An 84,022-nucleotide genomic window follows, 5' to 3' on the forward strand; every position below is an offset into this window, starting at 1 on the left:
CGAGGCGAGCGGCGGGCCGTCCCGCCCTATGGCTGAACCTCGAAAGCGGCACGGGCCCCGGGCGCGGTCTAACGTCCGGCCCGAACCCCGGGGTCGCCGTCGGGTGCGGCACGTGTCCCGGATCAGTCACGGGTCCGACCCGGCACCGGGGCTCGCCCGCGGACGAGCCCCGCATGCGGTCCGGATGCGGTCCGGACTACGGCCGGCTGTGCGCCCCCGGCGAGTCGTGCCCCAGCACCAGTACGGCCGCGTCGTCCTCGTGGCCGACGCGCTCGGCCCCTTTGATCACGGCTTCCGCGAGCTTCCCCGCCCCCATGCCGGCGACGGCTGCGGCGCCCGCGAGGCGGACCACCTGGTCGAGGCCTTCGTCGATGTTCATCGAAGGCCCCTCCACGACGCCGTCGGTGAGCAGCACGAAGACCCCGCCCGAGCTCAGCCGCTGACACGTCACCGGGTAGTCCGTCCCGCCCAGGATGCCGAGCGGTGGCCCGCATTCGTCCTCGGCGATGCCGGACCGTCCGTCCGCGGTGGCCCACACGCAGGGGGTGTGTCCGGCCCGGGCGCTCTCCAGCACTCCGGTGGCCGGGTCGAGCCGCACGAAGGTGCAGGTGGCGAAGAGGTCCGTGCCGAGGGTCAGGAGGAGCTCGTTCGTCCGGGAGAGGAGTTCTCCAGGATCGCCCGTGACGGAGGCCAGCGCCCGCAGACCGACCCGGACCTGGCCCATGAAGGCCGCCGCCTCGATGTTGTGGCCCTGGACATCGCCGATGGACAGGCCGATGCAGCCGTCCGGCAGCCTGAAGGCGTCGTACCAGTCCCCGCCCACATTGAGGCCGTAGCAGGCGGGCGCGTACTGGACGGCCAGGTGGAACCCGGGGGCGGTCGGCATGTCGCCGGGCAGCATGTCGCGCTGCAGGGCGATGGCCAGTTCCACCTGGGAGCGCTGGAACTCCGCGCGTTCGCGCACCTGGGTGGTCAGGGAACCGAGCCTGGCCAGCAGCTCGTCGCCGTCGCCCGTCAGGCGCTTGCGGCCCATCGACCACTCCAGAAGGAACACATCAATACTGACAAAAGGGTGAAACTCGTTCTATTGGATGATAGCCGCCGTATCGAGGCGACGGCCGGAGCCCGCCGACGGACACCCCTCGCAGATCCGGCACCAGACGGTCCTGTCCGTCACCGGTGAGGCGATCGCCCGAACACCCACGGCACACACGTTCCCGGAGCGTGTGAACGGCGTGCGATCACCGCCCCATGTGTCACCTGCCTCATCCGGCGGGTTTGCACCACCAGAACGCGCAAACCGCCCCTCGTACGCCGTACCGCACAGCCCGTCACAGCTGTTTGCCTGGGATGTGCGCAGACGGACCTCGCGCATCGCCGACCGCTTCGCTCACCCTCGTTCACCTCCCAGGAGGGAATGTGTCCGTACCGGACAGCGCCACCGGTCCCGCCACCGACGAACCCGTCCCCTACACCGACGACCACGAGCAGCTGACAAGTCTGAGCACCCACGCGGCGCGCAGGCTCACCACGACCACCAAGTCCGCACCGCAGATGCAGGCCATCACTTCACGATGGCTGCTCAAGATGCTGCCCTGGGTGGACGTCAAGGGCGGCGCCTACCGGGTCAACCGGCGCCTTCAGCTCAGCATCGGCCGGGGCAGGGTGCAGTTCGAACAGAACGGCGGGGACGACATCAGGGTCATTCCCGAGACGCTGACCGAACTCCCGGTCCTGCGCGGCTACTCCGACAACGCTGTCCTCGGCGAGATCGCCACTCGCTTCCGGCCCCGACGGGTACGGGCCGGGCAGGTCCTCTTCGAGGCCGGACAGCCGGTCACGGAGGCGTACCTGGTCGCCCACGGGAGGTTCACCCGCTACACCGCCGGCAAGTACGGCGAGGAGGAGGTCCTCGGGGTCGTCACCGACGGCGACCAGATGGGCGACGAGGCCATCGGCCAGCCGGACCCGCTGTGGCTGAGTTCGGTCCGGGCCGAGACGGCCGGCACCGTCCTGGTGCTGCCCTGGGACATCGTCAGGGAGTTCATCGAGCGGGCGCCGTCCCTCGCGGCGCACCTGGCGGAGTACGCGGAGCGGCAGCAGCTGCCGATGAACCGCAAGGGCGAGGCCGACGTCCCGGTGCAGGCCGGACACTCGGGCGAACCGACCCTGACGGGCGGTTTCGTGGACTACGAACTGACGCCGCGCGAGTACGAGTTGTCGCTCACTCAGACGGTGCTGCGGGTCCACAGCCGGGTCGCCGACCTCTACAACGACCCGATGGACCAGACCGAGCAGCAACTCCGGCTCACCGTCGAGGAGATCCGCGAGCGACAGGAGTGGGAGCTGCTCAACAACCGTGAGTTCGGGCTGCTGCACAACACCGACTACGGCCAGCGGATCAGCACCTTCTCCGGGCCGCCCACCCCGGACGACCTCGACGACCTGCTGGCCATGCGCCGCAAGACCCGGCTCTTCCTCGCCCATCCGAAGGCCATCGCGGCCTTCTTCCGGCAGTGCAACCGGCGCGGCCTGGTGCCCGGTACCGCAACTGTCGACGGTCACGAGGTCCCCGCCTGGCGCGGCGTCCCCATCTTTCCCTGCGGCAAGATCCCGATCAGCCCCCAGCACACGACCAGCATCCTCGCTCTGCGCACCGGGGAGGAGGACCAGGGAGTCATCGGTCTCCACCAGACCGGCATCCCCGAGGAGTTCCAGCCCGGACTCAATGTGCGGTTCATGGGCATCAGCTCCGCCGCGATCATCAACTACCTCGTCACCGCCTACTACTCGCTGGCGATCCTCGTGCCCGACGCGGCGGGGCTCCTGGAGAACGTCCAGATCGGACGGACCGCCGAGTGACTTCGCCCAGGAGGAGGGGTACGCGATGAGCGCGCCGCCGTTGTCCGCCGCCCCGTTCACGCCCCCGGGGCCACCCGACCTGTCGGGCTCTGTCAGAGCCCGGCGCGGCGGAGCCGTTCCCGGTCTGCACCACAGACCCGCGGTGCCCGCCGATCCGGCGAAGGTCGAGGAGGTGGATCGCAGGCTGGAAGCCTGGGCCCGCGGACTCGAGCTGTTCCCGGACGCCTGGTTCGAGGACTTCGCGGGCTTCCAGTTCGGCCGGGCCGTGGTGCTCCAGCACCCGGGTGCGGTCGACCTGGAGCGCCTCACCACCGCCGGCAAGCTGCTGCTCGCCGAGAACGTCGTCGACGACTGCTACTGCGAGGACAAGGGCGGATCACCCCGGGGCCTCGGCGGCCGGCTGATCATGGCCCAGTCCGCCATCGACCCCTTCCACGGCACCCCCGACACGGAGGCGCAGTGGAGGGACGGGATGCAGGCCGACGGGCCGCTGCGCTCGTACCACTGGGCCCTCCAGGAGTACGCGGCCTTCGCCACGCCCAGTCAGACCGACCGTTTCCTGCACGACATCGCCCGGCTGCACCTCGGGTATCTCGCCGAGGCCGCCTGGGCGGAGACCCGGTACGTGCCGCGGGTGTGGGAGTACCTGGTGATGCGGCAGTTCAACAACTTCCGCCCCTGCCTCTCCATCGTCGACGCCGTGGACGGTTACGAACTGCCCGAGGCCGTCTACGCCCGGCCCGAGATCCAGCGGATCACGGCGCTCGCCTGCAACGCCACCACGATCGTCAACGACCTGTACTCCTTCACCAAGGAGCTGGCGAACGATCCCACGCACCTCAATCTCCCGCAGGTCGTCGCCGCCAACGACCGCCGCGGGCTGAAGGCCGCCTATCTGAGGTCCGTCGAGATCCACAACGAGATCATGACGGCCTTCGAGGAGGAGGCCGCCGCCCTGTCCGCCGGCTCACCCCTCGTCGAGCGCTACGCCGAGGGTCTCGCCTCCTGGGTGTCCGGCAACCACGAATGGCACGCGACCAACACCCACCGCTACCACCTGCCGAACTACTGGTGACCGCCCCCGACCCCTGCAATCCGTCACCCGCACCGTCCTTGACCTGTCGTCAGAAGCATCGCGAGGAGTCACTGTTGACCACCGCCCCCCACATCGCCCCGGCAGCCTCGGTCCCGGCCCAGTCCACGTACCAGTCCCGCGTCGCCGACTACTGGAACGCCGAGGAGAACCCGGTCAACCTCGAACTCGGCAAGATCGACGACCTGTACCACCACCACTACGGGATCGGCGCAGCCGACGACTCCGTGCTCGACGAACGGGACCCCGTTCGGCGCCACGAGCGGATCACCGCCGAACTGCACCGCCTGGAGCACGCCCAGGCCGAACTCCTCGCCGCCCATCTCGGCCCCCTCGCCCCCACCGACCGGGTCTTCGACGCCGGCTGCGGGCGTGGCGGCGGCAGCGTCGTGGCCCATCTGCGGTACGGGTGCCGGACGGACGGCGTCACGATCTCCGCCAAGCAGGCCGAGTTCGCCAACGCGCAGGCCCGCAAGCGCGGCATCGACGGCAAGGTCCGCTACCACCATGCCAACATGCTCGACACCGGCCTTGTGTCCGGGGAGTTCGCCGCGTCGTGGAACAACGAGTCGACCATGTACGTCGAGCTCGACCTGCTGTTCGCCGAACACGCCCGGCTGCTGCGACGCGGCGGCCGCTACGTCGTGATCACCGGCTGCTACAACGACACCTACGGGCAGGCCTCGCGCGAGGTCTCCCTCATCAACGCCCACTACATCTGCGACATCCACCCCCGGTCGGCGTACTTCCGGGCCCTGGCAGCCAACCGCCTGGTGCCCGTGCACGTCGAGGACCTCACCGAAGCCGCCCTCCCCTACTGGGAGTTGCGCAGCCAGGCCGACGAGCTCGTCACGGGCATCGAGGAGACGTTCATCAACGCGTACAGGAACGGCAGCTTCCAGTACCTGCTGATCGCCGCGGACCGGGTCTGACACCGACCGCGCCGCCCGGTCCCCCGACGCGGCCCCGGGGAGAGCCCGCGACGAGCTCTCCCCGGGGCCGCCGTGCCCCGCGGAAGGGCCCTCCGCGGGCCCTCCGCGGGACAGCCGCGCCAGGTGAAGGGGCGCACGCGCGGGTCCGCCGTGCCACGTGGCAGGGCGCGCCGTGCCCGGACCCGCGCGTGCGTTCACCGAGCCGACGCGCCAAGGTGGAGACCGGACGCAGGCCGACCCGGGGAGGTCCGATGGTCACGTGGGCAGTCGCCGGGGACGGCGGACGGCCGGAGGGCGGAACCTGCGCGCACCTGGCCGCGGAACTGCCCGATCTCCCCGTCTCCCCCGGTGCCGGCTGCGAGGACTGCCTCACCAAGGGCATGCGTTGGGTGCACCTTCGGCTGTGTCTGGCCTGCGGCCACATAGGCTGCTGCGACAGTTCCCGCGGGCAGCACGCCACAGCGCACCACGAGCGGACGGGACATCCCCTCGCCCGGTCCGTGGAACCGGGCGAGACCTGGGCCTGGTGCTACGAGGACGAGGTGTTCCTCCGCCCGGCACAGGGTTGACCGGATCTGCCCCTGAGCGGACCGGACGGCTCCACCGGCCACTACCCGAGCCCGTCGTCGGTGTCATGCGTCGGGGCTTCGCGCGCTCCCGGCCGTTCGATGTCGGCGCAGGCTGCGGCGTTCCTCCGCCGACATCCCGCCCCACACTCCGTCGTACTCGGCGTGGCGCAGTGCCCAGTCCGCGCAGGCCCGGACGACCGGGCAGCCGTGACAGACCGCGCGGGCCTGTTCGATCTGGCGCAGCGACAGCCCGTCGTCACCGATGGGGAAGAAGAGCTCCGGGTCCTCGGAACGGCAGGCCGCCGACTCGCGCCAGTTCACGGCGGGGATCCCGTACGTCCGGCCGCTCCCGGTCGCCGTCGCCCCGCGATGCGGCATCTCCTGGGCTTCTTGCATGGCTCGTCCCGTCCTCCGCCGCTCCTCGGGCTGCTCGCTCGGGGGCAGCCGGTCCCCGCGGCGCGCTCCGCGCCGCCCTACCCGGCAGAGGTACTGTCAATGTAGGCGTTTCCGGGGATTCGAGCCATGGTGGATGCCGCTGCCACAGGAGGTGCCCTCCGTCGCCCGATGCGGGGAGCGCTGCATCCGAAGGGCGCCGGGACGCCGAAGAGACGGCGGGCGACACGTCGCCCTCGCCCCGTGGCGGGACGGTGTGCCGTATCCCCCGGGTCTTTCGTTGTCGGCAGCGGAAGACCCGGGCGCCGCACCGGCACCACGAGACCGGGAGGCCCAGCACCGATGAGACGCACCGGCACGGAACCGCCCGGCCTGCGGGAGCGGCTGGGGAACAGCCTCTTCGCCCGCGTGGCGGGCCCGGAGGGACCCAGCAACCGCGCCCGGATCCACGGCACTCCCGGCCCGCGCTGGTTCGGCCCGGGCCGTCCGATCCGCAGGGTGCACGGGGACGCATCGATGTTCATCGGCGGACTCTCCGCCCTGCTGCTCCAGTCGCTTCATCCCCTCGCCATGGCCGCTGTCGACGCCCATTCCGGCTACCGCGGCGACCCCTGGGGAAGGCTCCAGCGCACGAGTACGTTCCTCGCCACCACCACGTACGGCACGGCCGACAGCGCCCAGGAGGCGTGCGACCGGGTCAGGGCGGTGCACGAGAGGGTCCGGGGTGTCACCGGCGAGGGAATGCGGTATCACGCCGCGGACCCGCATCTGCTCGGCTGGGTGCACGCGGCGGAGGCCTACAGCTTCCTGCGCGCTCACCAGCGGTACGGCGTACGGCCGTTGTCCTCGACGGGGTGCGACGCCTACGTCGCGGACATGGCGCGGGTGGCCACGGCACTGGGTGTCCCCGATCCGCCGTCGAGCCTGGCCGCGCTCCAGGCACGTCTGGCCGTCTACCGCGCGGAGACGCGCGCCACTCCGGAGGCGCGGGCAGCCGCGCGTTTCCTGCTGTTCGACCCGCCGGTACCTCTGGCGGTCCGCCTTCCGTACGGGGTGCTGGCCGCCAACGCCGTGTCGCTGCTGCCCTCCTGGGCCGCGGCCGAGCTGCGGCTGCCGAGGCTGCCGGTGGTGGACAGCCTGTGCGTACGGCCGCTGGGCTGCGCCGTGACCTCGGCGGTCAGGTGGGCGATGGCGCCGTCGCGGCCCCCGTCGGCGGTGCCGGCCGCCTGACGGCGGGCGTCCTGCGGCTGCGCCTTGCCTGTTGCGCTCAGCGGACGGGGCTGCCGCACCGGCCGGCGTTCGCGGACCGGCGGGTGCGCGAGGTGCCCGGTCAGCCTGCCGAGGCGGCGCCGGACGCGGCCAGCGCCGCGATCGCCGAGACCGCGGCCCGGTTCCATGCCCCGCGCGGCCGGAGCATGGCGTGGTCGCCACCCGCCATCACCACGGCATCGGCCCGGGCGCCCGCCGCGCGGGCCCTGCGCACGAACGAGACGGAGGCGTCGGGATCGGTGACCTTGTCCCGGTCGCCGTGGAGCACGACGACGTCCTTGCCGCGCAGGTGGGCCACCGGCTCGCCGTCGGGGCACCACGGGGCCAGGGCCAGGACACCCCGTACTTCTGCGGCCGCGGCCGCTCTCAGGGCCGCGCGCCCGCCCATGGAGTGGCCCACGAGGACGACGGCCACCTCCCCGGTGAGACGGGAGAGTTCCCTCAACGCTCTGCGTGCGTCCCGCAGGGGATCGGCGTCGGGTTCGTTCCATCCCCTGAGGCGGTAGCGCACCTCGCCGACGAAGACGTCGTCGGGTACCGCTGCCGCCGCTGCCCGGATGAAGGGCCTCATCCGGAGCGCGGCCAGGTGCCAGGGTCTGGAGGGGGCCCGGCTGTGGGCCGTGCCTCCGTGCAGGAAGAGGACCGCGGTACGCACCTCGGCGGGGGCGTGGTGCGTCACCAGCGCGGATGCGGGCCCGCCCGCCCCACCGGAGAGGGATGTCTTCTCCTGCGCCGTCATCGGTGCTCCCCGTCTGCCATGCGTTCACCCTCGCTCGGATCTTCAGTCTCTCACCGGTGATCCGTGGCCGGGCTCCCGACGGTTTGGTCGGCGGGGCTCGCTCCTGCCCTGAGACAGCTCAAGAGCGAGCAGGCCCAGTTGCTCGGACAAGGCCGAGCAGCCCATCGGAATCGATGGGCGAGCCTCCTGGGGCGCTGAAGGGGAGTCCCCCGCTTTGCGGGACAGCCTTTGGGCCGCCTTCCAGTGTTGTCCGAAATCAGCCGTCCCGAGGGGACCCGGGGCGATGCCGTGGGGGACGCATGGGATGCGGGAAGGCAATGCCGTACGGCATCCACGAACCGCAGGGAAGCGATGTCGTGCGGGATCGATGCGGTGCAGGGGCGTTGCGGTGCGAGCGCATTGCGGCGCGAGCGCATTGCGGCGCGAGCGCATTGCGGCGCGAGCGCGTTGCGGTGCGGGATCGACGGCGTGCAGAGTCGATCCTTCAGTCCGTCAGCGCGGCGGCCAGTTCCTTCGTGGCCTGGACGAGTTCTCCGTCCGACTCGGCGAGGAGACCCCCGATGTCACCGCGGTGGGCGCGGACGGCCTGGCGGGCCTCGCGTTCCCAACCGACGTAGTTCTCCCTGCGGTTGAGCAGCTTGGGATAGGCGACGGCGGTGCTCTCCCATTGCCTGGCGTCCGCGATGTTCTTCAGCAGCTGGAGGATCTGTACACGGCAGGCGACCTCGGAGTCCTGGGCGAGCTCCCACAGGAAGGGCACCGTCGCGGCGGTCGCCTGGTCCACGACGAAGCCGTACTGGCAGATGCGGTCGCGAAGACGCGCGAGCGCGGCGATGGCGGTGTCCGCGTCCTCCGAGGTGATCGCACCGAGCAATTCGGGGATCTCCGCGGCGGACCCGGTGGAGTCCTGCAGTTCGCGCCACGGGACGTGATTCAGGCTCTTCAGGGGTGTCTCCATGTCCGCTTCTCCAGAAGGGGGCTGCTGGTGCGCGCTCGACTGCCGTGCCGCCGGGGCGGGACTCATGCCGGGCCCCATGCCTCGGTGCCGTCGGATGGACAGGGAGTGCGCAGCATGGCCCAGACGATCTTGCCCGCGGGGAATCGTGTCCAGCCCCAGTGGTCGGACAGGGCGTCGACGATCCCGAGGCCTCTGCCGTGGTCGTCCTGGGCGGCGTCCGCGGGCAGGTGCACAGGGGGGCGGTCGTACGGATCGGTGACCGCGCAGACGAGGTGAGCGCGCCGGAGCGAGAGCTTGAGCCACACCTCCCTGCGCTCGACGGGGACCTTGGACGCCGCGTGCAGCAGCGCGTTGGTGGCCAGTTCGTCGACGACGAGCACGGCTTCGTCGCCACAGGCACCCACCTCCCATGCGGCCAGGGTCCGGCGGGTGAAGTCCCGTACCTGGGCGAGGCCCTGCTGTGCATCCATGACACGCATCCTCGCGGGCCCCGGGAAGCGGCTCGCCGGCCGGTGACCGGCGAGCCGCAACGGGGCCGCGGCGTCAGGATGCACTCCCCGCGATAGCGGTCGCGACCCGTCGTTCGGACCGTCCCCCGACGCGGTCCGAGCGGCGGAGCGTGGTGCTGAGCGCGCAGGTAACGACACGGCATTCTCCCTGATGGAACGTCAGGCTCGCACGGCTGCAGCGGCGTTGACTCCTCGGCTATTATCCACTCCGACAGCGCTCGGCGTGCAATTTCACGGGAAATTGCACGAGTGGCGACTCAAACAGGCCACGCTCGTTCGGTCTCGTCGGAGCGCGGCCGCGTCGAGCCCGTCATCGAACGTGAGCGAGGAGAGTCCGGTGCCATCAGTGCGAAACGGTGTGCCTGCCAGTTCACTGGCCGTCGACTGGGTCAAGAGCCGGCACAGCAACGCGGAGGGCAACTGTGTCGAGGTGGCTTCCCTCGCCGGAGGCGGGATCGCGCTGCGCAACTCACGCGACCCCGACGGGCCGGCACTCGTGTACACCCCGTCCGAGCTGGCCGCTTTTCTGGCCGGCGCGAAGGACGGGGAGTTCGATCACCTGGTGTGAAGTGGAGTCACGTGGCCCACTTCTCCGGAGGTGTGCCGCAGTGCGGCTCGGGATGCGATGATGAACCCCGTCGTCTGCCGGTCTACTGGGAGTCAGGATGTCCGCCGAGTCACCTCGCATCTCCCGCCTCGAACCCTATCTGAAGCGGACCGAGCCCGCCCCGACACTGCTGAAGATGCTGGTCGGCGTGCAGCTCGCGGGCATCCGCGAGGACTCGGGCCTCTCGCAGGACCAGGCCGCCCGTGAGATCGGGTTCAGTCCCGCGAAGCTGTCGCGCATCGAGTCCGGCAAAAGCCGTCGCCCGCCCACGGAGCGCGACGTCCAGGCCCTGCTGAACCTGTACAGGACCGGCGAGCACGAGACGTCGATCCTTCTGCAACTGCTCCGGCGCGCAGGTGAGCCCGGGTGGTGGCAGCGCTACGACAAGCGTCTGATGCCCGAGTGGTTCGACCGGTTGGTCGGACTCCAGGAGGCCGCGGCCGCCATCCGCACCTTCGAGATCCAGTACGTCCCCGGCCTGCTGCAGACCGCCGCCTACGCCAGGGCGGTTGTGGAGCGCGGGCTGCCGACGGCACCGTCCAGCGAGGTGGAGCGCCGGGTCGAGATGCGCATGCGCAGGCGTGAGCTCCTGCATCGCACGGACACCCCGCAGCTGTGGGCGGTCATCGACGAGTCGGTGCTGCTGCGTGTGCTCGGCAGCCGTGACGTCATGCGCGAGCAGCTGGAGTATCTGATGGACATGGCCGAACGACCCCATGTGACGCTGCAGATCGTGCCGTTGGACGTGACGAACGCCTCTGCGCCCGCGATCCCCATCACCTATCTGCGCTTCGGCGGTCTCGACCTGCCCGACATCGTCTACCTGGAGCACATCAGGAGCGCGAACTTCCTGGAGGACCGGGACGAGACCGAGGAGTACCGGCTGGCGCTGGACCGGCTCGGAGACGAGGCCCTCACCCCGCGCGAGTCGTTGGCACTTCTGAAGAAGACGGCGGCGGACCGCTACGCCGCATCCTGAACACGGTCACGGGTACGCCCGCCGCGGTGCGGGTGTACCCGAAGGCGTCGCTTCGGCGCACCGGGCGAGGGGCGGCCCGCCCGATGACGCCCAGTCCCTAGGGAAGCCGGCCGACTCCGCCGAACTCCACCCATTCCTGGGTGAGCTGACGGGGCGCCACCTCGTTGTCGGGTCGCCACGTGGACACCTCCACCAGCCCCGGCTCCAGGATCTCGAGGCCGTCGAACAGCGCCGCGACGTCCTTCTCCTGGCGGACCCTGCCCCAATGCCCCTGGGTGACCTGGGCCATGAAGTCGGTGACGAACTCCCTGACCTTGGGGTCCTCGCTGACCAGTTGGCACATCACCATGAAGCTGCCGGGCGCGAGGCGTTCGGCCACGCGGCGGACCACGGCGGGCGGGCCGTCGGTCTCGCTGTCGGGGATGCAGTGGAAGACCGAGTTGAACAGCACGGCCACCGGCTCCGAGAAGTCGATCAGGCGCTGGGTGTCGGCATGGGCGAAGATCTCGTCCGTGTTCCGCAGGTCCGCGTGGATGACCGCGGTGCAGTCGTTCTGGTCGAGCAGCGCCCGGCCGTGCACCAGCACCATCGGGTCGTTGTCCACGTAGACCACGCGCGATGCGGGATCGACGCGCTGTGCGACCTGGTGGACGTTCTCCTGGGTCGGCAGACCGGATCCGTGGTCGAGGAACTGCCTGATGCCGTGCTCGGCCGCCAGGGTCCTGACCACCCGCTGGAGGAAGCGCCGGTTGTTCAGCGCGAGTGCGCCCGTGCTGGGCACGACCTTGTCGAGCTCGGCGCAGGCCGCGCGGTCGGCCGCGTAGTTGTCCTTGCCGCCGAGATAGTGGTCGTACATGCGCGCGGCCGTCGGCACGGTGGCATCGATCTTCGTGGACAACTGCCTACCAGCCTGCATCGTTCCCCCTGCTCCAAGCAGCTTCAAGTGGCCCGGCTAGGCAGACCATCCTAGGGAAAGGGCAATTGATCGTGCCAGCCCTTCGCCCAGAGGTCCCCCTGACGGCACCTCGAACCTTCCCTGCTGACACATGTTCAATTCACGTGCGCATCAGGAGATTTGCGACCCGAATCCTTTCACGGCCCACACATCCGGGCGCGGGCGGCGGCGGACGGGGTCCGTGCACGGCTGATCGTCGGCACCCCTTCCCGAGCGGGGCGGTGTCTGCCAAAGTCCCGATCATGAAGGACATACGAAGACAACAGGTCGGCCTGCTTCCGGGAGTGGCGCTCGCCGCCGCGCTTCCCGGCATCACGCTCGACGAGACCGGCAAGAGCACGCTGCTCGGTTACGTCGTCGCGTACGTCGTCTTCGCAGGCGTCAGCACCGCGATCTGGGCCACCCCCAAGGACCCGCGCCAAGGCCCTCTGCTGCCCCTGCTGGCGATCATCGGCCTGCTCCAGGACACACTCGTGTGGTACCTGATCGCGTGGCTGTCCGACGTCCACGTGAACAGCGTGTGGTGGGCGCTGGCGGCAGCTTTCGTGGTGCGGGCGTGCTGCTGGGCGGCCGTCTGGTGGCTGCCTTCGGGGACGAACGATCCCGAGGGCGCCACGGAGTCGTGACGCCGCTCCCGGCTGCCCCGTCGGCCCACCGTCCGGAACACGCGTCGCTCGCCGTCGGAAGGACGCGTGGCCGCACCGTGCGCGGACCCGGACCGGCCACGCGGCGATGAGCTCCGGAGGCGTCCGGGCTGACCGGATCGTTCCGGCACGGGCCTGGATCGGGCCTGGGGTTCATGCGTCGCGGCAGCTCAGAATCGATGTCATGAACCGAGCGCTGATAGTCGTGGATGTCCAGGAGTCCTTCCGTGCCCGCCCGTTGTGGGACGAGATCTCCGATCCTGGGATCGCCGAGCCGGTCAACCGGCTGGTCGCCCTGGCCCGGGCCGCGGGTGACCGGATCTTCTGGGTGCTGCACACCGAGCCGGGAAGCGGCGACGTGTTCGACCCCCGGTCCGGGCACGTGCGCCTGCTGGAGGAACTGGACGGACCGCGGCCGGGCGAGGCGGTGCTGTACAAGACCTCGCACAACGCCTTCACGACGACCAACCTCCAGCAGCTGCTGACCGGGGCCGGGGTCGGCGAGCTGTGGGTCTGCGGGATCCGTACCGAGCAGTGCGTCGAGACGACGACGCGTGTGGGCAGCGACCTCGGGTACCGCATGGTCTTCGTCACCGACGCCACCGCCACGAATCCGATCGGCGACCTGAGTGCCGCCGCGATCATCGAACGCACCGAGGCGGTCCTCCGCGACCGCTTCGCGCGCATCGCCTCGGTGGCCGAGCTGGAGGCGGAGCTGGAAGTATCGCCGGTGTGAGCCGAGTCGTCTTCGTCCTTCTGCCCGGGGTCCATCTCCTGGACCTGGCCGGTCCGGCTCAGGTCTTCAGCACGGCGGCGGACTTCGGGCAGCCGTACACCCTCACCTACGTCGCCGAGCGGGAGCAGGTGGTCAGCGCGCAGGGGCTGCCGCTCGCCGCCGACACCCGGTGGCCCGAGCTGGGCCCCGACGACCTCGTCGTCGTGCCGGGGTGGCGGGCTCCCCGTCTGTGCCAGGGTCCGGAACCCGCCGCGGGGACGCTGGAGAGGCTGCGCGCCCATCACGGCGCGGGCGGCACCGTCGCCAGCGTGTGTGCCGGGGCGGAGGCGCTCGGCAGGGCCGGTCTGCTGAACGGCCGGCGTTGCACCACGCACCACGACGTGCAGGACGAACTGGCCTCCCGGTATCCCCGGGCGACCGTCGTGCGCGACGTGCTGTTCACCACGGACGACCGCGTGGTGACGTCCGCGGGCATCGCCAGCGGCATCGATCTCGCCCTGCATCTGCTGGCGGTCCGGCACGGTCCGGCGCTCGCGGCCCAGGTCGCACGGGACATCGTCGTCTACGCCCGGCGCAACGGCGACGAGCCCCAGGCGAGCGCCATGCTGCGGCACCGCTCGCACCTCGACGACACCGTGCACAGGGTCCAGGACCTGATCGAGCGGCGCTTCACCGAGCCGCTGCCGCTGGCGGCCCTGGCCGCGTACGCGGGAGTCAGCGAGCGCACCCTGACCCGTCTGTTCAGCCGGGCCACGAACGGGCTGACTCCGTTGCGTTATCAGCAGACCCTGCGGCTGGAGCGGGCCGAGCACCTGGCGGGGCACGGGGCGACGCTGGATGCCGCCGCCCGCGAGGTCGGCTTCGAGGACGCCCGGATGCTGCGGCGGCTGCGCTCCCGGGACCAGCGGGTCGGCGCGGACGCGTCAGAACGGACGCGGTGACGCCGCCGGGCGGCGCACACACTCGGAGGGGCCCTCGCGGTGACCGGGGCCCGGCGCGCGCCGCACACGGACGGGCACGGTCGCGGTGACACCGACGCCCGGCACGCACGCACGAAGACAGCCACGGCGACACCGGAGCCCGGGGCGCACGCGTCGGATCCCGCCTACGCCGGACGCTCCAGGCCCTGCTTGCTCGGGCAGCGCACCGCGAGGGCCGCGATGTCGTCGTCGAGCCGTCCCCCGCTGTAGTCGAGCAGGTCGTGGTGCAGGCGGTCGAGCAGTCCGCGGGGCGGTTGCAGGATCTGCCCCCGCATCCATTCCGGCAGCGGGAAGAACGCACCGGTCCGGTCCCGGGTCTCCGAGACGCCGTCGGTGTAGAGCAGCAGCTGGTCGCCCGCGCCCAGGGCGATCGTGTCGACGCAGTAGTGGTGGCCGATGAGTTCCGCGAGGTTGAGCGGGGGCGAGGCGATGGTGGGCTCCAGCACGCGGATCTTGCCGCCGTGCACGAGCAGTGGCGGCGGATGCCCGCAGTTGAGGAGCCGGACGCGCCCGCCGCCGTGGGGGATCTCGGCGACGAGGGCGGTGGCGAAGCGTTCGGGCCGGTCCTGGCCGGGAAACGAAGCGCTGTGACGGTTGATGCTGGCTTCCAGGCGGTGGATGACGCTCGTCAGGTCGGACTCGTCGTAGGCGGCTTCCCGGAAGCAGCTGATCACCGCCGAGGCCGCCCCGACCGCGGTCAGTCCCTTGCCCCGTACGTCGCCGATGAGCAGCCGTACCCCGTACGGCGTGCCGACCGCCTCGTAGAAGTCGCCGCCGATCCGGGACTGCTCCTGGGCGGCGAGGTACAGGGACTCGATCTCGACGTCCTCGATGCGGCGCGGCAGGGGGCGCAGCAGTACCTTCTGGGCCGCGTCGGCGACCAGGCGGACCTGGAGGAGGATCTCCTCGCGCTGGAGTCGCACATGGCTCGCGTACGCGGCGGCGAGGGTGACCGCGATGATGGCGGCCGAGGTGTACTGCGTGCCCAGGTCCTCGTAGAAGAAGCTGAGGACGATCATCACCACGAGGCAGAACCCGCCCAGCAGGATCGTGGGGACGACGGTCCACATGGCGGCGGCGAGAGCGGGGGCGGCGGGCAGGAGGCGGCTGAAGGCGATCTCCCTCGGTGTGGAGAACGCCAGGCCGGTGATGAGGACCGTCAGGATCACCGGTGACAGCTGGGCAGCTTGCCACCTGCTGCCGTAGGGGGATCGATGGCCCCTCAGCCGTCCGAACTTGACCACAGACCGCATCATATCGGTCAATAGCAGACGTCGATCTCCGACGGGCACGCACCCGAACACGGCGAGCGACCGCTCGCACCCCGGAGGAAACCTGCCCCCGAACCGCCGGCCGGGCAGGCGGGACAGGCCGTGCGGCACATGCCCCGAACAGGCCCGGAGGGCGGACACGGCAAGATCCATTCTCGAGCGGGCCATGGCCACTCGGGATCACCGGTGCTAAAAAGGTCACATGGCGGATCGTTTCGCCGGTTTTCGACGCCTTTCACTGAGGTCACTGGTCAGCAGGAGCCCGCGGAGCGTAGCCGGGCAGGTGTTCCTGCTCCAGGTGGCCGTGGTGGTGCTGCTCGTGGCCTTCAGCGTCTTCGCCCTCGTCCTGCAGTCCGGACGTGACACGAACGCCGAGGCCAAGCGTCGTTCCATCGCCGTCGCGGAGACCTTCGCCCACTCCCCCGGCGTGCAGGCGGCACTCGCCGCCCCGGACCCGAGCAAGGTCCTCCAGCCGCTCACCGAGGCGGCACGCAAGGTCGCCGGCGTCGACTTCATCGTGGTCATGGACACGGAGGGCATCCGCTACACGCACCCGCTGCCGAGCCGCATCGGGAAGAGGTTCGTGGGCACCATCGAGCCGTCACTCGCCGGGAAGGTCTACACGGAGAGCGTCAACGGCCCGCTCGGGCGCGAGGTGCAGGCCACCGTCCCGATCAAGGACGACGACGGCAAGGTGATCGGCCTCGTCTCGGCCGGGCTGAAGGTGAAGAACGTGACCCACCAGGTGGCCCGGCAGCTGCCGATCATCCTGGGCGCCGGAGCCGGCGCGCTCGTGCTGGCCACCGGCGGGACGGCCCTGGTGGGCAGGCGGCTGCGGCGGCAGACGCACAGCCTGGCGCCGGACGAGATGACCCGCATGTACGACCACCACGACACGGTGCTGCACTCCGTGCGCGAGGGCGTGCTCATCGTCGCGGACGACGGCCGGCTGCTGCTCGCCAACGACGAGGCCCGACGGCTGCTGGAGCTGCCCCCGGACGTCGAGGGACGGCCCGTCTCCGAGCTGCCGGGGCTCGATCCCGAGACCGTCGAACTGCTCGTCTCCGGGCGCGAGGCCACCGATGAGGTGCACTTCGCCGGGGACCGGCTGCTGGCCGTCAACCAGCGCCCCACGGATCCGGACGGGGGTCCCAAGGGGGCGGTGGTGACGCTCCGCGACTCCACCGAGCTCCAGGCGGTGACCGGCCGGGCGGAGACCGCACGGGAGCGGCTGAAGCTGCTGTACGACGCGGGCCTCTGCATCGGCACCACCCTGGACGTGAAGGACGCCGCCGAGCAGCTGGCACAGGTCGCCGTCCCCCGCTTCGCCGACTTCGTCACCGTGGATCTGGCCGACGCCGTGCTCCGCGGCGAGGAACCGGCCCCCACCGCGACGGGCATGCGCCGCTCGGCCCTGGAAGGCATCCGCAACGACCACCCGCTCTACGAGAAGGGCCGCCTGATCGACTTCGTGCCGTCCACGCCCCAGGCGCGCAGCTACGGAAGCGGCCACAGCGAGCTCGTGACGGACCTGGCGGCCGCCGGCGGGTGGCGGAAGCAGGACCCCGTGCGCGCCCAGAAGATCATCGATTACGGCATCCACACCCTCATCGCCGCTCCCATCCAGGCACGCGGCGTCGTCCTGGGCATGGTCAATTTCTGGCGCTGCGGAGACCACGAGCCGTTCGACGAGGAGGAGCTGTCACTGGCGGAGGAGCTGGTGGCGCGCGCCGCGGTGAGCATCGACAACGCCCGCCGCTACACCCGCGAGCATGCCATGGCGATCACCCTCCAGCGCAGTCTGCTGCCGCGGGCCCTGCCCGAGCAGAGCGCCCTCGACATCGCCTACCGCTACCTCCCCGCCCAGGCGAACGTGAGCGGAGACTGGTTCGACGTGATTCCGCTGCCGGGCAGCCGGGTGGCGCTGGCCGTCGGGGACGTGGTCGGCCACGGCCTGCACGCCGCCGCCACGATGGGGCGCCTGCGGACGGCCGTGCACAACTTCTCCACCCTCGACCTGCCGCCCGACGAGCTGCTGAGCCATCTGGACGACCTGGTCGGCCGCATCGACCAGGACGAGACCGGCACGGAGAGCCCCGAGAACATCGTGGGCGCCACCTGTCTGTACGCGATCTACGACCCCGTGACGCGCCGCTGCGTCATGGCGCGCGCGGGCCACCTGGCGCCGGCGCTCGTCCATCCGGACGGGACGGTCACCTTCCCGGACCTGCCGGGCGGTCCTCCCCTCGGTCTCGGCGGGATGCCGTTCCAGACCGAGGAGCTGGAGCTCGCCGACGGCACCCAGCTCGTGCTGTACACCGACGGTCTCATCGAGGACCGCAGGCGCGATCTGGACGTGGGCATGGAACTGCTGCGCGAGGCACTCGCGGGGCACCCCGAGCGGCCGCCCGAGGAGAGCTGCCGGGAGGTGCTGGAGGCCCTGCTGCCCAGGCGCCCGAAGGACGACGTCGCCCTGCTCATCGCCCGTACCCGGGGGCTGTCGCCCGACCGGATCGCCGACTGGGACGTGCCCGCCGATCCGGCCGCCGTCGCGGGGATGCGCGAGGCCGTGGCGGAGAAGATCGAGGAGTGGGGACTGACCGAGCTCGCCTTCAGCATGGAGCTCATCCTGAGCGAGCTCATCACCAATGCCATCCGGTACGCCTCCGAGCCGATCCATGTGCGGCTCATCCACGACAGGACGCTGACCTGCGAGGTGTCCGACGGCAGCAGCACCTCACCGCATCTGCGCTACGCGGCCACGACGGACGAGGGCGGCCGCGGCCTGTTCCTGGTGTCGCAGATCGCCGAACGCTGGGGCACCCGCTACACCCCGCACGGCAAGGTGATCTGGGCCGAGCAGGCGCTCCCGAAGGTCTTCCTCGACGACGCCGGGCCGGACACCGCCCTCCCGGAGGAAGGGGCGTCCGGCCCGGACGGCCCGGCGTGAGCCGGGCCCGGATCGTGCGACGACGGATCGCTAGGAACTCGGCCGCTGCGGCGTGCGCGTCACGGACTCGGCCGTGGCCGAGGACCGCGTGATCCCCTCGCTTTCGAGGATGTCGTCGCCGTACAGATCCTGGAGCCAGTTGATCTGGTAGATGGTGTCCAGGTAGCGCTCGCCGAGGTCCGGGGCGATGGCCACCGTGGTGAGGTCGCCTGTCCCGTGCCGGGCCAGCCAGTCCATCGCGCCGCTGACCACGGTCCCCGTGGAGCCGCCGAACAGGAACCCGCGTCTGGCCAGCCGGTGGCAGGTGCGGATGGTGTCCGCCTCCTCGACCCGGACCACCTCGTCCACGAAGGACTCGTCGAGCAGCGGCGGACGCATGCTCATGCCCAGGCCGGGGATCATCCGGCGTCCCGGCGGGCCGCCGAAGGCGACGGACCCCACGCTGTCCACCGCGACGATCCGCACCTCGCGGTTCCACTCGCGGAAGTAGCGCGCGCAGCCCATCAGGGTGCCGGTGGTGCCCGCTCCGATGAAGAGCACGTCGAGCTCGGGGAAGTGCTCGGCGATCTCCGGCGCGGTGGTGCGGAAGTGCGCCCGCCAGTTGCCCTCGTTGGTGTACTGGCTGAGCCACACGTAGCGGTCGTCGGACGCGCACAGTGCTCGGACGTAGTCGATCCGCTTGCCGAGGAAGCCGCCGTTGGCGTCGAGGTCGGCCACGACGTGCACCTCGCTGCCGAGCGCCTCCATGAGGAGCCTGGTCGACAGGTTGCACCGGGAGTCCGTCACGCACAGGAACCGGTAGCCCTTGCTCGCGGCGATCATGCTGAGCGCCACGCCTAGGTTCCCGGACGAGGACTCGATGAGGATCGAGTCCGGTTTCAGGACCCCCTCGCGCTCGGCACTCTCCACCATCTCGTTCGCGGCCTTCAGCTTGATGGAGCCGGCGAAGTTGAATCCCTCGCACTTCAGATAGAGACGACGCCCGAATATCGGTTCGAGATCGACGTAGAGCCTGCTCTCGTTGAAGGCGTAGGGAGCGGTTATGACGGGCACGATGGGCCTCCTGGTGCCTTGGCTGACGAATGGGTTCAGCCGTGTCGGCGCAGGTCGTGGAAGAAGTCGTCGATGATGCTGAGCTGACCCTCCCGGGCTACTTCGTCGTAGACGTACTTGCCGACGGCCAGGTCGAGGACGCCGAGCCCGAAGGGCGAGAAGATCACTGGCCGATCGGTCGGCGGTGCCTGCCGTCCGGCCATGACGTCGTCGAGGGTGCCGTCGAGGAAGTCACGGTTGCCGGTGAGCTGTTCCACGAGGTGGGGCGAGGTGTTCGCCTTGAGACAGTGCTCGACGTCGTCGACGAAGTTGGCCGAGCCGAGCAGGATCTCGGGGGCGAGGTCGCGCAGGGACACGTGCAGCACCAGTGGGTTGTGCGTGAACCACCCCGGGTCGGTGACATGCGGCTCACCGGCGACGGTGGCGAAGATCACCAGGTCGCTGGAGCGGATCAGCTCCTCGGCGCTGTCGTGGACGGTGACCTTCCCCGCGGCGCCGGTGGTTCGCAGGTAGCCGGCGAACCCGGCGGTGCTGTCCGCGGACAGGTCGTGCAGGCCGATCGTGTCGAACGTCCAGCCGGTGCCGGCCAGGAAGGTGTGGATGTAGCGGGCGATCAGCCCGGTGCCGAAGAACCCGACACGGGCCGGTCGGCCACGGGTGCGACTGAGCCAGTCGGCCGCCAGCGCGGCGGACGCCGCCGTCCTGGTCGCGCTGATGATGGAGCTCTCCATGCAGGCGAAGGGATAGCCCGTGTCGTGGTCGTTGAGGATCAGGACCGCCGACGCGCGGGGCAGCCCGGCCGACACGTTGCCCGGGAAGCTGGAGATCCACTTCAGGCCGTCGACGTTCACCGATCCGCCGATGGAGGCCGGCAGCGCGATGATGCGCGAGGCGGGCCGGTCGGGGAAACGCAGGAAGTACGACGGCGGGTTCACCGAGTCACCGGCGCCGTGCAGCCGGTAGGTGGCCTCGACGAGGTCCACGATCTGCTTCTCGCGGCCGTTCAGTGCCCGCTGCACCTGTGCGCCGGAGATGACGGCGAAGGTCGGCACCGAGGCCGGGTGGGACGCGGCCCGCTCTTCGGCGGGCGACAACAGATGGGTCATCGCCGGCTCGCCTCCGGTGTCGGGCCGCTGTCGGCGAGGCGTCGGGGCTCGGCCATGGCGACGAGCACCCGGCGCTCCCCGGTGTAGGCCTCTCGGCTGTGCGCGGTGCGGATGTTGTCCACGAGCATCAGGTCGCCGGCCTGCCACGGCTCACGGCGCGTGTGGGCCTCGTAGGTGCTGTTGAGTACCTGGACGACGTCCTCGCCGATCGGAGATCCGTCCCCGAAGCGGGTGTTGAACGGCAGTCCGTCCTCGCCGTAGACGTCGACCAGGTACTCGCGGACCTCAGGGGCCAGGGTCCATTCGTTGAGGAAGGCGATCTGGTTGAACCAGCAGCGCCGGCCGGTGACCGGGTGCCGCACCACTGCGCTGCGCCGCTGCCGGGTGTGCAGGGACCCGTCCGGCTGCCAGGTGAACTCGATGTCGTTGGCGTGGCAGTAGTGCTCGATCGCGACCGGGTCGTCGGTTCCGAAGGACTCCTCCAGGGACGCGCCGATCTCGTCGTTGTAGCTGCGGGTCAGCAGCCATCCCTCCCGCTCGAAGCGTTCGCTCAGCGCGGTGGGCAGTGCCTGGAGCATCTGCTCCGCGTCGGCCACCGCCGTCGCTCCGCCGCTTTCCGGGGCGGTCAGGCACGCGAACAGCATCAGGCCCGGTACCTCGAGCGTGTAGCTCAGTTCGTGGTGCATGCACATGGGCTGGTTGGGCGGCCAGGTCGAGGACGAGTACACCCCGGGGCGGTACGTCTCGCGGGGAGCGAAGGCCTCGCGCTCGGTCATCAGGCCGCTGGTCAGTCCCTGGAAGACGGCCGCGGTCTGCTCGGGCTCCCGCAGTGCCAGACCGCGGACGATCAGAGCGCCGTGCTCGGTGACCTGCGCGTGCAGGGCGTCGCGGTACTGGGTCGCCCAACTCGGCGCGTCACCGGGCGTCTCGACGTGCAGCACCGGAGGCCTGTCCGGCCGCAGGTCCAGGTCGAGCGGTGGTGCCATTGGTGAGGACGACATCTCGGGTTCCTTTCGGTCGGTCCTCCGGCGGCTCGGGGAATCTCCGGGCCGGGTTTCAGGGGGAGGCCAGTGGTTCGGCTGCGCCGAGGACGGCCTGGGCCGCCTCAGCAGGACGGATGCGCAGGAAGTAGTGGCCGCCGTCGGCGAGTTCGTGCAGTTCGACGTGTTCGGCCAGGTTCTGCCAGTCGCGGTAGCGGTCGTGGTATCCGGCGGTGACCGGATCGTCGGCGGCCACGACCACCGTGACCGGCGCGGACAGTTTCGCGGTCGGCGCGGTTTCCAGCGCCTCGGCGAAGTAGCGGTGTGCGCACGTGTAGTCGTGCCGGTAGGCGGCGCCGATCTGCGCGCTGTGCTGCGCGTTCAGTTCGCCGAGTTCGGTGTATCCGCCGTCCGCCGTCAGGCCCGCGGCGATCTCGGTGTCGCTGCGGCCGGTCAGTTCGGTGAGCGCGGCCCGCCGTTCGGCGGCGGAGCCGAGCAGCTGTGCGCCGAGGAACACCCGTGGGACGTCGATGCCGCGCTCCTGGAGCCTGCGGGCGGTCTCCACCGCCGGCGCCGCACCCGAGGAGTGGCCCCACAGCATGACGCGGGTCAGACCACGCCGGGTGATCTCGGCGACGACCTGCTCCGCCACCTGGTCGATCGGGGCGAACGGCTCGTTCCGGGCGGCCAGGTCGTGTCCGGGGAGGTCCACGGCGTACACCGCGAGCCGGCCCGATGCGTCCGGACCGCCCATCCCGTCGATGCCGCTGCCTGCCAACGCGCTCGCCAGCGGCTGGTAGTTGACCGCGTTGCCGCCCGCGTACGGGAAGCACACCAGGGCGTACTCGGGCACGCCGGCCGGTGTCGACAGCGGCTGGAGCAGCTCCGGGTGCCGGCGGGCGGCGCCGTCGAGGAGTGCGGCCAGGTCGGCGAGCACCGGGTGCCGGGTGATGTCCTTGAGGGACACCGCGCGGTCCAGGGCGATGGTGAGCTTCACCGCCGACAGTGAGGTGCCGCCGGAGTCGAAGAAGTGGTCCTGCCGGCCGATCCGGTATTCCGGAACGCCCAGCAACTCGGCCCAGGCGCCCGCGAGTTTCCGCTCGGACGGAGTGAGCGGGGCGTCCTCGTGCTCTCCCGCGCCGTCGCTCTGCGCGGCCGGCGTCTGCTCGGCGAGCGCGGTCAGCGCCTTCCTGTCGATCTTGCCGTTGGCGGTCAGCGGCAGGCTCTGCTGCCAGTGGACGGCCGAGGGGACCATGTAGGCGGGCAGTTGGGCGGCGAGCGCCTCGCGCAGCTCGTCTGTCGGCAGCTCCCGGCCCGAGTAGAAAGCGACGAGGTGTTTGCTGTCGTCGGCCCGCTGGGCGATGACGACCGCGCCGTCCCGCACTCCGGCCACCCGCAGCAGGGTGTTCTCGATCTCGCCGATCTCGATGCGGAAGCCGCGGATCTTGACCTGGTTGTCCCGGCGGCCGAGGAACTCCAGCTTGCCTCCGGGGTGCCAGCGCCCCCAGTCACCGCCCAGGTAGAGCCGTTCGCCGGGCCGGTGCGGGTTCTCGCGGTAGGCCTCGCGGGTCCGCTCGGGGTCGTTGACGTATCCCCGGCCCACGCAGACACCGGAGAACGCGATGAGTCCGGGTGCTCCCAGGGGGACCAGGGCCAGTTGCTCGTCGACGACGTGGACGTGCACGTTGTTGACCGCGCGCCCCAGCAGGACCCGCTCGGGCACCCCGGTCATCACCTCGTGGTTGGTGTCGTCCGAGGTCTCGGTCAGTCCGTAGGCGTTGACCAGTTTGATGCCGGGCTGGATCGCGAACCAGCGCTGGACCAGCTCCCGCTTCAGCGCCTCACCGGTCACCGACACACAGCGCAGGTCGGGCAGTTCGCACGGATGCCGTTCCAGGTACGACGCCACCACTTCCAGGTAGGAGGGCACGACCTGCACCACTCCGGCCCGGTCGCGGACGAGCGTGTCGAGGAACTGCTCCACGTCGACGATCGCCTCCTGTGCGACCAGCAGTGTCCGACCGCCCACCAGCAGGGCGGACAGCACTTGCCACAAGGAGATGTCGAAGCACTGCGGGGCCGTCTGCGCCACCACACGCCCCTGCACGATCCCCAAGTCGTCGATCTTCGCGAAGAGATGGTTGAGCATGCCCGCGTGCTCGCACATGGCGCCCTTCGGCTCGCCGGTGGAGCCGGAGGTGAAGTAGATGTACGCCAGCTGGTCGGCGGCCACGCTCACACCGACGTCGCCGTCCGCGTGCTGCTGCGCGTACGCGTCCTCGATCAGCAGCTTCTCCACCCCGGGCAGTGCGGTGAGCGCCTGGTCGAGGGTGTCGGTGCTGCCGGCCTCTGTGAGCACGAGCCGGCAGGCGGCTCGCGACAGCGTCGCCTGGATGCGTCCGGCCGGGAAGTGCGGCTCGATCGGCAGGTACACGCCGCCCGCCTTGAAGACCGCGAGGATCGCGGCGGCCCAGTCGGGATTGCGTTCGGTCACCACGGCGACGACGTCCTCGCGCCCGAGTCCGCGCTCCAGCAGGGCGCGCGCCAGCCGGTTCGCGCGAGCGTTGAGCTCGCCGTACGTCCACTCCCGGTCACCGTGCACGACGGCCACCGTCTCCGGGTGCTCCCGTACCCGCTGCTCGAACAGTTCGTGCGCCCGTGCGTCGGGCAACTCCCTGCGGGGTCCGGCCAGTCCTTCGAGCTGCTCGCGCACCTCGTCGGCGGACAGCAGACTCTGCCGCGTGTGCTCGGCGTCGGGGTCCGCCGCCACCGACCGCAGTACGGTCAGGTGGTAGCCACCGATCCGGGCCGCGCACTCGCCGTCGATGACCTGGGTGCGGTACCGCAGCCGCATCAGCAGCCGTTCGCCGCGATCGCACCATCTGACGCCGAGCGCCGTGTCGTCGTCGAGACCGCTCGCGGAGGCCGCCGCGTCGAAGGCGACCTCGTACGACGGCCCGGCCACACCCAGCTCCCGCCGCAGCTCGGCCATCGGGAAGTCCTGGTGTGCCAGCAGCTGTTCCTCGACGCGCTGGACACCGGTCAGCAGCGCGCGCCAGGACCCGGGGCCGACGGTCAGCCGGCACGGCAGCGGTCCGCTCCGCGAACCCGTGACATAGCCCGTCACCACCTCGGGTTCGCCGGAGATCGCGGCCAGCACCTTGGCGTGCGCCGCGAGCAGCACCGTGCTCAGCGGCACGCCGGACTCCCGCACCAGCTCACGCAGGGCCCGCAGTACGTCGTCCGGCACGGCCACCTCGTACTCGGCGACTCCCTGCACGGGCTCGCGAGCCCACCGTGGCACCGCGGTGAACCCACCGGCGGTCAGGACACGGCTCCAGAACTCCCGGTCCGACTCCACGCGCGTCTCCATCATGAACCCACCTTCGCCGCAGTGCCGTTGACCGAGGGCGTCGTCGCTGTCAGCGTCTCGACGCCGAAGGGCCGTTGTTCGAACGCATCCGGCATGTCCGCGGCGGGATTTCCGCCCCACCGCGCCCTCGCCGGGACTTCTTCGCCCTTCATGAGGAAGGAGTCGGCTGCCAGTACGGCGCCGTCACCCATCGTCACGCCGTAGTGCACGTGCGCGCCCACGCCGAGCGTGCAGCCGGCACCGAGGGTGGAGACGTCGGACTTGAACGTGCCGTCCTCCTGGGAGTGGCACTGGATCTTGCTGCCGAAGTTCAGGGTGCACTCGTCGCCGATGGTGGCGAGGGTCCGCTCGGTCAGGTAGCAACCGTCGTCGAACACCCTCTTGCCGATACGAACCCCCATGAGCCGCCAGATCACGTTCTTGAAAGGGGTTCCGTTGAAGATGTTCAGGTGCTGGTCCGGCACCTTCCAGATGCGCTCGTGCCGCCAGAAGACCGGGTCGTAGATGGAGCACAACTGCGGTGTCAGCCGCCGGAACCGGCCGGCCAGACGCTCCACCAGGATGTAGTAGCCGGCGGTGAACGCGAGCGTGAGCGCCAGATAGGCGGCGATCACCACGTGCCCGAACACACCGTAGAAGTCGACGGAGGCGAGGGCGAACAGCGTGAGCACGAAGGTGAACACCCAGCGCGCGAACAGCATGACCGCCATCGAGCGGAGGTTGTAGCGGTTCTTCGCGGACAGGCGGCGGCGCAGTTCGTCTCCCGTGCTGATGTGGTCGAACCGCGCGTCGCGTTCCACCGACCGGGGAATCTCGAAGGCGGGCGAACCGAGCAGCCCCACGCCCTCGCGGATCTCGCCGTCGAGAGGGATCAGGACCTTCGTCGCGAGCAGGCAGTTCTTGCCCGTTCTGCCGCCCGCGGGATAGGCGATGTTGTTCCCGAGGAAGTTGTGCGATCCGATCGAGGCCCGGGACACCCGGAAGGACGTGCTGGAGTAGTCCGTGTTCACGATCGACAGTCCGTCGGCCACCATCGTCCCCGTACCGACGGTCACCAGATACGGGTTGTCCTGCTGCAGCTCGGTGCCGAAGTTGGACCCGGTCTGCTGGACGCGGGACAGGTCGTATCCGAGACCGCGCAGGTAGTGCACGACGTACGAACTGTCACCGAAGAGCCAGGCGAAGAACTTGACGTTCGTCATGCGGGCGATCGCCCGGTGCGCCGCGTACTGGAACCCGTAGAGCGGGTAGACCTTGTCGGGCTGGACGGCCAGATTCAGCACACGGGGGACGGTGTACAGCCAGACCAGACCCAGGACCACGAAGCCGAAGAACACCACGAGGGAGAGATACAGGGCATCGGTGATCAGCACCGACGTCGCGAGTCCGTTCGTGTCCGGCCCCAGCCGCCGGCCGAGTGCCGGAACCTCGATGAACAGTATGTACATCCCGCCGACGCCCAGCGGTACGTACAGGAAGAACATCTGGAGCACGGTGACCAGGCCGAACCAGGTCCGTCGCAGGGCACCGCACCTCGCCGGGGCGACCCTGACGTGCTCGATGTCGGTGGGCTGCGCCGGCGATCCGTGGCGGTGCTCGCCGTCAGGAATCGCCTGACCACGGAGCAGTGCGGAGGAGTGACCGAGCTGGGCTCCGTCGCCCATCGAGGTGTCGATGTCCAGGACCGTCTTCTCGCCGATGAACACATCGCGTCCGAGCGTGACCCGGCCGGTCTGGATACGCCCCGCCTGAGCGCGATAGCACAGGAAGGACGAATCCTTGCGGATCACGGTGCCCGAGCCGATCGTGAGCAGGTCGGCACAGACCGGTACGGAGTGGGAGAGGATCGTGACCCCGCTGCCGATCCGCGCGCCGAGCGCGCGGAGGTACAGCACGAACAGCGGGTTTCCGGCGAGGAGGACGATGGGATTGCTGTGGAGCAGCGCCTTCACGATCCAGAAGCGCATGTAGGCCATTCCCCAGACGGGGAATTCACATGGTTTCGAGCGGCCGATGAGGATCCATTTGGCGGCTATCGGGAGAAGGAACACGGCCAGAAGACCACAGCTCCCGAAGACGGCCGACCTCAGGTAGATGCCGACTGCACCTGAACCGGCGGCAACCCACGCGTAACCCCGCGCGGTTATGAGTCCGAACGCAACGGAGTACGTCAGGAATATCAACAACTGGAACGTGCCGCAGAGGAAATAGTTCAGCTTGTTCGTCGGATTCGGCATCGGCTCGAGCACCGGCGTGGTGCGCACCGCCTGCGATGTCTGAGCGTGCATGCCGACAGTCACGGGAGCCGCGACTGTCAGGGCCGCTGCCAGACTCCTGATCGTGGGATTCCGATAGATGTCCTTCATGGACGCGGACGGCAGGCCGGGTATCTTCCTGATTCGCGCACAGAATTGGGCCATCACCAGCGAATTGGCGCCGAGATCGTCAAAGAAGTGCGCGTCGACCGGAACGCCTTCAGCGCAGGTGACCTGGGCCAGCACTTCCGCGAATTTACTCTCGGTGTCCATCTCCAACGTGTCGGCGCTGCTGTGTTCGCCGACTACGACCCGGTCCGGCCCGGCTATATGGACCTCGGAGGACTTCTCCACCATTTGACCTCCTGGAGGACGTCTCTCTCGCCGATGTCACATCGGCACGAAATGGTTGCCTGTTGTCCTCGTGCCACTGTCCTCGTGCCACGGCTGACAGCCCGATCGGCCATCGGCCGCGGACCCGTGTTCGCTTCTGATCACGAACCGTAAAATCAGTCTCGTTCGGGCACTGGGAGATTGCCACTCCGAATCGGTCGCAAAGCGTGTCGGCGGCGGCCGAGGCACCCGTATCCCTTGGTTTCCAAGCACTCTCGGGGTAAATGCGGATCACCCGAACGGCCGTTCATCCCGAGGGCCCGGCGGGCGCACGGCGAGCCCTCCGCGCGTCATCGTGTTCGCCATTACCGGCCGGCACACGGCCCCGAATGCGCGGGCCGGGAGCCCTCGTCACTCTGGACGCATGCAGATATCCGCGGTCGTCTACGCCCCCGCCCCTGACGGCGGCCGTCGCGTCCGGGTCGGCGAACGCTTCGTCGGCCTGGCGTACACGCTGGTCGACATCGCGGAATTCCTGCGCAGGGCCGGGTGGGAGGACATCGAGGCATCGGACGTCGAAGCCGCCGAGTGGATCGAGTGGCGCGGCGGCGGGCCCGGCGTCTGGGCGCACCGATGAACCCGTCGCGCGTATGCGGTGCCCCGGCCCGGAGACGGGTCGGCACTCATGTACCCGCCGAGGGCATGCGGTCCCCCGGCCCGGAGACGGGCCTCAGTCCGCCCGGGGCAGCCGGACCTCGAAGGCCGCACCGCCGCCCGGTGCGTCGGTGACGGTCAGTGTTCCCCCGTGCCGGTGCACGACGTCACGGGCGATGGCCAGTCCGAGGCCCGCTCCGCCCTCGTCGCGGCCGCGGGCCTCGTCGAGGCGGACGAAGCGCTCGAAGACACGCTCGCGGTCGGCCGGCGCGATGCCGTGGCCGTCGTCGGCGACGGTCAGCAGGACGACGTCCCCCTCCCTCTCCAGGGCGACGGTGACCACGTCGGCCGCATGCCGCTGGGCGTTGTCCAGGAGGTTGGACAGGACACGGGACAGCTGCCCGCCGCTGCCCCGGACCGACGGCGCGGTGTCCTCGATCCTCACAGTGGCGGTGTTACGGCCGGAGCGGGCGTGCCGGGCGACGTCCTCCGCCACCAGCACGGCCAGGTCGACGGTGGTGCCGCCCGGCTGTTCACCCGCGTCGAGGCGGGCGAGCAGCAGCAGGTCGGTGGCCAGTCCCTGGAGGCGCACGACGTCGTGCAGCAGGTCGGTGGTGTTCAGCAGGCCGGGGTGCTGATCGGCGACTTCGAGCTGGGTGCGCAGACTGGCGATGGGGCTGCGCAGTTCGTGCGAGGCGTCGGCGACGAAGCGGTGCTGCCGCTCGACGGACTTCTCCAGGGCGGCCAGCGTCTCGTTGGTGGTGCTCGCCAGCCGGGCGATCTCGTCGCGTGAGCGGGGCTGGGGCACTCGACGGGCCAGGTCCCCGTTGCCCGTGATCTCCGCCATCTCCGAGCGGATCCCCTCCACCGGGCGCAACGCACGCCGGGTGACCAGCCATGTCACCCCGGCGACGACCACCAGCAGGAACGGCAGACCGGTCAGCATGGCCCGGGACACCTGGGCGAGCGTGGCCTGCTGGTCCTCGAGGGAGGTGCCGGCGTACACCGTGTACGTCCGGCCGCCGTAGGTGGTGCCCTGCACCGCGGCGAAGGTGTAGTCGTGGGCTTCGCCGTCCACCGTGACCCTCAGTGTCCTGTGGTCCACGTCCGTGCCGACCTTGCCGCGCGGCGGGCTGCTGTCCTCGTCGTCCCCGCTGTCGTCGTCACGGCCGTCGCCGCCATGGCTGTCACGGCCGTGGTTGTCGCCTCCGTGGTCGTCGCCGCTGTCGTCGGACTGGGTGCGCAAGGGGGTGTCGGCACCTGCCGGGGCGTAGTCGGCGACGACAGCACTCCCGTCCAGGTCGTCGCTCGCCGCCAGCACCCGGCCCGCGGAGTCGACGACCTGGACGAGGTCGTCCTCGCCGTCGGGCAGATCCAGTCCGCCGAAGTCGCCGTTCAGCGCGGCCTGGGCGCCGGCCACGGTGCGCGCCCTGACCTCGGACTCCAGCCCCGCACGGTCGGTGAGGTTGTGCCGCAGGACGGCGACGACCGCCGTGCCCGCCGCGATCAGCGCGACGCACACGACGAGGGTGGCGGCCAGCGCGGCCCGGGCCCGGACCGAGGAGAACGGCCTAGGCATCGCGACCGCCGTCGGCCTCCAGCCGGTACCCGGCCCCGCGGACGGTCTTTATGGACCGCCGTCCGAAGGGCAGGTCGATCTTGCGGCGCAGCGCGCTCACGTAGACCTCGACGATGTTGGGGTCGCCGTCGTACGCGAAGTCCCATACGCCACCGAGGATGTCGGCCTTCGACACCACCTGCCCGGCGTGCAGGGCGAGGTGTTCCAGCACCGCGAACTCCTTGGCCGTCAGCACCACTTCGGTCCCGGAGCGGTCGACGCGCCTTCCGTCGGGATCGACCGTCAGGTCGCCGATCCGCAGCACCGGGGCGCCGCCGCGCGTACGGCGGCGCAGCAGAGCGCGGACACGGGCCTGGAGCACGACGTAGGAGAACGGCTTGGTGAGGTAGTCGTCCGCGCCGGTGTCCAGGCCCTCGGCCTCGTCGTACTCGCCGTCCTTCGCGGTGAGCATCAGGACCGGGGTGTCGTCGCCCGCGGCGCGCAACTGGGCGCAGAACCGGTATCCGTTCAGGCCGGGCAGCATGATGTCCAGCACGATCAGGTCGTAGTCGCGCTCCTGCGCCAGACGGAGCCCGGTGACACCGTCGTGGGCCGTGTCGACGGCGAAGCCCTCGGCCGCCAGGCCGCGGGCGAGGGCCATGGCGAGACGTCTCTCGTCCTCCACGATCAGCAGGCGCATGGTCACAGCGTCTCAGACCCCACCTGAAGTGATCTTCAGGATGCTTCAGCCTGGCTTCAGGGTCTCCCGTCCATGGTGGTGCACGTCAGGCCGACCGGTCGGCTCCGCTGCGGTCGAGCCGCAGACCCCAGGAAGGGACCACCCCACGATGAAGGCTCTCAAGCGCCCCCTGACAGGTCGTCACCGCACGCTGGCCGCCGTGCTCGCGGCCACCGCCCTCCTCGGCGGCGGCGCCGCGGCGACCGCGGCCGCGGTCGCCGACGACCGGCACGACGACGGCACCCGTACGACCGCGGGCGGCCCGCTCGCGTCGCACCACGACGACAACGCCCGTACGGACGACGGGCGGGACGGCTCCGGTCACCACCGTGTCGTCGTGGACGGCACCGACCTCGATCTCAAGTCCGCCGCCGAGGTGGCCGCCAAGTCCGTCGCGGGCACCGTCACCGAGGTCGAACTCGACGGACGCGCGGGCCGGACGGTCTGGAAGGTCGAGGTCGTCGACTCCGCAGGCGTGGAGCGCGACGTCACCGTCGACACAGGCGACGGAAGGATCCTCGGGATCGGTGTCGACCGGGACCGGGACGACGACACGCGGGCCCGGACCGTCGGGGCCGATCTGGGCCGCGCGGTGGACGCGGCGCTCGGCGCCGTCGACGGCAGGGCGGTCTCCGCCGAACTCGACGACCACCAGGGCGGCACCGTCGGGTGGCACGTCGATGTCGTCGATTCCGCGGGTCTGGAGCACGAGATCGGCGTCGACGCGCGGACCGGCAAGGTCGTGTCCACGCGGGCCGACGACGACCGGCACCGTTGGGGCGGCGACCGCCATGGTTCCGGCGACGACGACCACGACAGCGACGAAGGCAGGGGCGACGACGACCACGGGCACGACTGACGCCGGTCCGGGCCGCCGGGCGCCACGCGAGAAGTCCGTCGTCGGGTGCGGGGGGCGCCTACTCGCCCGACGACGTGCGCACTGTGGCGTCCGTGTCCTGGCGGGCGGGCGAGTGCTCCGTGGTCCAGCTCGCGAGCAGCGTGCGAACCAGCGTGCGTCCGGATCACGTTCCGCCGTCCTCGGAGTAGCGGCCACGGCCCGTGCCACAAGGCACGGGCCGTGGCCGGTGAGCGGGGCGGCGGCGCACCGCTGACAGGGAGCGGTGCGCCGCCGGTCAGGTCATGCCGGACGCAGGGTTCCGCGCATATCGGCATGTGCGGGCCCGTCAGCGGCGACCGTCGTGACCGCGGCGGCCCTCGACACGGGACTCGTCGTAGCGGCGGTCGCCGTGGTGGCGGCGTCCGTCACCCCACGAGGCCTCGTCGACGAAACGGCCGCGGTCGGTGCGGAGCGTGGCCGTCCCGTCGTGGTTGTCCCACACGTGGTCACGGCGGTCCTGGTACACGTCGCGCGCGCTGTCCCGTCCGATTCCGGTGTGGACGCGCACCGTGGCGCGGCCGTCGAGCCGGAAGTGGCGGAAGGTGTACGTACGACCGTCCTCGTTCGACAGCGTCCAGCCGTCCAGGTTCACGTCGTACCGGCCGGTGTTGGTGATCTCCACCCACTCCTTGTTCAGGGAGTTGACGGAACGGTTGTCCCAGCCGGGCGCGTCGTACTGGACGGCGCTGATGATCACACGGTCACCCCGGTCGCCCGGGTGGTGGCCGGCGGCGACGGCGGGCAGTGCCACCGCGCCCACGACGGCCGCGGCGACGGCCGTGGCGCCGGTCAGCCGGCGGGCGATCGAGGAAGCAGAAACGGACACTAGGTGTCCCCCTTCACAGGATGAGAGCACACCCCCGCCGGCACGTACGGCAGCAAAGTCGCAGGCCGGCACGGTGTGTTGTGCAAGTGGCGGCCGGGCGGCCGCGCATCCACACCCTCCAGCCGGCGCACCGGACCGCGGCTCCGGCACGAGGCCTGTTACGGATCCCGCACATGCTCGTGATGCTCGGATGTAACGTCCATTTATGCATCGATCGACCCATTTCGACGCCCCGCCGTGCCGGATTCCCCACCGGCAAAGGCGACCGACGCCTCCCCTGCCGGCCGGCCATGTCTCCCACTCACCAGCCCTCACCCGAAAGTGAGCAACAGCCACGACGACGGCGCGTGGGCGGCGGGGACGGCGGACCGGTCCTCGTACGACGGGTCCGGTTCGCGCCGTGCCTCGACGGGGTCACGTTCCCTGAGTCCTCCGCGGCGCAGGTCGGCCGGCCGCCGGCCGCGGCCGGCGGCTTCGCGACCCGCCGGTCACCGGCTTTCCGCCACGGATGCGCGGCTGGAGTCCCGCCCGGGCGAGCCGTACGGAGGAGGGGGCCGAGCCCCGCACGGCGACGCCATCTCGGCGGAACCGGCCCGTCGGGGCTCGCCGGGACGCAAGACTGGTGGGGTGTTGAGCGATCTGCCCGAGGTACCCACGGGATTCGTCGGCCGAGGGAGCGAACTGGCCCATCTGGCCGACGCCTTGGCCAGAGACCGGCTGGTCACGCTGACGGGGCCCGGCGGGGTCGGCAAGAGCCGTCTCGCGCTGCACGCCGCGGACCGGGTGCGGCACGAAGGCCGGTCGGTGGCCTGGGCCGATCTCTGGCAACTGCGGGACGACCGCCTGCTGGTCGCCGTGATCGCCGACGCGCTGGACTTCGCCGACCACACCGCGGCCACACCGCTCGACACACTGAGTGCGTGGGTGGGCGACCGGGACCTGGTCCTCGTCCTCGATTCCTGCGAGGGCCTGCTGAACGGCTGTCGCGCGCTCGTCACCCACCTCCTGGAAGCGTGCCCGCGCCTGACCGTGCTGACCACGTCCCGGGAACGCCTGGGACTGGCGGACGAGCATCACGTCACCGTGGAACCGCTGCCCGTCGCGACCGGCGCGGTGCGACTGCTGTGCGAGCGCGCGGCAGCCGCCGGCACACACCTGACCGGTCCGGAGGGTCTGGTGACGGCTGCCCGCCTGTGCCACGCCCTGGAGGGCGTACCGCTCGCCATCGAACTGGCCGCCGGACACCTCGCCCACCGGGACATCGACCAGATCGAACGGGTCCTGCGCGCCCGCCTCGACCTCCACGGCGCACCAGGGTTCGGCCCGCCGCATCATCGCGTCCTGCGCACCGCGATCGGATGGAGTCACGAACTGTGCGAGCCCGCCGAGCGGCTGCTGTGGGCGCGTCTGTCGGTGTTCCGCGGCACGGTGGACGCCGGCACCGTGGTGGCGGTGTGCGGCGGCGGCCCGCTCGCCCCCGAGGAGGCGGTACGGGCGCTCGAAGGGCTGGAGCGCAGATCGGTCGTGAAGCGTGACGGTGAGCGCTACCGGATGCTCGACACCGTCCGCGAGTACGGCCGCATGTGGCTGGACGAACTGGGCGAGTCGGCCGAGGCGCTGGACCGCCACGCCCAGTACTTCCGGGACCGGGTGCGCGCCGCGGACGCCGCCTGGTTCGGTCCCGGCCAGATCCACGCCTACCGCTGGATCGACGGCGCGCACGCCGACCTGTGTGCCGCGCTGGACCATCTGCGCCGGGGGCGAGGGTTCAGGCCGATTCGCGGACGATCAGCTCCGGGTCGAAGCCGATCGCCGTGGCCTCGGTCCGTGCGCCGCGGATGTGTTCGTCCAGGAGACGGGCCATCTCCGCGCCCATCCGTTCCACGGGCTGGCGGACGGTGGTGAGCCGGGGACGGCTGGTGACGGCGACACTGGAGTCGTCGAAGCCCACGACCGCGACGTCGTCGGGCACTCGCCGTCCCTGCTCCCTCAGGACCTGGCACGCGCCCTGCGCCATGAGGTCGTTGGCGGCGAACACACCGTCCACCTCCGGGTGTTCGGACAGCAGGCGTGCCATGGCCGTGCTGCCGCTGCCGAGGGTGAAGCCGCCTTCGACGACCGGCACACAGGGGTGGCCGTGCCGGGCGAGCGTGTCACGGAATCCCGCGAGGCGTTCCTGACTCGCGAAGACCCCCAACGGGCCGCAGACGGTGGCCGGTCTCCGGCAGCCGCGCGCCACCAGGTGCTCCGCCGCGAGGCGTCCGCCCTCCCAGTGCGCCAGATCCACGTAACTGAGCGGCACCGGTCGCGCGGGGCGGGCGAACAGCACCGCGGGCAGTGCCGCCTCGGCCAGGAGCGCGGGCAGCGGGTCGTCGGGGTGTGTGGACACCACGAGCGCCCCGTCGGCCCGGCCCTGTCGCAGATACGTCAGCACCTCGTCCCTGGCCTCGTCCGACTCGGCGAACATCAGCACCGGGTGCATCGACCTGGGCCGGAGGAATCCCACGACACCGCCGACCACCCGCCCGAAGAAAGGGTCCGCGAACACCCTTGTGGCGAAGGCGTTCTGACGCTCGGCGCAGTGGTCACCCGCACCGGACACCACCAGTGCGACGGTCTCGGCGCGTCGGGTGACCAGCGAGCGGGCCGCCCGGTTCGGTGCGTAACCGGTGCGGTCGATGGCCTGGCGGACCATGTCCCGGATCGCCGGATCCACGTTGCGCACGCCGTTGACCACCCGGGACACGGTCGCCCGGGACACGCCCGCCTCCCGGGCGACGTCCTCCAGCGTCGGGACGCGTCTGCTCATGGCCGCACCCTAACGGCACGGCGCGGTCACGGCATAGAGCGCTCTCCCGGGAGGCCGGGCCCTCCCTCCGCGCACACCGTGACCTCCGTGCACAGGGGCAGGTCGCCCGCCGAGCGTCCGGCCAGGACCCGGCAGGCCCCGGGCTCGACCCGCCAGCCACCCGCGTCCTCGTCCCAGTGCCGCAGGCTCCGCGCCGGTACTCGCACGGGGACCGTCACGGCTTCCCCGGGCCGGGCGCGGACCGCCGTGTATCCCGCCAGCCACCGCTGCGGATACTCCACGGCGGCGTCCGGGCGGGCGAGGTACACCTGGACGACCTCGCGGCCGGTCCGCTCGCCCGTGTTGCGCACCCGCACCCGCACCGTGAAGCCGCCGCCGGTGACTTCGGCCGGAGCACCGATCTCCTCGTAGGCCCAGGTCGTGTAGCCGAGTCCGTGCCCGAACCAGTAGGCCGGGGTACGTCCGGTGCGCAGCCAGCCCCGGTGGCCGATGTGCAGGCCTTCGCTGTACTCGAGGCGGCCGTCGGCGGGCCGGACCCGGGTGACGGGCGCGTCGGCGAGCCGGGCGGGCCAGGTGGTGGGCAGGCGTCCGCCGGGCTCGGACCGCCCGAACAGCACGTCGGCCAGGCCCCCGCCCCCTTCCTGCCCGGTGAACCAGGTGAGCAGGACGGCGCCGGCCTCCGCGCGCCAGGGCATCTCGACGGGGCCGCCGCTGTTGACGAGGACCACCGTGCGCGGATTCGCCCCGGCCACGGCACGTACGAGGGCGTCCTGTGCGGGCGCCAGGGCCAGTTCCGCGCGGTCCCGTCCCTCCGACTCGCCGTGCTCGGTGGTGCCGACGACCACGACGGCCACGTCCGCCGCGCGTGCGGCCCTCTCCGCCGCGGCCAGGGCCTGCGGCGCGGCGGTGGCGGGCGGGGCGGCTCCCACGACCGTCGCCCTGCCGGTGCCGGGGGCGAGTTCACGTCGCGCGACGAGCAGCGGTGTGGTGCCGCGGGTCAGCCGGGCCGTGGCGAGCCGTGCGGGCGGGTTCACATGGACGATCGCCGGGTCGTCGGTGTCCTTCACGAACTCACGGTCCAGCAACGGGTGGTCGTCGAGGCGAAGGCTCATCCGCCCGAATCCCGCGACACTCAGCGTCCAGGCTCCCGAGGTCCGCGGACGCAGTCGTGCGCTGATCTCCACCGTGTGCGCGCCGGGGACCAGGGTGGGTTCCAACTGGCGCCCGGTGCACCGGTGTTCGGCGTACAGCTCACGGCCGTCCGCATCGAGCACACGCAGCATGACCCCGGGCAGGCCGGAACGCGGGTGCGTGCACAGGGCCGTGTCCAAGGGGGCGGGCGGCTCGTCGGGCACCGGCCCGGGCACGTGGACGACCTCGGCCCGGCCGCGCAGACTGCTTCTGATCCCGTCGAGGACACAGACCTCGTCCTGCGGGAAGACGCCGGCGCTGCCGCCACCCTGGGTACGGGTCCGGGCGGCGTGTGCGCCGATGACGGCCACCGTCGTCAGGCGGGCGGGGTCCAGGGGCAGCACGTCCCGGTTGGCCAGCAGAACCGCGCCGGCCGCGACGGCCCGTCGGGCGACCGCCCGGGCGCCGCTCACGACCGACGACGTCCGACGCGGGGGCGGCGCCTCCCCGAGCGCGCCGCAGCGGGCGGCGAGCCGCAGCAGCCGGCGCACCTTGTCGTCGACGACGGACTCGGCGACCGTGCCCTCGTCGACAGCACGCACCAGGGCGGCGCCCCAAGGACCGTCCGGGCCCGGCATCACCAGGTCCAGGGCGGCCCGGGCGGTGTCCTTGGTGCCGCGCACGGCTCCCCAGTCGGACACGACGACTCCGTCGAAGCCCCATTCGCTCTTCAGGGGCTCGGCCAGCAGCGGATGCCCGGTCAGGGTCGTGCCGTTGACGCTGTTGTACCCGGCCATCACCAGTCGGACGCCGGCGGCGACGGCGGCCTCGAAGGGAGCGAGGTAGACCTCCCGCAGGGTGCGCCGACCGGCCCGCACGTCTACGGTCAGCCGCTCGGTCTCGGAGTCGTTCGCGACGAAGTGCTTGGCGGCGGCGGCAACGCCGCCGGCCTGGATGCCCCGCACCAGCGCCGCACCGATGCGGCCGGTGAGTTCCGGGTCCTCGGAGAAGCATTCGAAATGCCGCCCGCCGAGCGGGCTGCGATGCAGGTTGAGGTTCGGCGCAAGGACCACGTCCACGCCCTTGCGCCGCGCCTCGGAGGCGAGGAGGCCGCCGAGTTCCTCGACCAGTTCGTCGTCCCAGGAGGCGGCGAGGGCGGAGGCCGAGGGCAGCAGTACGGAGGTGTGCCGCTCGTCCCAGGTCTCTCCGCGTACGCCCGCCGGACCGTCCGACAGCACCATCTCCCGCAACCCGACAGCCGGTTCGGCGTGCGTGCGCCACGTGGTGGCGCCGGTGAGCAGCCGGACCTTGGCCCGCAGGGTCAGCTTGTCGAGAAGCCGGTCGAGTTCCTCGTCGGTCATTCCCACCCCCTTGTGTGGATCGGTCAGTTGTAGACGCCGAACTCGAAGAGCGAGTAGCCCCAGCCGGTGCCGCGCTCCGTGCCGTTGATCCGGACGTAGCGGCCGGTTCCGCTGACGTCGAAGTCGTCGACGCCGCCGTTGCCGCCCGTCACCGTCCTCACGGTCTGCCAGTTCTGTCCGTCGTCGGACGTCTGGACGGTGTACGCCTTGGCGTAGGAGGCCTCCCAGACCAACTGCACGTGTTTGAACGACGTGCGCGTGCCGAGGTCGACCCGGAGCCACTGCGGGTCGCTCCAGTCGCTGGCCCAGCGTGTCCTGGGGTCTCCGTCCACGGCGTCGGCCGGTGTGCAGGGACAGTCGCCGTAACTCGTCTGGTAGGAGGAGGCGGTGGCCGGCTTGTTCCGGGCGACGTTCGTGCCGTCCACCGTGGGCGGGACGACGCTGATCGAGTGCGTCTCGACGCCGACGTTGCCCTTGCCGTCGGTCGCCTTGACGTAGATCTTCCAGACACCGGGGCGGTCGGGTGCGGTGACCCTGAGACGGCCGCCGCCGAGGGCCGTGGAGGCGAGCGGGGTCAGGTTCTTGCTCTGGTCGATGTACATGCTGTTGCTGAGGACCTCGTACGAGACCTGGTCGCCGTCGGGGTCGGTCGCCTTGACGGCGAGCGTCAGGTCACGGCCCGCCTGCACCTTGCCCGGGTCTCCCTCGACGGTCAGGTCCGCGACGACCGGCGGGGTGTTGTCGTGGGCGGTGTCCCCTCCGTAGGCGCGCTTCACCGCGTAGTACGACAGTCGCTTCTGGCCGGCGGGCAGCAGATTGAACCAGATGCCGCCGAAGTCGTACTCCGTGCCGTAGTGGAACATCGTGGCCCCCAGAGCGACACCCCTGTGCCCGGTGACGCAGCCCCAGGCCTTCGTGTATCCGGCGGCCTTGGCCTGGTCGGTGGGCTCCTGCGGCACGCCGTTGGCATCGTCCGGCACCTCCCACTCCCCCGCGGGGCCGGTCTCGGTCACGATGTACGGCTTGGTGTAACCGCCCTGCTCCCATGCGGACTTGATGTCGCAGACCGCGTTGTAGGAGTTGACGGCGTACAGGTCGAGATCGGGCGCGTTCTTCTTGTAGTAGGGCCAGGCGCCGACCCACGCGTCGGTCGAGGTGACCGGGTGGTTCGGGTCGACGGTGTGGATCCTCTTCGTGATGTCGTTGACGAGGGTGGTGTAGGCGTCGCGCTGTCGTTCCAGTTCGTCGCCCGTGTAACAGTTCTGGAGCCCGAGCACCGACTCGTTGCCCACGTCCCACATGAGCACGCCGGGGTTGTCCTTGTAGGTCTGGACCCACTTGGGGAACTCGTCGAGCATCTGGTTCTTGTACGCCGTGTCGGTCACGTAGTCGACGCAGCCGCCGCTGCCCGGTCCTCCGCCGGGCTGGAGCCAGAATCCGGCGACGACCTTGATGCCGTTCGCCGCGGCCGCGTCGAGGAGGGGTTTGCTGGAGGCGTCGGTGCCCCAGGTGCGGATGGTGTTGACGCCCATGGACTTCAGGTCCGGCAGGTACGTGCCTGCGTCGGCGACCGCCGGGCCCCAGGTCAGTCCTTTGACCTGGTAGGGCTGCCCGTCCACGGTCAGCTGCCAATTGCCCTGGATGCCGGTCACCTTGACGACGCTGCCCGCGGCGTGGGCCGGTGCGGCGGGCAGTGCGGTGAGTGCGCCGACGGTCAGGACGCCTGCGGTGAGGGGCGCCGCGAGGCGGCGCGCACGAGTGCGGGGCGGTGGGTTCATGGTGGTTGCTCCGGTGTGCGGGTGGAGGGGCGGCCCGGCCGCGGCGGGGACGTGGCGGCGGGGCCGCCCGGTTCTGAAGGGGGGCCACCCGGCGGACTTCCTCGGCGACAGACGTCGCGGAGGAAGTCCGCGGGGTGTTCTGTCGGCGGGAGCGTTCAGGGAAGCCGGTAGTTCTCGTCGAGCGCAGCGCCCGCCTCCGGGTGCGTCTCGTCGTACCCGCGCGCGTTGCACTGCAGGCCGCCGACCACACAGTGGTCGACCAGCGCCTTGAGGGTGGCGTCGTCCCAGGCGTTGAAGAAGTCGTAGTGGAACGAGTAGCTCGGTCCACTGGCCGGCCTGACCCGGGAGAGGTCGCCGTTGACGGGGAACGCCATCTTGAACTCGATCATCGGCAGCGCCACCGGGTGATCGGCGGGGCAGACGTTGTCGTTGGTGCCGGGCTTGACCACCGGGTAGGCCATGTGGCTCTTGTGATCCGGCGTGTCCAGGTACTTGCCGTCCCAGCAACTGGGCGCCTGGAAACGGATGTTGAGCTGCACGTCGGCGCGGTCGGGACAGTTCGTGGGGAAGTCGACGTTGAAGAAACTGTCCCCGCATTCCCAGCCCTCGACGAAGCCTGGGTGGTGGCGGAACTCGTCCGCGGTCTGCATCGGGCTGCCCACGACGTATCGCAGCCCCTTCGGGAAGGGTCGCACGCTCGTGTAGTCGGTGACGCCTGCCTTGTAGTAGATCACCTGCGGGCCGACCGGCAGCACCGGCTGGTCGCCGTCGTAGAGCGTCGGCATCCAGTAGCCCGACCTGTCGCCGGGCGCCTTGCAGGTGGTGGTGCCGGCCGCGAGGGAGGCCGTGGTGCTGGCGGCGTTCGTCGTGGTGTTGCCCATGAAGGTGTGGTCGTGGGACTTGCCGGGCTGCTGCGGATAGACGATGGGGTCGTCCGGCTTGGTGTGGCTCACCGAGCAGTTGGCCTGGAATTCGTGGAAGTACCGGTGGGGCGGATTCTGTGTGGACGGGGTGACGCCGGTGACCGGCGGGTTCGCCGGTATGTAGCCGTCGCCGTCCGGGTCCTCGGGCGAGGAGGCGGTCGACACGGCCATGGCGTGGCCCGCGTGTCCGGCCGCCGACGACGTCGTCCGCCCGTTGTCCTGCGCCGGCGGACCGGCGCTCATCGCGACGCCGCCCAGGCCGAGCGTGGTCAGCAGTAACGCGCCCGTAACCAGCGTCCCTGAGAGGATCTTCGATCTCCGTGGCATGGGGAACTCCTGGATGGGAGGTGGGGGTTGGCGTGAGAGAGCGCTCTCCCATCGACTGGAGTGTTGGTGCCGTGGCATGAGAGTGTCAAGAGGTCCAGTCGAAGGATCACTGCCGTGGGGCGCGCCCGATTCGGCTTCCAACAGCGCCGATCGACGTTCGATCGGCGACGCGATTCGGAATTTCGGTCGCATCACTTGACTCCTGGTTCACGCCGCAGAACCATCCATCGTCGAGAGAGCGCTCCCCGAACTCTGCGGCGCGTCACGGCCGTTGCGGCGCGTCCCGACCGGGCGGTCGGGGCGGTGCGGCGGGCTCGCCGGTGCCGGCCGGCGGGACGGGCTCGCCGGTGCGTGCCGGCGCGGCGGGTCGGAGCGTGCCGGTGACGTGGTCGAAGTGTGCCTATCGGATCGGCGGACCTCCGACCGGGCCGTCGGCGCGTGCCGGTGACTTCGTCGAAGCGTGCCTGCCCGATGGGCGGACCGCCGACCGGTCCCTCGGCACGGGCCCTGTGCGGCCGCCGGAGCCGCGTGCTCGCCGCGGCCCGGCGAGTCCGCCCGTGCGTGCCGGTGCGGCCGCCGGAGCACACAGGCGAGGCCGCCGGAGCGGTCCGGTCGGTTTGCCGTGCTTCCGAGTCAGCGCAGAGAGAAGACGGCGGGCTCGCCGCTCATCGACATGTGATTGACGACAACATGACCGCCCCTCACGGGGATCACCTCGGGACGGATCGAGAGTGCCGCGTCCCCGGCGTCGGCCGGCTCGATCCGCCCCCGCTCGGCACCGGAGTCGTCGAGCAGGACGATCTGCCCACCGACCACGGTGGAGACCAGGACTGCGATACGACCGTCCGCTTCACGGGCCAGAGCGTCCGTGGAGACTCCATCGGTCCGGTACTCCCACACCTTGTGTCCGTCCTTCAGGGAGTGGGCGACGACCACGTCAGGCACCAGTTCCTTGCGCTCGGTCAAGGTCACCAGCAGATCGCCGAACACGAGGGGCCGGCCCTCCCTGCCGGTGCCCGCGGGTATGCCCTTGGGCACGACGACGTCCCCGTCGGGCCCGCTCAGCGGCACGGTCGCGGTCGGCGCGCCCCGGTCGTCGAAGCCGAGCAGGGCCCGGGTGCCGCGCCGGTCGTCCTCCGACACCGCGAGAACCGCCGGTGTCACGGACACCACGGCGGCCGCGGTCTTCGACTCGACGGGCAGGCGCCTGGCCCACCGTTCCTTTCCGGTACGGGTGTCGAGGGCGATCAACCGCGCATCCGAACCGCACTGTTCGACGAGGAGGGTGCGTGCGGCGTCGGCATCCGCGGCCCGGGGCTCGCAGCCCTGTGCCAGGGATCGGTGCCAGCGCTCCTGGCCGGTCTCGGCGGAACGCGCCCGAAGGGCGTCTTCCTCCGCGGTGACGGCGATGGAGCCGCCCGAGCCAAGACCGCCCGCCGGGAGTCCGTCGCCCTTGAGGTGCCGCGTCCACAGCTTCCGGCCGTCGGAGGTGCGCACGGCAACGAGGGTGGCGCACGGTTTGTCGTGCTTTCCGTACGCGATGAGGCCGACGCCCTGAGCGGCGCCGGGGCTCATCGCGCAGACGGCCTCCCGGGCCGGCGCGGGCACCGACCAGCGCACGGCACCGTCGCGCACCCCGTACGCGGACAGCCCGTCGACCCGCCCCTGCACCACGGTGTCGCCCAGTCCCCAGGCACCGGGCCCCTCGTCGTAGCGGTCGCCGGTGGCCGCGACGTGCCAGGCGACCGTCGGTTTCGCGGGCGCCTCCACGCCGGCCGATGCCTTCGCCGCCGGCCGCCGGTCCGGCTCGTCGCCCGGCCAGAGGGCCCAGAACCCGCCGACGAGGCCGAGGCACACGACGCACGCGAGCGCGGACCGGGCGGGTGTACCGCGCCATGAGGCCTCGACGGGCTTCGAGGTCGCCTTCGTCTTCTCCGCCGCCTCCACCGCCTCCACCGCGTCCAGCGCGCCCAGCGGGGCATTCCCGCCGGTCGCGTCTCCGGCGGTGTCCGGCGCGCCGACCGACCGAGAGACACGGCGACGTACGGCGAAGCCCGCCAGGAAGGCGACGATCAGTCCGACACCCCACAGCAGCGCGCACGTCGTCGCCCGTGGCGTTGCCCGCTCGCCCGTCGCGACCAGGGTCACCGCCGCGCCGAACACGGCACCGCACAGCAGAACGGCGACGGTCAAGGCCGCCGCACGAGCACGCATCACACACCCCCGCCCCCGGCGCACGCCCCCTCGGTACGCCTGCTGCGCGGAATGTACCGCCTTCGGGCCGGTCACCGGCACGCACCCGCACGCTCGACGCAACCCGACTTCCCAGAAGGCGCGTTGCTCAGCGAACCCAGACGAGTCAGACCGCGCCCGACGGTGCCGGCTCCCCCTTCGTGTCGTCATCCGGATCGAGTCGCGTCGACATCGAGATCGAGGCCATCGCCTTCGGTGACCGCGGTGGCGGTCACCGGCCTTCGGCGTCGCTGCGGATGTCTCACAGTCCGGACAGAGCTCGTCCCATTCTGGTGAGCGCTTCGCGCAGGACCGTGGGCGAGGTGGCGAAGTTGAGGCGTACGCAGCCCGCGCCGCCGGTGCCGAAGACGTGCCCGGAGCTGAGGGCGACCCGGGCCCGGTCGAGGAACATCCTCGCCGGTCCGGCCACGTCACCGACCACGCCCGGGCCGTCGGCGCAGTGCTGGTCGGTGTGCAGGTTCAGGTGTGTGCAGTCCAGCCAGGCGAGATAGGTGCCCTGGGGCGGCAGGTACCGCACCCCGGGGAGGTGTTCGTCGACGAGCTGTCCCAACAGAGCGCGGTTGGCGTCGAGTCCGCTCAGCAGGTCGTCGAGCCACTCGCCGCCGTCACGGAACGCCGCGGTGTGGGCGATCACTCCGAGGTGGCTGGGGCCGTGACCGACCTCTTCGGGCATGCGGTGCAGATCGTCGGCGGCTTCCGTACCGGCGACGGCGAGGGCGGCCTTGAGGCCCGCGAGGTTCCAGGCCTTGGAGGCGGAGGTCAGGGCGAAGGCGTTCTCGGCGCCGGGCACCGTCAGGAAGGGGGTGAAGGTGGCTCCGGGCAGCGCCAGAGGTCCGTGGATCTCGTCGGACACCACCCGTACACCGTGCCGGCGCGCCAGCTCGGCTACCGCTTCGAGTTCCTCGCGCGTGTGGACGGTGCCGGTGGGATTGTGCGGGTTGCTCATGAGGAACGCCGCACGCCTGCCGTGCCGCCGGGCCCGTACGAACGCGTGCTCCAGGGCGCCGAGGTCGATGCGCAGGCCGGACCCGAGGGGTGCTTCGACGATGTGACGGGCGTCGTGGGAGACGAACGCGTAGAAGGGCGGGTACACCGGCGAGCACACCACTACGGCGTCGCCGGGACCGGTGATCAGGCGGAGCACCTCGACGATGCCCAGCATGACGTCGGGCACGACGGTCGTGTTCTCGACGCGAAGGTCGTCCCATTGCCAGCGCTTGCCGGCGAAGGCCGCGAGCGCCTCGGCGTAGGCGGTTCCGTGGGGGTATCCGGTGTCGCCCAGATCGATGGCCGTGCGCAGCGCTTCGACGACGGGCGCTGCGAGCGGGACATCCATCTCGGCCACCCACAGCGGCAGCACGTCCTCGGGGTGCGTACGCCACTTCATGCTGGTGCGCGCTCTCAGCTGTGCCAGGGACAGCTGGACGAGTGGATCCGTCCGCCCGCCGTCGCCCCTCTCGGACGGTGCCTCGCTCGTGCGCTCGCTCACGCGCTCCTCCCATCCCCGGACGAGACCGGGACAGTGCGGTCACGGTGCTGGTCGCCTGCGGGACGGCGCCCGGACCACGGCTTCCGGAGCCCGGGCCGCCCCGCATACAGGATCGTCCCCCCGGGCCGAACGCGCGCCCCTTCGGCCCCGGCTTTCCTCTCACGTCCACCGAACGCGCCGGTACGGACCGGCGGTGGGACAACCCGCCGGGAGGCCGAGTGAGGCTGCTCAGGGGCCGGGCGGCGGGCGGTGGAGGCCGCCTGCCGACGGGACGCGGCAATGATGCGCGTCCGCCGGGAGGGCGTCGGCGGGCGGTCAAACCTCCCCGCCGCCCCGGACGTTGGAGGTCAGTACGGTCCTGAGGGGGGCGGCACCGGTGAAGAGGTGGCCTTGTATGCCGAGCTCTTCGGCGGCCCGTACGTTCTCGGGGCGGTCGTCCACGAAGAGGATGTTCCGGGGCTCGGTCCCCAGCGCGTCGACGCACCACCGGAAGGCGGCCGGGTCGGGCTTGGCGTGGCCGATGCGGCAGGAGAAGGCGCGCAGCCGGAAGTGTCCGAGCCAGCCGTGGTGGCGCTCGTAGTGGGCGGCGAGTTCCGCGGGGATGTTGGAGAGGAGCGCGATGTCGCGACCCGCGGCGGAGAGTTCCCCGAGGAGGCCGATCATGTCGGGGTCGACGCCGTCCCAGCCGGCGATGTCGGCGGCGACGAGTGCGTCCGTGCGCCGCGCGTCGAAGCGGGTGTCCAGTGCCTCGGCCACCTGCCGCCAGTACTGCCGCCCGTCGGTGCGTCCGCTGTCGTAGTCGGGGCGCAGGGACCAGTAGGCGTCCCAGAAGCGGTCGGCGGAGTGCGCCGCGGGCAGGTCCGCCGCCCGCAGGACTCGCTCGCGGTCCTCGGGCGACTGGGTGCGGGCGATGACGCCGAAGAGATCGAAGAGCACGGTGTCCGTCATGGCGTCACACCTTCCGGATGACGGCGCCCGCCGCGGCCAGGGCCGCGGTGGGTTCTTCGGGGGCCGAGGTGTCCGTGACGATCGCGTGCAGCGCGGAGGCGGGGGCGACGAAGGCCAGGGCCGTGCGGGTCAGCTTGGGGGCGTCCGCGACCGCGATCACGCGACGGGCCGAGCCGATCGCCGCGCGCTTCGTCGCGGCATCGGCCAGGTCGTAGGCGGTCAGGCCGTCGGCCGCGGTGAGGCCGCAGCAGCCGATGACGGCGGTGTCGAAGCGCAGCGCGGCCAGCGAGGCCTCGGTCAGCGGGCCGGTCAGGGCGAGTTCGCCGGGGCGCGGCTGGCCGCCGGGGACCAGGAGGGTCACCTCGGCGCCGCCGGTCAGGGCGTTGACGGCGTGCAGGGACAGTGGCATCACGGTGACACGGCGGTCGTGGAGGATCCGGGCCACCTCCAGGCAGGTGGTGCCGCTGTCGAGGACGACCGACTCGCCGTCGGAGATCAGACGGCAGACCTCTTCGGCGATGCGGCGCTTGGTCTCCTGGCCCTCGGCGGCGCGCAGCGCGAACGGCGGCTCCTGGCCGCGCAGCAGCAGCGTGCGGGCCCCTCCGCGATAGCGCTCCAGGACGCCCTGCGCGGCCAGGACCTCCAGATCGCGGCGGACGGTCATCTCCGACGCCCCGGTCAGCTCGGCCAGCTCGGCCACGCCCATACGGCCCGCCGCACGCACGGCATCCGTGATCTGCCTCAGTCGTTCGCTGCTCATGACTCCTATTGAACATCAAGCATGTTCGAGATGGGAGTTTACGAACAAAGAAAGTGTTCTGTATGTTCGCTGCATGCCACGCTCGCTTCGGTTCGCCCGCTGGGCCACCTTCTTCTACTTCGGCTTGAACGGCTTCGTCATGGGCATGTGGATCGTGCACATCCCCGTGATCGAGCACCGTGCCGGGATCAGTCACACCGTGCTCGGCTGGCTGCTGCTGTTGCTCGGCGCCGGCGCGTTCGCCGGGATGCAGCTGGTCGGTCCGCTCACCGACCGCCTCGGCGCCCGCATCGCCGTACCCGCCGGGGCGGCGCTGTGCAGCGCCGCTCTGGCCCTGCCAGGACTGGCGAGCGCCCCCCTCGCGCTCGGCGGCGCCCTGCTGGCCCTCGGCTTCGGCAACGGTTGCCTGGACGTCGCGATGAACGCCCACGCCGTGCACGTCGAACGCGCCTACGGGCGCCCCGTCATGTCCGCCTTCCACGCCGTCTTCTCGATCGGCGGTGTGCTGGCCGCGCTGCTCGGCGCCCGCACCCTCGGCGCGGGCGCCTCCCCGGCCGCCACCCTGGGCGTGGTCGCCGCGCTCGGGCTGACGACCGGCCTGCTCGCCGCGCCCGCCCTGCTGCGCACCTCGCCCGCGCGGGACGCCGCCACCCCTGCCGGAGGGTCGGTACGACGGCGCACCCCGCCCCGTGTCTGGGCACTGGCCGCGCTCGCCCTGATGCTGATGCTCTGCGAAGGGGTGGCCAACGACTGGTCTGCGCTGCACCTGCGGGACGTCCTCGACGCCCCCGCCTCCACCGCCGCCCTCGCCTACGGGGCCTTCGCGACCGCGATGACCGTGGGACGCCTGCTGACCGACCGGATCGCCGCCCGCGTCGGAGCGGTCGCCGTCCTGCGCCACGGAGCCGGAGTCGCCGCCCTCGGCCTCGGCACGGCGGCTCTGGCCCCGTGGGTGCCCCTGGCGCTGGCCGGCTGGGCCCTGTTCGGGATCGGCCTGTCCGGCTGTGTCCCCCAGCTGTTCAGCGCCGCCGGACACACCGATCCCGAGACGGCCGCGACGAACGTGTCCCGGGTGGCGGGTCTCGGCTACCTCGGCATGCTCGCCGGGCCCGCCGTCATCGGGCCGCTCACCCACCTCGCCCCGCTCGACATGGTTCTCCTCCTGCCGGTCGCCCTGTGCGTGGTCGGCGCCGTCACGGCCGGCATCCTGCGCCCCGCCTCCGGCAGCCCGCAGCCGACGGCCACGCCGGTGCGGAGCGCCGAGCCGAGCAACCTCTGAACGCCGAGGAGGGACAGGGACGTTGCCCGCGCGTGGGGCGGCAGGCCGTGCCGGGCGCCGGCCGCCGCACTCCTACTGCGGCACCTCCGACACGTCCGCGACCACACAACTGACGTTGTCGGGTCCGCCGGAGCGATTGGCCAGAGCCACGAGCTCGCGTACCGCCTGCTCCGGGTCCGCGACCGTGGTGACCACCCGGCGGACCTCCGCGGGGTCGACGACCGTCGACAGTCCGTCCGAGCAGAGGAGATAGCGGTCCCCGGGCCGCACGTCGTGCAGGCGCATGTCGGGGGTGCCGTAGGCGCCGTGCCCCAAGGCCCTTATGAGCAAGGACCGTTGGGGATGGGAGACGGCCTCCTCGGCGCTGATGCGGCCCTCGTCGACCATCGACTGCACCACGGTGTGGTCGTGGGTGATCTGGAACAGCTCACCGTCGCGCAGGACATGGGCACGTGTGTCACCGATGTGGACGAGCGCCAGCTGCGACCCGGTCCAGAGCATCGCGGTGAGCGTGGTGCCGGCCCCTTCGGGGGAGGAGCCGGCGACGTCGTACACGGCCTGCCGGGCCTGTTCGACCGCGTCTTCGAGGACGGCGAGGAGGCTGCCCGCGGGGATGCCGCCGGTTTCGAGGTGCTTGAACGCGTCGACGGCGGCCGCGCCGGCCGGCGCCCCCGCGCTGCCGAAGCCGTCGGCGACGGCGAGCAGGCGGGGTCCGGCGTACGCGGTGTCCTGGTTGCCGGCGCGGACCAGTCCCGTGTCGGACAGGGCGGCGTAGCGGATTCCGAGGGTGCCTGCGGTCGATGTCATGGCGGGGTCCTTCCTGGACAGGTGGTCGACGAGGAAGGTGGCCAGATCGCGCCGAGCGGCGGTGTCGGCCTCGGCCTGGGCCCAGAACACGCGGATCTCCTGGGCCGCCGCTGCCGGCTCCAGCGTGCACACGTGCCGGATGCGGGCCAGCGGCATTCCCAGGCGCCGCAGCCAGGCGACGGTGCGGGCACGGTCCAGTTGCTCCGGGTCATAGAGCCGGTAACCGGTGACCGGGTCGACGCGAGCGGGGGCCAGCAGGCCCAACTCGTCGTAGAGACGCAGCGCCTTCGGCGACAGCCGGGACGCCTTCGAGAACGCCCCGATGGTCAACAGCCCCATGCCCTCTCCTCCTCCTGCCGGGCAGGTCGCCCGGCCCCACCCATGCTGTGACCTGCCCCAAGGTGAAGGTCAACAGGCGCCGCACCACGCACTCCCGCCGACGCGCGCACGCGCCGAGACACGCACGTACAACGGCTCACGCACACCGACACACGCACACCCACCCGCCCGCGCACACCGACACACGCACACACACGCGTACGAAGACGCGCTCACGCCCGCCCGCGCACCGACGCATGCACACCGCGTCGGCCACCGCACGGCCCGTGCCCGGCCGAGCCGCCTAGGGGGTTTCGTTCGGATCGGCTCCGATCGGGCCGCGGCGTCCGGTGCGGTGCCTCGCAAGGCGGAGGATCACCCGCGTACCGGGCGTACTCGGGTGGTCCGACAACGCGGCGAGGTGCCGTGCCGGGCGTCGCGGACCCGAGCCGATCCGAACGAAACCCCCTAGCGCAGTCGCGCCGTCGCGAGGTGCATCGTGAAGGCGCAGGGGACGATCCCCTGAGGCGTCGTCAACTCCGCCGCCTCGGTGAGGAAGTCCTCCCGCAGGCGCTCCACCGTGGTGTGGTCCAGCGGGCCGAGGTCGTAGAGGCCCGACACCGTCTCCCACACCTGCTCCACGGGGCCGCTCAGATCGATGGCGAAGGTGTCCCATTCCACGGGAGCGAAGCCCGCCGCCCCGAGGACGTCGTCGAGACCCTCACGTGTGCGGGTCCTTCTGTCTCCCAGTGACGGGATGCGCCGCGAGGGCGGCAACTCCTGCATCGTGGAACGCAACAGGCCGACGAAGCGTTCGTATGCCTCGCCACCGACCGCGCCGCCTCCCACCACACAGGCCAGCACACCTCGCGGCGAGAGAACTCGCGCCACCTCCGCCGCGACCTGGTCGATCTCGGCCATGAGCATCAGCGCCATGTGGGAGACACAGGCGTCGAAGCTGTCGTCGGCAAAAGGAAGGGCCTGGGCCCGGCCTTCCTCCAGCCGGGCGCCGGACAGGGCCGGCCGCTGTCGGGCGAGCGCCAGCGATTCGGGCGACAGGTCCACCCCGGCGAGCCGCCTGCCGTCGCTCCGGGCCAGCAGCTCCAGGAGCAGGCCGTCGCCACAGCCGAGGTCCAGCACGCGCCCGCTGCCGGCGACCCGGTCGCACAGAATCTCGTAACTGGACCGGCCGTCGGGAGCACGGCCACGCCCGAACGCCTCGGCGGTCACCGCCGGACGCTCGGCGTGGAAGGCATGGAGGAACGCTTCTTGCGATGCGGTGGTCGTCACGCCCCCAACCTATTGTCCGGGACCGACGGCCCGGGACCCGACCCCCGTGACGGCCCGGCCTCCGGCCCCGCGACGGCCTGGGCCCGGTCACGTGACGCGGCTTGAAGCCTCGCCGTCGGCAGGCCACCGTTGACGGCCTCAGGGCAGCAGTCGTTGTTCCTTCGCCACGGCCACGGCACCGGCCCGCGTGTCGACGCCGAGCTTGTCGTAGATCCGGCCGAGGTGCGTCTTCACCGTCGCCTCGCTGATGAAGAGGGCCTTCGCGATCTCCCGGTTGCCGAGGCCCTGCGCGAGTTGCGTGAGGATGTCCCGCTCACGGTCGGTGAGGGTGGGGCGCGGGCTGCGCATGTTGGCCATCACCCGACTGGCGACCGGAGCCGAGAGCGTCGTACGGCCCTGCGCGGCGGCGTGGATGGCGGCGAACAGTTCCTCCGGTCGCTCGGCCTTCAGCAGATAGCCCGTCGCGCCCGCCTCGATGGCGCGGGTGATGTCGGCGTCGGTGTCGTACGTGGTGAGGACGAGGACGTGCGGGCGGTCGCCGGGAGCGGCCGTGAGGCGACGGGTGGTCTCGACCCCGTCGATACCGTCGCCGAGCTGGAGGTCCATCAGCACCACGTCCGGATCGAGCTTCGTCGTCAGGGCGAGCGCCTCCTCACCCGTGCCCGCCTCGCCGACGACCTCGATGTCCGGGGCGCTGCCGAGCAGGGCGAGCAGACCGGCCCGTACGACGGCGTGGTCGTCGCAGAGCAGGATGCGGACGGGGCGGGACACGTCGTGTGCGCCGTTCATCGGGGCGGCTCCAGGGGGATCGCGACGGACAGGACGGTGCCCTCGCCGGGGGCGGATTCGACGGTGAGGGTGCCACCGAGCTGGCCGGCCCGCGCACGCATCGCGGGCAGCCCGTGGCCCCGGACGCCGGGTGCGGACACGGACCCGTCCTCGGGTGCGAAGCCGTGACCGTCGTCGGCGACGTCGAGGACGACCTGGTCCTCCAGGAGCGTGAGGGTGAGCGTGGCCGTACGCGCACCGGAGTGCTCCCGTACGTTGGCCAGGGCGCCCTGGGCGATGCGCAGCAGGGCGGACCGGACCCGCTCCGGAAGGCGGGGCGCGCGACTGCCGTCGTCCACGTGGACGCGGACGGTGAGCCGCTCACCGGACTCACGGGCGGCCAGCGCGCGCAGCGCGTCGTCGAGGCCGCGGCCGCGGGCGAGGTCGGCCGGGGCCAGGTCGTGCACGACGCGGCGCGCCTCGTCGAGGTTGTGCTGGGTGACGGCCTCGGCCGTCCGCACGTGCGCGCGTGCCCTCGCCGGGTCCGACTCCCAGAGACGGTCGGCGGCCTGGAGCAGCATCTGCTGGCTCGACAGCCCTTGGGCGAGCGTGTCGTGGATCTCCATCGACAGCCTCTGCCGCTCGGCGAGGGTCCCTCCTCTGCGTTCGGACGCGGCCAGTTCACGGCGGGTGCGGATCAGATCGTCGATGAGGGCGCGCTGGCGCGCGGTCTGCCGCTCCATCTGGAGGAAGACGGCGGTCGCGATCGCGGCGACGGCGGGCGGCGCGAGCAGCAGGTTCGGATCGAAGCGGCCCGCGAGACGGAGCTGCGCGGCGACGACGAACGCCGTGAGCACGGCGACCAGCACGAGTGCGGCCCGGGTCGGCAGCATGCGCAGCCCGGAGTAGAAGAGCGGCACCGCGCACCAGGCGAAGCTGGGCGCGAGCACCACGAGGACCATCCACACCGCGACGACCACGGCGAGCCGGCCGAGCCCCAGTGCGGTGGGCCGCGCGCCCTCGCCGCCCGGGCCGGCGTCCCGGCCCAGCGGCGCCCAGCGCCCCTGCGTCACGGCGGTTCCGGAGGACGGGATCGCGTAGAGCAGGGCCAGGGCGACGGACAGCGCGATGATCCACGGGGTACGGGGCTCTCCGGGGTGGCGCACCAGGAACCGGGCGAGCGCGCCGCCGAGCAGCAGGAAGAACGCCACGTGCATCACGGCGCCGAACCAGGGGCCGTCCGCGGCGTACGTCGGGTCCGGGTGCGCGTACGCCCCATGGTCCCGGCCTGTTCGCGCGTACGCCGCGTGATGCCGGCCCGCCCGCTCGGAGGACGCGTGATCGCGGGCCCCCGCGCGCATGGAGGACGCCGAGTCCCGGCCCGTCCGTGCGGAGGACGCGTCGTCCCGGCCCGACCGCGTGGACTGCGTCCGCCGTCGGTCAGTGCGCGATGACGCGGCGCGCGACGGGTCATCGCCCGCGCCGGTGTCGTCCCCGCGGTCCGCCTCCGGGTCCACGTCATCCACCTCCTCCAGCGCTCCTGCCAGGTCAAACACTCCCATTGTCACCAGTCTCGGCGACCCCGGGGTCATCCGATCGGCTGACCCGGCCGTCGGACGGTCGGCGGCCGGTCACCAGCCGGAACGCCGACCGGACCGGACCGCGTACGGCACCAGGCTGGAGAGCGGAAGAAGTGATTGCCCTCCGACATCAGGAGTCGACCTCATGAAGAAGCTCTCCCGCCGTGCCCGCATCGCCACCGGCGGTGCCGTGATCGCGGCGGTCGCCGCCGGCACGTTCGGCACGGTCTCCGCGAACGCCTCGGCGCCCGCCTCCCCCGCGGCCGCTCCCGTGGCGAACGTGAAGAGCGGCAGCACCACCACGTCGACCCACCTCACGGTCGACGCCGCCACCAAGGCCGCGCAGGCCGCGCTCGACGCCGCCGAGGGGGAGAACCAGAAGATCACCGTCGCGGTCGTCGACCGCAACGGCAACACCGTCGTCACCCTGCGCGGCGACGGCGCGGGCCCGCAGTCGTACGAGTCCGCGCAGCGCAAGGCGTACACGGCCGTCTCCTGGAACGCGCCCACGTCCGAGCTCGCCAAGCGTCTTGAGCAGGCTCCGAACCTGAAGGACATCCCCGGCACCCTGTTCCTCGGGGGTGGCGTGCCCGTGGCCGCCAAGGGTGCCCCGGTCGCCGGGATCGGTGTCGCCGGTGCGCCCTCCGGCGACCTGGACGAGAAGTTCGCGGCGGCGGGCGCGGCGGCACTGGGTCACTGATCCGGTGACCGAGCCGCCCGCCGACGCATGATGACGCCTGCGGCACGAGCCCGTGCCGGCTCGCGCCGCAGGGTCCGCGTGACCCGGGCGGCTCGCCCGAAGGGATCCGTGGACCCTGCCGGCCCGCCCGCAGCTGCAAGCAAAGGAGCACAGCCACCATGAACACGCAGCAACGCGCTCTGCTCGACGCCGCCGGGGAGGGCGACGCCGGCGCCGTGCGGGCCGCACTGGCCGCGGGCGCCGACCCCGAGGCCCGCGACGAACACCGCCGTACTCCACTCCTCCTCGCCGCGCTCGGCGACCACGTCACCGCCGCGGAGGTGCTCGTCGCGGCGGGCGCGGACCCGAACGCCCAGGACGACCGTGACGACAGCCCTTGGCTGGTCACCGGGGTGACCGGCAGCGTCGGCATGATGCGCGCCCTGCTCCCGGCGGGCCCGGACCTGAAACTGCGGTACCGCTTCGGCGGCATCGCCCTCATCCCCGCGGCGGAACGCGGCCACGTGGACTACGTACGAGCCGTCCTGCGGGAGACCGACATCGACGCCGACCACGTCAACCGCCTCGGCTGGACGGCCCTGTTGGAAGCCGTGATCCTCGGCGACGGTGGGCGCGCGCACCAGGAGATCGTGGAGCTGCTCGTCACGGCGGGCGCCACACCGGACCTGCCCGACGGTGACGGCGTGACCGCCCTGGAACACGCCGAGCGACGCGGATTCAGTGAGATCGCCGGTCTGTTGAGGCACCTGGGGTAGCGGCACGCCGACCCGCGCGGCGCGGCGGGCGGAACGCCACGCCGGGCGGTCCGGCGCCCGCCGGACGCTCTCGCACCGGCCTCGCGCCGCGTCGGACCCGTGGGCGACGGAGTCGGACCGGTGGGCGAAGGGGTCGGTTCAGTGGGCGATGGAGTCGATGAGGTCGCGGGCACCCTGGCGGAGCAGGGCGACGGCGACCGCGGTGCCGAGCGTGGCCGGGTCGAGGGGCCCGGCCCATTCGTGGGCGTTGAGGACGGTCTTGCCGTCGGGGGTGAACACGCAGGCGCGCAGGGACAGATCGCCGTTGCGCTCGGCCTTGGCGTACCCGGCGATGGGCGAGTTGCAGTGTCCCTGGAGCACATGGAGGAACATCCGCTCCGCGGTTGCCTCCCGGTGTGTGTCGGGGTGGCCGAGGGCGCTGACGGTGTCGATCAGTTCGGTGTCGCCCTCCCGGCACTGGAGGGCGAGGATCCCGGCACCGATCGGGGGCATCATCACGTCGGTCGGGAGGATCTCGGTGATCACGTCCTGACGGTCGATGCGTTCGAGTCCGGAGACGGCCAGCAGGAGGGCGTCGGCGTCGCCCGCGGCGAGCTTGTCCAGGCGGCGGTTGGCGTTGCCGCGCATCGGGACGCACTCCAGGTGGGGGTAGGACGCGGCGAGTTGGGCCACGCGCCGTACCGACGAGGTGCCGACACGGGTGCCGGCGGGCAGTTCGTCGAGGGTGAGGCCGTCCGGGTGCACGAGTGCGTCGCGGATGTCGTCGCGCCGGAGGAACGCGGCGAAGACCGTGCCTGCCGGGAGCGGGCGGTCGGCGGGTACGTCCTTGACGCAGTGCACCGCGAGGTCCGCCTGTCCGTCCAGCAGCGCGGCGTCGACTTCCTTGGTGAACGCGCCCTTCCCCTCGACCTGGGCGAGATCCCCCATCCACTTGTCGCCGGTGGTCTTCACCGGCACGACCTCGGTGCGGATCCCGGGGTGGAGCACGGCCAGTTCGGCGCGCACGCGTTCCACCTGTGCCAGGGCCATGGGCGAGTCGCGGGAGACGATGCGGATCAGTTCAGGGGCGGACATGCCGTCACGATAGCCAATCGCCCGCCGGCTTCGAGCAGCAACCCCGAAGGCTCATCTCGGAGGCGGGAAACGCACATTGAGGCGCCGGACGCATGTACGAGAAGGGGGACGGCCGTGCGAAGGGGCGGTCCGCGGCTGCGGGCAGGTCCGGCTTCGGGCCGGTTCCAGAACTCTCACCGTCCGGTCGTCGCCGAGTCTCCGGCCGGGCGGAATCCCGGCGCCCGAAAGAAGTACTCCGGGCCGTCCGGACCCGGATGCCAGGTGGTCGTGATCCGTGTGCGCCCCGCCGTCGGATCCGGGCGGCCCCGGTGGACACGGCGTGGAGCGCGTCGGCGGCCGCCGCATCCAGGGTGATCCGGTCGCCTCCCGGTCGGGGCGGCGGCCGGATCGCGCAATCCCTGCGGGGCCGTTGTCCGTATGCATTGACAGGAGGCGATCCCTCCGAGACGACAGCTCCGCGACGCCGGGCTCCGCGTGGTGACCGGCGCGGGGTGTCCCAGGGCGGCGCCCGGCGCGCGGATGCGTCCCGGCCGGCCGGTGCCCGCCCGCGATCCGGCCCGTGCCGCGCTCCGGTCCGCACCGCACCGCACCGCGCGGCGATCACCCGGCCGGGACGCCTTTCCCCCGTGGGCCCTCCGTGCCCATGAACACCTGGAGTCGCCATGACGTCCCACAACGCTGCCGAAGCGGCCTTGCGGGGGCTGGGCGTGTGCTGTGCCGTCGCCAACACGGTGCTGCACACGGTCCTCGTCCCCGACCACCTGGAGGAGATGTTCTACATCGGCGTCCTGTTCGCCGTGGGCAGTGCCGTCATGCTCGGCGTGGCCGTGGCACTGATCCTGATGAAGCGAGCGCTGATCGCCTGGCTGACCGGGGCCCTCGTCAGCCTCGGCATGATCGTCGGATTCGTGCTGTCGCGCACCGTCGGCCTGCCGGGTGGCTATGCCGAGCCCGGTTGGGAACCGCCCTACGGCCCCCTGTCCGTGCTCGTCGAGGGACTCTTCGTGCTGACCTTCCTCGTCTGGCTCGGCGACAGGGCCGCACACGGTGCCGTGCCCGGGCTGCCGCGCAGGACGACCCACGAGCCGGCACCGGCCGGACGAGACCTCTCGGGCGCCGGGCGAGACCTGTCGAAACACGTGTGAGGGCCTTCCCGACGAACCTGGAGCGGGAAGAGATGTGACCACGACCGGCGAACGCAGGACGAGCGGACCGGTGACCGGGGGAGGCGGTCCGCTCCACCGTGTGCCGACCGGCAGAACCCGAGGATCACGCCGATCACGCAGATCACACGGATCACTCCAGGTGGCTCGCTACGGAGCCCGCGGATGACTCCTGGTCGCCCCCCACGTCGCCGGGGCCCAGGCGTGCGGACGCGAGCACGGTGCCGTCGGGCGTCGCGACCCGGGCGCCGGAGACCGCCGAGGGGTCGACCCGGGCCTGGCTCCCCCAGGATCCACGGCCGTCGCGCAAGGTGAAGGTGCCCACGCGAACCGTGCTGCCGTCCTTGTGCTCCAACAGGCAGACGATCTTGCCACTGAAGGGGTTGCCCGCCTCGGCGAGGTCGACGGTCATGTAGACCCATCCCTCGGGGTCGGTGTGTGCGTAGACCTCGCCGCTCGGCTTGTTCTGGGCGACCGTCGAGATCAGGTCGCCGGAGAGCATTTCCTTGTCGGTGCCGGCGGACGTGGCGGCGGGTCCGGCCACGACGTTCTGGATGGCCGTACCGGCGGCCCAGCCGCCGAAACCGACCGCGACGAGGACCGCGGCCGCGACGGCGGCGACCCGAGGCCTCATCCGTCCGCGCCTGCCCCCTGGCCGGGCCGAGTAGTCGCCGGGACGCGGATGCCTCTCGCGCACGGACGTCTCAGGTACGGACGTCCCATGCACGGACGTCTCGTGCGCCGTCTCGCGTGCCGTCGGCCCGCGCACGTGGGCCCCGTGCCCGCGAGCCTCGCGCACGGGCTTCTCCTGCGTCAGCGACTGCGCCACCCGGGCCTCGAAACCGACCGGGGGTTCGCTGCCCGGCAGCAGCCCGATGAGGCCGTCCCCCACGAGGGTGAGCTGCTCGACATACTCGCGGCAGCCCGCGCACTCGTCGAGATGGGCGACCGCGCCGGCCCGCTCCCGGCCGGGCAGCACGCCGAGCGCCAGTTCGGCGCCGACCTCCCGCACCTTCTCGCAGGTCATTTCACTGGACATGGTCGCCTCGTTTCGGAGACGCAAGCGTCGTGCGCAGCTTGCCCATCGCTGTCCTGATGCGCGTCTTCGCGGTGCCCAGCGGGATCTTCTCCGAGTCGGCGACCTGCTGGGCGGTCATGCCGTAGATGCCCGCCATCACCAGGGCACGGCCCTGCTCGGGCGGCAGTTGCGCGACGGCCGCCCGCAGCCGGGCGGAGGCCTCGTCGGCCAGCGCGTGCTGCTCCGGAGTGTCGCTGACCACGTCGAGGATCGCTTCGAGATCCTCGGGCGCCACCGGCTCCAGCCGTCGCGACCGGACGGCGTCGATGGCGAGGTTGTGCGCGATGGCCGTCAGCCAGGTCTTCACCGAACCGCGACGCGCGTCGTAGATCTGCGCGTGGCGCCACGCCCGCTCGAACGTCTGCTGAGCGATGTCCTCGGCGAGCTGCGGATCACCCGTGACGGCGATGGCGACACCGAAGACCGTGTGCTGGAACCTTCGGACGAAGGTGACCGCGAGCTCCGGATCACCGTCGGCCAGCCCGGACAACAGTGCTTCGTCCGGAAGACGGCCGACCGGGAACCTGAATCTCGTCACATCCGTATATACGGTCCGCCCACGCCTGGGGATTGCCCGTCCGCCACGAAAACGGAAGGCCATGTTCCGATTCTCTCTCCGCGACTCCGCCCCGCATCCGTCACAGGCCGAGGGAGATGGCGAGTCGGGTCATCTCGGCGGTGGTGGTGATGTTGAGCTTGGTGCGGATCCGGCGCAGGTAGGCGTCGACCGTGTGCTTGGACAGTCCCATCTGGCGTGCCGCCTGCAGGTAGGTGCAGCCGGCGGCGATATGTCGCAGGGTCTCGCGTTCGCGCGGGGCCAGCGCGGGGGCGTCGGCCTCGGAGGCCGCGGCGGGGGCCTGGGTGCCGGGGGCCGAGGCCTCGGCGGACGGGGTGGTCGAGGCGGTCGGGGTGGAGATCGGGGCGGTGAGGGCGGGGCTCATGAGGTCTTCCTTTTCTGTCGACGGGTCGGATGGGTCGTCACTGCCCACACCCTCGGAAGCAGTGGGCAAATGCCCGATTAGGACGTTTTGCCCTGGTTCAAAAAGACTGACTCGGTGACGTCATCACCACGTCCGCCGACTGTCACGGGCGTGTCACAGGCCACATCCGGCCACCCGGCACCACCTCGCCGTACCGTCGCCGCCAGAGCCCCCCGGGAGCCGGCCACCCTCGCGCACACCACACCGTTCCGGGCGCGCGACCACCCCCGCCGCAGACGCCGCCCGCCTTGACGACAGGCGACAGTCCGGTGAATTCGGGGCAAAATGGGCGTGTGGACATCCGGCGCGTGTCAGTGGACCACCTCGCCGATCAGCCGCCGGGCCGCGGGTGGGTGTTGATTCCCCTCGCGCTGATCGTGGTCATCACGGTCGTGGACGTCCACTCCCCCACCGACATCCACCTCGGTCCGCTGCTGGTCATCGCGCCGGCCCTCACCGCCTCGCTCGCCGGACCGAAAGTCACCGCCCTCGTCGGAGCACTCGCGGTGATCGCGCAGATCGTCATCGCCACCCTCCACGGAGGCCTGATGACGGCGAACCACATCGCGCAGATCATCGCCCTGACCGCGCTCTCCGCCCTGGTCGTCTTCGTCTGCTTCCTGCGCGAGCGCCGCGCTCGGCAGCTGAGCCGGGCACGATCGGTGGCCGAGACCGCGCAACGCGTCCTCCTGCGGCCACCGCCCCGCCGCGTCGGCCCCCTGCGCGTGGCGTGGCTGTACCTCGCGGCCGAGGACGAAGCGCGCATCGGCGGCGACCTCTTCGCGGTCACTCGCGCCGCCGGCTCCTCCACCCGCGTCATCATCGGCGACGTCCGCGGCAAGGGCCTCGCCTCCATCGCCGAGGCATCCGTGCTGCTGGGCGCCTTCCGCGAAGGCGCCCACCGCTATGCGAGCCTGCCCGAACTGACCTCCGCGCTCGAAGTGAGCGTCTGCCGGGGCATGGACGAAGTCGCCGACAACGCGCTCGACCCCGGCGAGCACTTCATCACCGCTCTCGTCCTCGACATCCCCGACGACGGCCCCCAGCCGATGCTGATCAACTGCGGTCATCCGCCTCCCCTGTTGCTCCAGGACGGAGAGGTCACGGTGCTGCACGCGCGCAGCCCGGTGCCGCCCCTCGGCATGTGCGAACTGCCTGCCACCAGCCACCACCCCGAACCCTTCGAGCTGGAAACCGGAGACACCCTCGTCCTCTACACCGACGGCGTCATCGAGGCCCGTTCCCCGAGCGGGGCCTTCTATCCGCTGGCCGAGCGGGTCGCGGCCTTCGCCACCCGGCACCCCGAAGTCCTTCTGCAACGCATCCACGAGGACCTCGTCGCCCACGTCGGCCACCGGCCCACCGACGACGCCGCGCTCCTGGTCATCCAGCGCACTCCGGTGCACCAGCGCCCCCACCTCGCGGCCCACCACGACGGCCATCCCCAGGGCCGCCCGGCCCCGCAGAAGTGATCCGCACCCGCACAGCCGCGGCCCGGGTGAACTCCCGCGGGACATCGCGACAGGTACGCGGGACAGCACCCGCCGAGGCGGCATAGTGGCCAGGTCCGTACCCGGCACCGCAGGAGGCACGACATGCTCGGCACCGACTTCCGCACCGGCTCGCCCAACTGGATCGACCTCGGCAGCCCGGACACGGAGACGGCCGCGGCCTTCTACGCGTCGGTGTTCGGGTGGCAGTACGTGTCGGCCGGTCCCGACGCGGGCGGTTACGGGTTCTTCCAGAAGGGCGGCAGGACCGTCGGCGCCCTCGGGCGACTGACCGAGGAGGGAGCCCGACCCGCCTGGACGACGTACTTCCACAGCGACGACATCCAGGCCACCGCCCGTGACGTGGTCGCCGGCGGCGGGACCGTGCGAGTCGAGCCGGCGCACCTGGGTGAGGCGTCGTTCGCCCAGTTCACCGATCCCCAGGGCGCGGAGTTCGCCGTGCTGCAACCCGGCACGGGCGGCTTGGAGACGACGTCCGAGGACGACACCCTGGTGTGGGTGGAACTGCACGTCGGCGATCCGGAAGCCGCGATCCGCTTCTACGACGGGCTGTTCGGCTGGCGCTCCCTGGAGATGCAGGCGCCAGGTACGACCTACCGGGTGCTGAGCATCCGGGACGGCGATCAGCAGGACGGGTCCTTCGGCGGCGTGGCCCCGCTCGGGTCGGATCAGGAGGAAGCCCGCTGGGTCCCGTACTTCGCGGTGGCCGACGCCGACGCCACCGTCGCCGCGGTGCGGGAGAACGGCGGTGCGGTCCTCATGCCGGCCGCGGACGTCCCGGAGGTCGGGCGGATCGCCTGGCTGGCGGACCCGAGCCAGGCGGTGTTCGCCGTGCTGAAGCCGAACCCGCGCCAGAGCTGAACGCCGCGCGGCGTCCGCGCGACCACGTGCCGGGCAAACCCGTTCGCGCGCCCATGCCCGGCGCGCACCCATGCCCGGTCCGCCGCGTACGCCCTGCCCGGGGTTCCGCGCGGGCCGGAAGAAGTCCCGCCCATGAGCGGTGCGGCCCTGCGCCCGAAGGCCGGAGATCACACAGTGTCAGCTCCGGGACAATTGGCCTTCGCATTGGCATGGACCTGCCCATGATCACCCGTTAGGCTCTGCCGCGGCACCAGACTGAGAGCGCTCTCAGAGCTCTGTTCCACCCCCACCCAGATGGAACGACGAAGGGCAACCCCCATGAGACGCACCACCTCCACGCTCGCAGGCCTCGCCGCACTGCTCACGTTCGGCACCTGCGTCACCACGGGCACCCTGCCCGCCTCGGCGAGCGACTCCCCGATACGCGGCCGGTCGGCCGAGGCCCCCGCCTCCGCCGCTCTCCTCTCGGCCATGCAGCGGGATCTGCACCTGTCGAAGGCCGAGGCCACCGCACGGCTGGCCGCCGAGCAGCGCGCCACCGCCGTGGAACCGAAGGCCCGTCGCGCCGCGCAGACCTCCTTCGGCGGCTCCTGGTTCGACGCCGCCGACGGTCGGCTGACCGTCGGCGTCACCTCCGACGCGTCCCCCGCGACGCGACGGGCGATACAGGCCACCGGAGCGACCGTCCGCACCGTGGCACACACCGCGCGGCAGCTCGACGCCACCAAAGCGCGCGTCGACGAGTTGTCCGCCCCGGCGGGCGTCAGCAGCTGGCACGTCGACCCGAAGGCCGGCACCGTGATCGTGAACATCACCCCGAGCGCGCGGGATGACAACGATGTCCAGCGCTTCCTCGCACAGGCGCGCAAGGCCGGCCCCGTGACCGTCGAGGAGACCGCGGGCGCCCCGCGAACCCTCGCCGCGGGGACGGTGGGCGGCGACCCGTACTACACCGGCAACGTCCGCTGCTCCATCGGCTTCTCCGTGTACGGCGGGTTCGTCACCGCGGGACACTGCGGACAGCCCGGGGCGGGCGTCAGCGGCTGGGACAGGTCCTACATAGGCAACTTCCAGGGCTCGTCGTTCCCGGACAACGACTACGCCTGGGTCAACGTCGGCAGCGGCTGGTGGACGGTCCCCGTCGTCCTCGGCTGGGGAACGGTCTCCGACCAGCTCGTGCGCGGTTCGGCGGAGGCCCCCGTCGGCGCCTCCATCTGCCGCTCGGGCTCGACCTCCCACTGGCACTGCGGCACGGTGCTCGCCAAGAACGAGACCGTCAACTACAGCCAGGGGGCGGTCCATCAGATGACCAAGACCAACGTCTGCGCCGAACCCGGCGACTCCGGGGGCTCGTTCATCAGTGGTGACCAGGCCCAGGGGGTCACCTCCGGCGGCTGGGGCAACTGCTCCAGCGGGGGCGAGACCTGGTTCCAGCCCGTCAACGAGATCCTCAACCGGTACGGTCTGACGCTCCACACGGCCTGACCTCCCCGCGAGGCGGCGGGCCCTGCCGGCTCTCCACGGCAGGGCCCGCCGCACTGTGCGAGGCCCCATCTCGATGCCTCGCACGGTGCCCGCAGCGGCGACGGCCGGGTCGGCAGGTGAACGGGCCCGTGAGCTCAGTCCGTCGGGACGACCGGGCCGGTCAGGGGCAGAACCACCTGGCACGGCACCTTGCGGGGGTGCGACGGGTCGAGCGCGTTGAGGACGTGCGTGAGAGTGACCGGATCGTAAGGCGCCTCCAGGTGGTCCGTGCCGTCCAGGAGGCAGGTGTCCTGGACTTCGATGTTCTTCACCGACGCGCCGGGGCCGGCGGTCAGATACGCGTTGGTGTACGGGGTGACGACCTCGTCGAACCTGGTCGCGACGACTGTGTAGTCCACGCCGGGCACGGTGTCCCCGCCCGCGTCGAGCCGGCGGTTGAAGTCCGAGCCGACCTCCTGCTCCACGAGCGCTGGATAGTCGTCGTCCAGCAGGTCGTTCATCGGCTCCAGCGCGTGCAGTGCGCGCCCGAGTTCAGTCAGGCCGTCCAGCGTGGTGCCGTGGTTGGAAGGGTTGATGCCGATGAGCTTGTCGACCTTGCCCGCGGCACCGGGGAAGTTCTTCAGGTAGTAGCGGGGTACGGGTCCGCCGCCCTGTGAGTGGCCCACGATGTCCACCTCGGCGGCACCCGTCGCCGCCCGGACCCGGTCCACGAACGCCGCGAGGGCGCCGGCGCTGTCCGCCATGTGACCGACGGCCTGGACCGGGGCGGTGGGAGAGGATCCGCCATGGTTGAAGGCGAAGACGCAGTAACCGTTGTTGGCGAGCAGCGGGGACGCTCCGCGCCAGATGTCGTTCATGTTCTCCAGCGTGCCGTGCACCAGGACGACCGGTTCGGGGTGCCGGGCGGTCGGCCGGCAGTTCCAGTCGTTCGCGCCGGGGGGCGCCTCACCGGCCTTGAAAAAGCCTTTCAGGAACCCGGCGGCGAAGCTGTATTCGACGTCCTGAGGATCATCTGCCGCATAGCCTGTGCCGCTGCTCGCGGCGAAGAGTCCGGTCGCCGCGGTGACAGCGACCAGGGCACTGCGGAATGCCTTGCGTCTCATTTCCAGTACCGTCCCATGTTCTGGAATTGCGGTGCGGTCGGAAGCGAAAGTAGGAGGGGCGGGAATGGCTGGCAACGGACGCCGCGGATACCTGGTCCGGTCACTCAGGACGGTGTCACCTCTGAAGTGCAAGGGCCGGGAAACCACTCACTCAAGTGCGCGCTTCAGGCACGACCAGGCTGACGAGCTGCGGGAAACCCCTGAGGACAGATCAACTAACAGTGTTAGTTGATCTTTGCCAAATCTCTTGACCCGTCGGTAACTTAGGCTCATAATCCGCAGGATGACAACGACCGGGAGGGCCGCGGCCAGGGCGGGACCCGGCACCGGCGGGGAGCCGCACGGTGGACCGTGGGTCTCTCTTCCACGACGCCTCGGCGCCGAACTCCAGAAAGAGAACCGCACAGTCGCGGCCGAAATAATTCACGAGATCAGATCTCAGATTCCCCAGTTCTCCCGTCCACTGTCCGGGCAATTCGGGGCCTCGATCCAGCAGGGCGTGGAGACCGCTCTCGCGGAATTCGCCGACCGGGTGACCGCGGCGGGCGGTCCGCTGGAGGCCGCCCGTACCCCCGTCTACCGCGCGCTCGGGCGGGGAGAACTGGTCGAGGGCCGCAGCCTCGACGCGCTCCAGGCCGCCTACCGGCTCGGCGCGCGTGTCGCCTGGCGCCGGTACGCGCGTGTCGCCCGCCGGCTGGCCCTCGGCACCGAGGCGGTCGCCCTGCTCGCCGATGCCGTCTTCACGCACATCGACGAGATCGCCGCGGTCTCGGTCCAGGCCTACGCGGACGCCCAGGCGGACGCCGCCGGGACCGCGGGGCGCCGCCGGCACCGGCTCCTGATCCTGCTCACCGGCGGCAGCGGTCCCGACCTCGAGACCCTGCGCCGTGCGGCGGCCGACGCCGACTGGCCCCTGCCCGACACGGTCGCCGCCGTCGCGCTCGGCCCCATGCCCGAGCCCGGCCGCGGAACGCCTCCCGCCGCCGTCGCGCCGAAGTACGGGGCCGGAGCCGGGGACATGACGGTGCCGGGTCGCGTCGCATCAGCGTCCGCTGACGGCCCGTCGACGGCGTTCCGTCGGCATCGTCTGCCCGAGCCGGTGCTCGCCGACCTCGAAGGGACCTCCCCCTGTCTGGTCGTCCCGACCCCGCATCTCCTCTTCGCCGACCCGCGCCTTCAGCATCTGCTGCGGGAGACCGGGGCCGTGGTCGGCCCCGCGGTACCCCCGTCCCAGGCCGCGGACTCCCTGCGCTGGGCCCGCACCCTGCGCAAGGCGGGCGCCGCGCCGGCGCCGGGCGCCGCGCCGGTCACCGCACCCTCCCTCACCGAACTGCTGCTTCTGGCGGATCCCGCCCTGGTACGGCTGATGGCCGCCCGCCGGCTCGAGCCCCTGGCGTCCCTCACCTCCAAGCAGCGCGACCGGCTCGCCTCCACCCTGCTGGCCTGCCTCCAGACCCCGCACGGCACCGCGCCGGAGATCGCCGCGCGCCTCGGGATCCATCCCCAGACCGCCCGGCAACGTCTCCATCAGGTGCACCGTCTGTTCGGTGACGCCCTCGCCGACCCCGACGCCCGCTTCGAGATCGAGACCGCGCTCCGGGCCGTGCTCGGCCGCGGCGCGCCGGACCCTGACGGCGGCTGAGAACACGGGCCCTCTCACGGACGGTCGGAGACGGCGTCCCGCAGATCCCTGGCGGTCAGCAGGGAGATGAGCTCGATGTCCTCGGCGGCAAGGGCATCGGTCCCGCCCTGCTCACGGTCGATCACGCACAGGGCCGCGCCGACCTCCGCGCCCAGGGCTCGCAGGTCAGCGGTCGACAGCACGATCTGTCCGCCGCTGGTGACGACGTCCTCGACCACCAGCACCTTGCGCCCGACCACCTCCGCGCCCTCGGCGAGACGGCAAGTGCCGTACGGCTTGGCCTGCTTGCGGACGAACGCGCACGGCAGTCCCGTGTGCCGGCCCAGCGCGGTCACGACGGGGATACCGCCCATCTCCAGCCCGGCCAGCACCTCCGTGCCGGCCGGCACCAGGGAGGCCATCGCGCGGGCCGTCTCGTCGAGGAGCACCGGGTCGCCCTCGAAGCGGTACTTGTCGAAGTACTCCGCAGTGGTGCGGCCCGAGCGCAGAGTGAACCGCCCGGTCAGGTGGGAGACGGCATGGATACGGCGAGCAAGATCAGAGAGTGTGGTCACAGGGTCTCAGTCTCCCAGACCTCGCCGCCGGGCCTTCCCGGGGGTGAACACATCCGACCTGGCCGTCCTGTTGACGGCGCGACGGCTCGGGCCCGGCCGCTCCGCGCACCCCGCTCGTCACGGTGCGCGGGTGTTCGTGGCCGTGCGCGCGTTCACGGCCACGCGTACGCGTTCGTCGTGATGGGCGCGGAGCGGCGACCCTCAGCGGACGCGCGCCACGCCGGCGTAGATGCCGCTCCCTTCGGGCGACGGCGACGGGATGCTCTTGAACCACTCCGGGGCCGTCACCAGGCCCGGGTCGACGAGGTCCAGGCCGTCGAAGAACCGGTCGACCTCGGGGCGGGTGCGGAAGCCGAGCCGGATACCGCCCTTCGCGTACTCGGCGGTGACCTGTTCCGCGAGCTCCGGGTAGAGGTCCGACGCCGCGTGGGAGAGCACCAGGTGGCTGCCGGACGGCAGGGCGGCGAGCAGCTCGCTCACGATGTCGTACGGGTCCTGGTCGTCGGGGATGAAGTGCATCAGCGCGATCAGCGACAGGGCGATGGGGCGCTCGAAGTCGAGTACGCCCCGGGCGTGTTCGAGTATCTCGCGCGGCTTGCGGACGTCCGCCTGGATGTAGTCGGTGGCCCCCTCCGGGCGGCTGACCAGCAGGGCCTCCGCGTGCCGCAGCACGATCGGGTCGTTGTCCGTGTAGACGACCTTCGCGGTCGGCGTGAGTCGCTGGACTATCTGGTGGAGGTTGGGCTCGGTGGGGATGCCCGTGCCGATGTCGAGGAACTGGTCGATGCCCTGTCCGGCGAGCCAGGCGGCGGCCCGGTGCATGAACTCGCGGTTCTGCCGGGCCGCGTCGCGCGCCTCGGCCGGGAGCTTCTCGGCCACCGCCTCGTCGACGGGGTAATTGTCCTTGCCGCCCAGAAGCCAGTCGTACACCCTCGCGGGGTGTGCCTTGCTCGTGTCGATCTGCTGGGGGCTGGGGGTGCCGGTCGTCATGGCGGACTCCGTCGCGCGAGGTGACCTGGGGTGCTGACGATCACCGAGTCTCGCACATCATGTCGCCTTGCGGAGCACGGGAGTTGGCGCGCCCGACAGCGAGACCTCGACCCGTTGGCGGGCGCGACAGCCAAGCCTCGCCCCAAGGACGCACCGGCACACCGGCATCGATGCCGACGCCCTTCGGGTCTCAGTCGTCCGTCGGCCTGGGGCGCCAGTCCGTGGCCCAGGCGTCGAGCGGCGCGAGCCGTTCGAGCAGGGCCGTGCCCTGTCCGGTGAGCACATAGCCCTCACCCGTGTGCTCGACGAGGTCCGCCTCCGCGAGCTCACGGAGCCTGTCCGCCAGGACACTTGACGACACCCCGTCGCAACGCTGCTGGAGCTGCCGGAAGGTCGGCGCGGAGCCGTCCCGCAGCTCCCACAGGACGCGCAGCACCCAGCGCCGCCCCAGGAGGTCGAGCAGCGCCATGACCGGGCGCCCGGTGTGTGAGCCGCGGACCCGTCGGCCGGGCAGCGGGGTCGGTCGCGTCATCTGCTTCCCTTTCCGAAGCGCCGACACTAGCATCCCGCCATGCCTCTGAATTCGAAGCAACCGCGCATCGAACCCCTCGCGCCGCCGTACGACGAGGAGACCGCGGCGGCCCTCGATGCCCTCGGGCCGCCGATCCAGTTGTTCCGGGTCTGGGCCCGGCGCCCCGGACTCGCCCGTGGCGTCGCGGGCTGGGGCAGCTACTACTTCTCCCGGCGCTCCGCCCTCACCGTCCGCCGTCGCGAGCTGGTCATCGACCGGACGACCGCGCTGTGCGGCGCCGACTACGAATGGGGCGTCCACGTGGCCGCGTTCGCCGGGAAGGCGGGGCTCGACGCGGAGCAGCTCGCGTCGCTGGCCTCCGGGATGCCGGCCGACGACTGCTGGGACGCGGACGACCGGGCCGTGCTGGAGGCGGTCGACGAGCTCCACCGGACGTACGACCTCTGCGACCGGGCCTGGGCGTCACTGGTCGCGGTCGCCGGCGAGGGCGCGGCACTCGAAGTCGTCCTGATCTGCGGGTGGTACCACGCCGTCTCGTTCGCGGTCCGGGCCCTGCGGCTGCCTCTTGAGCCCGGCACCGGGCCGATCGGTGCGCCGTGACGGTCCCGTCGGCCCACGGCGGCGCCGCCGCTGTGGCGGGAGGTCGTGCCGGGCCGACCGCGTGAGTGTCGCGCTGATGGCGCCCGCGCCGTCCGTGGCGCCCGTCGTGTCCTCCGGACCGGCGTGGCACGACCTGGCGCCACCGCGTCGACGCCAGGTCGTGCCACGCCGGTCGCCCGCCTTCGCCGGTGCGGCCCGCGCCCCGCTCCGCCGCGCCCCGGTCCGGCTACCGGCCCGAGTGGCGCAGCACCGCGCGCGCCGCCCGGCCACCGGAGGCCAGGGCGCCCTGCACGGAGCCGGTGGCCCGATGGTCGCCGCACACGTAACGGCCGGAGCCGACACGGGTCGTGCGGGTGAGCGGCTGCGGGGGCGGCATCGCGGGCAGGGCGTCCGCGATCGTACGGACCGCCACCCGGCTCCACCCCGCCGTGTCCGTGTCGTACGCCTCGGCCAGCGCCTCGCGCACCGTGTCCTCGCGGCCCGGCATGTCCTCGCCGAGGACGGATGTGACGACCAGAGCGGCTCCTCGGGGCGCGTATCCGGGCACCACTTCGCTGAGGACGCACGTATTGACGAACCGGCGCCGCGCGTCGGTCATCAGGGTCGGCTCGGTGAGCGGTGGCTTCGGGACCGCGTGGTAGTACGACGTGACGGTGCGGTAGGCCGGGACCGGCAGGTCCGGCAGCAGCCGGACGGCCGGGCCGGGCCCCGTCGCCACCACGACGGCAGGGGCGGCGGTCTCGGTGCCGTCGGCGCCCAGCACCCCGTCTTCGGTCAGGCGTCGGACGGGGTGGCCGAGGCGGAGGGTGCCCGGCGGCAGGGAGGCCGCCAGCTGGGCCGGGACGGCGCCGACACCCGCGGCGGGCAGGCACAGCGTGCCGCGCAGCATGCTGCGCCACACGAGGTGGAAGACCCGGCTGGACGTCTCCAGTTCGTCCTCCAGGAAGACACCCGACAGGAAGGGCCGCAGGGCGTCTTCGACGAACGTCCCGGACAGACCACAGGCGTTGAGGGCGTGGCGCGTCGTGTGCTCCTTGCCGCGTTTCAACGCGCCTGCCGGCACGAGCGCGTCGCGGGCCGACAACCTGCCCAGAGCGAGCAGGTCGCGCGGACCGGCGCCGTGCCCGGACAGCAGTCCCGCGGCGTGCCGGGGCCGACGGCTGGGGTCGCTGAAGCGGATGCGTCCCCGGTCGGTGTGCGCGAGGAACCCCGGTGTGAAGGGGCGCAGTCGCAGAGGGCGGAGCTCCAGACGTCGTTTGACCTGCGGGTAGGCCGTGTTGAACACCTGGAAGCCCCGGTCCACCACGAAACCGTCGACGCGGTCGGAGCGCATCCGCCCGCCGACCCCGTCCGAGGCTTCGAGGACGCGCACCTTCATCCCGGCGGCGCTCAGGTCGCTCGCACACGCGAGTCCCGCCAGGCCGGCGCCGACCACGACGACGTCCGCTTCATCAGTGGGCATTGCCCTGTCCTTTCGTGCCGGGGAACGGCCGCCGGGCCGTCGCACGGTGCGGCGCCGGTCGGCCGGCGCGGGCCTGCGTGCGGATGGCCTGCCAGACGCGGGGTGGCGGAGCCTGCAGCGGGTCGTACGGGCGCGAGTTCCTGCCCGCGGCCACGACGCGCCGGAAGTGCGCGAGCCGGCTCCGGCACGGCGCGCAGCCGGCGAGGTGGTGCGCGTCCGACGGGCGTGGTGCCTCCCCGCCGTCGAGGGCGTGCTGCGCCAGGTCGGCGGGATGCAGGTGAGGACCCTGCCGAGGTTCGCTCATCGGTCACACCTCCGCGGGCGATCGGCGCCGCCGTGCACACGGCGCGGACTGCGGACGACGCACTCTCTTCCCCGCGACGCGGCCTCTTCGGATGCACCTGGCGCGGGAGGGCCGGGCATAACCGTCGACGCAACTCGCATCGATGGTGCGTCGGTACTACGGGCAGTCACCCGCGCGTACGGGGTCCGGCGGCCGCTCGAAGCCCGCATCGGCGTCCTGAAGCCTGCGGCCGAGCCGGTGCAGCCCGCGCCGGGCGTGACTCTTGACCGTGCCGAGCGGCCAGCCGGTGAGCCGGGCGATCTGGGTCTGTGTGAGGTCGTCGTAGAAGGCGAGGCTGAGCACACGTCGCTGCGGTGCGGGCAGTCGGGCCAGTTCGACGCCTATGACGACGCGGTCCACCACGGCGTCCGGCCGGGGCGGGCCGTCGTGGGTGTCAAGCGACAGCTTCGCGCCGGCCGCCGCGACGAGTTCGGAGCGCCGGGTACGGGCAGAGAGCGCGTCGGCGATCTTGCGCCGGGTGATGCCCACCAACCAGGCCGACAGCGCGCCGCGTTGGGGCGAGTAGCCGCCGCGACCGCGCCAGGCCGCCAGGAACACCACCTGGGTGACGTCCTCGGCCTCGCGCGCGTCTCCCAGGGATCGCCTCGCGAGCGTGTACACCAGCGAGCCCCATCGTTGGTACATGGCCGTCAGGCAGGCCTCGTCCCCTCGCCGGAATCCTTCGGCGAGCTGCTCGTCGGCGAGTGACTCCTCCACCGGCGCCCACAGCGACATGTCGTCGCGGGAGTGCTCGCGGGTCTGGATGGTGGTCATGACGACTGCTCCTAGCGCCGTGGAAGACCGTCTCCTCACGGGATCGGCGTTTCTCCCGGTGGAAGCGGCGGACCGTGCGTTCGCCGTGCCGTCCCCCGGATACCGGGGTGCGCCGGTCGCTCCGGGCGACGTCACGCTCCCACCATGCGGCGCAGGAATGCATCGATACAACTTGCATCGAGTCTGCATCGATATCATGTCGCAGCGGTCTCTCCACGAGACGGGTCCTGATGCCTCCTCCTGGGTGACACCTGCATCCACGGCGGTGGTCCGCGCCGAAGGGAGGGTGTCCACCCGCACCGGCGATGTCCGCCGGTGCGTCCGAGAGGGAAGAGGCCCATGGTCCGAGTCGAGCGCGCCGTCCTCCTTGGCCATCCGCTGCCCGATGCCGTGCGCTGGCTCGCGGACTTCTCCCACGCCGTGGCCTGGGATCCCGGCACCGTCAGCTGCGAGCGGGTCGGGAGCGGCCCGGTCGCCAAGGGCGCCGAGTGGCTCAACGTGTCGGAATTCCGCGGCCGCCGCACCGAACTCCGTTACCGGCTCGTGCGGCACCAGCACGATCGTCTGACCTTCGTGGGGCGCAACAGGACCGCGACGTCGACGGACGACATGCTCTTCCAGAGCCGGGGCGAGCGGACGCTGCTCGTCTACCGGGCCCGCATCGATTTCCACGGCTGGGTCCGGCCGGCCGGCCCCCTGCTGAAGCGGGAGTTCGAGCGGATCGGCAACGAAGTGTCCCGACAACTGCCCCAGGCCCTGGACCAGCACTTCGGCCCCGGCGTCCGGCTGGACTGAGGGGACTCGCCATGGAGGTGAACGCCCACTGGGCGGCGGAACCCGCCGACGCGGGTGTGACGACCGGATTCCTGGCGCGCAAACTGGGTGTCTCCCCCATGACGCTACGGTCCTGGGACCGCCGGTACGGGCTGGGTCCGGCCGTACGGACGGACGGACGGCATCGTCGCTGGTCCCCGGACGACGTCCGCATGGTGCAGGAGATGTGCCGACTGACGACAGCGGGCGTGCCGCCCGCGGAGGCCGCCCGCACGGCCAAGCGACATGCCCGTGCCCACGGCACACCGACGACCGACCCGCTCGGCGCGTCCCCCGTGGCGACGGACGGGCCCGCGATCACGGCCTCCACGCCCACCCCGCGTCCCGAGGACGAGGCCCTGGACAGCGAACCGATCGCCGGGAACGCGCGCAGGGAATGCCGGGGTCTGGCCTCCGCCGCCGTCCGGCTGGACGGCGCGGCAGTGCAGCGGCACCTGACCGGCGCCGTACGCGCCCACGGCCTGGCCGTGGCCTGGGAAGAGGTGATGATGCCCGCCCTGCACGCGGTCGGGCGCAAGTGGCAGGCTTCGGACGACCGTCATGTCGAGGTCGAGCACCTGTTGTCCTGGCACGTCTCCGCCACCCTGCGCCATGCGTATGTGACCGCGGCCGCGGCCCGGGAAACCCGCCAGGATGTCTCCCCCGTCCTCCTCGGGTGTCTCCCGGGCGAACCGCACACCCTGCCGATCGAGGCGCTCGGCGCCGCCCTGGCGGAGCAGGGCGCGGCCGCCCTGCTGCTGGGCGGCGACGTCCCGGCGGAGGCGTTCCTCGCGGCCGTCCATCGCGTGAGTCCTCTCGCCGTGGTCCTGTGGTCCCAGTCCCGCTCCACCGCGAGCCTCCCGCTGGCACGTCACATCGCCGCCGAACGGTGGGGAGTTCAAGGCGCCCGGACCCGCACCACGGTGCTGTTGTGCGGGCCCGGTTGGGACCGGCGGACCGAACCCGGGCTGCTGCGGCCGCACGGGCTGCGCGACGCCGTTCGCATGATCGGCTCGCTCGGAGCCGAGCAGCCGAACTGAGCTTCCCGTGACCGGCGGAACGGTCGTCGGCCACGGGAAGCCCCCGTCTCCTGCGGGTCTGTCGCTACTGGTACTCGACGGTCAGTGTGGCCCGGGTGTCCTTGTTGACGAAGAGGTACGCGGTCGAGGCGGGGTTCGATTCGAAGCGGAGGCGCACCTGGGTGGTGCCCGTCCGGTCGATCGCGGCGAGTCCCGCCGCCGACAGGTCGGTGGAGGACCTGCTGCCGGACGAGAAGGATCCGACGACGGCGGCGCCGGGCGCGGTGGCGGTGGCCGCCCAGTCCGAGGCCTCGACGGAACATCCGCCGAGGCAGCCCCTGTTCACGTCGACGAGCAGCCGGTTGCCCGCGGGACTGGACCAGGGGTCCCCCGCGCCACTGCTCCAGGTGAGCGTCACGTACGCGCGGGTGATCTGCTTGCCGGCGGGGATCTGCGAGGTGTCGAAGGACAGGACCGTCCGGTTGTGCTTGCCGTCGCTGCCGCGGCCGACGGCGAGACCGTACGTGCTCTCCAGCGTGCCGACGGCCGCGCCCGAACCGTCGGCGGCGGCCTTCACGTAGCCGTCCCGGGAGTCGACGCTCGCCGCCGTCACCGTGTTCTGCACCGGTGGCGGGGTGCTGCCGGTGAGCGCCTTCACCATCGCCATGATCGTCTCGATCTGCTTCCCGCCGTGCCGTGCGTAGGCGGAGTCTCCGAGGTATCCCCACCAGTTCCAGCAGCCGTTGGGGTTGTCCAGAGTGGTGGTCGCGACCGCCTGCGGATACAGCACGATCAGGTTGTTCGTGTCGGCGTACTCGTCGAGGTACGCCTTGTCGATGAACTGGCTGCCGAAGCCCTGGTACGAGTAGCCCTGCTTGCAGCCGTGCAGGGCCACGACCAGCTTGCAGGCCGCGCCGCCCGCGCAGGCCGTCGGCACGTAGACGAAGCCCTTGTCGTCCATCGAGAGGGCCTTGGCGGCACCGCCCGGCGCGTACTTGTTCTGGTCGAACTGGATGAGGGTGCCGCCGGGGCTGCCGCTCGGTGCGGCGACGGAGCCGAGCAGGTGGCCGAGCAGGTCGTGCTCGGCGTCGATCCCGCAGTTGTTGATCCACGGACTCTGCGTGACGGTGCAGGAGTTCGGGCCGAGCGGGCTGATCCAGGCGTGTCCCGCTGCCGTACTCCTGTCGTAGCGGACCTGGGCACCGAACCGGCCGTAGTAGGCGGCGAGCGCGTCGGCCACCGGACGCTTGACGGTCGTGTCGCCGGAGCCGCTGAACACGTAGACCGGGTCGCCCGACAGGTCGGCCACGGGGTCGACGAGGCCTTGCGCCGACCAGTCGCGCGTCGTCTGCTCCAGCCTGTCGAGCTGAAGGTCCTGCAGGGTGTCCATGCAGGCGTTCAAGGCCTTGTTGAGGTCGTTCTGCGCGCAGTCGTACGGCCCCGCGGCGAAGACCGCCGAGCCGTTGAACGTCCCCGAGTACGCCACATGGAGCTGGGTGGCCATGTATCCCCCGGAGGAGACCCCCGCGCTGTACACGGCGTCGACGTCGTAGGGCTTGAGGTCCCCCGGCACCGGAGCGGGCGCGGCGGCGGCCACGTCGGTCGCCGTGGGCAGCACGAGGACCGCTGCGACGAGCGACAGCAGGACGATCAGCCGGCGGAATCGGGCAGCTGGCGACGCTCTCATGGGCACTCCGTCGCGTGTGAGTCGCGGTGGATGGGTGTCCGGGAGGTTAAGTCCGGCTGCAGGGGCCGGATATGGGGGCGGAACCCACAAGAGCGCGTTCGCCTATGGGTGTAGTCGTTTGCGTGTGTGCGCATGCGGCGGCGTTGCGGAGGGCACACGGCTTCGAAGCCCGCCTCGTGCGTGACATGGAGCGGGACCGTCTCCCGATTGCGACTGGATGGCCCGTGGAACTGAACCCCCCGCCGTTCGACGGCGAGCTCGAAGGCCTGGCCGGCGCGCTGGCACAGCACATGAACAGCGCGTTGTCGCCGGGTGAGCTGGTCTCGCTGCGTGCCGAGCAGGTTCCTCTGATGCCGACGAACGAGGACCTCGCCCGCGACGGTGCCTTCCACGTCGAGGAACGGACCGTCCCGGGGCCGGTCGGGGCACCTGGCGTCCGCCTCCTCGTGTGCCGCCCGTCGGGTGCCCGAGGAGCTCTTCCGGTGCTGTTCCATCTGCACGGCGGCGGCTTGATCATGGGCAGCAATCGCCTCGGGGTGGACTCGCTGCTGCCCTCGGCGGCGGAACTCGGACTCGCCGTGGTGTCCGTGGAGTACCGGCTGGCACCGGAGCACCCGTACCCGGCGGCCCTCGACGACTGCTTCGCCGCGCTGAAGTGGCTCGCCGGACACGCCGAGGACATCGCGATCGATCCCGAACGCATCGTCGTGACCGGAGTCAGTGGAGGCGGCGGGCTCGCCGCGGCCCTGTGTCTGCTCACCCGGGACCGCGGGGGCCCGCGGCCCCTGGGGCAGGTGCTTCTCTGCCCGATGCTCGACGACCGCAACGACAGCCCCTCCGCCCGCCAGATGGAAGGGCGGGGAATCTGGGACAGGGGCTCCAACGGCACCGCCTGGCGGCACTTCCTGGGCGTTCTGCACGGCAGCGACGACGTTCCCGGCTACGCGGCTCCGGCACGGGCGGAGGATCTTTCCGGCCTCCCCCCGGCGTTCCTGGACGTGGGTTCGGCGGAGACCTTCCGCGACGAGGTGGTCGCCCACGCCTCGCGCATCTGGCAGGCCGGAGGAGTGGCCGAACTGCACGTGTGGCCGGGGGGCTTCCACGGATTCGACTTCGCCGCTCCGCAGGCGGCCGTCTCACGCGAGGCGCGCGCGGCGAGACTGCGCTGGCTGCGCCGTCTCCTCTCCGCCGATTCCGCCGATTCCGCCGACTCCCCCGCCGAGTCCGGCCCCGTACCCGAAGGCCACCGGCGCTGAGCCCCCGTCCGGCACACCCACCGCGCCACGGCGACGCACACCGTCCGCGCGGGCCCCTCGCCGGAGCGCGGGGCTGCCCGACAGGACAGCCCCGCGACGGGGTGAACAGACCGAACGGGAACGGCTATTGGAAGTCGCACCCGGGGTTCGCCGAGTCCTCCGAGAAGGGGGCGCCGTGCGGCAGGACGTAGAGGACTTCGAGGACGACGTCCGTGGTTCCCAGGTTCCTGCCGATGTGCACGTTGCCTGGGCCCGCCGGCTCCTTCAGCGCGCTGCCTCTGGGGTAGACACCGTCCGACGTGCACGTGGCGTCGAAATGGGACAGCGTTCCCTGCCTGACGTACCCGTAGAGGACGCCGTCGTGATAGTGCCATCCGGTCGCCTGACCGGGCGGTATGGTCACCTCCCGCAGGATGTAGTCGGTGCCGCCGACCGTGGTCCGGGAGATGACCCGGCCGGTGACCCCGGGGCCCGCAGGTGTCGCCTGCGCGGCGGGGGCCAGCGCCGAGACGGCGGTGATCAGTGATCCGGCGACGGCCAGTCGAGCCAGTGCGTGCGTCACGCAGGTCCTCCTCGTAGAAACTCACCGCCTCGCCACGCGGTCGGGGCCACCGACGAATGCGTCCCCGGGGCCGCGAGGCGCTGCGGCCGGCATCCTCCGTACCACCGGCCCTGCCGCAACTCGCCCGCGACTGAGCCGACTTGGCCCATTCTGGCCGTGCGCGGTCCAGTGCGGCCACCGGTTCCGGGATGCGTGCGGGCCCGTTCCGGATGCGTGCCCGGAGTTCCGCGCGAGCCGGCCCGGCCCGGGTCAGCGGGCCATCAGGTCCCGCAGGGCCTTCGCGATGTCGCCGGGTGCCTCCTCGGCCATGAAGTGACCGCACGACACGGTGGAGTGCCGCAGGTCCGCTGCCCAGGCACCCCACAGTGCGGCGGCCTCGTACCCGAGGGCCGCGCCCCAGTCCTGCTGAAGCACCGACACCGGCATGGTGAGTTGCTTCCCGCTCGCACGGTCCGCCCGGTCGTGCTCGACGTCGATGCCCGCCGAGGCGCGGTAGTCGGCGACGATGGACGGGACGGCGCCACGGCACGCCTCCAGGTAGACGTCGCGAACGCCGGGCGGCACAGCGTCGGGGGCCTTGGTCCAGGCGTCGAGGAAGTGGCCGAAGAAGGCGTCGGCGCTGGCCGCGATCATTCGCTCGGGCAGGCCGGCCGGCTGGGCCATCAGGTAGAGGTGGAAGCCCACGGCCGCCGAGGTGCCGTGGAGTGCCTCCCACATGTCCAGGGTCGGCAGGACGTCCAGACAGGCCAGGTGGGTGACGACGTCGGGGTGGTCGAGTCCGGCCCGGAACGCGACGAGAGCACCGCGGTCGTGCCCGGCGAGGGCGAAGCGTTCGTGGCCGAGGGCGCGGGCCAGCGCGACGACGTCGTGGGCCATGGTGCGCTTCGCGTACGTGTCCGGGCTCTCCTCCCGGGGTTTGTCGCTGTCGCCGTAGCCGCGCAGGTCGGGGCAGATGACCGTATGGTCGGCGGCGAGGTCCGCGGCGACGTGCCGCCACATCAGGTGGGTCTGCGGGAAACCGTGCAGCAGCACGACCGGTGGGCCGCTCCCGCCCACCGCGACGTGCAGTTCCACGCCGTCGTCCACCCGCACGCGCTGGTGGTCGAATCCGGTCATGGTGTGTGCCATGGCGCTTCTCCTCGGTCCGTCGGCGATCGCCGTTCCTGCCGCCTGAGGTGGTCCCCGGCGGCCGACGGGATCCAGGCTGCGGGGCGCGGATCAGCAACGGATGAACGCTTGTAGGTTGGACGGGTCGACGCGTGGGAGAAGCGGCAGGTGGAAGGGACGGGCAGCGGCGGTGAGGGTGCGGTTCGGGGTGCTCGGGGCGGTGACCGCCTGGGACGAGGCCGGTGACCCGCTGCCGCTCAGAGGACCGCGACACCGCGCGGTCCTGGGCCGGCTGATCGTCGCCCGCCGACGGGTGGTGCCCGTCTCCCGGCTGGTGGAGGACCTGTGGGAGGACCCCCCGGCCGACGCGGTGGGCACGGTACGTACGTTCGTCGGCGACCTGCGTCGAGCCGTCGAACCGGACCGGGCGCCCAGAACACCGTCCCGGCTGCTGGTCACGGAGGGGCCCGGATACGCCCTGCGGGCGGCCAAGGACGACGTCGACGCGTGGCGGTTCGAGCAGGTGCTGGACGCCCTGGGCGACGCCGGGCCCGCGCAGGTGGCGGACCTGCTCGCCGAGGCGCTGACCTGGTGGCGCGGCCCCGCCTTCGCGGACTTCGGCGACGAACGCTGGCTGCGCGCCGAGCGGTCCCGGCTCACCGAACTGCGGCTGCACGCCGTCGAGCGCATGGCACAGGCGCGCATCACCCTGGGTGCGGCGGCCGAGGCGGTGCCCGACCTGGACGCGCATGCCACGGAGCATCCGTGGCGCGAGGAGGCGTGGCGTCTGCTGGCGCTGGCGCTCTACCAATCCGGCCGTCAGGCCGACGCGCTGACCGTGCTGCGGCGGGCGCGCGGCATGCTGCGCGAGCGTCTGGGCGTGGACCCGGGGCCTCGGCTGCGCCGGCTGGAGGAGGACGTGCTGCGGCACGCGGATCATCTGGATCCGGACGCGGCGCAGACCGTGGACGGGGTGTGGGCCCGGGCCACGGCGGCCTACGAGAGTGCCGTGGCGGCGCGGGCACGGACCAGACTGGAGTCGACGGCGGGGCTGATGCGGGACCTCGCCGTCACGGGCGGGGGCGGCCTGGAGGCGGCGCGGCAGCACCGGGTCGCGGCGGTGGCGGCCGCGGAACAGCTGGGCGACCCCGAGCTGACGGCACGGGTCATCGGTGTCTACGACGTACCGGCGATCTGGACGCGTTGCGACGACCCGGAGCAGGCTCGACGGCTGGTGGGAGCGGCGGAACGGACCCTGCGGTCACTGCCCGCGGAGGGGCACGACGCCGCGCGCTGCCGGCTGCTGGCGACGGTAGCCGTGGAATCGCGGGGCACGCTGCCGCCGGAGGAACCGGCGTCGGGTGAGCACGCGTGGCCGGTGCGGGCGGCCCGGCAGGCGGAGGAGATCGCGCGTCGTCTCGGGGATCCGTCCCTGCTCGGCTTCGCGTTGAACGGCGTGTTCATGCAGTCGTTCCGGCGAGCCGGACTGGCGGCGCGACGCGACACGGTCGGGGCGGAGCTCGTGGCACTCTCGGCACGGCACGATCTGGTCAGGTACGAGGTGCTGGGGCATCTGATCCGCCTCCAGTCACGGTGCGCGCTGGCGGACCTCGCCGGGGCCGGCCGTCACGCGGACGCGGCGGACGAGCTGGCCGCACGGCACGAACTGCCGCTGGTGTCGGTCTTCACCACCTGGTTCCGCGCGCTGAGGGTCGCGGCGACGGGGCCGCCGACTGCCGCCCTGGACGCCTACCGGCGGGCGGCCGAGTCGCTGCGCGGGGCCGGGATGCCCGGCCTGAGCCGCGGTCTGCTGCCGCTGGCGCTGATGAGCGTGCGGGTGCGGCACGGGCTGCCCCTCACGGGAGACGGTGACGTCGACACGGGTCCGTACGAGCCTTGGATGCGTCCCGCGCTCCTGGTGGACGAGGGGCGTGCCGAGGAGGCGCGCGATGCCCTGCGGTGTCTGACCTCACCGCCGCGTGACCTGATGTTCGAAGCGCTGTGGTGCCTCGTGGCGCGGGCCGCCGTCGCCGTGGGCGACCGGGGCGTGATGGAGCGGGCGCGGGCGCACCTGCTGCCGGCGGCCGCCGAGGAGGCGGCGGGCAGCGGCCTGCTCACCCTGGGCCCGGTGGCGAGCCGGCTGGAGGAGCTCGACGCGGCGCTGCGCTGACGTGGCGACACGGCCGGGATCCGCAGACGTGGCGACACGGCCGGGATCCGCAGACGTGGCGACGCGGCCGGGATCCGTCGCCCGGTCGCCTCAGCCGGCGGCCAGCGGATGATCGGGGGCCAGGACCGCGGCGATGCGTTCGGCCACGACCTGGGCGGTGTTCTTGTCGGCCGGCGTCTTGGGCCCCTGGGTCGTCGACACGGCGATGGACAACTGCCGGTCCGGCAGATACGCCTGGACGGCGGCATAGCCGGAGAACGAGGGGTTCTGCATGATCCAGCCGTTCAGCACGACGACCCCGAATCCGAAGTGATGCGCTTCGGTCATCGTGACGCAGACGGTGGCGGGACAGCCGGACGTGGCACGGCCGAGGCCCACGGTCCCCGGGTCGAGTTGGGTCCGGAAGGCGTCGCGGGAGAGCAGTTCGCCCGTCCCGATGGCCTTCGCGGAACGGGCCAGGTCGCAGATGTCGGAGGTGATGACGGCGCCGGGGGCCGTGGTCCATGACGGATTCCAGAAGGTGGACTCCTCATAGGGGCCGCGCTCGGATGTGAAGGCGTGCAGGACCGGGGTGGCGATGTCGGGGGTGAAGCTGTTGCTGGTCTCGTGGAGCCCGAGGGGGCCCATGACGCGCTCGTCGAGCAGTTTGTCGAGCCGGGTACCGGTGATCTTCTCCAGCGCGGCTCCGAGCAGGACGAAATTGGCGTGCGAATAGCTCCAGTTGGTGCCCGGCTCGTACCACAGCGGGTGGCCGGTGGAGTAGTCGAGGAGCTGCTGGGGGGTCCAGTGACGGAACGGAGCCGCTTCGAGCGCGGTGACGAACCTGGGGTCGGTCACGTAGTCGTGCAGGCCCGAGGTGCTGCTGCCCAGCATCCGGAGGGTGATCTTGTCGCCGTGCGGTGCTCGGGGCAGCCACCGTGACACCGGATCGTCGAGGCCGGCCTTGCCCTCGTCGACGAGTTGCAGCAGGACGGTGGCCATGTAGGCGATGCCCACCGAGCCGGACCGGAAGCGCATGTCGGGCTGTGCCGGGACGCCGGTCATGGACGCTCCGACGGCCTTGGTGACGACGTCCTTGCCGCCCGAAGTCACGCTCAGGACGACGGAGTTCAGGTCCAGGTCGCGTTCGGCCCGTTCGGCGACGTCCAGGACCTGGCGGCCCCGGCCCTGCGACGGCTCCGGGGAGTTGACGCAGGAGGACCGCCCGGCGGCGGCCGCGGTCACCGCTGCGGCCGGGGCCGGGAGTATCGCGGCGACCAGGGCGGCGGTGCACAGCAGCGCCGTACGCGTACGCATCATGGCTGCGCCCATCGATGACCGAAGAACGGCCGAATCATCATAAATCTCTTCGAGGCGGGCTACCCGCCGGAAGGGATCCGGCGGCCTCGCCAGGCCCGGATGCGGGGGCAGGCCGGTGACGGCCGCCCCCTGGGAGCCGCCGTCACCGGCCGGGCAGCCGCTCCGTGATCTCCTGGAGGACCCAGCCGTTGCCGTCGGGGTCGGTGAACGAGGCGAAGGAACCGTAGCTGGCACGCTCGGAGTCCGGCCCGGGCACCCGGCCGGTCTCGCCCGCCTGATGGAAGATCCCGGTCTCGTCGTGGAAGGGGCCGGTCACCTCCACGCCTCGGCCGGTGAGTTCCTCATGAGCCTTCTCGATGTCGGAGACGATCAGGTAGAGGCCCTGGGCCGAGCCGGGTTCCGCGTCGGTGATGCCCTCTCCGAAGATGACGGAGCACGCGGAGCCGGGGGGCGTCACCTGCACGACCCGGTAACCGTCCTTGACAGGCAGGTCCGCGTCGAGGCGACCGCCCAGCTGACGCGTGTAGAAGTCCTTGGCCCGGTCGACGTCGGAGACGGGCAGTACGACGACTTCGAGTTTCAAGTCCATGGCTGTGGTCTCGCTTTCGGGGCTCTGCCGGTGGAGGGCACCGCCGACGGTGGGGACGACCGGCCGGGTGAGGGCACCACGGGAATCCCCTACCAATGAGCTCCAAAATACGCTAGATACGTCAATTATCCGATTTGACACCCGACAGGGTGACGCCGACATGCTCGCGAGGTCGTCCCGCACACGGCGACACCACGCTCACGAAGTCGCCTCGGCCGCGATGTCGGCGCGTTCCCCGGCGAGGCTGACCGAGTACGCGGCCCTGCGGCCGTCGTGCCGGACCACCCGGACGGGACGGCCGAAGCAGGCCGTCATCCACGGCGCGGTCAGTACGCCGCCGACCGGACCGCCCACCAGGATCCGGCCCTCACGCAGGAGCAGCGCGTGACCGACCGCCGGGAACAGCTCCTCCAGATGGTGAGTGACCGTCACGGTCGCCAGGTCCGGACGGCTTTCGGCCAGGCGCTGCATCGCCTCGACGAGGTCCTCGCGCGAGGGCAGGTCCAGCGCGTTGAACGGCTCGTCGAGCAGCAGCAGGGGCGGTGCGGGCATCAGCGCCCTGGCGATCAGGATGCGCGCCCGCTGTCCGCCGGAGCACACCGCGTAGGGCCGGTGGGCGAGCTCCTTGACCCCGAGTTCCGCAAGGAGCGCGTCGGCACGGTCGCGCACCTCGTCGTCGTACGTGCGCCACAGCGGCTGGACCGTGCCGCTGTGGCCGGTGAGGACGACGGTGCGGGCGTCGACGTCCTTCGGCACAGCCTGAGCCGAGCTCACCTGGCCGATGCGGGTGCGCAGTTCGCGTACGTCGACCCGGCCGAGGCGGCAGCCCAGTACTTCGACGCTTCCGGTCGTGGGGTGCATCTGGGCGCCGAGCAGCTTCAGCAGCGTCGTCTTGCCCGCGCCGTTGGCACCGAGCAGCGCCCAGTGCTCTCCGGCGCGTACGGTCCAGTCGATCTCCGAGAGGATCACCTGCCCGTTCGTCTGGCGGCGGACGCCGACGTCCTTCAGGGCGACGACGACGCCCCGGCCCTCGGAGGTTCGCCCTGCCGTCGTCTCGGCCATGCCTGGCCTCCCACCGGCGCTCGGAACACCACCCGCACATTAGATGTACTGAACACCGTGTTGCCGGGGGTGTCCGCCTCTTGGACATCGGCCCACCCCTCGCCTCCGAGCGGGCCGTCACACGGTGACGGTCTTGTACTCGATGTACTGGGCCAGTCCGACGGCGCCGTACTCGCGGCCGATCCCGCTGGCCTTGAAGCCGCCGAACGGCCCGTCGAAGCCGATGGACGCGCCGTTCACGGTGACGGTGCCGGTCCGGATGCGGCGGGCGACATCGAGGGCGTGGGCCTCGTCCGCGGACCACACGCCGCCCGACAGGCCGTACTCGGAGTCGTTGGCGATGCGTACGGCCTCCTCCTCGTCGTCGTAGGCGATGACCACGAGGACGGGGCCGAAGATCTCCTCCTGCGCGATCCGCATCGTGTTGTCGACGTCGGCGAACACGGTCGGGGTGACGTAGTTGCCGCCCTCGAGTCCGGGCGGGACCTGGGAGCCGCCGGTGACGACCCGGGCGCCTTCCCGGATGCCGAGCTCGATGTAGTCGCGCACACGCTGCTGTTGATCGGGGCGCACCATCGGGCCGATAAACGTGTCGGGGTCGCCCGGGTCGCCGACCTTCAGGGACTCCACGAGATCCTTCAGGGCGGCGACGACCTCCTCGTAGCGGCCGCGCGGCGCGAGGATGCGGGTGTGCGCGATGCAGGACTCGCCGTTGTTGAGCAGGGAGGCGAACTTCAGCCCCTGGACCGCCTTGTCGAGGTCGGCATCGGGCAGGATGACGGCGGCGGACTTACCGCCCAGTTCCAGGCTGACCCGCTTGAGCTGCTCGCCCCCGATCGACGCGATCCTGCGGCCGGCGCGCGTCGAGCCGGTGAACGCGATCTTGTCCACGTCGCGGTGCGACACCAGGTACTCACTGGTCTCACGGTCGGCGGGAAGCACACTGATCACGCCTTCGGGCAGTCCTGCCTCCTGGAGCAGTTCGGCCAGGAACCCCATGCTCAGGGAGTTCTCCGGGGAGACCTTGAGGACGACCGTGTTGCCCGCGAGAAGCGCCGGGATGATCTTGGCGTTGGCGGCGGAGAACGGCGAGTTCCACGGAATGACGGCGGCGACGACCCCGACGGCTTCGCGGCGCAGCAGGCTGCGCACGGGCGAGGCGGGGTCGCTGGGCGCGAGAGCCTCCTCCCAGTCCAGCTCCTCCGCCGCCTTGAAGTAGGCATTGGCCTGCCGCGAGAGCCCGGCCTGCCCGGCGAGCGTGAACCACCGGGCCGAACCGTTCTCCGCGGAGATGAGCTCGGCGATCTTCTCCGCATGAGCCTCGCGCAGCGCGTTGTACCGACGCAGGACGGCGATGCGGTCCGCGGGTGCCGTGCGCGGCCAGGGGCCGGCGTCGAAAGCGGCACGGGCGGCCGCCACCGCGCGGTCCACGTCGGCGGGCTGGGCCTGAGCCGCACGGCCGATCACGGTCCGGTCGTGCGGGGACTGGATGTCGAGCAGCTCCGCACCGCTCGGCGCGACCCATGAACCTCCGACGAAGAGCTGGTCGTACGTGATCATCTGAGATCCCTCTGCATGAGTTCGATGGACTCTCTCGAGCCTTAAATGTCACTGCACCGTAGCACTTACTCCAGTGACAGCTACATTCATGCGCCAGTATGTGACACAGGAGTCACGGTGACGACTAAACTGAGGAGGTGAGAGCCGACGCAGCACGCAACCTGGAAACCGTCCTGACGACCGGCGCGCGCATGCTCGCGGCCGATCCGGCCGCGAGCATCGCGGCCATCGCCGCGGAGGCCGGCGTGGACCGCCGGACCGTCTACCGGCGCTTCGCCTCGCGCGAAGCGCTCCTGGCCGCCATCTACGAGGCCCGCCTCAACGCCATCGAAGAGGCCGTCGAGGCCGCCCGGCTGCGCGAGGCCCCTGTCGCCGTGGCGCTGCACCGGTACGTGGAGGGCATCATCACGGTCAACCGCAAGTGGCCCGTCGAGCTGACCCGGATGCGAGCCGAGGAGTCCATCCGCGAACGCCGCAACCGCGTGATCCGGGAGGTCGACGTCTTTCTGCGACGCGCCACCGACGAGGGACTGCTCCGCTCCGGCCTGCCCACGGGTTGGGCGAGCGCCCTGCTGCCACAGCTGATGCACCTGGCCTCACAGCAGCTGCCGCACCTCAGCGACGCCCAGGCGGCCGACCATGTCGTCGACACCCTGCTGCACGGCGTCGGCACCGCTTGACCCCGTCGCCGGACACGAAGGGGTCCGAAGGTCCGGCGCACGCCCACTCCGTCACCATCTTGACAGGTGACGCCTCGACTGCGAGCATCGTCACCAGTTCAAGCGGTATCGCGGACGGAACCTCCTGAGCAACGATGGAGGATGCCGCCGACGTTCCCGCCGGCTGCGAGCAAACCGTTCACGGCGGCCGACCCGTCCGCCCGGATGGGCCCGCCGGGGCCCGGTCGAGGAGAGCAGATGTCACGCAAGGAAGTGGCCGTGGACACCGCCGCCGAAGCGGCTCGCCGCGCACGCTTCGGCGCATTGCCGGAGCGCATCCGCCTGGAGGACACGGTCGAGGAGCGGCCGGCCTCGGCGCCGGACCCGGCGAAGGACGCCTTCAACTACGACGAATGGCTCGTGCGCACGTGCCTGTGAGGCCCCCGGCCGGTATCCGGCGGGGATGAGCGCACGACGGCGAGGCGCGGTGATACCCGGGTATCCCCGCCGCGCCCTCGTATTCCCCGCGCACAGGTGTCGCCGCGCCCCGGAGATGGGTGGGAATGACCGGCCGCCCCACCCCCGAAAAA

At 71.6% G+C, this 84,022-nt stretch carries 73 protein-coding genes; 28 read left to right on the forward strand and 45 right to left on the reverse strand.

Annotated features, from left to right (window positions below):
• Nucleotides 1-196 precede the first annotated feature (196 nt).
• Complete coding sequence (locus ACZ4IF_RS27830) at nt 197-1,033, reverse strand: PP2C family protein-serine/threonine phosphatase (RefSeq protein WP_467567576.1); 837 nt, start codon at nt 1,031-1,033, stop codon at nt 197-199.
• Nucleotides 1,034-1,419: 386 nt separating this feature from the next.
• Here ACZ4IF_RS27830 and ACZ4IF_RS27835 point away from each other — a divergent pair, with 386 nt between their 5' ends.
• The 4 genes from ACZ4IF_RS27835 to ACZ4IF_RS27850 all read left to right on the forward strand — a co-directional run bounded on the left by ACZ4IF_RS27835 (nt 1,420) and on the right by ACZ4IF_RS27850 (nt 5,456).
• Entirely contained in the window at nt 1,420-2,862 is a 1,443-nt protein-coding gene (locus tag ACZ4IF_RS27835; protein ID WP_467567578.1) for a family 2B encapsulin nanocompartment shell protein, read from the forward strand.
• 25 nt (nt 2,863-2,887) lie between these two features.
• On the forward strand, nt 2,888-3,937 hold the full coding sequence (locus ACZ4IF_RS27840; RefSeq protein ID WP_467567580.1) for a family 2 encapsulin nanocompartment cargo protein terpene cyclase: 1,050 nt from the start codon (nt 2,888-2,890) through the stop codon (nt 3,935-3,937).
• 74 nt (nt 3,938-4,011) lie between these two features.
• Nucleotides 4,012-4,887: a geranyl diphosphate 2-C-methyltransferase gene (locus ACZ4IF_RS27845; RefSeq protein WP_467567582.1), complete on the forward strand. Its 876-nt coding sequence runs from the start codon at nt 4,012-4,014 to the stop codon at nt 4,885-4,887.
• Nucleotides 4,888-5,138: 251 nt separating this feature from the next.
• Complete coding sequence (locus ACZ4IF_RS27850; RefSeq protein WP_467567584.1) at nt 5,139-5,456, forward strand: UBP-type zinc finger domain-containing protein; 318 nt, start codon at nt 5,139-5,141, stop codon at nt 5,454-5,456.
• Nucleotides 5,457-5,519: 63 nt separating this feature from the next.
• Here the strand turns inward: ACZ4IF_RS27850 and ACZ4IF_RS27855 are convergent, their stop codons facing one another.
• Nucleotides 5,520-5,777, reverse strand: a complete 258-nt coding sequence (locus ACZ4IF_RS27855; protein WP_467567777.1) for a WhiB family transcriptional regulator — start codon at nt 5,775-5,777, stop codon at nt 5,520-5,522.
• A 414-nt stretch (nt 5,778-6,191) separates the two neighbouring features.
• On the opposite strand from ACZ4IF_RS27855, the gene ACZ4IF_RS27860 reads away from it, so the two are divergent.
• Nucleotides 6,192-7,079: an oxygenase MpaB family protein gene (locus tag ACZ4IF_RS27860; protein WP_467567586.1), complete on the forward strand. Its 888-nt coding sequence runs from the start codon at nt 6,192-6,194 to the stop codon at nt 7,077-7,079.
• 100 nt (nt 7,080-7,179) lie between these two features.
• Here ACZ4IF_RS27860 and ACZ4IF_RS27865 read toward each other — a convergent pair whose 3' ends face one another.
• From ACZ4IF_RS27865 to ACZ4IF_RS27875, 3 genes are all read right to left on the reverse strand, one after another.
• Entirely contained in the window at nt 7,180-7,857 is a 678-nt protein-coding gene (locus tag ACZ4IF_RS27865) for an alpha/beta fold hydrolase (protein WP_467567588.1), read from the reverse strand.
• A 484-nt stretch (nt 7,858-8,341) separates the two neighbouring features.
• On the reverse strand, nt 8,342-8,815 hold the full coding sequence (locus tag ACZ4IF_RS27870) for a hypothetical protein (RefSeq protein WP_467567590.1): 474 nt from the start codon (nt 8,813-8,815) through the stop codon (nt 8,342-8,344).
• 62 nt (nt 8,816-8,877) lie between these two features.
• Nucleotides 8,878-9,285: an ATP-binding protein gene (locus tag ACZ4IF_RS27875; protein WP_467567592.1), complete on the reverse strand. Its 408-nt coding sequence runs from the start codon at nt 9,283-9,285 to the stop codon at nt 8,878-8,880.
• Between the two features lie 376 nt (nt 9,286-9,661).
• Here ACZ4IF_RS27875 and ACZ4IF_RS27880 point away from each other — a divergent pair, with 376 nt between their 5' ends.
• Nucleotides 9,662-9,892 (forward strand): DUF397 domain-containing protein, encoded by a 231-nt coding sequence (locus ACZ4IF_RS27880; protein WP_063611268.1) that lies wholly within the window; start codon nt 9,662-9,664, stop codon nt 9,890-9,892.
• Nucleotides 9,893-9,989: 97 nt separating this feature from the next.
• A complete protein-coding gene (locus tag ACZ4IF_RS27885) occupies nt 9,990-10,910 on the forward strand; it encodes a helix-turn-helix domain-containing protein (RefSeq protein WP_467567595.1) in 921 nt (306 codons plus the stop codon).
• 97 nt (nt 10,911-11,007) lie between these two features.
• On the opposite strand, the gene ACZ4IF_RS27890 is transcribed toward ACZ4IF_RS27885, so the two are convergent.
• The gene (locus ACZ4IF_RS27890) at nt 11,008-11,826 is read right to left on the reverse strand and encodes an SAM-dependent methyltransferase (protein ID WP_028799769.1); all 819 of its coding nucleotides are present in this window, start codon (nt 11,824-11,826) and stop codon (nt 11,008-11,010) included.
• Between the two features lie 281 nt (nt 11,827-12,107).
• On the opposite strand from ACZ4IF_RS27890, the gene ACZ4IF_RS27895 reads away from it, so the two are divergent.
• From ACZ4IF_RS27895 to ACZ4IF_RS27905, 3 genes are all read left to right on the forward strand, one after another.
• Complete coding sequence (locus tag ACZ4IF_RS27895) at nt 12,108-12,491, forward strand: hypothetical protein (RefSeq protein ID WP_467567597.1); 384 nt, start codon at nt 12,108-12,110, stop codon at nt 12,489-12,491.
• Between the two features lie 202 nt (nt 12,492-12,693).
• Nucleotides 12,694-13,245 carry a cysteine hydrolase family protein gene (locus ACZ4IF_RS27900; protein WP_467567599.1) on the forward strand — a complete coding sequence of 184 codons (552 nt, stop codon included), beginning with the start codon at nt 12,694-12,696 and terminating at the stop codon, nt 13,243-13,245.
• On the forward strand, nt 13,242-14,186 hold the full coding sequence (locus tag ACZ4IF_RS27905; RefSeq protein ID WP_467567601.1) for a GlxA family transcriptional regulator: 945 nt from the start codon (nt 13,242-13,244) through the stop codon (nt 14,184-14,186). Before ACZ4IF_RS27900 ends, ACZ4IF_RS27905 begins: the two co-directional genes overlap by 4 nt.
• 164 nt (nt 14,187-14,350) lie before the next feature.
• On the opposite strand, the gene ACZ4IF_RS27910 is transcribed toward ACZ4IF_RS27905, so the two are convergent.
• Complete coding sequence (locus tag ACZ4IF_RS27910; protein ID WP_467567603.1) at nt 14,351-15,478, reverse strand: PP2C family protein-serine/threonine phosphatase; 1,128 nt, start codon at nt 15,476-15,478, stop codon at nt 14,351-14,353.
• A gap of 220 nt (nt 15,479-15,698) precedes the next feature.
• Here ACZ4IF_RS27910 and ACZ4IF_RS27915 point away from each other — a divergent pair, with 220 nt between their 5' ends.
• Entirely contained in the window at nt 15,699-18,446 is a 2,748-nt protein-coding gene (locus ACZ4IF_RS27915) for a SpoIIE family protein phosphatase (RefSeq protein ID WP_467567605.1), read from the forward strand.
• A 30-nt stretch (nt 18,447-18,476) separates the two neighbouring features.
• On the opposite strand, the gene sbnA is transcribed toward ACZ4IF_RS27915, so the two are convergent.
• Genes sbnA through ACZ4IF_RS27940 form a run of 5 tightly spaced genes read right to left on the reverse strand, consistent with a single transcriptional unit; the run spans nt 18,477 to nt 27,570 of the window.
• The gene (gene sbnA, locus ACZ4IF_RS27920) at nt 18,477-19,499 is read right to left on the reverse strand and encodes a 2,3-diaminopropionate biosynthesis protein SbnA (RefSeq protein ID WP_467567607.1); all 1,023 of its coding nucleotides are present in this window, start codon (nt 19,497-19,499) and stop codon (nt 18,477-18,479) included.
• A gap of 35 nt (nt 19,500-19,534) precedes the next feature.
• Nucleotides 19,535-20,605: a 2,3-diaminopropionate biosynthesis protein SbnB gene (gene sbnB / locus ACZ4IF_RS27925; protein WP_467567609.1), complete on the reverse strand. Its 1,071-nt coding sequence runs from the start codon at nt 20,603-20,605 to the stop codon at nt 19,535-19,537.
• Nucleotides 20,602-21,606 (reverse strand): TauD/TfdA family dioxygenase, encoded by a 1,005-nt coding sequence (locus ACZ4IF_RS27930; protein WP_467567611.1) that lies wholly within the window; start codon nt 21,604-21,606, stop codon nt 20,602-20,604. The genes sbnB and ACZ4IF_RS27930 overlap by 4 nt, the downstream gene beginning before the upstream one ends.
• 55 nt (nt 21,607-21,661) lie before the next feature.
• Nucleotides 21,662-24,958, reverse strand: coding sequence for a non-ribosomal peptide synthetase (locus ACZ4IF_RS27935; protein ID WP_467567779.1), 3,297 nt, complete (start codon nt 24,956-24,958; stop codon nt 21,662-21,664).
• Nucleotides 24,958-27,570 carry a Pls/PosA family non-ribosomal peptide synthetase gene (locus tag ACZ4IF_RS27940; protein ID WP_467567613.1) on the reverse strand — a complete coding sequence of 871 codons (2,613 nt, stop codon included), beginning with the start codon at nt 27,568-27,570 and terminating at the stop codon, nt 24,958-24,960. Before ACZ4IF_RS27940 ends, ACZ4IF_RS27935 begins: the two co-directional genes overlap by 1 nt.
• Before the next feature lie 400 nt (nt 27,571-27,970).
• On the opposite strand from ACZ4IF_RS27940, the gene ACZ4IF_RS27945 reads away from it, so the two are divergent.
• The gene (locus tag ACZ4IF_RS27945) at nt 27,971-28,183 is read left to right on the forward strand and encodes a hypothetical protein (RefSeq protein ID WP_467567615.1); all 213 of its coding nucleotides are present in this window, start codon (nt 27,971-27,973) and stop codon (nt 28,181-28,183) included.
• A 93-nt stretch (nt 28,184-28,276) separates the two neighbouring features.
• Here the strand turns inward: ACZ4IF_RS27945 and ACZ4IF_RS27950 are convergent, their stop codons facing one another.
• On the reverse strand, nt 28,277-29,779 hold the full coding sequence (locus tag ACZ4IF_RS27950; protein ID WP_467567617.1) for a sensor histidine kinase: 1,503 nt from the start codon (nt 29,777-29,779) through the stop codon (nt 28,277-28,279).
• Nucleotides 29,772-30,458, reverse strand: coding sequence for a response regulator transcription factor (locus ACZ4IF_RS27955; RefSeq protein ID WP_467567619.1), 687 nt, complete (start codon nt 30,456-30,458; stop codon nt 29,772-29,774). Before ACZ4IF_RS27955 ends, ACZ4IF_RS27950 begins: the two co-directional genes overlap by 8 nt.
• 148 nt (nt 30,459-30,606) lie before the next feature.
• On the opposite strand from ACZ4IF_RS27955, the gene ACZ4IF_RS27960 reads away from it, so the two are divergent.
• Entirely contained in the window at nt 30,607-31,356 is a 750-nt protein-coding gene (locus ACZ4IF_RS27960) for a PepSY domain-containing protein (protein WP_467567621.1), read from the forward strand.
• Between the two features lie 325 nt (nt 31,357-31,681).
• Here ACZ4IF_RS27960 and ACZ4IF_RS27965 read toward each other — a convergent pair whose 3' ends face one another.
• The 9 genes from ACZ4IF_RS27965 to ACZ4IF_RS28005 all read right to left on the reverse strand — a co-directional run bounded on the left by ACZ4IF_RS27965 (nt 31,682) and on the right by ACZ4IF_RS28005 (nt 46,000).
• Entirely contained in the window at nt 31,682-32,221 is a 540-nt protein-coding gene (locus ACZ4IF_RS27965) for a lamin tail domain-containing protein (protein WP_467567623.1), read from the reverse strand.
• A gap of 1,768 nt (nt 32,222-33,989) precedes the next feature.
• The gene (locus ACZ4IF_RS27970) at nt 33,990-35,030 is read right to left on the reverse strand and encodes a LacI family DNA-binding transcriptional regulator (protein ID WP_467567625.1); all 1,041 of its coding nucleotides are present in this window, start codon (nt 35,028-35,030) and stop codon (nt 33,990-33,992) included.
• Nucleotides 35,031-35,056: 26 nt separating this feature from the next.
• Nucleotides 35,057-37,522 carry a glycoside hydrolase family 3 C-terminal domain-containing protein gene (locus ACZ4IF_RS27975; protein ID WP_467567627.1) on the reverse strand — a complete coding sequence of 822 codons (2,466 nt, stop codon included), beginning with the start codon at nt 37,520-37,522 and terminating at the stop codon, nt 35,057-35,059.
• A gap of 23 nt (nt 37,523-37,545) precedes the next feature.
• A complete protein-coding gene (locus ACZ4IF_RS27980) occupies nt 37,546-39,300 on the reverse strand; it encodes a discoidin domain-containing protein (protein WP_467567629.1) in 1,755 nt (584 codons plus the stop codon).
• 155 nt (nt 39,301-39,455) lie between these two features.
• Nucleotides 39,456-40,550 (reverse strand): DUF1996 domain-containing protein, encoded by a 1,095-nt coding sequence (locus tag ACZ4IF_RS27985; RefSeq protein ID WP_467567631.1) that lies wholly within the window; start codon nt 40,548-40,550, stop codon nt 39,456-39,458.
• Nucleotides 40,551-41,183: 633 nt separating this feature from the next.
• On the reverse strand, nt 41,184-42,764 hold the full coding sequence (locus ACZ4IF_RS27990) for an outer membrane protein assembly factor BamB family protein (RefSeq protein ID WP_467567633.1): 1,581 nt from the start codon (nt 42,762-42,764) through the stop codon (nt 41,184-41,186).
• 280 nt (nt 42,765-43,044) lie between these two features.
• Nucleotides 43,045-44,292, reverse strand: a complete 1,248-nt coding sequence (locus tag ACZ4IF_RS27995) for a MalY/PatB family protein (RefSeq protein ID WP_467567635.1) — start codon at nt 44,290-44,292, stop codon at nt 43,045-43,047.
• A 315-nt stretch (nt 44,293-44,607) separates the two neighbouring features.
• Nucleotides 44,608-45,240, reverse strand: a complete 633-nt coding sequence (locus ACZ4IF_RS28000; RefSeq protein WP_467567637.1) for an HAD family hydrolase — start codon at nt 45,238-45,240, stop codon at nt 44,608-44,610.
• A gap of 4 nt (nt 45,241-45,244) precedes the next feature.
• Complete coding sequence (locus tag ACZ4IF_RS28005) at nt 45,245-46,000, reverse strand: DeoR/GlpR family DNA-binding transcription regulator (RefSeq protein WP_467567639.1); 756 nt, start codon at nt 45,998-46,000, stop codon at nt 45,245-45,247.
• 73 nt (nt 46,001-46,073) lie between these two features.
• Between ACZ4IF_RS28005 and ACZ4IF_RS28010 the strand changes: the two genes are divergently transcribed.
• Nucleotides 46,074-47,279 carry an MFS transporter gene (locus tag ACZ4IF_RS28010; RefSeq protein ID WP_467567641.1) on the forward strand — a complete coding sequence of 402 codons (1,206 nt, stop codon included), beginning with the start codon at nt 46,074-46,076 and terminating at the stop codon, nt 47,277-47,279.
• Nucleotides 47,280-47,351: 72 nt separating this feature from the next.
• On the opposite strand, the gene ACZ4IF_RS28015 is transcribed toward ACZ4IF_RS28010, so the two are convergent.
• The 4 genes from ACZ4IF_RS28015 to ACZ4IF_RS28030 form a co-directional block, all read right to left on the reverse strand.
• Complete coding sequence (locus tag ACZ4IF_RS28015) at nt 47,352-48,425, reverse strand: MerR family transcriptional regulator (RefSeq protein WP_467567643.1); 1,074 nt, start codon at nt 48,423-48,425, stop codon at nt 47,352-47,354.
• 447 nt (nt 48,426-48,872) lie between these two features.
• On the reverse strand, nt 48,873-49,694 hold the full coding sequence (locus tag ACZ4IF_RS28020) for a class I SAM-dependent methyltransferase (protein ID WP_467567645.1): 822 nt from the start codon (nt 49,692-49,694) through the stop codon (nt 48,873-48,875).
• A 138-nt stretch (nt 49,695-49,832) separates the two neighbouring features.
• On the reverse strand, nt 49,833-50,483 hold the full coding sequence (locus ACZ4IF_RS28025; RefSeq protein WP_467567648.1) for a response regulator: 651 nt from the start codon (nt 50,481-50,483) through the stop codon (nt 49,833-49,835).
• Nucleotides 50,480-51,679, reverse strand: a complete 1,200-nt coding sequence (locus tag ACZ4IF_RS28030) for a sensor histidine kinase (RefSeq protein WP_467567781.1) — start codon at nt 51,677-51,679, stop codon at nt 50,480-50,482. The genes ACZ4IF_RS28025 and ACZ4IF_RS28030 overlap by 4 nt, the downstream gene beginning before the upstream one ends.
• Before the next feature lie 508 nt (nt 51,680-52,187).
• On the opposite strand from ACZ4IF_RS28030, the gene ACZ4IF_RS28035 reads away from it, so the two are divergent.
• Nucleotides 52,188-52,742, forward strand: coding sequence for a GlcG/HbpS family heme-binding protein (locus ACZ4IF_RS28035; RefSeq protein ID WP_467567650.1), 555 nt, complete (start codon nt 52,188-52,190; stop codon nt 52,740-52,742).
• A 158-nt stretch (nt 52,743-52,900) separates the two neighbouring features.
• The gene (locus ACZ4IF_RS28040; protein WP_467567652.1) at nt 52,901-53,497 is read left to right on the forward strand and encodes an ankyrin repeat domain-containing protein; all 597 of its coding nucleotides are present in this window, start codon (nt 52,901-52,903) and stop codon (nt 53,495-53,497) included.
• 138 nt (nt 53,498-53,635) lie between these two features.
• On the opposite strand, the gene hemC is transcribed toward ACZ4IF_RS28040, so the two are convergent.
• A complete protein-coding gene (hemC, locus tag ACZ4IF_RS28045; protein WP_467567654.1) occupies nt 53,636-54,571 on the reverse strand; it encodes a hydroxymethylbilane synthase in 936 nt (311 codons plus the stop codon).
• 662 nt (nt 54,572-55,233) lie between these two features.
• On the opposite strand from hemC, the gene ACZ4IF_RS28050 reads away from it, so the two are divergent.
• Nucleotides 55,234-55,716, forward strand: a complete 483-nt coding sequence (locus ACZ4IF_RS28050; protein ID WP_467567656.1) for a hypothetical protein — start codon at nt 55,234-55,236, stop codon at nt 55,714-55,716.
• 151 nt (nt 55,717-55,867) lie between these two features.
• On the opposite strand, the gene ACZ4IF_RS28055 is transcribed toward ACZ4IF_RS28050, so the two are convergent.
• The 3 genes from ACZ4IF_RS28055 to ACZ4IF_RS28065 all read right to left on the reverse strand — a co-directional run bounded on the left by ACZ4IF_RS28055 (nt 55,868) and on the right by ACZ4IF_RS28065 (nt 57,753).
• A complete protein-coding gene (locus ACZ4IF_RS28055; RefSeq protein WP_467567658.1) occupies nt 55,868-56,773 on the reverse strand; it encodes an anti-sigma factor family protein in 906 nt (301 codons plus the stop codon).
• Nucleotides 56,763-57,350 carry an RNA polymerase sigma factor gene (locus ACZ4IF_RS28060; RefSeq protein WP_467567660.1) on the reverse strand — a complete coding sequence of 196 codons (588 nt, stop codon included), beginning with the start codon at nt 57,348-57,350 and terminating at the stop codon, nt 56,763-56,765. The genes ACZ4IF_RS28055 and ACZ4IF_RS28060 overlap by 11 nt, the downstream gene beginning before the upstream one ends.
• A gap of 100 nt (nt 57,351-57,450) precedes the next feature.
• Nucleotides 57,451-57,753 (reverse strand): response regulator transcription factor, encoded by a 303-nt coding sequence (locus ACZ4IF_RS28065; protein ID WP_467567662.1) that lies wholly within the window; start codon nt 57,751-57,753, stop codon nt 57,451-57,453.
• A 332-nt stretch (nt 57,754-58,085) separates the two neighbouring features.
• Here ACZ4IF_RS28065 and ACZ4IF_RS28070 point away from each other — a divergent pair, with 332 nt between their 5' ends.
• From ACZ4IF_RS28070 to ACZ4IF_RS28080, 3 genes are all read left to right on the forward strand, one after another.
• The gene (locus ACZ4IF_RS28070; protein ID WP_467567664.1) at nt 58,086-59,264 is read left to right on the forward strand and encodes a PP2C family protein-serine/threonine phosphatase; all 1,179 of its coding nucleotides are present in this window, start codon (nt 58,086-58,088) and stop codon (nt 59,262-59,264) included.
• A gap of 123 nt (nt 59,265-59,387) precedes the next feature.
• Nucleotides 59,388-60,164 (forward strand): VOC family protein, encoded by a 777-nt coding sequence (locus tag ACZ4IF_RS28075; protein WP_467567667.1) that lies wholly within the window; start codon nt 59,388-59,390, stop codon nt 60,162-60,164.
• Between the two features lie 318 nt (nt 60,165-60,482).
• On the forward strand, nt 60,483-61,649 hold the full coding sequence (locus tag ACZ4IF_RS28080) for a S1 family peptidase (RefSeq protein WP_467567669.1): 1,167 nt from the start codon (nt 60,483-60,485) through the stop codon (nt 61,647-61,649).
• 134 nt (nt 61,650-61,783) lie between these two features.
• Here ACZ4IF_RS28080 and ACZ4IF_RS28085 read toward each other — a convergent pair whose 3' ends face one another.
• Nucleotides 61,784-62,752 carry an esterase/lipase family protein gene (locus tag ACZ4IF_RS28085; RefSeq protein WP_467567671.1) on the reverse strand — a complete coding sequence of 323 codons (969 nt, stop codon included), beginning with the start codon at nt 62,750-62,752 and terminating at the stop codon, nt 61,784-61,786.
• Nucleotides 62,753-63,035: 283 nt separating this feature from the next.
• On the opposite strand from ACZ4IF_RS28085, the gene ACZ4IF_RS28090 reads away from it, so the two are divergent.
• Nucleotides 63,036-64,394 (forward strand): PucR-like N-terminal domain-containing protein, encoded by a 1,359-nt coding sequence (locus ACZ4IF_RS28090; protein WP_467567673.1) that lies wholly within the window; start codon nt 63,036-63,038, stop codon nt 64,392-64,394.
• Between the two features lie 14 nt (nt 64,395-64,408).
• Here ACZ4IF_RS28090 and pyrE read toward each other — a convergent pair whose 3' ends face one another.
• The 3 genes from pyrE to ACZ4IF_RS28105 all read right to left on the reverse strand — a co-directional run bounded on the left by pyrE (nt 64,409) and on the right by ACZ4IF_RS28105 (nt 66,470).
• Nucleotides 64,409-64,948 (reverse strand): orotate phosphoribosyltransferase, encoded by a 540-nt coding sequence (gene pyrE / locus ACZ4IF_RS28095; protein ID WP_467567675.1) that lies wholly within the window; start codon nt 64,946-64,948, stop codon nt 64,409-64,411.
• Between the two features lie 201 nt (nt 64,949-65,149).
• A complete protein-coding gene (locus tag ACZ4IF_RS28100) occupies nt 65,150-65,938 on the reverse strand; it encodes an SAM-dependent methyltransferase (RefSeq protein ID WP_467567677.1) in 789 nt (262 codons plus the stop codon).
• A 190-nt stretch (nt 65,939-66,128) separates the two neighbouring features.
• Entirely contained in the window at nt 66,129-66,470 is a 342-nt protein-coding gene (locus ACZ4IF_RS28105) for a winged helix-turn-helix transcriptional regulator (RefSeq protein WP_467567679.1), read from the reverse strand.
• Between the two features lie 39 nt (nt 66,471-66,509).
• Here ACZ4IF_RS28105 and ACZ4IF_RS28110 point away from each other — a divergent pair, with 39 nt between their 5' ends.
• Complete coding sequence (locus ACZ4IF_RS28110; RefSeq protein ID WP_467567681.1) at nt 66,510-67,070, forward strand: carboxymuconolactone decarboxylase family protein; 561 nt, start codon at nt 66,510-66,512, stop codon at nt 67,068-67,070.
• Between the two features lie 226 nt (nt 67,071-67,296).
• Here the strand turns inward: ACZ4IF_RS28110 and ACZ4IF_RS28115 are convergent, their stop codons facing one another.
• From ACZ4IF_RS28115 to ACZ4IF_RS28125, 3 genes are all read right to left on the reverse strand, one after another.
• Complete coding sequence (locus ACZ4IF_RS28115; protein WP_467567683.1) at nt 67,297-68,532, reverse strand: NAD(P)/FAD-dependent oxidoreductase; 1,236 nt, start codon at nt 68,530-68,532, stop codon at nt 67,297-67,299.
• Entirely contained in the window at nt 68,522-68,836 is a 315-nt protein-coding gene (locus tag ACZ4IF_RS28120; RefSeq protein WP_467567685.1) for a hypothetical protein, read from the reverse strand. The genes ACZ4IF_RS28115 and ACZ4IF_RS28120 overlap by 11 nt, the downstream gene beginning before the upstream one ends.
• Nucleotides 68,837-68,992: 156 nt before the next feature.
• Nucleotides 68,993-69,649 carry a sigma-70 family RNA polymerase sigma factor gene (locus tag ACZ4IF_RS28125; protein ID WP_467567687.1) on the reverse strand — a complete coding sequence of 219 codons (657 nt, stop codon included), beginning with the start codon at nt 69,647-69,649 and terminating at the stop codon, nt 68,993-68,995.
• A gap of 339 nt (nt 69,650-69,988) precedes the next feature.
• On the opposite strand from ACZ4IF_RS28125, the gene ACZ4IF_RS28130 reads away from it, so the two are divergent.
• Both ACZ4IF_RS28130 and ACZ4IF_RS28135 read left to right on the forward strand, forming a co-directional pair.
• Nucleotides 69,989-70,444, forward strand: coding sequence for an SRPBCC family protein (locus ACZ4IF_RS28130; protein WP_467567689.1), 456 nt, complete (start codon nt 69,989-69,991; stop codon nt 70,442-70,444).
• An 11-nt stretch (nt 70,445-70,455) separates the two neighbouring features.
• Nucleotides 70,456-71,502: a MerR family transcriptional regulator gene (locus ACZ4IF_RS28135; RefSeq protein ID WP_467567691.1), complete on the forward strand. Its 1,047-nt coding sequence runs from the start codon at nt 70,456-70,458 to the stop codon at nt 71,500-71,502.
• 64 nt (nt 71,503-71,566) lie between these two features.
• Here ACZ4IF_RS28135 and ACZ4IF_RS28140 read toward each other — a convergent pair whose 3' ends face one another.
• Nucleotides 71,567-73,168, reverse strand: coding sequence for an extracellular catalytic domain type 2 short-chain-length polyhydroxyalkanoate depolymerase (locus ACZ4IF_RS28140; RefSeq protein WP_467567693.1), 1,602 nt, complete (start codon nt 73,166-73,168; stop codon nt 71,567-71,569).
• Between the two features lie 224 nt (nt 73,169-73,392).
• Between ACZ4IF_RS28140 and ACZ4IF_RS28145 the strand changes: the two genes are divergently transcribed.
• Nucleotides 73,393-74,424: an alpha/beta hydrolase gene (locus tag ACZ4IF_RS28145; RefSeq protein ID WP_467567695.1), complete on the forward strand. Its 1,032-nt coding sequence runs from the start codon at nt 73,393-73,395 to the stop codon at nt 74,422-74,424.
• Nucleotides 74,425-74,548: 124 nt separating this feature from the next.
• Here ACZ4IF_RS28145 and ACZ4IF_RS28150 read toward each other — a convergent pair whose 3' ends face one another.
• Together ACZ4IF_RS28150 and ACZ4IF_RS28155 are read right to left on the reverse strand one after the other, a co-directional pair.
• Nucleotides 74,549-74,986, reverse strand: a complete 438-nt coding sequence (locus ACZ4IF_RS28150) for a cupin domain-containing protein (protein ID WP_467567697.1) — start codon at nt 74,984-74,986, stop codon at nt 74,549-74,551.
• Nucleotides 74,987-75,235: 249 nt separating this feature from the next.
• A complete protein-coding gene (locus tag ACZ4IF_RS28155) occupies nt 75,236-76,114 on the reverse strand; it encodes an alpha/beta fold hydrolase (RefSeq protein WP_467567699.1) in 879 nt (292 codons plus the stop codon).
• A 169-nt stretch (nt 76,115-76,283) separates the two neighbouring features.
• Between ACZ4IF_RS28155 and ACZ4IF_RS28160 the strand changes: the two genes are divergently transcribed.
• On the forward strand, nt 76,284-78,263 hold the full coding sequence (locus tag ACZ4IF_RS28160; RefSeq protein ID WP_467567701.1) for an AfsR/SARP family transcriptional regulator: 1,980 nt from the start codon (nt 76,284-76,286) through the stop codon (nt 78,261-78,263).
• A 90-nt stretch (nt 78,264-78,353) separates the two neighbouring features.
• On the opposite strand, the gene ACZ4IF_RS28165 is transcribed toward ACZ4IF_RS28160, so the two are convergent.
• The 4 genes from ACZ4IF_RS28165 to ACZ4IF_RS28180 all read right to left on the reverse strand — a co-directional run bounded on the left by ACZ4IF_RS28165 (nt 78,354) and on the right by ACZ4IF_RS28180 (nt 82,773).
• Nucleotides 78,354-79,562, reverse strand: coding sequence for a serine hydrolase domain-containing protein (locus ACZ4IF_RS28165; protein WP_467567703.1), 1,209 nt, complete (start codon nt 79,560-79,562; stop codon nt 78,354-78,356).
• A gap of 142 nt (nt 79,563-79,704) precedes the next feature.
• Nucleotides 79,705-80,151, reverse strand: coding sequence for a VOC family protein (locus ACZ4IF_RS28170; RefSeq protein ID WP_467567705.1), 447 nt, complete (start codon nt 80,149-80,151; stop codon nt 79,705-79,707).
• Between the two features lie 198 nt (nt 80,152-80,349).
• The gene (locus ACZ4IF_RS28175; protein ID WP_467567707.1) at nt 80,350-81,213 is read right to left on the reverse strand and encodes an ABC transporter ATP-binding protein; all 864 of its coding nucleotides are present in this window, start codon (nt 81,211-81,213) and stop codon (nt 80,350-80,352) included.
• Between the two features lie 117 nt (nt 81,214-81,330).
• Entirely contained in the window at nt 81,331-82,773 is a 1,443-nt protein-coding gene (locus ACZ4IF_RS28180) for an aldehyde dehydrogenase (RefSeq protein ID WP_467567709.1), read from the reverse strand.
• 191 nt (nt 82,774-82,964) lie between these two features.
• Between ACZ4IF_RS28180 and ACZ4IF_RS28185 the strand changes: the two genes are divergently transcribed.
• Both ACZ4IF_RS28185 and ACZ4IF_RS28190 read left to right on the forward strand, forming a co-directional pair.
• Entirely contained in the window at nt 82,965-83,453 is a 489-nt protein-coding gene (locus ACZ4IF_RS28185) for a TetR/AcrR family transcriptional regulator (protein WP_467567783.1), read from the forward strand.
• A gap of 237 nt (nt 83,454-83,690) precedes the next feature.
• The gene (locus ACZ4IF_RS28190) at nt 83,691-83,870 is read left to right on the forward strand and encodes a hypothetical protein (protein ID WP_467567711.1); all 180 of its coding nucleotides are present in this window, start codon (nt 83,691-83,693) and stop codon (nt 83,868-83,870) included.
• Nucleotides 83,871-84,022 lie beyond the last annotated feature (152 nt).

The sequence above is a fragment of the Streptomyces sp. NPDC025784 genome (genome assembly GCF_055558435.1).

What these genes read in the sequence shown, in the direction of transcription:
- ACZ4IF_RS28170 (WP_467567705.1), bottom strand. Translation starts at nt 80,151, where the DNA reads ATGGACTTGAAACTCGAAGTCGTCGTACTGCCCGTCTCCGACGTCGAC.
- ACZ4IF_RS28075 (WP_467567667.1), top strand. Translation starts at nt 59,388, where the DNA reads ATGCTCGGCACCGACTTCCGCACCGGCTCGCCCAACTGGATCGACCTC.
- ACZ4IF_RS28090 (WP_467567673.1), top strand. Translation starts at nt 63,036, where the DNA reads ATGACAACGACCGGGAGGGCCGCGGCCAGGGCGGGACCCGGCACCGGC.
- ACZ4IF_RS28015 (WP_467567643.1), bottom strand. Translation starts at nt 48,425, where the DNA reads ATGGGGCTGTTGACCATCGGGGCGTTCTCGAAGGCGTCCCGGCTGTCG.
- ACZ4IF_RS28165 (WP_467567703.1), bottom strand. Translation starts at nt 79,562, where the DNA reads ATGATGCGTACGCGTACGGCGCTGCTGTGCACCGCCGCCCTGGTCGCC.
- ACZ4IF_RS27870 (WP_467567590.1), bottom strand. Translation starts at nt 8,815, where the DNA reads ATGGAGACACCCCTGAAGAGCCTGAATCACGTCCCGTGGCGCGAACTG.
- ACZ4IF_RS28100 (WP_467567677.1), bottom strand. Translation starts at nt 65,938, where the DNA reads ATGACGACCGGCACCCCCAGCCCCCAGCAGATCGACACGAGCAAGGCA.
- ACZ4IF_RS27860 (WP_467567586.1), top strand. Translation starts at nt 6,192, where the DNA reads ATGAGACGCACCGGCACGGAACCGCCCGGCCTGCGGGAGCGGCTGGGG.
- ACZ4IF_RS28005 (WP_467567639.1), bottom strand. Translation starts at nt 46,000, where the DNA reads ATGAGCAGCGAACGACTGAGGCAGATCACGGATGCCGTGCGTGCGGCG.
- ACZ4IF_RS28190 (WP_467567711.1), top strand. Translation starts at nt 83,691, where the DNA reads ATGTCACGCAAGGAAGTGGCCGTGGACACCGCCGCCGAAGCGGCTCGC.
- ACZ4IF_RS27910 (WP_467567603.1), bottom strand. Translation starts at nt 15,478, where the DNA reads ATGCGGTCTGTGGTCAAGTTCGGACGGCTGAGGGGCCATCGATCCCCC.
- ACZ4IF_RS28035 (WP_467567650.1), top strand. Translation starts at nt 52,188, where the DNA reads ATGAAGAAGCTCTCCCGCCGTGCCCGCATCGCCACCGGCGGTGCCGTG.
- ACZ4IF_RS28050 (WP_467567656.1), top strand. Translation starts at nt 55,234, where the DNA reads ATGACGTCCCACAACGCTGCCGAAGCGGCCTTGCGGGGGCTGGGCGTG.
- ACZ4IF_RS28125 (WP_467567687.1), bottom strand. Translation starts at nt 69,649, where the DNA reads ATGACCACCATCCAGACCCGCGAGCACTCCCGCGACGACATGTCGCTG.
- ACZ4IF_RS28180 (WP_467567709.1), bottom strand. Translation starts at nt 82,773, where the DNA reads ATGATCACGTACGACCAGCTCTTCGTCGGAGGTTCATGGGTCGCGCCG.
- ACZ4IF_RS28105 (WP_467567679.1), bottom strand. Translation starts at nt 66,470, where the DNA reads ATGACGCGACCGACCCCGCTGCCCGGCCGACGGGTCCGCGGCTCACAC.
- ACZ4IF_RS27975 (WP_467567627.1), bottom strand. Translation starts at nt 37,522, where the DNA reads ATGACCGACGAGGAACTCGACCGGCTTCTCGACAAGCTGACCCTGCGG.
- ACZ4IF_RS28040 (WP_467567652.1), top strand. Translation starts at nt 52,901, where the DNA reads ATGAACACGCAGCAACGCGCTCTGCTCGACGCCGCCGGGGAGGGCGAC.
- ACZ4IF_RS28175 (WP_467567707.1), bottom strand. Translation starts at nt 81,213, where the DNA reads ATGGCCGAGACGACGGCAGGGCGAACCTCCGAGGGCCGGGGCGTCGTC.
- ACZ4IF_RS27970 (WP_467567625.1), bottom strand. Translation starts at nt 35,030, where the DNA reads ATGAGCAGACGCGTCCCGACGCTGGAGGACGTCGCCCGGGAGGCGGGC.
- ACZ4IF_RS28080 (WP_467567669.1), top strand. Translation starts at nt 60,483, where the DNA reads ATGAGACGCACCACCTCCACGCTCGCAGGCCTCGCCGCACTGCTCACG.
- ACZ4IF_RS28135 (WP_467567691.1), top strand. Translation starts at nt 70,456, where the DNA reads ATGGAGGTGAACGCCCACTGGGCGGCGGAACCCGCCGACGCGGGTGTG.
- ACZ4IF_RS28140 (WP_467567693.1), bottom strand. Translation starts at nt 73,168, where the DNA reads ATGAGAGCGTCGCCAGCTGCCCGATTCCGCCGGCTGATCGTCCTGCTG.
- ACZ4IF_RS27950 (WP_467567617.1), bottom strand. Translation starts at nt 29,779, where the DNA reads ATGCCTAGGCCGTTCTCCTCGGTCCGGGCCCGGGCCGCGCTGGCCGCC.
- ACZ4IF_RS27840 (WP_467567580.1), top strand. Translation starts at nt 2,888, where the DNA reads ATGAGCGCGCCGCCGTTGTCCGCCGCCCCGTTCACGCCCCCGGGGCCA.
- ACZ4IF_RS28120 (WP_467567685.1), bottom strand. Translation starts at nt 68,836, where the DNA reads ATGAGCGAACCTCGGCAGGGTCCTCACCTGCATCCCGCCGACCTGGCG.
- ACZ4IF_RS28115 (WP_467567683.1), bottom strand. Translation starts at nt 68,532, where the DNA reads ATGCCCACTGATGAAGCGGACGTCGTCGTGGTCGGCGCCGGCCTGGCG.
- ACZ4IF_RS28130 (WP_467567689.1), top strand. Translation starts at nt 69,989, where the DNA reads ATGGTCCGAGTCGAGCGCGCCGTCCTCCTTGGCCATCCGCTGCCCGAT.
- ACZ4IF_RS27850 (WP_467567584.1), top strand. Translation starts at nt 5,139, where the DNA reads ATGGTCACGTGGGCAGTCGCCGGGGACGGCGGACGGCCGGAGGGCGGA.
- ACZ4IF_RS27985 (WP_467567631.1), bottom strand. Translation starts at nt 40,550, where the DNA reads ATGCCACGGAGATCGAAGATCCTCTCAGGGACGCTGGTTACGGGCGCG.
- ACZ4IF_RS28110 (WP_467567681.1), top strand. Translation starts at nt 66,510, where the DNA reads ATGCCTCTGAATTCGAAGCAACCGCGCATCGAACCCCTCGCGCCGCCG.
- ACZ4IF_RS27955 (WP_467567619.1), bottom strand. Translation starts at nt 30,458, where the DNA reads ATGCGCCTGCTGATCGTGGAGGACGAGAGACGTCTCGCCATGGCCCTC.
- ACZ4IF_RS27915 (WP_467567605.1), top strand. Translation starts at nt 15,699, where the DNA reads ATGGCGGATCGTTTCGCCGGTTTTCGACGCCTTTCACTGAGGTCACTG.
- ACZ4IF_RS28025 (WP_467567648.1), bottom strand. Translation starts at nt 50,483, where the DNA reads ATGAACGGCGCACACGACGTGTCCCGCCCCGTCCGCATCCTGCTCTGC.
- ACZ4IF_RS28085 (WP_467567671.1), bottom strand. Translation starts at nt 62,752, where the DNA reads ATGAGACGCAAGGCATTCCGCAGTGCCCTGGTCGCTGTCACCGCGGCG.
- ACZ4IF_RS28185 (WP_467567783.1), top strand. Translation starts at nt 82,965, where the DNA reads ATGCTCGCGGCCGATCCGGCCGCGAGCATCGCGGCCATCGCCGCGGAG.
- ACZ4IF_RS27830 (WP_467567576.1), bottom strand. Translation starts at nt 1,033, where the DNA reads ATGGGCCGCAAGCGCCTGACGGGCGACGGCGACGAGCTGCTGGCCAGG.
- ACZ4IF_RS27865 (WP_467567588.1), bottom strand. Translation starts at nt 7,857, where the DNA reads ATGACGGCGCAGGAGAAGACATCCCTCTCCGGTGGGGCGGGCGGGCCC.
- ACZ4IF_RS28155 (WP_467567699.1), bottom strand. Translation starts at nt 76,114, where the DNA reads ATGGCACACACCATGACCGGATTCGACCACCAGCGCGTGCGGGTGGAC.
- ACZ4IF_RS27875 (WP_467567592.1), bottom strand. Translation starts at nt 9,285, where the DNA reads ATGGATGCACAGCAGGGCCTCGCCCAGGTACGGGACTTCACCCGCCGG.
- ACZ4IF_RS28010 (WP_467567641.1), top strand. Translation starts at nt 46,074, where the DNA reads ATGCCACGCTCGCTTCGGTTCGCCCGCTGGGCCACCTTCTTCTACTTC.
- ACZ4IF_RS27900 (WP_467567599.1), top strand. Translation starts at nt 12,694, where the DNA reads ATGAACCGAGCGCTGATAGTCGTGGATGTCCAGGAGTCCTTCCGTGCC.
- ACZ4IF_RS28055 (WP_467567658.1), bottom strand. Translation starts at nt 56,773, where the DNA reads ATGTCCAGTGAAATGACCTGCGAGAAGGTGCGGGAGGTCGGCGCCGAA.
- ACZ4IF_RS27945 (WP_467567615.1), top strand. Translation starts at nt 27,971, where the DNA reads ATGCAGATATCCGCGGTCGTCTACGCCCCCGCCCCTGACGGCGGCCGT.
- ACZ4IF_RS27930 (WP_467567611.1), bottom strand. Translation starts at nt 21,606, where the DNA reads ATGTCGTCCTCACCAATGGCACCACCGCTCGACCTGGACCTGCGGCCG.
- ACZ4IF_RS27935 (WP_467567779.1), bottom strand. Translation starts at nt 24,958, where the DNA reads ATGGAGACGCGCGTGGAGTCGGACCGGGAGTTCTGGAGCCGTGTCCTG.
- ACZ4IF_RS27885 (WP_467567595.1), top strand. Translation starts at nt 9,990, where the DNA reads ATGTCCGCCGAGTCACCTCGCATCTCCCGCCTCGAACCCTATCTGAAG.
- ACZ4IF_RS27960 (WP_467567621.1), top strand. Translation starts at nt 30,607, where the DNA reads ATGAAGGCTCTCAAGCGCCCCCTGACAGGTCGTCACCGCACGCTGGCC.
- sbnB (WP_467567609.1), bottom strand. Translation starts at nt 20,605, where the DNA reads ATGACCCATCTGTTGTCGCCCGCCGAAGAGCGGGCCGCGTCCCACCCG.
- ACZ4IF_RS27895 (WP_467567597.1), top strand. Translation starts at nt 12,108, where the DNA reads ATGAAGGACATACGAAGACAACAGGTCGGCCTGCTTCCGGGAGTGGCG.
- ACZ4IF_RS28065 (WP_467567662.1), bottom strand. Translation starts at nt 57,753, where the DNA reads ATGAGCCCCGCCCTCACCGCCCCGATCTCCACCCCGACCGCCTCGACC.
- ACZ4IF_RS28000 (WP_467567637.1), bottom strand. Translation starts at nt 45,240, where the DNA reads ATGACGGACACCGTGCTCTTCGATCTCTTCGGCGTCATCGCCCGCACC.
- ACZ4IF_RS28030 (WP_467567781.1), bottom strand. Translation starts at nt 51,679, where the DNA reads ATGCACGTGGCGTTCTTCCTGCTGCTCGGCGGCGCGCTCGCCCGGTTC.
- ACZ4IF_RS27890 (WP_028799769.1), bottom strand. Translation starts at nt 11,826, where the DNA reads ATGCAGGCTGGTAGGCAGTTGTCCACGAAGATCGATGCCACCGTGCCG.
- ACZ4IF_RS27990 (WP_467567633.1), bottom strand. Translation starts at nt 42,764, where the DNA reads ATGCGTGCTCGTGCGGCGGCCTTGACCGTCGCCGTTCTGCTGTGCGGT.
- ACZ4IF_RS27940 (WP_467567613.1), bottom strand. Translation starts at nt 27,570, where the DNA reads ATGGTGGAGAAGTCCTCCGAGGTCCATATAGCCGGGCCGGACCGGGTC.
- hemC (WP_467567654.1), bottom strand. Translation starts at nt 54,571, where the DNA reads ATGTCCGCCCCTGAACTGATCCGCATCGTCTCCCGCGACTCGCCCATG.
- ACZ4IF_RS27980 (WP_467567629.1), bottom strand. Translation starts at nt 39,300, where the DNA reads ATGAACCCACCGCCCCGCACTCGTGCGCGCCGCCTCGCGGCGCCCCTC.